The sequence below is a fragment of the Clostridium sp. YIM B02569 genome (assembly GCF_022320765.1).
GTDB lineage: Bacteria > Bacillota > Clostridia > Clostridiales > Clostridiaceae > Clostridium > Clostridium beijerinckii.
In genome coordinates, this window is record NZ_JAKJJX010000005.1 from 173,015 (window position 1) to 265,759 (window position 92,745).

At 29.3% G+C, this 92,745-nt stretch carries 93 protein-coding genes, 3 pseudogenes and 1 other annotated feature (1 of these 97 running past the window's edge); of the genes and pseudogenes, 77 read left to right on the plus strand and 19 right to left on the minus strand.

Translation table 11 applies throughout. The annotated features are described in order from the left end of the window. The 5 genes from L3B96_RS06515 to L3B96_RS06535 form a co-directional block, all read left to right on the plus strand. Positions 1 to 748, plus strand: the 3' portion of a protein-coding gene (locus L3B96_RS06515; RefSeq protein WP_275297113.1) for a hypothetical protein. It extends 248 nt beyond the left edge of the window; the window shows 748 of its 996 coding nt (coding positions 249–996); the start codon falls outside the window, past its left edge; the stop codon is at positions 746 to 748. 157 nt (positions 749 to 905) lie between these two features. Then, a complete protein-coding gene (locus L3B96_RS06520; protein ID WP_077831252.1) occupies positions 906 to 1,373 on the plus strand; it encodes an SUKH-3 domain-containing protein in 468 nt (155 codons plus the stop codon). Beyond that, the gene (locus tag L3B96_RS06525) at positions 1,374 to 1,754 is read left to right on the plus strand and encodes a hypothetical protein (protein WP_077831253.1); all 381 of its coding nucleotides are present in this window, start codon (positions 1,374 to 1,376) and stop codon (positions 1,752 to 1,754) included. Positions 1,755 to 2,078: 324 nt separating this feature from the next. Next, positions 2,079 to 2,684: a lactate utilization protein gene (locus L3B96_RS06530; RefSeq protein WP_238859458.1), complete on the plus strand. Its 606-nt coding sequence runs from the start codon at positions 2,079 to 2,081 to the stop codon at positions 2,682 to 2,684. Between the two features lie 266 nt (positions 2,685 to 2,950). Beyond that, positions 2,951 to 3,838, plus strand: coding sequence for an alpha/beta hydrolase (locus L3B96_RS06535; protein ID WP_238859460.1), 888 nt, complete (start codon positions 2,951 to 2,953; stop codon positions 3,836 to 3,838). A 331-nt stretch (positions 3,839 to 4,169) separates the two neighbouring features. On the opposite strand, the gene L3B96_RS06540 is transcribed toward L3B96_RS06535, so the two are convergent. After that, positions 4,170 to 4,817 carry a flavodoxin family protein gene (locus L3B96_RS06540; RefSeq protein ID WP_238859462.1) on the minus strand — a complete coding sequence of 216 codons (648 nt, stop codon included), beginning with the start codon at positions 4,815 to 4,817 and terminating at the stop codon, positions 4,170 to 4,172. Positions 4,818 to 4,950: 133 nt separating this feature from the next. On the opposite strand from L3B96_RS06540, the pseudogene L3B96_RS06545 reads away from it, so the two are divergent. Then, positions 4,951 to 5,314: pseudogene (locus tag L3B96_RS06545) on the plus strand (helix-turn-helix domain-containing protein). 163 nt (positions 5,315 to 5,477) lie between these two features. After that, on the plus strand, positions 5,478 to 5,864 hold the full coding sequence (locus tag L3B96_RS06550; RefSeq protein WP_077869332.1) for a VOC family protein: 387 nt from the start codon (positions 5,478 to 5,480) through the stop codon (positions 5,862 to 5,864). A 208-nt stretch (positions 5,865 to 6,072) separates the two neighbouring features. Here L3B96_RS06550 and L3B96_RS06555 read toward each other — a convergent pair whose 3' ends face one another. Continuing rightward, a complete protein-coding gene (locus tag L3B96_RS06555; RefSeq protein WP_238859471.1) occupies positions 6,073 to 6,702 on the minus strand; it encodes a class I SAM-dependent methyltransferase in 630 nt (209 codons plus the stop codon). 531 nt (positions 6,703 to 7,233) lie between these two features. Next, positions 7,234 to 7,560: a helix-turn-helix domain-containing protein gene (locus L3B96_RS06560; protein ID WP_077831260.1), complete on the minus strand. Its 327-nt coding sequence runs from the start codon at positions 7,558 to 7,560 to the stop codon at positions 7,234 to 7,236. A 126-nt stretch (positions 7,561 to 7,686) separates the two neighbouring features. Between L3B96_RS06560 and L3B96_RS06565 the strand changes: the two genes are divergently transcribed. From L3B96_RS06565 to L3B96_RS06615, 12 genes are all read left to right on the plus strand, one after another. Then, entirely contained in the window at positions 7,687 to 8,262 is a 576-nt protein-coding gene (locus L3B96_RS06565) for a flavodoxin family protein (protein ID WP_238859473.1), read from the plus strand. A gap of 112 nt (positions 8,263 to 8,374) precedes the next feature. Beyond that, positions 8,375 to 8,983: a DJ-1/PfpI family protein gene (locus L3B96_RS06570; RefSeq protein ID WP_238859475.1), complete on the plus strand. Its 609-nt coding sequence runs from the start codon at positions 8,375 to 8,377 to the stop codon at positions 8,981 to 8,983. 29 nt (positions 8,984 to 9,012) lie between these two features. After that, positions 9,013 to 9,141, plus strand: a complete 129-nt coding sequence (locus L3B96_RS27190; RefSeq protein ID WP_272904568.1) for a hypothetical protein — start codon at positions 9,013 to 9,015, stop codon at positions 9,139 to 9,141. A 269-nt stretch (positions 9,142 to 9,410) separates the two neighbouring features. Further along, positions 9,411 to 9,887: a pyridoxamine 5'-phosphate oxidase family protein gene (locus L3B96_RS06575; protein WP_238859477.1), complete on the plus strand. Its 477-nt coding sequence runs from the start codon at positions 9,411 to 9,413 to the stop codon at positions 9,885 to 9,887. 231 nt (positions 9,888 to 10,118) lie between these two features. Continuing rightward, positions 10,119 to 10,580, plus strand: coding sequence for a hypothetical protein (locus L3B96_RS06580; protein ID WP_238859478.1), 462 nt, complete (start codon positions 10,119 to 10,121; stop codon positions 10,578 to 10,580). 494 nt (positions 10,581 to 11,074) lie between these two features. Beyond that, positions 11,075 to 11,305 carry a carboxymuconolactone decarboxylase family protein gene (locus L3B96_RS06585; RefSeq protein ID WP_238859480.1) on the plus strand — a complete coding sequence of 77 codons (231 nt, stop codon included), beginning with the start codon at positions 11,075 to 11,077 and terminating at the stop codon, positions 11,303 to 11,305. A 274-nt stretch (positions 11,306 to 11,579) separates the two neighbouring features. Then, on the plus strand, positions 11,580 to 11,921 hold the full coding sequence (locus L3B96_RS06590) for a hypothetical protein (protein ID WP_238859482.1): 342 nt from the start codon (positions 11,580 to 11,582) through the stop codon (positions 11,919 to 11,921). A gap of 362 nt (positions 11,922 to 12,283) precedes the next feature. Next, a complete protein-coding gene (locus tag L3B96_RS06595; protein ID WP_238859491.1) occupies positions 12,284 to 12,712 on the plus strand; it encodes a hypothetical protein in 429 nt (142 codons plus the stop codon). 328 nt (positions 12,713 to 13,040) lie between these two features. After that, positions 13,041 to 13,325 (plus strand): hypothetical protein, encoded by a 285-nt coding sequence (locus L3B96_RS06600; RefSeq protein ID WP_238859493.1) that lies wholly within the window; start codon positions 13,041 to 13,043, stop codon positions 13,323 to 13,325. A gap of 243 nt (positions 13,326 to 13,568) precedes the next feature. Continuing rightward, on the plus strand, positions 13,569 to 13,883 hold the full coding sequence (locus tag L3B96_RS06605; RefSeq protein WP_238859495.1) for a histidine phosphatase family protein: 315 nt from the start codon (positions 13,569 to 13,571) through the stop codon (positions 13,881 to 13,883). 117 nt (positions 13,884 to 14,000) lie between these two features. After that, positions 14,001 to 14,357 (plus strand): RidA family protein, encoded by a 357-nt coding sequence (locus L3B96_RS06610; protein ID WP_012059408.1) that lies wholly within the window; start codon positions 14,001 to 14,003, stop codon positions 14,355 to 14,357. A gap of 91 nt (positions 14,358 to 14,448) precedes the next feature. Continuing rightward, positions 14,449 to 14,904 (plus strand): NUDIX domain-containing protein, encoded by a 456-nt coding sequence (locus tag L3B96_RS06615; protein ID WP_238859497.1) that lies wholly within the window; start codon positions 14,449 to 14,451, stop codon positions 14,902 to 14,904. A 449-nt stretch (positions 14,905 to 15,353) separates the two neighbouring features. Here the strand turns inward: L3B96_RS06615 and L3B96_RS06620 are convergent, their stop codons facing one another. After that, positions 15,354 to 16,310 (minus strand): LysR family transcriptional regulator, encoded by a 957-nt coding sequence (locus L3B96_RS06620; RefSeq protein WP_238859499.1) that lies wholly within the window; start codon positions 16,308 to 16,310, stop codon positions 15,354 to 15,356. Between the two features lie 168 nt (positions 16,311 to 16,478). Here L3B96_RS06620 and L3B96_RS06625 point away from each other — a divergent pair, with 168 nt between their 5' ends. Both L3B96_RS06625 and L3B96_RS06630 read left to right on the plus strand, forming a co-directional pair. Then, on the plus strand, positions 16,479 to 17,939 hold the full coding sequence (locus L3B96_RS06625; protein ID WP_077310109.1) for an aspartate ammonia-lyase: 1,461 nt from the start codon (positions 16,479 to 16,481) through the stop codon (positions 17,937 to 17,939). 642 nt (positions 17,940 to 18,581) lie between these two features. Next, positions 18,582 to 19,847, plus strand: coding sequence for a cation:dicarboxylase symporter family transporter (locus L3B96_RS06630; RefSeq protein ID WP_017210115.1), 1,266 nt, complete (start codon positions 18,582 to 18,584; stop codon positions 19,845 to 19,847). Between the two features lie 640 nt (positions 19,848 to 20,487). Here L3B96_RS06630 and L3B96_RS06635 read toward each other — a convergent pair. After that, positions 20,488 to 20,937, minus strand: a complete 450-nt coding sequence (locus tag L3B96_RS06635; protein ID WP_238859501.1) for a MarR family winged helix-turn-helix transcriptional regulator — start codon at positions 20,935 to 20,937, stop codon at positions 20,488 to 20,490. Between the two features lie 197 nt (positions 20,938 to 21,134). On the opposite strand from L3B96_RS06635, the gene L3B96_RS06640 reads away from it, so the two are divergent. The 3 genes from L3B96_RS06640 to L3B96_RS06650 all read left to right on the plus strand — a co-directional run bounded on the left by L3B96_RS06640 (position 21,135) and on the right by L3B96_RS06650 (position 24,758). After that, on the plus strand, positions 21,135 to 22,010 hold the full coding sequence (locus L3B96_RS06640; protein WP_238859510.1) for an SDR family NAD(P)-dependent oxidoreductase: 876 nt from the start codon (positions 21,135 to 21,137) through the stop codon (positions 22,008 to 22,010). 1,018 nt (positions 22,011 to 23,028) lie between these two features. After that, a complete protein-coding gene (locus tag L3B96_RS06645) occupies positions 23,029 to 23,592 on the plus strand; it encodes a nitroreductase family protein (protein ID WP_238859511.1) in 564 nt (187 codons plus the stop codon). Positions 23,593 to 23,891: 299 nt separating this feature from the next. Further along, positions 23,892 to 24,758, plus strand: a complete 867-nt coding sequence (locus tag L3B96_RS06650) for a cell division protein (RefSeq protein ID WP_238859514.1) — start codon at positions 23,892 to 23,894, stop codon at positions 24,756 to 24,758. Positions 24,759 to 25,151: 393 nt separating this feature from the next. Here the strand turns inward: L3B96_RS06650 and L3B96_RS06655 are convergent, their stop codons facing one another. After that, positions 25,152 to 25,649 (minus strand): DUF4489 domain-containing protein, encoded by a 498-nt coding sequence (locus tag L3B96_RS06655; RefSeq protein ID WP_238859516.1) that lies wholly within the window; start codon positions 25,647 to 25,649, stop codon positions 25,152 to 25,154. A gap of 335 nt (positions 25,650 to 25,984) precedes the next feature. On the opposite strand from L3B96_RS06655, the gene L3B96_RS06660 reads away from it, so the two are divergent. The 10 genes from L3B96_RS06660 (at position 25,985) to polC (ending at position 38,972) form a co-directional block, all read left to right on the plus strand. Then, positions 25,985 to 26,218, plus strand: coding sequence for a hypothetical protein (locus tag L3B96_RS06660; RefSeq protein WP_238859517.1), 234 nt, complete (start codon positions 25,985 to 25,987; stop codon positions 26,216 to 26,218). Positions 26,219 to 26,322: 104 nt separating this feature from the next. After that, the gene (locus L3B96_RS06665) at positions 26,323 to 26,502 is read left to right on the plus strand and encodes a hypothetical protein (protein WP_238859519.1); all 180 of its coding nucleotides are present in this window, start codon (positions 26,323 to 26,325) and stop codon (positions 26,500 to 26,502) included. Between the two features lie 28 nt (positions 26,503 to 26,530). After that, on the plus strand, positions 26,531 to 26,743 hold the full coding sequence (locus L3B96_RS06670; RefSeq protein WP_238859521.1) for a hypothetical protein: 213 nt from the start codon (positions 26,531 to 26,533) through the stop codon (positions 26,741 to 26,743). Then, positions 26,724 to 27,389, plus strand: coding sequence for a Type 1 glutamine amidotransferase-like domain-containing protein (locus tag L3B96_RS06675; protein WP_238859523.1), 666 nt, complete (start codon positions 26,724 to 26,726; stop codon positions 27,387 to 27,389). Before L3B96_RS06670 ends, L3B96_RS06675 begins: the two co-directional genes overlap by 20 nt. 186 nt (positions 27,390 to 27,575) lie before the next feature. Beyond that, positions 27,576 to 28,235: a type A chloramphenicol O-acetyltransferase gene (gene catA, locus L3B96_RS06680; RefSeq protein ID WP_238859525.1), complete on the plus strand. Its 660-nt coding sequence runs from the start codon at positions 27,576 to 27,578 to the stop codon at positions 28,233 to 28,235. A gap of 295 nt (positions 28,236 to 28,530) precedes the next feature. Continuing rightward, complete coding sequence (locus L3B96_RS06685) at positions 28,531 to 29,094, plus strand: flavin reductase family protein (protein WP_238859526.1); 564 nt, start codon at positions 28,531 to 28,533, stop codon at positions 29,092 to 29,094. Between the two features lie 312 nt (positions 29,095 to 29,406). Beyond that, positions 29,407 to 30,549, plus strand: a complete 1,143-nt coding sequence (locus L3B96_RS06690) for a leucine-rich repeat protein (protein ID WP_238859528.1) — start codon at positions 29,407 to 29,409, stop codon at positions 30,547 to 30,549. Positions 30,550 to 31,154: 605 nt separating this feature from the next. Next, positions 31,155 to 31,385 (plus strand) — a binding site (T-box leader). Between the two features lie 161 nt (positions 31,386 to 31,546). Continuing rightward, positions 31,547 to 33,454, plus strand: a complete 1,908-nt coding sequence (gene thrS / locus L3B96_RS06695; RefSeq protein WP_238859537.1) for a threonine--tRNA ligase — start codon at positions 31,547 to 31,549, stop codon at positions 33,452 to 33,454. A gap of 208 nt (positions 33,455 to 33,662) precedes the next feature. Further along, positions 33,663 to 34,280 carry a hypothetical protein gene (locus L3B96_RS06700; protein WP_238859539.1) on the plus strand — a complete coding sequence of 206 codons (618 nt, stop codon included), beginning with the start codon at positions 33,663 to 33,665 and terminating at the stop codon, positions 34,278 to 34,280. Between the two features lie 351 nt (positions 34,281 to 34,631). Beyond that, positions 34,632 to 38,972 carry a DNA polymerase III subunit alpha gene (gene polC, locus L3B96_RS06705; RefSeq protein WP_238859547.1) on the plus strand — a complete coding sequence of 1,447 codons (4,341 nt, stop codon included), beginning with the start codon at positions 34,632 to 34,634 and terminating at the stop codon, positions 38,970 to 38,972. Positions 38,973 to 39,863: 891 nt separating this feature from the next. Here the strand turns inward: polC and L3B96_RS06710 are convergent. Further along, complete coding sequence (locus L3B96_RS06710) at positions 39,864 to 40,247, minus strand: DUF4440 domain-containing protein (RefSeq protein WP_012059383.1); 384 nt, start codon at positions 40,245 to 40,247, stop codon at positions 39,864 to 39,866. A gap of 568 nt (positions 40,248 to 40,815) precedes the next feature. On the opposite strand from L3B96_RS06710, the gene L3B96_RS06715 reads away from it, so the two are divergent. The 6 genes and pseudogenes from L3B96_RS06715 to L3B96_RS06740 all read left to right on the plus strand — a co-directional run bounded on the left by L3B96_RS06715 (position 40,816) and on the right by L3B96_RS06740 (position 45,994). Beyond that, positions 40,816 to 41,802: a phage replisome organizer N-terminal domain-containing protein gene (locus L3B96_RS06715; protein ID WP_238859549.1), complete on the plus strand. Its 987-nt coding sequence runs from the start codon at positions 40,816 to 40,818 to the stop codon at positions 41,800 to 41,802. Continuing rightward, the gene (locus L3B96_RS06720; protein ID WP_238859551.1) at positions 41,765 to 42,478 is read left to right on the plus strand and encodes an ATP-binding protein; all 714 of its coding nucleotides are present in this window, start codon (positions 41,765 to 41,767) and stop codon (positions 42,476 to 42,478) included. The genes L3B96_RS06715 and L3B96_RS06720 overlap by 38 nt, the downstream gene beginning before the upstream one ends. 552 nt (positions 42,479 to 43,030) lie before the next feature. Beyond that, positions 43,031 to 43,273, plus strand: coding sequence for an AbrB/MazE/SpoVT family DNA-binding domain-containing protein (locus tag L3B96_RS06725; RefSeq protein WP_238859553.1), 243 nt, complete (start codon positions 43,031 to 43,033; stop codon positions 43,271 to 43,273). 24 nt (positions 43,274 to 43,297) lie between these two features. Next, entirely contained in the window at positions 43,298 to 44,050 is a 753-nt protein-coding gene (locus L3B96_RS06730; protein WP_238859555.1) for a phage antirepressor KilAC domain-containing protein, read from the plus strand. Between the two features lie 393 nt (positions 44,051 to 44,443). Beyond that, a pseudogene (locus L3B96_RS06735) lies at positions 44,444 to 45,008 on the plus strand (nucleotide disphospho-sugar-binding domain-containing protein). Between the two features lie 371 nt (positions 45,009 to 45,379). Further along, positions 45,380 to 45,994: a hypothetical protein gene (locus L3B96_RS06740; RefSeq protein ID WP_238859557.1), complete on the plus strand. Its 615-nt coding sequence runs from the start codon at positions 45,380 to 45,382 to the stop codon at positions 45,992 to 45,994. Positions 45,995 to 46,190: 196 nt separating this feature from the next. On the opposite strand, the pseudogene L3B96_RS06745 reads toward L3B96_RS06740, so the two are convergent. Beyond that, a pseudogene (locus L3B96_RS06745) lies at positions 46,191 to 46,409 on the minus strand (DUF2922 domain-containing protein). 71 nt (positions 46,410 to 46,480) lie between these two features. Further along, a complete protein-coding gene (locus L3B96_RS06750; protein WP_238859558.1) occupies positions 46,481 to 46,705 on the minus strand; it encodes a DUF1659 domain-containing protein in 225 nt (74 codons plus the stop codon). 100 nt (positions 46,706 to 46,805) lie between these two features. Here L3B96_RS06750 and L3B96_RS06755 point away from each other — a divergent pair, with 100 nt between their 5' ends. The 8 genes from L3B96_RS06755 to L3B96_RS06790 all read left to right on the plus strand — a co-directional run bounded on the left by L3B96_RS06755 (position 46,806) and on the right by L3B96_RS06790 (position 54,174). Beyond that, the gene (locus L3B96_RS06755) at positions 46,806 to 46,949 is read left to right on the plus strand and encodes a hypothetical protein (RefSeq protein ID WP_238859560.1); all 144 of its coding nucleotides are present in this window, start codon (positions 46,806 to 46,808) and stop codon (positions 46,947 to 46,949) included. A 197-nt stretch (positions 46,950 to 47,146) separates the two neighbouring features. Continuing rightward, positions 47,147 to 47,512: a hypothetical protein gene (locus L3B96_RS06760; RefSeq protein ID WP_238859562.1), complete on the plus strand. Its 366-nt coding sequence runs from the start codon at positions 47,147 to 47,149 to the stop codon at positions 47,510 to 47,512. A 261-nt stretch (positions 47,513 to 47,773) separates the two neighbouring features. After that, positions 47,774 to 48,391 carry a hypothetical protein gene (locus L3B96_RS06765; protein WP_238859564.1) on the plus strand — a complete coding sequence of 206 codons (618 nt, stop codon included), beginning with the start codon at positions 47,774 to 47,776 and terminating at the stop codon, positions 48,389 to 48,391. Positions 48,392 to 48,575: 184 nt separating this feature from the next. Beyond that, positions 48,576 to 49,049, plus strand: coding sequence for a hypothetical protein (locus L3B96_RS06770; protein ID WP_238859565.1), 474 nt, complete (start codon positions 48,576 to 48,578; stop codon positions 49,047 to 49,049). 209 nt (positions 49,050 to 49,258) lie between these two features. Then, a complete protein-coding gene (locus tag L3B96_RS06775; protein WP_238859567.1) occupies positions 49,259 to 49,711 on the plus strand; it encodes a hypothetical protein in 453 nt (150 codons plus the stop codon). Positions 49,712 to 50,115: 404 nt separating this feature from the next. Continuing rightward, positions 50,116 to 50,778 (plus strand): hypothetical protein, encoded by a 663-nt coding sequence (locus L3B96_RS06780; RefSeq protein WP_238859569.1) that lies wholly within the window; start codon positions 50,116 to 50,118, stop codon positions 50,776 to 50,778. Between the two features lie 182 nt (positions 50,779 to 50,960). Next, positions 50,961 to 51,302, plus strand: coding sequence for a hypothetical protein (locus L3B96_RS06785; RefSeq protein WP_017212431.1), 342 nt, complete (start codon positions 50,961 to 50,963; stop codon positions 51,300 to 51,302). A gap of 904 nt (positions 51,303 to 52,206) precedes the next feature. Next, complete coding sequence (locus L3B96_RS06790; RefSeq protein ID WP_238859571.1) at positions 52,207 to 54,174, plus strand: class I tRNA ligase family protein; 1,968 nt, start codon at positions 52,207 to 52,209, stop codon at positions 54,172 to 54,174. Positions 54,175 to 54,820: 646 nt separating this feature from the next. Here L3B96_RS06790 and L3B96_RS06795 read toward each other — a convergent pair. Next, the gene (locus tag L3B96_RS06795; protein ID WP_238859573.1) at positions 54,821 to 55,795 is read right to left on the minus strand and encodes an NADP-dependent oxidoreductase; all 975 of its coding nucleotides are present in this window, start codon (positions 55,793 to 55,795) and stop codon (positions 54,821 to 54,823) included. Between the two features lie 258 nt (positions 55,796 to 56,053). On the opposite strand from L3B96_RS06795, the gene L3B96_RS06800 reads away from it, so the two are divergent. After that, positions 56,054 to 56,623 carry a TetR/AcrR family transcriptional regulator gene (locus L3B96_RS06800; protein ID WP_238859575.1) on the plus strand — a complete coding sequence of 190 codons (570 nt, stop codon included), beginning with the start codon at positions 56,054 to 56,056 and terminating at the stop codon, positions 56,621 to 56,623. 420 nt (positions 56,624 to 57,043) lie between these two features. Here the strand turns inward: L3B96_RS06800 and L3B96_RS06805 are convergent, their stop codons facing one another. Further along, positions 57,044 to 57,208, minus strand: a complete 165-nt coding sequence (locus L3B96_RS06805) for a hypothetical protein (protein ID WP_238859576.1) — start codon at positions 57,206 to 57,208, stop codon at positions 57,044 to 57,046. A 40-nt stretch (positions 57,209 to 57,248) separates the two neighbouring features. Then, positions 57,249 to 57,869 (minus strand): LysE family transporter, encoded by a 621-nt coding sequence (locus tag L3B96_RS06810; protein ID WP_343073064.1) that lies wholly within the window; start codon positions 57,867 to 57,869, stop codon positions 57,249 to 57,251. A gap of 122 nt (positions 57,870 to 57,991) precedes the next feature. On the opposite strand from L3B96_RS06810, the gene L3B96_RS06815 reads away from it, so the two are divergent. Continuing rightward, positions 57,992 to 58,879: a LysR family transcriptional regulator gene (locus L3B96_RS06815; RefSeq protein ID WP_238859579.1), complete on the plus strand. Its 888-nt coding sequence runs from the start codon at positions 57,992 to 57,994 to the stop codon at positions 58,877 to 58,879. Between the two features lie 130 nt (positions 58,880 to 59,009). Beyond that, positions 59,010 to 59,699 (plus strand): aspartate/glutamate racemase family protein, encoded by a 690-nt coding sequence (locus L3B96_RS06820; RefSeq protein ID WP_238859580.1) that lies wholly within the window; start codon positions 59,010 to 59,012, stop codon positions 59,697 to 59,699. Positions 59,700 to 60,071: 372 nt separating this feature from the next. On the opposite strand, the gene L3B96_RS06825 is transcribed toward L3B96_RS06820, so the two are convergent. Further along, the gene (locus tag L3B96_RS06825; protein WP_238859582.1) at positions 60,072 to 61,040 is read right to left on the minus strand and encodes a carotenoid biosynthesis protein; all 969 of its coding nucleotides are present in this window, start codon (positions 61,038 to 61,040) and stop codon (positions 60,072 to 60,074) included. A 294-nt stretch (positions 61,041 to 61,334) separates the two neighbouring features. Here L3B96_RS06825 and L3B96_RS27195 point away from each other — a divergent pair, with 294 nt between their 5' ends. From L3B96_RS27195 to L3B96_RS06835, 3 genes are all read left to right on the plus strand, one after another. Then, a complete protein-coding gene (locus L3B96_RS27195) occupies positions 61,335 to 61,460 on the plus strand; it encodes a hypothetical protein (protein ID WP_275297114.1) in 126 nt (41 codons plus the stop codon). Between the two features lie 177 nt (positions 61,461 to 61,637). After that, complete coding sequence (locus tag L3B96_RS06830) at positions 61,638 to 62,204, plus strand: TetR/AcrR family transcriptional regulator (RefSeq protein ID WP_236887816.1); 567 nt, start codon at positions 61,638 to 61,640, stop codon at positions 62,202 to 62,204. 591 nt (positions 62,205 to 62,795) lie between these two features. Next, the gene (locus tag L3B96_RS06835) at positions 62,796 to 63,479 is read left to right on the plus strand and encodes an accessory gene regulator B family protein (RefSeq protein ID WP_238859584.1); all 684 of its coding nucleotides are present in this window, start codon (positions 62,796 to 62,798) and stop codon (positions 63,477 to 63,479) included. 170 nt (positions 63,480 to 63,649) lie between these two features. Here L3B96_RS06835 and L3B96_RS06840 read toward each other — a convergent pair whose 3' ends face one another. Next, entirely contained in the window at positions 63,650 to 64,087 is a 438-nt protein-coding gene (locus tag L3B96_RS06840) for a hypothetical protein (RefSeq protein WP_238859586.1), read from the minus strand. A gap of 84 nt (positions 64,088 to 64,171) precedes the next feature. Between L3B96_RS06840 and L3B96_RS06845 the strand changes: the two genes are divergently transcribed. The 7 genes from L3B96_RS06845 to L3B96_RS06875 all read left to right on the plus strand — a co-directional run bounded on the left by L3B96_RS06845 (position 64,172) and on the right by L3B96_RS06875 (position 69,551). Next, positions 64,172 to 64,318 carry a cyclic lactone autoinducer peptide gene (locus L3B96_RS06845; protein WP_017212406.1) on the plus strand — a complete coding sequence of 49 codons (147 nt, stop codon included), beginning with the start codon at positions 64,172 to 64,174 and terminating at the stop codon, positions 64,316 to 64,318. 83 nt (positions 64,319 to 64,401) lie between these two features. Further along, a complete protein-coding gene (locus tag L3B96_RS06850; RefSeq protein WP_238859588.1) occupies positions 64,402 to 66,234 on the plus strand; it encodes a PAS domain-containing sensor histidine kinase in 1,833 nt (610 codons plus the stop codon). A gap of 105 nt (positions 66,235 to 66,339) precedes the next feature. Continuing rightward, positions 66,340 to 66,924, plus strand: coding sequence for a hypothetical protein (locus L3B96_RS06855; RefSeq protein ID WP_238859589.1), 585 nt, complete (start codon positions 66,340 to 66,342; stop codon positions 66,922 to 66,924). Between the two features lie 142 nt (positions 66,925 to 67,066). Then, complete coding sequence (locus L3B96_RS06860) at positions 67,067 to 67,207, plus strand: hypothetical protein (protein ID WP_238859591.1); 141 nt, start codon at positions 67,067 to 67,069, stop codon at positions 67,205 to 67,207. A gap of 76 nt (positions 67,208 to 67,283) precedes the next feature. Beyond that, a complete protein-coding gene (locus L3B96_RS06865) occupies positions 67,284 to 67,712 on the plus strand; it encodes an Rrf2 family transcriptional regulator (protein ID WP_039773646.1) in 429 nt (142 codons plus the stop codon). Between the two features lie 214 nt (positions 67,713 to 67,926). Further along, entirely contained in the window at positions 67,927 to 68,922 is a 996-nt protein-coding gene (locus L3B96_RS06870; protein ID WP_238859592.1) for an NADH:flavin oxidoreductase, read from the plus strand. A gap of 122 nt (positions 68,923 to 69,044) precedes the next feature. Further along, positions 69,045 to 69,551: a nitroreductase family protein gene (locus tag L3B96_RS06875; protein ID WP_238859598.1), complete on the plus strand. Its 507-nt coding sequence runs from the start codon at positions 69,045 to 69,047 to the stop codon at positions 69,549 to 69,551. Positions 69,552 to 69,767: 216 nt separating this feature from the next. On the opposite strand, the gene L3B96_RS06880 is transcribed toward L3B96_RS06875, so the two are convergent. Next, positions 69,768 to 69,968, minus strand: a complete 201-nt coding sequence (locus tag L3B96_RS06880; RefSeq protein ID WP_173713877.1) for a YvrJ family protein — start codon at positions 69,966 to 69,968, stop codon at positions 69,768 to 69,770. Between the two features lie 1,357 nt (positions 69,969 to 71,325). Between L3B96_RS06880 and L3B96_RS06885 the strand changes: the two genes are divergently transcribed. From L3B96_RS06885 to L3B96_RS06895, 3 genes are all read left to right on the plus strand, one after another. Further along, complete coding sequence (locus tag L3B96_RS06885) at positions 71,326 to 72,201, plus strand: AraC family transcriptional regulator (RefSeq protein WP_238859600.1); 876 nt, start codon at positions 71,326 to 71,328, stop codon at positions 72,199 to 72,201. Between the two features lie 58 nt (positions 72,202 to 72,259). Beyond that, positions 72,260 to 73,651: an MATE family efflux transporter gene (locus L3B96_RS06890; RefSeq protein WP_238859602.1), complete on the plus strand. Its 1,392-nt coding sequence runs from the start codon at positions 72,260 to 72,262 to the stop codon at positions 73,649 to 73,651. Between the two features lie 145 nt (positions 73,652 to 73,796). Further along, positions 73,797 to 73,997 carry a hypothetical protein gene (locus L3B96_RS06895; RefSeq protein ID WP_238859603.1) on the plus strand — a complete coding sequence of 67 codons (201 nt, stop codon included), beginning with the start codon at positions 73,797 to 73,799 and terminating at the stop codon, positions 73,995 to 73,997. Between the two features lie 108 nt (positions 73,998 to 74,105). Here L3B96_RS06895 and L3B96_RS06900 read toward each other — a convergent pair whose 3' ends face one another. Then, complete coding sequence (locus L3B96_RS06900; RefSeq protein ID WP_238859605.1) at positions 74,106 to 74,678, minus strand: sigma-70 family RNA polymerase sigma factor; 573 nt, start codon at positions 74,676 to 74,678, stop codon at positions 74,106 to 74,108. Between the two features lie 673 nt (positions 74,679 to 75,351). Between L3B96_RS06900 and L3B96_RS06905 the strand changes: the two genes are divergently transcribed. The 10 genes from L3B96_RS06905 to L3B96_RS06945 all read left to right on the plus strand — a co-directional run bounded on the left by L3B96_RS06905 (position 75,352) and on the right by L3B96_RS06945 (position 88,174). Further along, entirely contained in the window at positions 75,352 to 75,828 is a 477-nt protein-coding gene (locus L3B96_RS06905) for a hypothetical protein (protein WP_238859607.1), read from the plus strand. A 250-nt stretch (positions 75,829 to 76,078) separates the two neighbouring features. Further along, the gene (locus L3B96_RS06910) at positions 76,079 to 77,587 is read left to right on the plus strand and encodes an adenylate/guanylate cyclase domain-containing protein (RefSeq protein ID WP_238859609.1); all 1,509 of its coding nucleotides are present in this window, start codon (positions 76,079 to 76,081) and stop codon (positions 77,585 to 77,587) included. Positions 77,588 to 77,947: 360 nt separating this feature from the next. Next, positions 77,948 to 78,517: a Pycsar system effector family protein gene (locus L3B96_RS06915; protein WP_238859610.1), complete on the plus strand. Its 570-nt coding sequence runs from the start codon at positions 77,948 to 77,950 to the stop codon at positions 78,515 to 78,517. Next, positions 78,498 to 79,277 carry an adenylate/guanylate cyclase domain-containing protein gene (locus L3B96_RS06920; RefSeq protein WP_238859612.1) on the plus strand — a complete coding sequence of 260 codons (780 nt, stop codon included), beginning with the start codon at positions 78,498 to 78,500 and terminating at the stop codon, positions 79,275 to 79,277. Before L3B96_RS06915 ends, L3B96_RS06920 begins: the two co-directional genes overlap by 20 nt. Positions 79,278 to 79,387: 110 nt before the next feature. Beyond that, complete coding sequence (locus L3B96_RS06925) at positions 79,388 to 80,668, plus strand: GAF domain-containing protein (protein WP_238859614.1); 1,281 nt, start codon at positions 79,388 to 79,390, stop codon at positions 80,666 to 80,668. 898 nt (positions 80,669 to 81,566) lie between these two features. Continuing rightward, entirely contained in the window at positions 81,567 to 84,230 is a 2,664-nt protein-coding gene (locus tag L3B96_RS06930) for a DEAD/DEAH box helicase (RefSeq protein ID WP_238859622.1), read from the plus strand. Positions 84,231 to 84,239: 9 nt separating this feature from the next. Beyond that, the gene (locus L3B96_RS06935) at positions 84,240 to 85,952 is read left to right on the plus strand and encodes an ATP-dependent helicase (RefSeq protein WP_343073065.1); all 1,713 of its coding nucleotides are present in this window, start codon (positions 84,240 to 84,242) and stop codon (positions 85,950 to 85,952) included. A 65-nt stretch (positions 85,953 to 86,017) separates the two neighbouring features. Further along, entirely contained in the window at positions 86,018 to 86,320 is a 303-nt protein-coding gene (locus tag L3B96_RS27410) for a hypothetical protein (protein ID WP_343073066.1), read from the plus strand. 118 nt (positions 86,321 to 86,438) lie between these two features. Beyond that, entirely contained in the window at positions 86,439 to 87,545 is a 1,107-nt protein-coding gene (locus L3B96_RS06940) for an MBL fold metallo-hydrolase (protein ID WP_238859624.1), read from the plus strand. A gap of 350 nt (positions 87,546 to 87,895) precedes the next feature. Beyond that, positions 87,896 to 88,174, plus strand: coding sequence for a hypothetical protein (locus L3B96_RS06945; protein WP_023974996.1), 279 nt, complete (start codon positions 87,896 to 87,898; stop codon positions 88,172 to 88,174). A 541-nt stretch (positions 88,175 to 88,715) separates the two neighbouring features. On the opposite strand, the gene L3B96_RS06950 is transcribed toward L3B96_RS06945, so the two are convergent. Further along, the gene (locus tag L3B96_RS06950; protein ID WP_238859626.1) at positions 88,716 to 89,759 is read right to left on the minus strand and encodes a galactose ABC transporter substrate-binding protein; all 1,044 of its coding nucleotides are present in this window, start codon (positions 89,757 to 89,759) and stop codon (positions 88,716 to 88,718) included. Positions 89,760 to 90,297: 538 nt separating this feature from the next. Here L3B96_RS06950 and L3B96_RS06955 point away from each other — a divergent pair. Together L3B96_RS06955 and L3B96_RS06960 are read left to right on the plus strand one after the other, a co-directional pair. Further along, positions 90,298 to 90,480 (plus strand): hypothetical protein, encoded by a 183-nt coding sequence (locus tag L3B96_RS06955; protein WP_012059328.1) that lies wholly within the window; start codon positions 90,298 to 90,300, stop codon positions 90,478 to 90,480. A 51-nt stretch (positions 90,481 to 90,531) separates the two neighbouring features. Continuing rightward, a complete protein-coding gene (locus L3B96_RS06960; protein ID WP_238859627.1) occupies positions 90,532 to 91,158 on the plus strand; it encodes a type 1 glutamine amidotransferase family protein in 627 nt (208 codons plus the stop codon). Between the two features lie 155 nt (positions 91,159 to 91,313). Here L3B96_RS06960 and L3B96_RS06965 read toward each other — a convergent pair whose 3' ends face one another. Together L3B96_RS06965 and L3B96_RS06970 are read right to left on the minus strand one after the other, a co-directional pair. Beyond that, positions 91,314 to 91,721 carry a hypothetical protein gene (locus L3B96_RS06965; RefSeq protein WP_238859629.1) on the minus strand — a complete coding sequence of 136 codons (408 nt, stop codon included), beginning with the start codon at positions 91,719 to 91,721 and terminating at the stop codon, positions 91,314 to 91,316. A gap of 108 nt (positions 91,722 to 91,829) precedes the next feature. Then, complete coding sequence (locus L3B96_RS06970; protein WP_238859631.1) at positions 91,830 to 92,138, minus strand: cupin domain-containing protein; 309 nt, start codon at positions 92,136 to 92,138, stop codon at positions 91,830 to 91,832. A 224-nt stretch (positions 92,139 to 92,362) separates the two neighbouring features. Here L3B96_RS06970 and L3B96_RS06975 point away from each other — a divergent pair, with 224 nt between their 5' ends. Further along, positions 92,363 to 92,716 carry a helix-turn-helix domain-containing protein gene (locus tag L3B96_RS06975; RefSeq protein WP_238859633.1) on the plus strand — a complete coding sequence of 118 codons (354 nt, stop codon included), beginning with the start codon at positions 92,363 to 92,365 and terminating at the stop codon, positions 92,714 to 92,716. Positions 92,717 to 92,745 lie beyond the last annotated feature (29 nt).

A 92,745-nucleotide genomic window follows, 5' to 3' on the forward strand; every position in this document is an offset into this window, starting at 1 on the left:
TATGGCCCAAAATACAACAATTGATGGATATAACATAGGTTTTGATGGAGCATGGATTCAGGCTGAGCAAAGTAATACATCAAATTCAGAAAGTAGTGGAAAAGTCACAACTATTGATGATTTCACGAGCATTTTGAAATTAAACGGATATAAATTAGAAGTGAAGGATGCAGATGAAGATTTCTTACCAACTACAAGAAAAATAATAACTTTTGGTAATGAACAACTAGTTGTGTATATATATAATAGCAATAAAGAAATGGAAAAAGACTCACTAAATATTAATAAAGATGGATTTGGATATACAATTACTGAACCATGGGGGGAAGAAAAATCAAAAAGTGCTAGTTGGAGTTCATATCCTCACTTCTTTAAAAAGGGAAATATTATTGTTCAGTATATTGGAAAGAATGAGAAAATCATTTCTGATTTAAAGAGCATTTTGGGAGAACAGTTTGCAGGAATTAAAGAATGTAGGGATATAAGTTCATCAGAACAAGATATTAGAGAAATTGCATTTAATCAATTAGATTCAGAAACCCAAAAGAAAGTAAAAGGAACATGGAAAGATAGCAAAATTTCTATAAAAGCTATAACAGGAGGAGTTAGACTTACTGATGAGTCTTATTGGGGAAAGGATGCATATTGTGTTGAATTTATATTAGATGTTAATTATGTTCCTAATAATATTTTTGTGTTTATAGGAATGGATAATCATAAAATAATAGGATATGGGCTTGTAGATTAGATAAAAATAGTTAATGCATTACATGTAGATTTAACTTAGTAGATTATGAAAATGTTCTTTGAAAATTGAATGGTGTGATATTACAATGAGTGTTATAATTGGTTTGCAATAGTGAATAAAAGATAATTTGAGTATTAAATGGTTATGGGGTGGAGGTATGGATACTAATATACTAAATGAAAGCGTAATAAGGCTTATGGAGGAGCAGGGGTGGTATAATGGACGAATGTTTAACGTATCCAAATGGATTGAGCAATTAGTTAAAGAAGGTTATACATGTTTTCCATATGCTATTGAGGTTCTGGAGGAACTTGGGGGACTCGATATAAAACCAAAGCGAAACATTAGAACAGGAAATTCTCATCCTGCTGAATTTCACTTCAATGCTTTTGATGCAGGGTCAGGTGAAGTTGATAGGATAGATGTATTTGAATCACTTGCAGGGGAACCACTTTTCCCATTAGGAGAAATATATCAAGAATTTTTATATGTTGGATTAAGTAAAAGAATATATATGGGATGTTATAAACTATTTGTTATTGGAAATTCTATAGAGGACTTTTTAAATAATGTAGTTCTTGGTTTAAGGAAACCTATACAATTACAATATAGGAGAACTAATTAAATGATAGGAATTGTTATAGTTACATTAATAATAGGTATATTGATTATACTTCCATTTGTAATGTCTTGCAGAGCTAAATATGAAGATATCCCTAAATTGATAAATTTAATAATAAAAGAAGATACAATTATATTTCCTATAGGGATATTAATGCTCTGTTATGAGATATATAAGTCAGGTCAATGGGAATTTTCTCCGAGAACTGACAGCTACATTGTAGTATTTTGGTACATTATTAATATTATTTTCACATTTATAATTAGGTTCCTTTGGATAAGAGGTCGAAGAAGCGAAAGGAATTTATTATTTTTATATCAAGCTTTGATATTTACGCCAGTGATTACTATAGTATTTTTTTTAATAATGCTTTTTAATGCTTGAACTGGAAGTCTTGGATTATTTAACAAAGAACTATAACTATTAGAGTAATATTCTATAAAAAATAAACAACGAATTTAATAATCGTATTATTCAGAGATTGAATTTGCGATTTTTTTGTTGCGCAATTCTAAAAAAGTGCGTAGTGCTCAATTTAGATAATGTTTTTTACAAAATATGCTATAATAATATTGTTCATATGAACCTATATTAATGCAGAATAGTAGATTATTGAGATGTAATGATACCTATTTAACTAATAGATAAATAGGTATTTGTTTATGAGAAGTACAAGAATATTTTAGTATGAATAGGAGCGACATAGTTATGGAATTTACAAAACTTAAAAATAGCCTCAAATGCTTAGGGTACAATGTAAGTGAATTTAGTCATGCAGATGAAGCAACAAAGTATTTGTCTAATCAAATGAGCAATAGAACTATTGGAATAGGAGGCTCAGTTACAGTAGAGGAAATGAAATTATATGATGCCCTAGCATCTCATAATGAGGTGTACTGGCATATGCGATTACCTGAAAACATGAGTGCTATGGAGATAAGAAAGAAAGCAAACCTTGCAGATATTTATATCTCATCAGTAAATGGAATTGCCGAAACAGGAGAAATTATCAATATCGATAATACTGGAAATCGCGTATCTGCAATCAGTTTTGGACATGATAAAGTTTATTTAATTATTGGTGAAAATAAAATAGCTTCAAATTATGAGGATGCTTTAGACAGAGCAAGAAATACAGCAGCACCTCTTAATGCAAAGCGTTTAGGAGTAAAAACTCCATGTGCGGTAAAGGGAGATAAATGTTACGACTGTAAAAGCCAACAGAGAATATGTAGAAATTTTTCTGTATTATATCGAAAACCTACAGGATGTGAATATGAAGTTGTTTTAATTCATGAAAAGCTTGGATATTAGATAAAAATATATGAATGAATTTTTAAATTTCAATTTATCGTTTAGTTAGTTTGCATTTTTCTTAAGTTATGAATCAATAAATTTAAAGACTAAATTGTAAAATCGTATTATTCAAGAGATTGAATTTGTGATTTTTTTACTGCGTAATGCTTACTATAAAACGTAATAGTGAATTAATGCTAAATAATGATCGTTTATTTACAAATTGATAAAAAGACGTTTTAGTATTATATTAATAATAAAAATACAAAAGGGAGATGTATGCGATGGCAAGCATAAATGCAAATGGAATACAAATTGAATATGAAATTTTTGGTGAGAAGACAAATCCTACTATAGTACTTATTGCAGGAAATGGTGCTCAACTAAACTTTTGGGAACCAGATTTTTGTGAAATGCTTGCAAAGGAAAATTTACAAGTTATAAGATTTGATAATCGCGATGCGGGATTGTCTACAAAATTCGATGCGGCTGGTATTCCTGATATGGAAAGAATATATCAGGCAGCGCAAGAGGGAAAAACAATTAACGTCGCCTATACATTGGAAGATATGGCTGATGATGTGGCTGGCTTATTAGATGCGCTCAATATAAAGAAGGCTCACATCTGTGGTGCTTCTATGGGAGGCATGATTGCTCAGGTTTTTGCTTATAAACACCCTTCACGTATATATAGTTTAATTTCCATTATGTCATCTACAGGTAATCCAAACAATCCACAAATATCACCAGAAACATTGAAGATTGTTACAGCAATGCCCCCAAATGGACGAGATGCATACATTGATTATACTTTACGTATGTGGAAAAATCTTTGGAGCAAAGGGTTTCCTTTTGAAGAAGAACGTGCAATACGATATACTGAAGAAAGCTATGATCGTTCTTATTATCCACAAGGAGCTGTACGCCAAAATGCGGCGTTGGTTGCTAATGGAGATAGAAGACAACACCTTTCATTATTAACAGTTCCAACACTGGTGATTCATGGAACTGCAGATCCATTGATTCCTGTTGAAGCAGGAAAAGATACAGCACGTACAATACCTAATGCTAAATTACTTTTGATTGAAGGAATGGGACATGATATGCCTAAAGGAATGTGGAAATGCATAGTTGAAGCTATTGCTAATCTAGTAAACGACACGTCTCATTAATGTTAATGAGAAAAGATACAACCATGTTTATTATGTAAGCAGAAAGTGGATTGATTATTATCGCAAATTCCACGTTGTAGTTAAATTATTTCACATTATTTTTTAATGATGGATCAATAAAATTAAAGACTAAATCGTAAAATCGTATTATTCAAAAAAATGAATTTACGATTTTTTTAATGAGTGATACTACTAAAATACGTTTTTTATTCTAAGATTGCTATATTGAGATGTGCATATTTAAAAGAAGTGCCTCATTCTGAAGCACGTCCATTTAGTTAATACAATCATCATATGAATTTATCTTTATTCACAACATCTTTAAAATTTGTTAAACATTTATAGCTAAGCTTACCCCCATATCAAAGGCTTTTTGACAATCAATTGGAAGTTGTTCAGCTCTATGTTTTGCTTTTGCTTTTTCTGAAAACATAGAAGACTCATATTTCTCATAATCAGTAAACTGATAAGTATCATAACTATATAACAGCTTTATTGGGTTTCCAAGTACCATTGAAATAGAATCCTGATATGGCTTTAAGACTAATTTGTATCCAGTATCATCCATATATTTTTCTGTTATACCCATAGTATAAATAAATCCTGATTGAATTTTTCTCGGATAAACAGTTGGGATTTCTGTACTATATATAACATTTGAAAATACGAAGCGCTCTAAAAGTGCACTAATTCCAGAAGTAATGTTCATATTATATATTGGTGAACCAAAAATAATAGCATCTGCTGTTTTTAATTTTTCAAGAACATGTGTTAGATCATCTTTCATTGCACATTTACCATGCCCTCCATCCTTTCTTTTACAGGCAAAGCAGCTGATGCATCCTCTATATTTTAAGTCATAAAGATTTATTAATTCAATTTCTGATCCTTGTGATTTTGCTCCTTCAAGAGCTTTATTTAATAAAGTTACAGTGTTTTTATTTTTTCTTGGGCTTCCGTTAATAGCAATTATTTTCATAGTATCTCTCCTCTTTCAAATGTTTTATGTTTTTGTTATAATCAACTTAACATAGCGATATAAGTTTTACAAGTATGCAGTTTTTTCAGTGCAAGTATAAAAAATATACCATGGCTTTAAAGGAGTTGTATTTATGAATAATAATATAATTGGTATTAAAGAATTCCCTGATGATAATATATATAGAACAGAATGTCCAGTTTTATATGCACTTGATATTATAGGACAAAAATGGAAATTGCCTATCATATGGTATTTATCAGCTAAAGATTCTACTAGATTATAATGAGTTGAAACGAAAAATTAACGGCATTACTAATATGATGCTTACAAAGTCCTTAAAAGAATTAGAAGAACATAAGCTCATTGTTAGAACTCAATATGAAACTATTCCTCCTAAAGTGGAATATTCCTTAGCGGAAAGAGGGAAAGAGTTACTTCCTACATTGAATGAATTATATCTATGGGGGGAAGAACAACTTAAATTAGATAAGTAGAAACCAAGTTTTTAAATACTTTTCATTTATTTTAACGTGCAATTCTTTATAGCATGAATCAATAAAATTGAATAATGATATTTTACAAAATATGCTATAATTGATGCGTAATAGTAAATAAAAGTGAACTATATGTTAAATTAAGAAAGGGGAAAAATATACGATGAAAGCACAAATCAATCTTATTACGATTTGGACAAATGATATAGAGAGAATGAAAGATTTCTATAATAAAGTTCTTGGATTTAGAATTGAAAATGATCTTGGTAATTATGTTGAATTTGAAAATGATGGAGTAAGGTTTGCTATTTGTATGAGAGATGTTATGTATGTGTATAGTGACGAATATAGGAAAGAGTCATTTGGACAGGGATTTGAACTTGCTTTCCCATGTGAAAGTCCTAATGATGTTGATGAATCATTTAAGACGTTAATCTCAAAGGGAGCAACTTCTGTTCACGAGCCACAAGATATGCCATGGAATCAAAGAACAGCACTATTTGCTGACCCAGATGGAAATATACATGAAATTTTTGCAGAAATTAAATAATACGTAGCTTTATTGCATTGAGTGTCATAGGTGGACAATCTCACTTGTGATTTTTTAGGCCACATATAAACATCAGATTAAAACATAAGAAAATAAAAATACCAACATTTCAATTTAAGAAAAGTTGGTATTTTTATTTTTGTCATAATAGTTAACTAGCACACCTACATAATTTTATTGTAAGCACAAAAGTTTAGCTTTATCAGCTTTATATCTCTTTTCTGCATTTTATCATTAAAAATTTTACTGGAGGTTTGTCGGGATTATCTTTATATATGTCATCAATTTCTACAAAGTCTATAAGCCCATAATTTCCGAATTCTTTCTCTATAGACTTAGAATTATAGAAAAACAGTCTTACACCATACGTTGTTTCATAATAATTTTCAGCAAGCTTCGTACCATTACCGTACATTGGAGCTTTTTCTGAAACGGCTGTAAAAATCATATATCCACCTGGTTTTAAATGGTTATAGCAATCATTAATAAACTTTTTTCTTTCATCTTCATTTAACAAATGAATAAGTGCAAAGCTAGCTACACCATCATAGAGTTTATTTTCAAAAGGCATATCTGATACTGATCCATGATAAATTTTATTATTAATTCCATTTTCTATTGCTATATTAATTGCTGTTTGAGAAATTTCAATTCCTGTAACTTCCATGTTATTATCGACAAATGGTTTTATATTTCTTCCATATCCAACACCTGGTATTAAGATATCTTTCAGATTATTTTCAGCAAAGTAATCTGCAACTACAATTGCAGTGCTTGATGGCTCAAAGCCCCACATTGCTTGCTTTTCTGAAAAACTTTTTTCCCAAAACTCTGACATATAAACATCTCCTTTAAAATTTTTTTATAACTTTATTATTAGTATAAATCTTATTTTTAGAGCAAAGATTATTTAAGTTATTTATAACCTAAATATAATTGTTTTAATCAAATATATTACAGACTGTATTTATCTATAATATATCCATTTATACTTTTAGTCAATACTTATTAATGATTAAGTAAATTTTATTATGTTTTTATGGAAACCTATAAACTTTATGGTTCAAAGTAATGTAGAGCATTAATATATGAGAATAAAAGACTTGAAAATATAGAGCAGATATATGTATTCTATGTGTAATATTTTGTAAATGATGTTATAATAAGTGTTATGTGGACTATAATCTAATGCATAATAGTAGGATAGAGTGTAGCCATTTAATAAATGAAATACAGGTAATGTTTATAGAAATATGATTATATAATCACAATTTAGTATTTGATAAATGCTACAAGGAGGGAAAGTAAGTGAGTGGAAATATGAATTAAACTGCTCAATAAATACTGGTTCATGAGCAGTCTAAAATTGCTATTTAGGAAGATTAATGCTTCCCCAGTCAGACATAAGTTCTAAAATTGGAATTAAAGTTTGTCCTTTATCTGTTAACGAATATTCAACTTTTGGTGGAACTTGTGAATATTCCTTTCTTGAAAGAAGTCCACTAGCTTCAAGGTCTTTCAAGTGTTGGATTAAGATTTTGTGACTAATGTCTGGGAGAAGTTTCCGTATCTCTCCATATCTTTGAGTTCCTTTAGTTGATAATATCCACATTAAAACCCATTTCCATTTGCCTCCAACTATAGATAAAGTGTATGATATCGGACAAACAGAGGGATCTATAATACCATCTTTCATATAATACTCTCCTTTTGGTATAGTACTAGACAAAAAAGTGCGTACTTTTATATCTAAAATTAATTATATATAATAAAAACACAAATTCAAGAAGAATAAATTTAGAAAAGGCTGGTGTTTTTAGTTATGAAAGTATTAGGAATAATGGGGAGTCCAAGATTAAATTGTAATTCATCTACTCTTTTAAAGAAAGTGTTAGAGGGAGCAAAAGATAATGGTGCAGTTACAAATTCGATTTCAGTAAGTAATTTAGATATTAAAGGCTGTGTTAACTGTGATGCATGTAAAAGATTGGGAAAATGTGTGATAAAAGATGACATGCAAAACATATACGATATGATCAATGATGCGGATATAGTAGTATTTAGCTCACCAAACTACATGGGAGGAATTCAAGGAAAATTAAAATGTGTTATGGATAGATTATATGCATATATGAAAGAGGGATTAGACAAGTCATTTGATAAGGAAAAGAAAGTTGCACTTATAGTTACACAAAATGCTCCAGAAGAAACATCTTCCTGCTATGAAGCGTTCAATCATTTAAGATATGTTTTAAATGTTACATTTGAAGGGAATTCTGAAGTTCCTTGTAGATTTCTTTTAGGAGGAGGATTGGTTACTCGCGATTCTGCTGCTTCTAATAAAGAACTGATGAATAAGGCGTATAGCATGGGAAAAGAATTAGTACAAGGAGTCTAATAATATAAACATTTTATAAGAGATAATTCTTTAGTTGCGATTGCACTTTAGAATCTAAGAATAATTAAGGATGTGAGCTGTTTCTAAAACTATAAAAAGGGGAGTTGATAACATGAATTATAGAGTTGATATACTTTTATTTGATGAATTTGAAACATTGGATGTATTTGGTCCTGTTGAAATATTTGGACGATTACCGGATATTTTTAAATTGAATTTTATATCGGTTGATGGTGGTATTATTGAAAGTTCTCAAAAAGTGAGAGTTGATACTAATTTATATACAAGAGACAATGATACTTTGAAAATTTTATTTGTACCAAGTGGAAGTGGTACAAGAGAAAAAGTTAATGATGATGATTTTATAAACTTCATTGAAAACATGTCCAAAGAATCAAAATATATAATTAGTGTATGCACAGGTTCAGCTTTACTTGCTAAAGCAGGAATTTTAAATGGGAAAAGAGCAACATCAAATAAAAGAGCATTTAAATGGGTTACAGAACAAAATGAAGATGTACTGTGGGTAAAAGAAGCAAGATGGATAAAGGATGGCAACATATATACATCTTCTGGGGTATCAGCAGGAATTGATATGGCATTGGGTTTGATAGAAGACTTAATAGAAAAAGAAAAAGCATTAGAGATTAGTCAAAGTATTGAATATTCATGGAATGAAGATAGTAGATATGATCCATTTTCTAAAAATATGAATGATTAGATAAAAAGTAGTAGAAGAGAGGGCTTTCAATGCAAACAGTTGTAGGTGTAGTATTTGTATTGATCATGATAATAATTGGGATGATTTTCGGAAGGTTAGCACAATTCATAGGTATCATTATTAGTGGAATTGCTAAGTTTTTTAAGAAACTATTTTAAAATCAGTAAGTGTTAGGTATTGATAGATATTTTTTTGTAATCTAAATACATTATCTTGAACTTGATGAATTGTGTGATGACAGCAATTTAATTGAAATTCCATCTTCCAAAAGTTCTCATAAATTTTATAATAAGCTTGGTTATGAGTATAGAACATTTCCACCAGTATTTAATAAAAATGATGGTTCAACTATTATGTATAAATATAAGAAAATATAACACGACATAACTGCGATTAAAGTTAGGACCAATGATCTATAAAGGAGAGAGTGAAGATAACTTCATACGAAAATAGTTTAAATATTCTAGAAGTGTTATTTGCAAAAGATTATCAATTTGCTTTAGCAACATCAAATGATAATATTTCATCTGTTAGGTTTGTGGATACTTTTTATGATAATGGTGCATTTTATATTGTTTCTTATGCAAAATCGCAAAAAGTACAAGAGATCGAGAAGAATAATAAAATCTCAATGTGTAATAAATTATATCGTTTTACTGGAATTGCTCATAATATTGGTCATCCATTATTAGAAAAAAATTATGGGATTAGAGCAAAATTAATAAAGGCATTTGAACCCTGGTATTTTAAACATAATAACGAAAATGATGAAAATATGTGCTATGTAAAAATAGAATTGAAACAAGGTTTCTTTTATAAGGATGGAACTGGATACAAAGTTGACTTTGAAAATAGACAAGCTGAGGAATTCACATTTACATTTGATATAGTAACAGTTGATTAATTTACTAGTAGATGAGATATAAATGGAAATTATTATGACTTTATAATGTGGAGGAGTAGTATCTTTTATTAAATCCGGAACTCAATAGAATCTAATTTATCAGATTTAACAGATCATGTATAGTGTTAGTTCAGTTAGTGTGAATTTTTCGCATAAATCATAAATGTAGATTATTGTGTGGAAAAAGATTTTAGCAATTTTAAAATATTACAAGTTGTTAGGAGGTTATATATGGGGTTAACATTAGAATTTCTTCTTGGAGATGATAAAAAAATAATTAAGGGAATTAAAAGTATAGATTTTGAACTTTTAGAGCCTGAGAGTTGTATAACAAAAAAGGCGGATTTTTCATTACATATCTCACCGAAAGACCTAAATACTCTCTCTATAACATTTTCAACATTTAACAAATTAAAGCCTATGGGAGTAAGAGAAAATTTATATCTAGTTATTGATGAAGCAGATCATGGATTATTTTGGATTGATGAAAAATGGGTAAATTATGTGTCCGTGATTAATTCAGATGAATTAGAAAAGATAACTGATGAATGGTTTAGACAAATGCAGAAACAATATCCAAATGAAATATTAGAAGTAACACAAAGTGCAATTGACGCTGTTAAAGATCTATATGAATTATGTCAATTGTCAATGAAAAAAAGAAAAACTGTTTTTCATTACTGGTGTGGTTAGAAATTATAAATTGTTACATGATATTCTTTTATTTAGCATTATAGGTGGACAATCTCACCTATAATTTTTTTAGTCTATATTTCAATCTCATATTAAAATACAGCTCAAAATAAAAATACCAACATTTCAATTTAAGAAAAGTTGGTATTTTTATTTTTGTCTTGATAGTTGATATTAGAATATCTAAATCATCCTATTATAAGCACAAAATTTCAGACGATATCAGAGCATATGTGGATGTTGGTAGCGTGTTTTAAATGGATAAAAATACTTGATGCAGATAAATGTGAAATAAAGGCTAAGAACTTTATAGATCAAGTGATGTAGTATGCTCATGTATCAGAATAAAAGGCTTAAAAATAGAGAGCCAATGTATGTATGATTTGTGTAATATTTTGTAAATGATGTTATAATAAGTGTTATATAAAACTGCCTGATGAGCAATAGTAAATTATTATGAAGTAAACTTTATCTATATAATAGGGGGAATAGCGATGAATATTAAAGAGATGAAAGAGCATCGAAAAGAGTACAATTTGAAACTTATTAAGACGGATGACTTCTTTAAGGAATTTGGAGAATTGGATGATAAAACATATTCTGCTGGTGCAATAGATAAAAAGCACAAAGAACTTATGGGATTAGCAATTTCTGTAGTTAGTCGTTGTAATGAGTGTATTTGTTATCATATTGAGGGGTGTATGGATGCTGGAGCGAGTATGTAGGAGATTATGGAAGCAATAAAGATTGGTGTAATTGGTGGTGGTTCTATTACCTATCCAAATGCGAGATTTGCTATGAAGGTATTAGAAGAATCTATGTCTAAGGAATGAAATATACCAAATGGATTATTAATATAATCTACGTCATATGTAGAAAGTACGTAGCAAATTAAAATGATGTTCTTTGAAAATTGAATAATGAGATATTTACAATTTATGTTATAATTAATTCATGATAGTAAATTATGGTGAACTAAACAGAGGAGAGAGAAAGTTAATGTTTTTTCAAAAGATTATTAATCGGGTTAGCGTATTAATCTCATGGTTTTATGGGTTTACAATATTACGTATATATGACTTTATATATATTCCTAATATTTCTTTTCCAGGTGATCCTTTTTTCCAACACCCAAGTAATAAAGGAGTTATAAGAGGTGTTTTATCAGTTTTAGTTTATTTTAGCTTGATAATTATCTTGAATTATATAGCAAAATTAAAAGTTAAAGAAGATTCTAAAAAGTTTATTTATAAAAATGTTATAGCATTTTTCGTTGGTTTATTTCTATTTTTTATCATTGGGTCATTATTTATACCTTATAATGAAACTTCTGGGCCTTGATGTGATGTATTTGAGACACTTGAAAAAACATATATAACATTATAGATATTCTGCTTTAAATTAATATACAATCTTCTTATTTGACGTAACAACTAATAAAAATGTTCTTTGAAAATTAAATAATACGATTTTTATAAAATATCCTATAATTAATGAATAATAGTTTACAACTGCGAACGGAAGATTATTTATATTGTAGAGGGGGAAACCAATAAGAAAACTTAGGCACAATCACATTATATTGTTAATATATAGAACAATTATTCTTTATACTGCCACACATTCATAACAAGGTAAAAGAATGTTTATATATGATTATAATGCAATATTAAAATAGAATAAGTGATAAGAAAGGTGAAATGATGAGAAGAAAATTATTTGGTTTTGGAGGATTTATATTAATAAACATAATGTTATATGTTTATATTATAAAAGTGTTTTTGCCAGTTTTAAATAGTATTGGTGGCTATGAAAGTGAAGCGGTAGGTCCAACAAATTGGCAGGTACTGCAAGCATTAGGCATAATTGCACCTGCTATTTTGATTTACTTTGTTGCCGTTTATTTGTTTTATTACTTTAAAATTACAGGACTTAATAAATTTGTTTTTCCTATCCTTAGTTTTACATTTTATTTATTATTTATTTTTTTAGGTATTGCCGTATGCGGTGGAGCATTTGGGTGGATAGTATTATTAACATTCATACCAGCTATTATAGTGTTGCTGCTGTCGTTTTTTTTTGGGTGGAAATATGATAAAAAATATAAAAATCAACAAAAACTTAACTTCTGATACTATCACAAACAAGATGTCATAATGAGAAGCTCATCAAATTACAACTATTGAGTTAGTTTACTTCGCTTTATTCTAAAATTATGAATCATTAAAAATAAATATCAGATTGTAAAATCGCATTATTCAAAAAGTGAATTTGCGATTTTTTTTACTGCGTCATTCTAAAATAAAACGTAATAGTAAATTATTATTAATTAACGTTAGGAGAAAAAAGATTTTTATGAAAATAGCATTTGAAAAATTAAGCAACATTTCTCTAATATACATTAAATTAAAAGAGTTTAAGGGTAAAGTTAAAACAATTTAGGATGCTCTTTGTGAGTTATTGTTTGATAAAGATAACAACTGGATAGGTATAAAAATTTTTAATGATAGCAAATGTTTGGGGGAGTACATTCTTCCTAATGTAAATAGTATAAGAAATATAAATATTCAGCAGACTGATGAAATGGTAACAATATTATTTAATGAAATGACTAATACATACAGTAAGAGAGAAGAGCTATGCAATGTTGATTATAATGAAAATGAATTTTTAGGAATTGAACTTATACTTAAAGACTTTAATTGCAATGCAGAAGTGATAAAGACATTCACTATCTTCCGTTAAAGCATCTTGGTCAAATATTTGTTAATCGTGGTTGCGGTCGTCTTGAATGATGGTGTTTGAATTGGAATAAGACAAGTATTGATTTTTCTGATTGAACAATCACGTATAGTGTTAGTTCAGTTAGTGTGAATTTTTCACATAGATCATAAATGCAAGTATTTATGAATTAATCTATTAAAATCAGTTAAAAAGAGTTTTGGTTAATACCAAAACTAAAAGGAGGAAATAATAAAAACTCAACTATTGAGAGAAGTCCCTTTATCACCTATATGTAAAACTAAATTAAAACTTCCTCATAGCTTTTGGTGTATAGCAGCAAGAATAGCATGGAATTTTCATCATAAATCCCAAGCGGAAACTAGGAAAGATACTCAAAAGCGAATAAATAAGTTTCTTAATGGTTTAGATAAGGAGTTAGATATTAATATATTAATTGTTTGCCATGGTTTCTTTATGAAAATAATTGAAAGAGAACTTAAAAGAAGGGGATTTAGGGGACAAAATATACCCAATAGGCCAATAGCTAAAAATGGAACATTGTATGTGTATAAAAAATAATTAATTCGCTGTATTATTACAAAACATAATAGTAAATTTATGGGAAGCAATAGTGTTTGTTTAACTAAAAGATAAATAGGAATTTGTAACGAAAATAAAATACGAGGAGAATGTTAAATGAGAGAAATTATAAGAACAGAAATAGACGAAGAATGGGCACACTCTGCGATTGTTGAGGCAGGAAATCATGTTTATATTAGCTATTGCATGAAGAATGAGGGACAATCAATAGAAAATCAAATAAATGGTGCATTTGATGTTTTGAGTGAAAGACTTGAAAAGATAGGCTTGACATTGAAATCTGTAGTGCAAATGGATTGCTTATTTAGAGATATTAAAGATTTATCGTTTTTAGGAGAAATAATTAAGGAGAGATTTGAAGGAAAATATCCAGCAAGAAAGGCATTTGAAACAAAGTTTATTAGAGATGGAATTGACTTTCAGGTTGATGCAGTAGCTTTCAGAGAGAATTAAATAAATTCAAAATTATCTTTTAGTTAGTTCGAAACTGAAGAGTATTATGAATTAGACATCTAAAGAATTGTTAAGGGTAGTGTGAGAATATATGGATGAATACATAAAAAAGTTAAGAAAGCATATTGGTAATTCACCATTACTTCTTGTAGCAGCAGGAGCCATAATCTATAAAAATAGAGAAATATTATTACAGAGAAGAGCAGACAGTGGTAAATGGGCAATACATGGAGGAGTTCTAGAATTAGGAGAAACAGTAGAGGAAACAGTTAAACGTGAATTGAATGAAGAAATAGGTATAAATCCAATCAAATTGAAATTTTATAAGGTTTTTTCAGGAGAAGATATGCATACAGTATATCCAAATGGTGACGAAGTATATTATATTAATGTGATTTTTCTATGTGATGAATATGAAGGGGAATTAAAACAGGATAATAATGAGGTAACCGAACTCAAATGGTTTGATGTTGATAATCTTCCTGTAGATATTAATTCCCCTGTTGATAAAGCAATACTAAGTGATATTGAGAAAGTTTTATCATAATAACATAAAGCGATTTGTTTTACACCATATTCTTATATTACGTATTATAGATGAACAATCCAGCCTATATTTTTTAGTCTATATTTTAACATTACATTAAAACACAGCCAAAAACAAAAATGCCAACCTTTCAATTTTAGAAAAGTTGGTGTTTTCATTTTCTAAAAGCTTTTAAATGAACTACCAGATATAGATATCCAATCTAAGAATTACACTTATGGATTGAAATATATGCTATATCAGAAAGGACAGGTACTCTTTTGCGCAGTGTTACATTAGAGAATATGTTGTAGGAATTTCTTCATTAGAAGTTGTTCCATTTTGCTTGTCACGGGCTTGCCTCGGGAGCATGCTGAAATGGTGCAATTTCTGATGTTAGAAATCCTCAACTTATTCTCAGTAACCGGAACAACAGAGTACCTGTTCTTTCGGTATTTTACCACATAATTCTAAGTTATATCCTCATTAATTTCAGGTATAGCCATTTTTAAGAACTCTTCCATTGCTCGTGTGAAGTATTTTCCCTTTTTGGTGTAGAAATATACGTTACGGCAAATGCTATCCTCATTCAGCTTATAATAGATTACGTTAGGGTCAGGTTTTGTATATCTTATAAGCGTATCACTTAAAAAGCTGATGCCCATTCCATAGCAGGTAAGGTTATAAGACGTAACTAACTGATCTAATTTTAAAATCACATTTGGTGAAAAGTTATGATGTTGACATATCTTCTCGGCACGTTTTCGTGTGTCATTTCCAGATCTTAAAAATAGAAATGGTTCATCTTTAAATAGTTCCAAAGGAACACTAGGTGTAGATGAATCAAGATGTTTATTATTTATTATGTCATGAGCAGTTAATTGATAATTTATAGTTTTACTATTAACTTCAAATTTCTTTGGAACAGCTAAAAGCAAGTTTTCATTACAGTACTTATGTCTAGAGTATATATTTTCGTTAAACTCATAATTATCTATAACAAGATCTAAAGCACCAGAGAAGAGTTGCTGCTCTAAAAGTGCAGTATTAGCTTCAACCATATGAATAGAAACAAGTGGAAATTTTTCTCTAAAATCTGTGATTATAGGAGGAAGAATATAAGAAGCAAAAAGATTACTTCCGCCTATGGCTATATTTCCAGTACGTAACTCGTTCATATTGCTTAAGAAATTCTCGAATCCATTTTCGATATCAAGAATCTTTTCTATACATTTTACATACTCCTGTCCGCAAGGAGTTAATTGAATTGGATTTGTACTTCGGTCAAACAAAGGAAAACCTACACGCGCTTCTATCTTTTTTATAGTTGCGCTAAGGGAAGGTTGAGAAATATACAGGTTTTGAGCGGCTTTTGAAAAACTTTTTTCCTTATTAACCTCATACACATATTCCATACCTTTAAACATAAATAACCTCCACATATAAATAAAAATCTATAATACTTATATCATTATATGTATTTGATTATATTGTAGAGGACACTTATAATTAAGTCAACAAATGAATTAGAAGAATTTGATAATAAACCAATAATTTATACAAGAAGTGCCGATTATAATGTGGGGGCGAAGGTTATGATAAGGGAAATAAAGTTAGAAAATAAAGATATCAATTTCCGTAAGGAGAACGACTCAATTGGAAGCAAGGACATACCTGAAGATGTATATTATGGTGTACAATCTTTGCGTGCTGCTGAAAACTTTAGGATTACTGGATTGTTCATGCATCCAGAAATTATAAATAGTTTAGCGTATATAAAGAAAGCAGCTGCTATAACAAATTGTGAAGTTGGAGTTTTAGACAAAAAGATTGCAGATGCAATTGTAAAAGCTTGTGATGAGATATTAAGAGGAAATCTGCATGAATACTTTATTGTTGACCCAATTCAAGGTGGAGCAGGAACTTCACTTAATATGAATGCTAATGAGGTCATAGCCAACCGTGCAATTGAGATACTTGGAGGTAAAAAAGGAGAATATTCTATTGTACATCCAAATGATCATGTAAACTGCGGACAATCCACTAACGATGTTATACCAACAGCAGGGAAAATTACTGCTTTAAAATTATTGGAACATGCTCAAAGTGAGCTATATAGATTACATGATGCATTTTCACAAAAAGCTATAGAATTTGATCACATAATAAAAATGGGAAGAACTCAAATGCAAGATGCAGTACCAATTCGTTTAGGTCAAGAATTTAAAGCTTATTCAGTAGCCATAATGAGAGATGTTAACCGTATGGAAAAAGCTATGGATGAGATGCGAGTTCTTAATATGGGAGGAACTGCAATAGGTACTGGAGTTAATGCAGACGTAAAGTATCTTAAACGAGTTGTTCCAAATTTATCAGAGATTACTGGAATGGATCTTATACAAGCTTTTGATTTAATAGATTCAACACAAAACTTAGATTCCTTTGTAGCAGTATCAGGAGCTGTTAAGGCTTGTGCAGTAACATTATCTAAGATTGCTAATGACTTAAGATTAATGTCTTCTGGACCAAGAACAGGATTTGGAGAAATTAATCTTCCAGCAAAACAAAATGGTTCTTCTATCATGCCAGGAAAAGTTAACCCAGTTATTCCTGAGGTAGTAAACCAAGTGGCATTCAATATTATTGGTAATGATACGACAATCACAATGGCAGCAGAAGGTGGACAATTAGAACTTAATGCATTTGAACCAATTATATTCTATTGTTTATTTCAATCAATTGATACTCTAACTTATGCAGTTCAAACTTTCATAGATAATTGTGTAAAAGGTATTACAGCCAATGAAGAAAGATGCCGTGATTTAGTAGAAAACAGTGTTGGAATAATTACAGCAATTTGTCCACATGTAGGATATTCAACAGCTGCAAACCTAGCTAAAGAAGCCATAAAAACAGGAACATCTATTAGGACTTTGATATTAGAAGCAGGGCTTTTAAGTGAAGATGAACTAAATGAAATTTTAGATCCATTTAATATGACAGAGCCGGGGATATCAGGAAAGAAATCTATTAGCAATGAATTAAAAACAGTTTAATAAATTTTGTGAGTAAGCTTAAAATTAAATAGCAAGAGAAATCATTTGGAGTGATATGAGATTCATAATTTTAATCTCATATCACTCCTTATTTTTATGCTCTTGGCACATGGTAAACTCCATATTAATTAATTGACATGAAAAAATTTTTTCTAATTCATATAAAGATGTTTGAAATAGATGCTATATTACAAGAAAGAATCTTGTGATATGTGCTTGAGGTACTAAAATAGAGGGTTTAACGTATAATATTTGAGTTGAAATTTGAATGAATTTAATTTATAAAAGTCGCACTAACGAATATTTTGATAAGCTTAAAATGGATTTTTTTGATTATTCAGAATTTTAAAAACATAGGAATAAATGATTTTTTGTGTTATAATACATGCGGAAATTGAATTTTCTTGTATAAATTTTCAAAAGTGAGACATTATGTCAACATTTGATTATAAAAGCAATAAGAAATTTAGTAAAATAACATTATTTTTTTAATAAAAATCTATTGTTTTTTTATTAAGTATGTTTAAATTTGGAATTTTGTCTTTTTAAATACTTATAAGGTTTTATCAAATATATTCTCTGTAGTAAGTTTTTGAAACGAGAAAATTCTAAGTTGCAGCATTTTAGAAGGGGGATATTAAAATGAAAAAATTAGGATTAGCATTTCAAATTCTTCTAGGGCTTGTGTTAGGTATTGCAATAGGAGCTGCTTTTTATGGCAATCCAGTTGTAGCATCATACTTACAGCCTATTGGAGATATATTCATCAGACTAATCAAAATGATAGTTGTTCCTATAGTATTTTCATCACTTGTTGTTGGTGTTGCTGGTGTAGGTGATATTAAGCAGGTAGGAAAAATAGGAGGAAAAACTATACTGTATTTTGAAATAGTAACTACAGTTGCCATTGTAATAGGACTAGTTGTAGCCAATGTGGCTCATCCAGGAAGTGGAATTAATATTCAACAACTTTCGTCAGTTAGTATCGAAAAATATATGAATACAGCTGAAACTGTATCTAGCCATGGTTTTGCAGATACATTTTTAAATATTGTTCCAACAAATATCTTTGAATCTCTTTCAAAAGGTGATTTACTTGCAGTTATATTCTTTTCGGTTATGTTTGGTTTAGGTGTCGCTGCAATTGGAGAAAAAGGAAAGCCTGTTCTTGCTTTTTGTCAAGGTGTGGCTGATTCAATGTTTTGGGTAACTAATCAAATTATGAAACTTGCACCACTTGGAGTATTTGGATTAATTGGTGTAACAGTTTCTAAATTTGGAGTAGCTTCATTGATTCCATTAGGTAAATTAGTTATTAGTGTTTATGTAGCTATGATTTTCTTTATATTTGTTATATTTGGCTTGATAGGTAAGATGTGTGGTTCAAGCATTATATCACTTATGAAGATTTTAAAAGATGAAATTATTCTTGCGTACACTACAGCAAGTTCTGAAGCAGTTTTACCAAAACTTATGGAGAAGATGGAAAAGTATGGCTGTCCGAAAGCTATTACATCTTTTGTTATTCCAACTGGGTATTCATTTAACTTAGATGGGTCTACTTTATATCAGGCGATTGCAGCACTTTTTATCGCCCAAATATATGGGATAAATCTGCCAATTGCTACGCAAATAAATTTAGTATTTGTACTAATGGTTACATCAAAAGGTATGGCTGGAGTTCCAGGAGCATCCTTTGTTGTTTTATTAGCAACCGTTGGTTCTGTAGGTATACCTGTAGAAGGGGTAGCTTTCATTGCAGGAATAGATCGTATTGTTGATATGGCAAGAACTGTTGTTAATATAATTGGAAACTCATTAGCAGTTATCGTTATTTCCAAATGGGAAGGGAAATATGATACAGAAAAAGGAAAGAAATATTTGAACATTATCAAAAAAGCAGCTTAATCACATAGAAACATGTGAATCTTAAAAAGCAGAAATAGCGTTATTTCCAAGGACTATGGAAATATCGCTGAAAGTACTAAATTTCAGGTTTCATAACTAATGCTTGCTCCAAATTTCATTGTGACAAGCATTAGTTAAACAACCTACAATTAAGAACTTTTAACTGAAAATTTTTAAAAATAAGTATAGAATATTCTATACTTATTTTTTTTATTTTATGATTTAGCGTTCAGAAAACCACCTGCTAAGCGGGTGGTCCTGACTTCTGCATGAAAGTAATGCTGCTATTAATTGATTGTATTAGTTAAATCCAGTTAAATTATCGAAATTCATAGATTCAAAATGAACTAATAAGGGCAATAAGTATGTAGGAATATATTAAACAATTGTAGTCCTGGTCATTATAATTACTTGTATTATTGAGTTTGTGATTTAGAGTTACAATGTGTAGATTTGACGCAGTAAATTATAAAAATGTTCTTTAAAAACTGAATAATGCGATTTTTGCAAAATATGCTCTAATTAATGAAGAATAATAAGTTATTGTTCATTAACTGCTAAAAAAACAAGCAAAGGCCGCATAATGGATACTAATCCAGTATTTGGCCTATTTTTACATGTATGTCGTATGTACACGATGTTATTTGCAATCGGATTTATTAAAATCTCTGAGCATTTCAGTAAATTTTTCAATTTGGTAATCATCCCATTTTGAAATGCGTTCATAGAATATGGATTCCTTTTCTTTTAAAGCATTTAGTGTTTTTTGTCGTCCAAGTTCAGTTAAAGATAATAGTATTCCTCTTCGATCATCAGGAGATATTTCACTTTTCACATAACTCAGGCTTTTGAGTTGATTGACAAGGCGGCTTACAGAGCTGCGATCCATAGCTACTGATTCTGCTAAAACTGTAGCGCTTGTTGGGCCAAATGAGAAAAGCCAACGGACAAGCAGAAAGGCTGCGGGCTGTAATGTTGAATCGAAGCGAGCTGCGGTTCTGACATTGATCGCATGTGAGGCACTTATAAGTGCATTTAATTGTTCGCCAAGTTCCAATTCTAATTGTGTTCTCTTAGTGTTATTGTCCATAGTACACCTCAATTTAATATTTTAACTTATATAATAAAATGTTTGACATATGTCAAATAAAAATATATACTTGATATATGTCAAGTATAGTTATTTATTTATTACAAGTCAAGTAAATCCGATACATTAAATTTACGGTATATACACATGATATTAAATAATAATTTATTATACAAATATTAAGGAGGAGGATTATTGTGAATACTCAACCAATTGCTGTAATCACTGGTGCCACTAATGGGCTTGGACAAATCGTTGCGATTGAATTAGCAAAACGAGGTACTCACCTTGTATTGACTGCTCGGAACAGAAGGAAAGCAGAAGAGACTAAAGAGATGATAAAGAATATTGCACCAAAAACAGAAATAGACTTCTTTTTCGGAAATCTGTCATTGATGGAAGATGTCAGAAAGATCGGAAATGAGATTAAAGCCTCATATCCCAATATTGATGTGCTTGTGAATAATGCAGGACTGCACGCATTTGAGCAGCGAATAACATCTGAGGGCTTTTCAGAAATGATAGCAGTGAATTATTTGGCTCCATGGGTATTAACCTATACATTAAAACAATCTTTAATAAATTCAGGAAATGCTAGGGTTATCAACGTTGCTTCGGAGGCATCTCGAAAACATGGTGAACTTAAGTTACCAGATGATTTGATAAATACTAATACATTTACTTCTAGAGAGTCATCTTTGCTTTATGGAAAAACTAAGTTGCTCGATATTATGTTTACTGGGGAATTGTCACACCGATTCAAAGGAACAGGAGTCACTGTTAATGCACTCGATCCGGGATTTAATGTGACGGGTCTTGGACGTGAGCTTTGGTTTGCTTCCGTACTTGAACGTATATTAAAATTTTTGCATATAGGAGATCCGCATAAAGGGGCTGATATTATTCTTCGTTTAGCAATAGAGTCGCAATATCAGGGGGTGACGGGTGGCTACTTTAGTGCTGGAACTGGCAAGCCTATTGTTCCTGTGTATCCTGGTGGGGATGGCACTATGCAAAATAAATTGTGGAATGATACTAAAGAATTGTTGCAACAAAAAGGATTTATAGAGTGAACAAATGTACTAGTACTACTTTTATAAAAATAAATAACAAATTGTAAAAATCGCATTATTCAAGCATGTGAATTTGCGATTTTTTGTTGCACAATTCTAAAAATGAGTACAAAAAATGCCCCAATAAAGGGGCGTATATGTATGTGATAATTAATATTTGCGGGGTATTTATATTATACGTTAATATGTCTTAAATAATACGTAATTAAAATATCATATTCCCACATTAAATGGATTGAAAATGGAGTACAGATCTGATTATGGAGACATCCTTAGTTTATGAGTATTTTATGAAATTATTCATGATAAAAATAATAAAAGCTCCATAAAAATAAGTAACTCAAAAATTAATGGATAAAAGTGTAAAGAATTATAAATAAAGAGTAACTAAAAGATAAAAATAACGATTAAGAGGTTTCCTTTAATTATATGAAGGTTAACTTCATATAATTAAAAATATTAATATAATTTTTGAATAAGTATTCAAACAATTCAATTCAAACTAATATGCTAAGTAGTTTGGGAATTTTGAAATTTAAGATGTAAAAGATAATTGACCACTACCAGCTATTATGACTTTATAACCATATTGCATAGGATTTAAGACATATTGCAATGAGTTTGGCTCAAAGCGTATAGATTGTTCCATTTGAGTAGCCACCTTTCATAATTCGAGTGTTATACAAGTAAGTAATTAAATTTATCATGTGGAATTATTAAATAAATATGCATATGTAGATTTGGTGAAGTAAATAAAATATGTTCTTTGAAAACTGAATGATGTGATATTTAAAAATCTGTTATAATATTTATTAAACAAAAGAAAGTTTATTTAATAGATATTATGAAGGTTAAGGTTATGATAAAGAAATAAGATATGCCTGTTTGTGATGTTGCAACAACTGTACATGTACAGATATTGGGCAGTAAGTGGAAACTATTAATGGAACTTTTTTGTGCGTACTGTTCATATAAAAAAAGTTTTTATATAATAGTTTTATGAAGGAGCTGATATTATATGAAGACAGTTTTAGAAGTTATAAAAGAAAGAAGATCTATAAGATTTTTTAAAGAAGAACAGATAAAAAAAGAAGAGTTAGAGAGAATTTTAGAGGCTGGTTTATGGGCGCCGTGTGCAGGAAATCTACAAGCGGTAAAATTTGTTGTAGTTCAAGATAAGAGATTAAATGATGAATTGGGAAAGATAAATAGAGAACTTTTCGGAGCTGCAAGGAGAAACGATAAATCAAGTGGAAGTATTGCTGATGATGATAGTATTAAAAGTGCTTTTTATAAAGCTCCTGTAGTAATTTATTTATTTGCACCAGATAATTATTCTGATGCAATTCAGGACTGTTGTGTTGCAAGTCAAAATATTATGCTTGAAGCAGCAGAAATAAATATTGGTTCTGTTTATATTTCAAGAGGAGAAAAAACATTTGAAACTGAATTAGGTAAGAAAAGTAAGGAAAAATGGGGATTAGATAGTACTTATCAATGTCATGGTATTATTCCACTTGGTTACATATCTAAAAATGGTAAACCACAGCCAAGGAAAGAAAATAGAATTATTTTTGATTAAAAAGATTTATGTATTGTTTAAAATTTAATAACGTATTTAAATATCACATTATCATAGTAATAGATAGATAATGTGATATTTTTATGTACAGTTCTTCACGATACTAAAATAAAACGTAATAGTAAATAAATGCGAATTAAATTGAAAATTTATAATGTCTAATTTATAATACTAACTATATTAAGTTGTAAAGAGGGGAATAGGAATATGAAAAAAGTTTGTATGCCATATTCCTATATTGTCTCCATGAAACTTAAGGGGCAACAGTAGTTAAGTGAACTGTTATTAAGGAGTTTGTAATGAAAAAAGTAAGATTATTAAATTTTATACCACTAATAATTGCAGCGCCTCCAGTCATTATTGGAGTGATAGTAATGTATTTGCACAATGTTACTGTCTTTACTGTTGGACAAAATATTTTTTGTTTATTAATAGGGGGATTGATTTCATCTTTTGTTGTATCAAGAAAAGAAAAAATGAAAGGTATTAATACTGAGAGCGTCACTATATTTGTCTCAGTAATACTACTATTTCTAACTCTTATTAATTCAGGAATGGAAGGGGTACATAGATGGATATCTCTTGGACCAATTAAGTTCTATGTGGCAAGTATAGTTTTGCCTATTGTGATTATTAAGTTATGGGGGGGATTGGTGAATGGAAAACAGAGGGTGACCATAATTACTACAATAATTGTATCACTCCTTTTACTAAGACAGCCAGATGCTTCGCAGTTAACTGCATTTATAATTCCAATGATTATTCTTATATGGAATAACACCAGAAACAATATAATTCGTTTTAGTATTGCAGGAGCACTTTTAATAATGGCTGTTGTTTCGTGGGTGTATTTAGATGCATTACCACCTGTATCATATGTAGAAGAAATACTTAGTCTTGCAGCTAATACCGGAATCATATGGTTTGTTTTAGGAGTTATATCATTAGTTATATTACCATTGCCATTTATAATCTTTCCCCAAAAGGACTCAAAACTAATATCCAGGTGTATTGGTATATATTTTATTATTATATTGATATCTACACAATTTGGGAACTTCCCAATTCCATTGATGGGATACGGGATTTCTCCTATTATAGGTTACTTTATAGCAATTACCTGGCTGGTTAAGGATAAAGCCAAAAAGAAAAATCAGATAAAATAATCGATTATGTTAATTCATAACATTCTGAAATCATGAATCAATAAAAATAAATAACAAATTGTAAAGTCGCATTATTCAAGAGATGGAATTTGCGATTTTTTTATGCGTACTATGTAGATATTGTGCAGTAATTTAAAATAAAAATTCGATCTTTGAAAATTGAATAATGCGGTATTTATAAATTATATTATAATAATTAAATTAGTAATAGTATTCTTAAGCTACATATGTGTGTTTAGAAGTAAGGTTAGATGATGTAAAATAAGCATCATATCTTTGCAAATCATATAGATATCATAATGAGAGAAAAATAAGAGGAATCATCTTATTCGGAAAATTTCTCTTATTTATTACTGCATCACTCATAATGCTTCCTTAATGACTTATTAAATTCTAGCAGCTACAATCTGAACTAGCAATAATTGCAGAAAGTGTTGCATTGTTTAATGTTGCTACAGTACCTATAGCAGAGGAAAATGTTATTTCAGCAGAATAAGTGCAGCATTCATTAGATTGACAAGTATTACAATCGCAGACAAAGAAGCTAAAAGTGCTTGCACTAGCCAAAAGAGCAGAGCTACCATAGCTGTAAGAGGCTATTGGAACTCTAAGATTATAAGGACAGTTTTTAAAGATTGTTACTATAATATTAATTGTTGCTCCTTCAGTACCTGAGATTACTTCAACATTAGATGCAAATTCAATATTCACACAAGGATTATTACACCATTTAGGAATACCTACTGGAACTGTAGCTAGTACTAGTGGAGTTGCTGGGGTAGTAGCAGGTACTGAGATTAATCCGCTAGAGCCACTACATTTTAAAATAGTTGAACAGTGTTCTTTTTCTTTTTTGCAATCATAATGATAAACATTTGATTCTGAATTCATAATGAAATCCTCCTTTTAATTATATTGATATAAATTAAGAGCTAGCAGAAAAAATTGACTTAGTAAGGAATATTATTGATTATATACAAATGCAACACATTTGAAATTATCATATAAAATATAGGAGACTTTTCTATACCTAATTATATGACAGTTAAAGTGGTATTGATTATAAACTAAAGTAAAAATTAATGTATTGTATAAGGTTATATTTCTTCTTGTAGTCCTTACATTGTGTATTAGTAAAAATAAATAATTAAGTTAAAATATCGTATTATTTTAGAAGTGAATTTGTGATGTTTTTGTTGCACAATACTAAAACAGGAGGTAAAGTGATGAGTAAAAGATTTGAAGATCAAGTAATGAAATTTGATATAACAAATACAAAGTTAAAAATTGAGATAACATTAAAAGATTTAGCATGGTTATTTGAAAATAGTCCAAGCAATTATGACCTTGATGGTGAAGGCCCAGCAAAGGTTAAAAGAGGTAAAAGAAAAGAATTTGCTGAGTTTATTGTAAATAGACTTAAAGATGATTCGAGCGAAGATTCAAATAATGTAGTTTAGGGAGAACCTTTTGAAATGATATTTGAAGAAATATTAGAAGGTGCAGAAGATGAAATAGTTAAATATCCGAACGAAGAAGATTATTAAAATCGGAGGTTGAAGTAATGAAGTCTTTATTTGATATTCATTGTATTGCAATTATTAGAAGCACTCAAGCGACATTAGATTTTTTAAAAAAATCTAAAAAGCCGAAAATAGTTAATATTACATCAAGATTAGGATCATTAAGTGCAATGGCATCAGGAGAATTTGAGGATCGTAATTTTCCATATTCGTATCGCTAAAGCGTCTCAAAATATGTTGAGTATTTGCTTGAAACAAGAACTTAAATCATACGATACAGATGTTATTTCAATTCATCCAGGAAAAGTTAAAACACAATCAGGTTCATCCGATGCAAATTCAAGTGCATGTGAATCTGCTAGAAAGATATTCAAATGGATTGAAGGCGATAATACTATAAAACTTAGTAAATTGTTTTTAATTAACAAGGGGGGGAATGTTTATGGTAAATATGTTGTTTAGTTCATATAATTTTCACGAAAGTTGGGCAAAAGATATAGTATCGAAATATATAAATTCTAATGATAAAGTTTTAATAATTCCATTTTCATTTGGCGAAAATATATGTAGTGATAATGATTGGCAGAATGCCTATAGTAAGAATAATGGTAGATATTATGAAAGTATCGTTGTTCCATTTTTGAATTACGGAATTAAAGAAGAAAATATAAATTGGATAAATTATTTTAAAGATACAGAGGAAAATGCGAAAGTTAAAATAAAAAATGCTAACATAATATTTTTTACTGGTGGTCTGCCAGATAAAATGATGTTACGTCTTAAAAAGTTTAATTTCATTGATGATATTGAAAACTTTACAGGTGTCATTATTGGCAGTAGTGCAGGAGCAATGATCCAAATATCAGAATATCACATTACTCCAGATGAAGATTATAAAATATTTACATACAATACAGGACTAAATTTGATTAAGGAGTTTGATATTGAAGTTCACTATGGAGAAACTGAAATTCAGAATAAATACATTAATAAGGTATTAGGAGAAAAGAGAGAGAAAGTATACGCAATTACAAATACTGGTGGAATAATTATTGATAATAAAAAGATAACCTTATTAGGGAATATTCAAACATTTAGCAAACAGTAATAAACAATATGTAGATTTGATGTAGTAAATAAAAAAGGTCTTCGAAAATTGAATAGTTCGGTATTACAGAATGTGCTATAATAAACTAAAGCGCAAATATCATTGTAAAAAGGAGATTGAAATGGCTAGGTCACGGAAAAAAGCCTTCTAAAATAGAATTACAAAAATTTTTAGGAGGCCCGAATTATGAATTTTAATTTAATAGATATTAATCATTGGAGTAGAAAGCCATACTTTGAACATTATTTAAATAATGTGAAATGTACTTATAGTATGACTGCCAATATAGAAATAACCGATTTATTTTATGAAATTAAACTTAAAAATATTAAATTTTATCCTACACTTATTTATATGATTGCAACTGTGGTTAATAATCATAAAGAATTCCGTATTTGTTTTGATCATGAAGGTAGTTTAGGATATTGGGATAGCATGAATCCAAGCTATACTATTTTCCATGAAGAAAACGAAACATTTTCAAGTATTTGGACGGAATATAACGAAAGTTTTTTACGTTTTTATAGTGATTATCTTGATGATATAAAAAACTATGGAAATATCATGAAGTTTACTCCGAAATCAAATCAGCCTGGCAATACATTTCCGGTATCAAGTATTCCTTGGGTGAGTTTTACAGGATTTAATTTGAATGTGTATAATGAAGGAACATATTTAATTCCTATTTTTACTGCAGGAAAGTATTTCAAACAAGGAAATAAAATATTTATTCCTATATCAATACAAGTACATCATGCTATCTGTGACGGTTATCATGCTAGTAGATTTATTAATGAAATGCAAGAATTAGCGTTTAGTTTTCAAGAATGGTTAGAAAATAAATAAATATATTTAGATAGTCATGTCTTGATTACATTATTTATAGAGTAATAAAAAATAAAGAATAGAAGAAATACCGCATTATTCAATAAAAATGAATTTGCGGTATTTGTTTACTTAAGTACTGCGCAATACTAAGATAAAACGTAATAGTAAATTATTGTGATGCAAAGATTATTTATTTATGGGCATTATCTATCTATATGATAACTCACAGAAAAGAAACAGTCTATATTTTTTTCAATTTATCCATATAATTAATATTGTTGCAACAGATAAATAATTAGATTGGAGAAAGAATATGATAAAGAAGAAAATAGCAAATATCCCTTTTGGACCATTCATTACAGTTTTAGCAGGCGCCATGGTTAATGGAAAACCAAACTATACCACAATAGGTGCATATGGTGTTGTAAGTGAGAAGCCTGTATTGTATATTTCACTGAAAAATTCCCACTATACAACTTCAGGTGTAGTAGAAAATGGATTCTTCAGTGTAAATATACCATCCTCTGAATCTATTTATAAGACTGATCTTTGCGGGTGCGTCTCTGGTAATAAAGAAGATAAATCAAATGTATTTGATTCGTTTTATGATGATGCAGGAAATGCACCAATGATAAAAGAATGCCCTGTAAATTATCTTTGTAAGGTAATACAGACAATTCCTATATTTGATTTTACGATGTTTATTGGAGAAATTGTTGCAGTATATGCGAATGAAGACTGTCTGGAAAATGGAACACCAAATGCCCTTGAGGTTAAACCAACAATTATGATGTATCCAGGGTACTATGATTTAAAGGATAAAGTTGGTACGTTATTTAAAACATATAGGAGCATCAGTACCGATGAACCTAGATAGCAAGCATTAATATAAGGATCATACGTAATCTTCTAATATGATTTATTAGTCATAAAAATAAGATGGTTGAACAATGGTAAATTCACATTTTTCTTAAATCATGAATCAATAAAATTAAATAACAAATTGTAAAATCGTATTATTCAAGAAATTGAATTTACGATTTTTTTTAATGTGTTATACCACTAAAATACGTTTTTTATTGATCAATTTTCAATCGTTTGTAGAATAAATAATAGAAAAAAATACTAAAAATATGGTATAATTGTATATTGTTGTATTAAACATGATAAATTACATAGGGGGTAAAGAATGAAAAGTTTGAGACTAATAAAAGTAATAGCAAGTTCATTATGTGTAGCTTCGTTATTAGCACTAAATCCAATAGGAGCGAGTGCAGAGTGGAAGAGTGATCCTAGAGGCTGGTGGTATACAGAAGGAAGTTCATGGGCTACAGGCTGGAGGTTAATTAATTCTAAATGGTATTATTTTGATTCTAAAGGTTACATGGCTAAAGATACAACAATTGATGGGTATTATCTAAATGATAGTGGTGCATGGACAGAACTTACAACAAGTGGAGACTTTAAATTTGATAAATCAACTGGAACAATAGTAGAATATACCGGTTCTGATAGCTCAGTCGTGATACCAAATAAAATCGATGGTACTGAGGTAAAACGTATAAGATTTACATCCACATCTACCTGCAAAAATTTAACAAGCATAACAATACCAGATAGTACAACGGGTATAGAATCTATAGTGTGTATGAATTGCAGTAACTTAACACACGTAGATATTCCAAATAGTGTGAAACGTATAGATAGATATGCATTTAATGGATGTAGTAATTTACAAAGTATAACTATTCCAGATAGTGTAAAAATTATAAATGAATACGCCTTTAGTGGGTGTAAGAGTTTAAAAAGCATAATTATTCCAAATAGTGTGGAGTCTATTGGGCCTCAGTCATTTGCTGGATGTAGTGGTTTAACAACTTTAACCATTCCAAATAGTGTAACAAATATGGGGGATGCTATATTTAGGAATTGTATTAATTTAACAAACATAACAATTCCGGATAGTGTAAAAAGCATAGGCTATAGTGCATTTAGTGGTTGTAGCAGTTTAAGTAGCATAACAATACCAAATGGTATAACAATCATAAACGAGAATGAATTTCAAGGTTGTAGTAGTTTAACAAGCATAGTAATACCAAATGGTGTAACAAGTATACAAAGAAGTGCATTTGAAGGCTGCACAAATTTAACCAGCATAACTATTCCAGATAGTGTAACAAGCATAGCAACTCACCAAAAAATGCCTAATGGCATAGGAATTAATCCATTCTATGATTGTACAAATGCTACATTTTATGTAAAGAGTCAAACATTAAAACAGATTTTAATTAATTCTGGTGTAAGTGCAAGCAAAATCATAGTAAGTGCTTAGCCATAAATAATAAATCAAAAAAATAAATAGTTTTGTAGGGTAGTGCAAAAGCTACTCTATTTTTATAGTTTCTTGTAATCAAAATATTTATGATTTTGATAAGTTACTACATAAATTTGGTTTTAAAGTTGATATATATGTAGATACCTAAATTAAAATTTATACTTAGTACCCCATTCAGCATTTACCATACTTAAGTGTATATGAAACGGAGAAGTTGAATACATATTTGTGAAAAGCGGCATTAGAAAATAAGTTGTTGATATTTCTTAATGGAAGGTTGTTCTATTTGAAGTGAGAGTCCAAATCTTGTATTTGGTTTCTCGAACTTCCTCAGCGAACGTATGTGAGTCGAGTTTCCTTGCCGCAGGAGCATGCAGAAATGGGTGCAACCTTCCATTTAGAAATTTCCAGCGAAATTTTCTTAGTCCGCAGGAACAAATATGTATTTAATTTCGGTGAGGTATACACATAAGTATGGTTTTAACTGAGTTTATGGAAGCAAGAAAATTTTTGTGGCAAAAACTATTTACAAGATACTACAAAAGTGCTAGTATTTATTATTAATAAGAGCAAAGTGCACGTAACTCTTAATAATTAAATATTTTCAGGCAATGAAAGGGAAAAGTATTATAGAGTACAGTTTTCAGAGAGGAAATGTCACCGACTGTAAGCATTTCTAAATATGACTATGAGAAAAACTACCCTGGAGCTATGGCTTATTAGCAGATTTTGTGAAATGCCATCGGTGAAAATCGTTAAAAATTTTAGAGAAGAATTGAGTTTATTTAATTCAATTTGGGTGGAACCACGGATATTATGCATTCGTCCCAAGGCTTGGGACGGGTGCTTTTTTGTACAAAAATATATGAATTTAAAAAAATATGAGACGCAATTTGGAAGAAGTTGTGTTATTGAGTATTAATCTATAGATATATCTAATACTATGAAATTTTAAAGAATGTTATAAAATCTTAAAGAAGGAGGTAACAAGTTTATGATAAATATAAAACTTAAAGATGGATCAATAAAAGAAATTGCAGATGAATCTAGTATTTATGATTTAGCAAATTCAATTAGTAAAAACTTAGCTAAAGTCGCAGTAGTGGGGGAAGTAAATGGGACATTAGTAGATTTAAATTATAAATTAAAAAATAATGATGAGGTAAATATTTTAACTTATGATGATGAAAAAGCAGTTGAAGTTATAAGACATTCTACTTCTCATGTTATGGCTCAAGCAGTTAAAAGAATTTATAAGGATTCAAAGCTTGCTATAGGACCTGCAATAAATAATGGTTTTTATTATGATTTTGATATTGAAAACTCATTATCCAATGAAGATTTAGATAAAATTGAAGCAGAAATGAATAAAATAATAGATGAAAATCTTAGCTTTGAAAGAATTGATATTTCTAGAGACGAAGCAATAAAATTAATGGAGGAAAAGGGAGAGACATATAAAGTAGAACTTATTAAGGATCTTCCTGAAGCTGAAAAGATATCTTTATATAAACAGGGCGATTATATAGATCTTTGCAGAGGTCCTCATATTCCATCAACAAAGTATATTAAAGCATTTAAACTATTAAGCGTTGCTGGAGCATATTGGAGAGGAAATGAAAAAAATAAGATGCTTCAAAGAGTTTATGGAGTTGCATTTTCTAGTAAGAAAGAATTAGAAGTGCATTTGCATAATTTAGAAGAAGCAAAGAAAAGAGATCATAGAAAATTAGGAAAAGAATTAAAATTATTTACTTTTGCAGAAGAAGGTCCAGGATTTCCATTTATGCTTCCTAAAGGAGTAATATTAAAAAATACCCTAATAGATTTTTGGAGAAAATTACATTATGAAGATGGTTATGTTGAAATTGAAACTCCAATAATGCTTAATAAGAAACTATGGGAGACTTCAGGGCATTGGTATCATTATAGAGAAAATATGTATACTTCAACAATTGATGAAGAAGAATTTGCATTAAAGCCAATGAATTGCCCAGGTGGAATGTTAGTTTATAAATCAGAATCACATTCATATAGAGATCTTCCAATGAGAGTTGGAGAATTAGGACGAGTTCATAGACATGAGCTTTCTGGAGCACTCCATGGTCTTATGAGAGTAAGAGCATTCACACAAGATGATGCACATATATTTATGTTACCAGATCAAATAAAGTCAGAAATAAAAGGCGTTATTAATTTAATTGACAAAGTGTATTCAAAATTTGGGTTTAAGTATAATTTAGAACTTTCTACAAGGCCAGAAGATTCAATGGGAAGTGATGAAGAATGGGAATTAGCAGAAAGCTCATTGAAGGGTGCCTTAGATGAATTAAATCTTGAATATAAAATAAATGAGGGTGACGGAGCTTTTTACGGACCTAAAATAGATTTTCATCTTGAAGATAGCATAGGTAGAACTTGGCAATGTGGAACAATTCAGTTAGATTTTCAATTGCCTCAAAGGTTTGAGTTAGAGTATGTAGGTAGTGATGGAGAAAAGCATAGACCAATAGTAATCCATAGAGTAGTCTTTGGGAGTATAGAAAGATTTATAGGAATATTAATAGAACATTTTGCTGGAAAATTTCCAACATGGCTTTCTCCAGTTCAAGTAAAAATACTTCCTATATCAAATAAATTTAATAGCTATTCAGAAAAGATTAAAGATAAATTAAGCTCAGAAGGTATAAGAGTTGAAATTGATCAGAAAGATGAAAAGATAGGCTATAAAATAAGAGAAGCTAGAAATGAAAGGGTTCCTTACATTATTATTGTTGGAGAAAAGGAAGAAGCAGAAAATAATATATCATTACGCAGCAGAAGTAATGGAGATGAGGGAACATTAAATTTAGAAGATTTAATAGAAAGAATAAATAATGAAGTTAAAAATAAAGCTCTATAATTAAGTAGAGATAATATTGAAATATTAAGATATTAAATTTAAGGAATAATTAAAGTAAACAGCACTTTAATTATTCCTTTTAATATTATATATAGATACCTACATAGAAATTTAAAATATTATTTTAAATTTCTACAGTTTTTAATTTATTAAACAAGCAGTTATATATTATAATGTTATATATCACTTGATGAAGGAGAAGGAAAATATGTTTTTATTTGGCGGGAATAAATTAAAGGTAAGAAGCGAAGAAGATGAGGATGGAGTTAAAACTTTCGTGGAATACTATGGAATGAAGAGAAGCGAGGAATTTAAAGTAAAGGTTTTAAATGAAATGATTGGAGAAAACCTTTGTTTAATAGTTTTAGACTCTAGAATGTTGTATTTTGGAAATCAAGTGGAACATGAGGTGCCAGTTGAAGAAATAATAGAGCATTTAGGAATTTCAAGAATAGCATATAAGAAGTTTGAAATAAAGAAGGTACCAGAAGTATCTATGTTTGGTATTAGCATAAAAAAGGGAACTAAAAAAACTGATAAAGATTATGTAATAGGATTTGTTGTAAATAAGTATAATTTTAAAAGAATTGAAGAATATGTAAATAGAATGAATCTATATTATTTCATAGATAACGCTGGACTTAGTGAAGAGGATTTATTACAGAAGTTGAGTGAAAATTATGAAGAAATTGATGAAATGAGTAAGGAATTTTACTGTGAGATATTTAATAATAATTACATAAGTCAGTTAGTTATTTCATCAGAAAATGAGAACGCTATGGCAATAAAGGAAACGGTTGGCAAGTGCCATTCTGAGTTAAAATAAATAGTTTTACTATAAGAAGAATGTATGCAAATTTTATTATTTATTAATTTGCCAGTGAATTCAACGTCTAATAGAATTAGCAAACATTCTTTTGCCTTGACAACATTATTAGATTATGGAATGATAATTAGATGTCGGAAAACTACTAATTGATTAATTATTTTACAAATGAAAAATTAGTTGAGATTAAAAAATGATATAAATATTATCTAGATTAAATATGAGGGAGGTATAGGAATACTTTTTTGATAGAATTATTTCTATGCGTTTTTTTGAAGCTTAACAAATTGCAAGTTTAATCTATATAATAGTAGCATACTGAAAATTTTTTAGAAAAGGTTAATGAGTAGTATGAAGAGAATAAATGAAGCTTTTAGTGATTATGAATCGGCTGGTAGCATAAATACTGCCGTTATACAATCCGTAGTCTTGCGTAAGAAAACTAAAGTGCTGGAAATGGAAATTAGTTCAGATAATTATATTGAACTAGGGGAAATTGAAAGTTTCAATAGTTTCATAAAAGACAAATTCGGATTAAATGATTCTAAAATTATTGTAAAGTATAGTGACGAGGTTGAAATAAGACCTATAGAAAAAGAATTGAAAAATATCGTATATTCCTTATCTACAAAGTATCCTGCATTAAAGGCAGCGGTTAATAATAGTGACTATGAAATAGAAGGAAATACTATAAATTTTAATTTTAAAATTCCTGTAGCAGGTTTTCTAAAAACCATGGAATATGATAAGCAAATTAATAAAGCTATAAAGCATATGTACGGGAAACATTATAATATCAACTTTATTGACCAAATAGATAGCGAAGAATTAGTAAAAATTGCAGAAGATAAACGTGCTAATGAGATGAAAGTTATTAAAGAAATAAAAATTAACCAAAGCAATAATCCTCCTGAAGTACCTAAAGCTGAAGAAGGTAAGCCAGAGGTAAAAGCTGAGGGCGATGGCAAAAAGGCAAGTAATCCATTCTTGATTTTAGGGCGAAATGCTAATATTAAGGAAAACATAATTAAAATTAATGATATAACACCTGATGAAGGAAGAGTAGCTTTAGAGGGTGAAATATCTAATTTAGAAGCAAAAGAATTAAGAAGTGGAAAGATGTTAATTTCCTTTGACTTATATGATGGATCAAATTCTATGACTTGCAAGATTTTTGCAAAGCCTACTGAGTATGATGAAGTATTTTCTAGAATAAAAAAGGCTAAGGGGCTTAGACTTGCTGGAAATGCAGGATATAGTAATTTCTCTCATGAAGTTGAACTTATTGCTAACACTGTTATTGAAACAAATGGAATAAAGAAGTATAAGAGACAGGATAATTCTGAGGTCAAGAGAGTAGAGCTTCACATGCATACTCAAATGAGCCAGATGGATGCCATGTCTAGTGCTAGTGATTTAATTAAGAGAGCTATGAGCTGGGGAATGAAGTCTATTGCTATAACTGATCATGGAGTGGTTCAGTCATTTCCAGAAGCGCACAAATTGCTTGGAAGAGATAATCCAGATATGAAGGTCATATATGGAGTTGAAGCTTACCTAGCTCCAGATAAAAAACCATCTGTAACAAATGTTAGGGAAGAAAGTATTGATACGGTATACTGTGTTCTTGATTTAGAAACTACAGGTTTTTCTCCTCAGACAGAAAAGATTACTGAAATAGGAGTAATGAAAATTAAGGATGGCAAGGTTATAGATAAGTTCAGTACTTTTGTAAACCCTCAAAAGTCAATCCCTATGAGAGTTGTAGAGGTTACAAAGATAACTGATGATATGGTAAAAAATGCAGAAACAATTGATAAAGTTTTCCCTAAATTGCTTGAATTTATTGAAGGAAGTGTTTTGGTTGCGCATAATGCTGACTTTGATATTGGATTCTTAAAGCATAATGCGAAAGTTTTAGGTTATGAGTTTGATTTTACCTATGTAGATACTTTAGGATTAGCGCAAGATGTATTCCCTGATTATAAATCTTATAAGCTAGGAAGAATTGCTAAGAATCTTGGAATAAAGGTTGAAGTTGCCCATAGAGCTTTAGATGATGTTGATACAACTGTTAAGGTATTTAACATAATGATTGAAAAGCTAAAAGAAAGAGGCGCACAAACTCTATCAGATATAGATTTATATGCAGCTGATGAAGAAGCTAAGAAAGTAGCATATAAAAAGGTTAAAACTCACCATGCAATAATACTAGCAAAAAATTACGTGGGATTAAAGAACTTATATAAATTGGTATCATATTCTCATTTAGATTATTTTTATAAAAAGCCACGTATATTAAAGAGCATGTTTAAGAAATATTCTGAAGGTTTAATCATTGGAAGTGCTTGTAGTGAAGGGGAATTATATCAAGCGATACTTCTTGGAAAACCAGAAGAACAAATTGAGGAAATTGCTAATTTCTATGATTACTTAGAAATTCAGCCTTTAGGAAATAATGATTACTTAGTAAGACAGGAGCAAGTTCCAAGTAAAGAATATTTAAAAGAAATTAATAAAAAGATTGTAGAACTTGCAGAAAGATTAGGTAAGCCTGTAGTGGCTACAGGAGATGTTCACTTCCTAGATCCTGAAGATGAAATATACAGACGTATATTAGAGGCAGGACAGGGATTTAAGGATGCAGATAATCAAGCACCATTATATTTAAGAACTACTGAAGAAATGCTTGATGAATTCTCTTATTTAGGAAGAACAAAAGCTTATGAAGTTGTAGTTACAAATACTAATATAGTAGCAGATATGTGTGAGCAAATAAGCCCAATTTCTCCTGAAAAATGTCCACCACACATAGAAGGCTGTGAGCAGACAATAAAAGATATCGCCTATGAAAAAGCCCATGAACTTTATGGAGATCCACTTCCAGAAATAGTTCAGGCGAGACTTGATAAAGAGTTGGATTCTATTATAAAAAATGGATTCTCAGTAATGTATATCATAGCTCAGAAGCTGGTATGGAAATCAAATGAAGATGGATACTTAGTAGGTTCCAGAGGATCTGTTGGTTCATCCTTTGTTGCAAATATGACTGGTATAACAGAAGTAAATGCGCTTCCACCTCATTATAGATGTCCTAAATGTAAGTATTCTGATTTTGAGGATTATGGCGTTCTAAATGGCTTTGACTTACCAGATAAAGTATGTCCTGTTTGTGGAGAAAATCTGTATAAAGATGGTATAGATATTCCGTTTGAAACATTCCTAGGCTTTAATGGAGATAAAGAGCCGGATATAGATTTAAACTTCTCAGGGGAATATCAGGCAAAGGCCCATAGATATACAGAAGTTATCTTTGGAAAGGGAACAACATTTAAAGCAGGGACTATTGGTACTATAGCAGAAAAAACAGCGTTTGGTTATGTTAAAAAATATTATGAAGAAAAAAATATTACAATAAACAAAGCTGAAACAATAAGAATTTCAGTAGGGTGTACTGGTATAAAGAGAACTACAGGTCAGCATCCAGGAGGAATTATAGTTGTACCAAAAGGAAGAGAAATATTTGAATTCTGCCCTGTACAGCATCCTGCGGATGACCCTAACTCAGATATTATAACAACACATTTTGATTATCACTCTATTGACCAAAATCTATTGAAGCTTGATATACTAGGGCACGATGACCCGACAGTTATAAGAATGCTTCAAGATATAACAGGGGTTGACCCACATGAGATTCCTATGGATGACAAGGATACTATGTCCTTATTCTTCTCAACAAAGGCTCTTGGGGTAACTCCAAATCAGATAAATTCAGAGGTTGGAACCTTTGGAATTCCTGAGTTTGGTACTAAGTTCGTAAGAGGAATGCTTGTGGATACAAAACCAAAGACTTTCTCAGACTTATTATGTATATCAGGACTTTCACATGGTACAGATGTATGGCTTGGAAATGCTAAGGACTTAATTGATAATGGAGTAATTACCAGCATAAGTGATGCGGTATGTACCAGAGATGATATTATGGTTTACTTAATTAGAAAAGGACTTCCACCTAATACCGCGTTTAAAATAATGGAAACTGTTCGTAAAGGTAAAGCCTTAAAAGAACCTAAATTTCCAGAATATGAAGCTATGATGAGAGAACATGATGTTCCAGAATGGTATATAGAGTCTTGTAAAAAGATAAAATACATGTTCCCTAAAGCCCATGCAGCAGCTTATGTAATGATGGCATTTAGAATAGCATGGTTTAAAGTTCATATACCTCAGGCTTATTATGCAACATACTTTACTATAAGAGCAAAAGCCTTTGATGCAGAATTTATGATCTTTGGAAAAGAAAAGGTTAAAGCAAAGATGCAGGAAATTCAGGCTCTTGGAAATGAGGCTGGTCCTAAGGATAAGGATATGTATGATGACCTTGAAATAGTTTTGGAAATGTATGAAAGAGGATTTAAATTCCTTCCAATTGATTTATATAAATCTAGTGCTACAAAATTCCAGCTAGAAGAAGATGGAATAAGACCGCCATTAAACAGTATAGCAGGTATGGGAAATGTAGCTGCAGAAGGTATAGCAAGTGCAGCAAAGGAAAAGGAATTTAATTCAGTAGATGATGTAAAGAAACGTTCAAAGATTGGTAATGCTGCCATAGAGCTTCTTAGAAAATTTGATTGTTTAAATGGACTTCCAGAAAGTGATCAAATGAGTTTCTTTGACGCAGTATAGATTTATGACTATAGATAAACCAACTTTGAAACTAAACTTATGTGGTAACTTACCGAAATCATAAATATTTTGTTCCGAAAAACTATGAAAATATCGCTGAAAATCCTAAGTTGCAGATTGCACCACTTCAGCATGCTCCCACTTTCAGTGTGACAAGCAAAAGTGGAACAACCTACAACTAAGAATTTTTAGCAGCTCATTTTCAAATGTTTTCTACACAAATATATTTATGATTTCTAGTGAAGATATTACCTCAAAGTTTTAGCAAGTTTGTAAATATGTTTATCTTATAGATTTAAATATTAATTTGGATATCATAGATAAACTAACTAAGATATGAACTAGAGTATTCTCTCTTTCTAGTATGGTCTAAATTATAAGTGGAATTTAGGTTTTCTAGTGAATTTGTACTTTCGCTTAATTAGTATTTTAAAATTTAAACTAAAAATTTATATAAAAATAACATAAAAAACACAGCCTACTGAGTATTGATGTAGGCTGTGTTTTTTAATTATATATTTGCTGTTAACTTAGTTATAATATATTTAAGTAAAATAGATTATTTTCCATTATCTGTTGAGCCAACTTGATTGTTGCCTTTATCACGATTATTCTTGCCCTTCATCTTATCAACATTGCTCTTATCATTCTTATTTCTATTGTATTGAGAAGATCCCATTTTATATCACCACCTTACTTTTTATTTATTATTCGCGGAAAGAGTTTGTGATATTCATATTGAGATTAGTTTTTGTAATTATATAAATGCAGTTATGATTAAATCTGGATTTTATAATAAATAGTCATTAGAGAACTATAATGTATTTTGTAATAAATATTATATTAAAAAGCAGAGATAAAAATATTTTTGCTTTCTAATATAATGCTTATCTATATTATTTCAGAGTTAGATGATAAAGTTCCTTGATGGAAAATCATTTTCCATTTACCATCAAAGCATTTCCATATGGAGCTGCGTAATGAATATTTTTTATTTTCGTTCAACTCATTGAGCTTTATTATTTTATACATTGCTAATATGCAATCATCGGACAGTTCCTTTATTTTAAAATCTGAGATTTCTCCATATAATGTTTGAGGATTATTCTGTTCTTGAAATACATCACCATTTTTGTAATGATATTCACTTCCTGAGCTAGTAAACTCAATAAAGTCATTTGATAGCATGCCATTTATTTTATCAGCTGACTTTCTAACTTCTGATTTTAATAACTCCTGTTCTAATTGTAATATGTGATCTTTAATACTGTTCATGTATTCACCTCATTTTATGATATGTATTTCAATATCAATCTTTCTATCAATAATGTTATTAATAATGAGTATATAAGTAATCTCCCATTTCTTCAACAATTCATTTTTACCTAAATTTAAAGCTATGATTGACTATTCATATATATGCCCCTAATAGATATTAATCTTTATTAATGAGAATTAAATTATGAAGAGGATTAAGGCAATTTTAGAATACATTTTTATGAGTTAATAGCTATTAAAAAAGAAAAATATAATTTTTATTTGTAATAATTTTGAAAGATAGGTTTACAGTTTGGACCTTAAAATACTTAGAGTATATATAAAGTAAAAATTTTCATGTTAAGTTTTGTATTTAAGATGGATTTAGTTGAACTTATACCCCAAGGGCCACAATGTAGCCACAAGGTAAAATGTCTAAGAGTATACGTTTTTAACTTCTATCGGAAGTGATTGGAGTATTAGAATGTCTAGGCATTAGACGGATGTATGTACTTCCGTGAGATTGATGTCCTCATGGAAAAATTGGAAAGGTTTAAAACATTTCTTTTAAAGGAGAGTGAGAAACATGGCAGATATTAAATGGATTAAGTTATCTACTAACATGCATGATGATGAAAAGATGAAATTAGTGGATGCAATGCCAGAGAGAGATACTATTCATTATTTATGGATAAGATTACTTATACAAGCTGGCAAAACTAATGCTAATGGACTTATATATCTAAATGAGAACATCCCATATACTGATGAAATGTTATCTACAATATTCTCAAGGCCTCTAGCGTCTATAAGACTTGCACTAAAAGTATTATCAGATTTTCAAATGATTGAAATAGCTGAAAATAACGTAATCAGAATAGTGAATTGGGAAAGACACCAAAATGTTGAGGGAATGGACAGAGTTAGAGATCAAAATAGAAAAAGAGTTCAAAACCATAGAGAAAAGAAAAAACAACTTGAAGCTGTAGTTAATGAAAGTGAAGAAACTAGTGTTGAAATTGATGAACATAGCTGTACTGAAAGTAAAGAATATAGCATTGAAGTTATAAATGATATTTGTGACATTACAAAAAAATCTTGTAACGTTACAGATGATAAAAGTAACGTTACTGTAACGGTGCAGAATAAGAGAGAGAATAAGAACAAGATTAAGAATGAGAATAATAAAGATAGAGAGATAAAGAAAGAAGATGATATGAATTCTAAATCTATTGAACTTGCTAAGTATTGTGAACTAATAACTGGAATACCTAATGTTCTTAATTTAGGCGCACTTAAGTTAGCTATAGGAATGCATGGTCAAGAATATGTAAAGATGGCTATAGATATAGCATTAAAAGCTAATAAACCTAATATGACCTACATTGATGGCATACTGAAAAATTGGAGAAGAGAAGGATATCCAGATGATAAGGAGGTAAAGAAAAATGTCAATAAAAGCTATGGAAATAATAGTAACCCAGATAAAAACAAATTTGCAGGATTCAAACCAAAGGAACCACGAAGCCTTACAGATGAGCAGCGAAAAAAAGCTGAAAAAAGCCTCATATAAGTGTGATAAATGCTGTGATACTGGGTGGGTACTTATTCCACAAGAAAATAGGCAGCCACTTGCAGTTAGCTGTGAGTGTAGAGAAATTGAGAAGGTAAAAAATGAATGGAAGCATTCAGGGATTAACGTTGAAATGACAAAGCATACTTTTGCTAATTATAAAGTGTGGAATAGAGCATCAGAAAGAGCAAAGGATACATCAGCAGCTTATTGCACTGATTTTGATGAAATTAGAAATAGCAGAAGAAATAGCATTCTACTTTGTGGTCAGGTAGGCAGTGGCAAAACTCATCTCAGTGTTGCAATTGGATTAAATTTGTTAAAGCAGAAGATTAAAGTTGTGTACATGCCTTATAGAGATGTAATTACTAATATAAAGCAAAATATCCTTGACCAAGAATATTACGTTAAGACCATCTCAAAATATAAGCTATGTGAGGTTTTACTTATTGATGATCTCTTTAAGGGTAAAATCAATGAAAGTGATATAAATATAGTCTTTGAAATCATTAATTATAGATATTTAAACTTTCTGCCAATCATAGTCAGCAGTGAATTTAGTATAGAAAGATTACTAAACTTTGATGAAGCTGTTGGTTCAAGAATTTATGAGATGAGTAAGGATTATGTGGTGGAAATTGAGAAAGACATACACAATAACTTTAGATTAAAATAAGTTCAAATGCACAACAACTATAGATTAAAGCAAATTCACCAAACAATAACTTTAGATTAAGATAAATTCAATACACAATAATTATGGGGTTAAATAGGTCAAAATTTTGATTAGAAATTAAGAAAATTTAAGGAGTGTTTAGATATGGATAAAAAAGCTATTGAGGAAATTATCAATGAAAATATAAAGCTTACTGGAGAAAATATCAAACTAGGTTATAAGGCACATTCAAAAAAATAATCACAAGCCTATTTCCCATCATGCTACATCAGTAGATTGCCCTAATAGGCCCGCTATAAGACCAATCTACTTCCTTGCCTGATGAAAAATAATCATGGCATTTTGGATTTATTATTTTCTCTCATGTGCCCAGAAATCTAATTTTAGAAAAGAAAATAAGAATATTAGAAGAAAAGACAAGAGTAATTCAAGGCAAGAAATCATCTCAATATATTGTGGTTATGATGGCTTAGTAAATATATAAAATTTGAGATATACAAGAAATGATTTAATCATATAAAAGAAAATAATTTTGTAGAGGAGAATGTAAAAATGAAAGCATCAGGAATAGTGAGAAAGCTTGATCCACTTGGAAGGATTGTAATACCAAAAGAAATAAGAAAGGTACTAGGCATTAATGATGGAGATTCTATGGAAATAATTAAGGTTGATAATGAGGTAGTTGTTAGGAAATACAGTAAAGGCTGCATCTTTTGTGGAAATGATAAAGGTATTTCAAAGTTTAGAGATGCACTTGTATGTGATGAGTGCAAAAAGGCGTTAGGTCAAGGTTAAATCTATAAAAAGGGGATAAACAAAATGGAGAGTTTACGAATTTTTAAAGATGAAAGATTTGGAGAAATAAGATGGGTAAAAATTAATAATAAAGATTATGCTGTTGGGATTGATATAGCAAAAGCTTTGGGATATAAAAACCCAAGAGATGCAATTTTAAGGCATTGCAAGGGTGTCGTGAAACACGACATAGGGGTAGCTACTGGAAAGAGGAGAGACGGAACAGATGTTATTCAAAATATAGAAATGAGCGTCATTCCTGAAGGGGATATTTACAGGTTAGCAGCAAAATCAGAATTACCTGGAGCAGAGAAATTTGAAGCATGGATTTTTGATGAGGTATTGCCTAGCATACGGAAAACAGGAATGTATGCTACAGATGAATTATTAGATAATCCAGATTTACTTATTGCTGCAGCTACTAAGTTAAAAGAAGAGAGAAAAGCAAGGCTTGAAGCTGAAAATAAGGTAAAGCTATTAGAGCCTAAAGGACAATTTTATGACGATGTTGCAGGATCTAAAGATAGCATTGAAGTGGGACATGTTGCAAAGGTTCTTGCTATAAGAGGAATGGGAAGAAATAATTTATTCTCACTCTTAAGAGAAAAGAAAGTTTTGGATAAAAACAATATTCCTTATCAACAGTTTGTAGACTTAGGGTATTTTAGAGTATTAGAGCAAAAATACACAGTACCTAGTGGTGAAACAAAGATAAACATTAAGACAATGGTATTTCAAAAGGGAATAGAGTTTATAAGAAGAAAAATTGGGGAGTAATAAACTCATTCTCCTTATTTTAGGATATGCAAATATAAAGGCTAGATATTTACGTATATTTAATATAAAGCACCATGGAATTTATTAATATAAATCATATTTTAAATTTTAAAAGTAGTAGTTAGGAGGTCTTTAACTACTGCTTTTTATATTAAAAGATAAATATGAAAGGTGATAATAATTTTTGCTTATTCATGCAAAAAAAATAATATGCATGGGAAAAAATGCAGAATATATTAATTAATATATTCTGGTTAGAAAATCTAAACTTAATACCGAGGAATTTACATTTAATGTGTGGATTTGGACGTTTAGAGAAAATGCTATTTAATTAATATGAGTATTATGAGAATATGTAATTGTAAATATAAAGAATGGAAGTGAAGTTGATTTATGTCAAAGGTACTTTTTTTAAGTATACCTGCGCATGGTCATATAAATCCTACATTGGGATTAGTAAATGAATTAGTAAAACAAGGAGAAGAAATTACATATTTCTGCTCAGAAGACTTTAAAGAAAAAATTGAAAAAACAGGTGCCAAATTTAAAAGTTATAGAGTGGAACTGAGCCTTTTTAAAAGAAAACATAAGACTTCTAATGATATGGGGCCAGATAAACCAATCAGAGGTTTTAAAGTATACTGATGTAGCAATAACTCATGCTGGGATGAATAGTACTAGTGACTTATTGTATAACAATGTGCCTTTTGTAGCAATACCTATAGGTGCAGATCAACCATATATGGCAAAAAGAGCTGAAGAGTTAGGTGCAACTATTTCTCTTGATAAGGATAATATTAATCCAGAAATTTTAAGAAAATCTGTTGAGAAAGTTTTAACTGATTCAAGTTATCTTGAAAATATGAGAAAAATAAGTGATTCTTTTAAAGAATCTGGTGGTTATAAAAAAGCAGTTGAAGAAATTTTTAAATTAAAACGAGATAAGATAAATCAATAAGATTTATTAAAACTAATGCATTAAAAAATAAAAGTTGCAATAAAGGTAGATTAGGTAAAAATACTTAGTCTGTCTTTTATTCTTTACAAAAAAAATAGAGATAGCGAAAAATATTAGGAGAATAATGATTAGCTATCTCTATGTTTATTAAGAATAGGAAACGTATTTTAACTATTGACACGATTTTAATATTCTATACATTAATTATAAGAAAATAACAAAGCGATAATATAAATCGCAAAAAGTCCATTTTTTGTAATTAGTATAATTTAAATTTAATACTAAGGTCAAAGAGAAATAAACAATATATGTTATAATTGATTTATAATGGTAAGACGTGATGAGCTAGTATAGTTAAGGAGAATTATAATATGTATAAAGAAGGAACTGAATCATGGAAGATAGTAGTATCTAGTGATATGGCATTAAACTTTGCTCTTTTTACTGGTTGCCTATATGGATTAATAGATATTGATAATATAGAAGGTGAAAATAGGTTATGGCCTTCAAAGTATTTTAGTAACAAATGTCATAAACAATTACCTTTGTTAAAAGAACAATGGAGCGAATGGTTTAATAATATGATTAAAGGTAGAGGGGAAAAGGTTATTTCAAAACAAAGATTTGACCATTGGGATAATATGTTTAATCCACCTGACTATTCAGATTTTCCATACTATGAATTAAGGGAATGTTGTAAAAATGCATGGCGACCTTTTATAGAATGGTGGGAAATGGTTGGTGGAGGCAGGAATGCTCTTTCCTATTTTGAAGGATTTGGCAATGAAAAAATTAATGAATATATTAGTGAATTTGAAAATAAAGTTCAAAGGAAAGTTAAGCCATTTAATTTGTATATAGATTTAGTATATACAGGAACATCCAAAATTATAGAAGCAAACAATGAATATATTGTTATGATTCCAGTTAGGCCTATATATTTTGATAAAGATTGGTGGATGAGTAAATTACAACAGATAGGTTAGAACAAATAAGGAAAATGTATATGGGTTACTAGTAAGTGATTCAGGTTCCAAGGTAAAATAAAACATATTGAATAAAAAATAGAAGCTTGCCATATAAGTGATATGCTCCATTTATAGTAGACAGTTAAAAGAATAAAGCTGTTCCTATAAAGGGAGCATATCGAAGAATGGTAAGCTTCTATAATTTTACCTAAAACTAAGCTACTTCATATTTAGTAACTTGTCTTTGAGTAACCTGAGCACCGGATTTCTTAACTAGATCGCCAGCCTTAGTTTTAAAAACATTTTTTGAAATTATAGTGTCCATAAGTGCGTTAACTTAATCTTTTGTAAGAGTAGTTTTAACACCAGAAACACTTAAAGTGCTTTTTTCACCAGCAGAAGTTAAAAAAGTCATAGCTAAAGTATATTCCATTTAATTTCCCCCCAATCTTTAAAATTTACTTAAGTGAACGAATGTGAGTAGAGTTTCCTAAAAAAGTGATCCTAAGCATTTGCTAAACTAGAAGATTCATTAATAAAGCAATCTCTAGTGTTAGCTTCTAAAACACCTTTAATTGCATCTGCAATAGCATAGACATTTTCAGGTGTAGCATCTGTTTTAATACCTGAGAAAGTTTTCTTGGTATAAATTGGATCCCCAGCCTTGTCTAGACCTTTTTGAACCTCAATGCTAAGAGAAACAGAGTCAATAGTTTTAGTTATAGCCATGTTTCATTACCTCCTTTACTTTGTTTTCATAAAGGATATATGGATAAATTTCAGTTATTACATAAGTAGATGAAGATTATTTATAAATTTAGCACTATGGATGTTAGAGGAATGTGTAATTCTATTAGTAACAACAATCATTTATGTATTAAGAGTTTTAAGTCTTACAAAAAAATATATGATTCTTAGTGAAGAATTAGATAAGATAAAGGTTAATAATGTTTGTGATAAAGAAAATATTTAAGAAATCTATAATGTGGTAGTATAAACGAATGTTATCATATTTATTTTTTGGTGAATTAGATAATTATTCCATGTATGCAATAATTAGATTATAATGGGTTATATAGTATTATAGATAATGATAAGCCTATATTCTTACAATGTTTATAATGAGAAGTTCGCGGCATGAATTTAATGATATAAAGAGGTGGAATAATTATGTTATTTGGATTATTTAATAGTAGAAAAGATAACGATGAAATTCATAATATAAAGCAGTATGCAGTAGATATAGCGACTAATTTTAATGACGAAGACAGGGAATATTTGAAGCCAATTTATACAATTAGGTATTATTCTAAATTAAATAATTCAGTTGTTAAAGAAGCAATTTTTTCTAAAAATATAGAAAATGGTGATATTACTTTAGGAGAAGCATTTTTAACGTTAGAGGAAATATTAAAACAGAGTATAGAGAGTAAGTTGTTAATTAATACAATGATTAATAAAAATTATGTGCTTACCAATGAGGAAGAAATTGCAATTAATAAACTTGAAGATATAATAAGATTTGGGTTGCTATAATCAATCCAAATTTAAAAAGTGTGAAGCTTAATATAATAGATAATGTGTGTATATTCTAAAATGGATATGGAAAGAGCAATAATTTAACTTATTGCTCAGATATTAATTATGCCAATACCACGAATTTGGGATTGAGGTGGACAAAAACAACTTGTTCTTTGAGAATTGAGCAGTATGATATTTTGAAAATATGTTGTTAGGATGAATTAAAATATGAATAAAGGAATGGAATAAGCTGTTATGCATATGAAGGTGAAATAGATGAATAGTTGTAAATTGTTAGAGGTTAAAGCTATAGTTCAAAATCCATATTATAAGGCTCCAAGTTGGATTGATGACAAGATCCAGAGGAGAGAATTTGTTGTTTTAGATGGGGATTCATCAGAAAACGATGTGGAATTATTTTTAATTGAATTATTAGGCTATAATAATATTAACATTGAGCAGGGTACAGAATTAGTTATGAAAGAAGTTTTAGAGGAAGATGAAATAGTAATAGCAGGAGGAATATTATTTGTTGGAGAAAATAGAAATATATTTCCAAGCTGTTGTTGCGGTTTGGAAAGTTGGAATGAAGTATTAGCTGCAGTTATTGATAAATCATCACCATGGTTAGGACATGATCCATATCCCTGCTTTGAGTATGTTGGAAACAACATTCGTATATGGTCTGATGATTTTAAGACAAAACAGTCAAGTGAGATTTACTTTGTTGAGTGTGATAGGGATATTTTGATCGAAAAACTAAAATTAGTTAGAAATGATTTAATTAAATTCTCTAAAGGGCCTTTATATAATCATATCAGTAAACATTCAAGAACATATACTGATTTGATGGTACAGCAATTTGAAAAATGGTTTTCTTTAAACCTTGTGTAATATAATCTGAATGACATGTAGCTAATTGATGAACTGATATAAATCATTATGGGATTTTAATATAAAATGATTTAATTTAATTTGTAGAGGAGGAGAATTTTAAGCTTGACTAAAAGAAACCATAAGTTTGAAATAGCGATATTAACATAGTAGTTATTGTAAATTATTTGCTGAAGGTGATGAGTTGAAGAGTATTATTTTTGAAGGTTGGAAAATAGAAATTGATAAGGAAAAAACTAAAAATTATTATTCACAGTTATATAGAGATGGTTTACGTGAATGTTGTTCAGATTGTAGAAATTATTATTATGGAATAAGGCATTTGCCTAAAGTTTTTATAGATTTTTTAGAGAGCTTATTTATTGTTCCAGAAACACCTATATGCGCTTATAAGCTGGATAAAGTTGCTGATAATATATTCCTATATGATGTAAATTATTTAATTAGTGGTAACATATTAGAAAAACCTGATAAGGCTGAAAATGCTTCAGAAAATGGAAAGAAGGTATTTAAGACAAGTACATTAACTGATGAGGTAGAGTTTTATTTTACAAAAGAATTGTATCCAAGTTTGCGAAATCTTTCTGGTTATGAATCGTATTTTGAACTTCAATTATTTTGTGAAATTCCTTGGGTTATAGATGAGCCGTATGAATAATTGCTGATTAAAAATTTGTATGTAAGTTATATGTATTTCAAATTGCTATTGATACAATGTATCTCTAATTATTAATATAATTTACTTGAAATGTAGAAAGTGCGCAGTAGTAAATAAAATAATGTTCTTTAAAAATTGAATAATGTGGTATTTACAAGATGTGCTATAATTAATTCTTAATAGTAGGTTATAATGAGGGAAGTGATATTTTGAACTACTTAGATTTAATGAATTTAGAAAATATATATTTAAATAATTTAAATGAGCCACAAGAAAATTTTCTTAGGTTAACTTTTATTAAGAGTAAAACAAATGTTATTTCTCAATCAATAAATATTGGCAATAAAGTTATTAAAAATGTGCATTCAATTAATTATGATTATACGAATCCCTTAATACAAATTGATTTTGAATCATATATTGGATATTCGATTTTAAATGAGAGTTTTACATCCATGGATAATTATGAGGAATTTGAGGGTAAGTCATTTAGAATTTACAGGAAATCAAGGTACTTAGATTTCATAAAGGTTGGAACGTTTGCTTCAGAAGATTATCCTGGTACATTTAAACATTATGGGATTGTCTGCCTTAATCATATAATCGATATTGTTTCGATATCAGAACCTGTTATTAAACAAATACAAATGAGCAAGCCTTAGATAAGTTTTGATGAACTTGTTAAAAGTGTCAATCACAATTTTCTTAAGTTATGAATCAATAGAATTTAGATAATAAATTGTAAATCGCATTATTCAAGAAATTGAATTTGCGATTTTTTAACGCATCATTCTAATAAAGTGCACATTTGTACTTAAGTAATATCATAAGGTTTATAATATATAAAATTTTCTCTTAGTCATATAATAGGACATGCTACAGTTATTCTAATTAGGCTAATAATGGTTATTCATGGTACTTTTGTAAAAAATAAAAGCATTAAAACTCTTATGGATGAGCAATGTAGAAATAAAGTAAATAATGTTATAATATACAACAATGAAGCAAAATTACAGTCAATAATAAAGTGAAAAAACTATTATATGGCTTGCTTGGGGGATATTTTATGAGAAAAATAGTAAAAATAATTTTTATTTTAATTATTTCATTTATATTGGCGATAAATGTTTATTCAATAATAGAGAATGAACGTTCAGAAATAAAAATGGAACAACTAAAAAAAATGCAACAAGAGAATTATTTAAAATCTGTGAGATTTAATTTAAATTTAGATAATAAAGAATATTATTATAAAAATATTGAAGATAATACTGACGGCTATATAAATGGACAAGAACAAAATTTTAAATATGATAGTTATTTTATTTCAAACGACTTAGAATATGTAAATACTGAACTAAATGAGAAAAAGGTGCATTTATATTGCAATGTTCCTATAGATAAAAATAGCAAAGACTATATTCAATCTTTTGGATCAAATGAAAATATTTATATATATCCATTTGATAATAATACAACTGTCTTTATATCAGTTGCAAGTGGTAAACCAGCAGAATCAGATACGTGCTACATATTAGACTTAAATAATAAAACAGTTATTTGGACTGAGAGCAAGTACTTTGCTTATGCTTATTACAGATCATCTACTGATACAGTAATTGCTACTCATAATATTAAACCCGTAGATACAATCTGGGGCGAAATGAAATATGAAGATTATGAAGTAAATATGTCCGGTGAAATGTGTAAAATTGGAACAAGAGATTAATTATTTTTGGTGTAATGTAGATGAGAATATCTTAATACAACATATTCAATTAATATAATTAACGTAGTAATTAGTGAACATTCGTTTTTAAAAATATAAATATTTTGATATTTCAAGTTTGTGTTACAGTTAAATTATAAAGATGATAAATACAAATTAATTTGAGAAAGGCGAAGAATATAATGTTTTTAGTAAAAATTATTGATATAGTTATCATATTAATTTCATGGATTTTCGGATTTTCGATATTAGTTATATTTGACCTGATATATACTTTTAAGTATAGTTTCCCAAATGATCCTATTTTCCAGCATCCAAGCTATGAAGGTATTATAAGAGGTATTCTATCAGTTGTTGCATATTTTATTTTAATGTTCATATTGTATTATAAAAAAAAATCAAAAGGTACAGTATATCCTAGAAGATTTATTTTTATAAATACTATTACATTTATAAGTGGCTTAGTTCTATTTTTCTTTTTTGGATTGCCGCTTGTTTCACCACATGTAATTAATCAGTTTTGATAATTTATTTATTTGGGGTAATTATATAGAATTCATTAAATTAATATTTTATGAAAATTATTTTGAACAAAAATATAAGATGTCATACTAGTACTAAAATATATATATTTGCTGTTAAAAAACTAAGGAAATTTCACATTATTCATATAACAAGACATTAATACAATTCAGAAGAACATACTGAAAACTAGTTAAAGCCCAAATAATTAATAGCAAAACATACTTTTAACCAACAAGACCGTTAATAAGTTTGTTAAAAATTATTGCATCACACATCTATAGAATAAAAAGTTATAAGGATTTCAAGTAGATGAAAAACTATTAAACAATATAATTGACACTTAACATTATAAGGTATATAATTGTACAAAAATAAAAGCTATGAAGAGAAGAGTAGTTATGAGGGAATACTCAGAGAGTTTCCATTTGGTGTGAGGAAATTATGAAATCATAATGAAACAAGTCTCGGAGCTGCATACGGATCTTATAAAGTAAAACTTTTTTGGGTGAAATTTAATTTTCGCTGAATTTAGTTTGAATTATCTTAGAGAGTGCAACCTATAACTCGCATTTGAAGAAGATGTGATGTTACTTATGCCTAAATATAAGATAAAAATTAATTATAAGTGATGCTATGACGTAAGTTCACGTTACAGAACCAGAGTATGATTTAACCTATAATTTTAGGGAGATGGTGTACTTGAAGAGCCTAAAATGGTGACATTATAGGGAAAAGGGTGGCATCGCGAACTAGAAGTTTCGCCCCTGTAGATATATTTTCTACAGGGGCTTTTTTGACGTTAAAATTAAGCATATGAAAAATTATAAGTTTAAAATATCATACATGTTTTATTTTTTGATGATCCCAAGTATGAAAGTTAGAAATTTAAGGAGTGAGAAGTTTATGATAAGTAAAAGAATAGAAAAAAACGAAAGACCAATATTTCCAAAGAAGGCTATAGTAACAGCTGGAATGCCTTATGGAAATAAGAATCTTCATTTTGGCCATGTTGGAGGAATGTTCATTCATGCAGATATATTTGCAAGATTTTTAAGAGACAGAATAGGGAAAGAAAATGTTATTTTTGTATCTGGTACAGATTGCTATGGTTCACCTATCCTTGAAAGCTACAGAAAGCTAAAAGAAAATGGATACGAAAATACTATGGAGGACTATGTTAAGGCAAATCATTTAAGTCAAAAGAAAACCTTAGAAGATTACAATATCAGCTTAAATATTTTTGGAGCTTCAGCCCTTGGAAGGACAGGAGAATTTCATAATGAAGTTTCAGAAGAAATATTTAATACTTTATTTAAAAATGGTTATATAAAAAAGATGTCAGCATTGCAATTTTATGATGAAGATAAGAAAATATTTCTTAATGGAAGACAAGTAATAGGAAAATGTCCAATAGCTGGGTGTAACTCTGATAAAGCTTATGCAGAAGAATGTTCATTAGGACATCAATATATGGCATCTGAATTAGTTAATCCTATTAGCACTTTATCAGGAAATAAACCAATATTAAAAAGTGTAGATAATTGGTATTTTACCTTAGATGAATCAATGGATATAATGAAGGAACTTAATGAGTTTTTAAAGAAGAATACTAATAGACGAAAGTATGAAATTAACACCATAGATGAATTTTTGAAGAAGCCATTAATATATGTTCCAAGAAAATATATAAAAGATGTAAATGATCTAGAAGCTAAATTTCCAAGCCATGAAACCATAGATGAAGAGAAAAAATCTTCACTAGCGTTTATTTTCCAAACATTAGAGGATAGAGATAAGGCAAAAGAAATATTGGATAATTTAAATATTAACTATACTAGTGGTAAGACTTTGGTTCCTTTTAGATTATCAGGAAATATAGAGTGGGGAGTAAAAGTACCTGATAAAGAAGATTTAAAAAATTTAACCTTCTGGGTGTGGCCAGAATCTTTATGGGCTCCAATTTCTTTTACAAAAGCGTATTTGGAGTCAAGAGGTAAGAATCCTGAAGAATGGCGTAATTGGTGGGATAATGATGATTCAATGGTATATCAATTTATAGGAGAAGATAATATATATTTTTATTCAATTGCTGAAATGGCTATGTTCATTGGGTTAAAGGTGGCTAAAGGTGGAAATGTAGATGTTACTAAGCTAAATTTACCACACATTGTTTCTAATAAGCACATTTTATTTATGGATAAAAAAGCAAGCAGCAGTTCAGATATTAAGCCACCAATGGCAGATGAATTATTGAAATTTTATACGAAAGATCAATTACGTATGCACTTTATGAGTCTTGGATTATCTTCAAAAAGTGTTGGTTTTAAGCCACAAGTTTACATGAAAGAAGAAGAAAAAGTAGGAGCGGATCCAGTATTAAAAGAAGGAAACCTTTTAACAAATGTATTTAATAGACTTATTCGCTCATGTTTTTATACCATGCAAAGTCTTAATGAAGATATTCCTAAAGAAGAGGTAAGTGAAAAGATTAAGGAATTAACAGAGAAATCAGTATTAGAATATGAAAGACATATGTATAATCAAGATTTTCATAGAATAGCATATGTTCTGGACGATTATATAAGGGAAGTAAATAAACATTGGGCCAGCAATATTAAAAATGAGGAATTGAAAAGAAACGTAATAGCAGATTGTTTTTATGCTTGTAAAGTTATAGCAGTACTAATACACCCTATAGCACCAGAAGGATGTGAAATGTTTAAAGATTATCTAAATATATATGATGAACTATGGAATTGGGATAAAATATTTGACCCTATTACTTCTTATTTTAAAGATGCTAATAATCATAAGTTTAAATTTCTTGAACCAAAAGTAGATTTCTTTAAGAAAATGGAATATCAATATTGATGGAAGATTTACTGGCTCTTTTTAGAATGAAGATTCGCTTTTAATACATGATGATAATTTGTACAGTTTATATCTAGCAGATATATTTCGTAGTGTTATTCCTTGTATGAAAAAAAGATTATAAGGGATTATATAGTCTTATAGATGATAATAGGATTGTATTCTTATAATGTCTATAATAGTAAGTTGATGTAAGTAGATAAAAGTGCAAAGAATACTGATTAAGGTTTGGAATAATTAAGGGTGAAGAGTATCGCAAATAAATGATATTAAGTAAATTTGGGTAAATATAGTGATTTATTGATATGCTTTGAAGAGTCACAAATTAGTATTATTAGATAATCAATAAGTAATTAGATAAGTTATTATACGGCGTATTATTCTATCCTCTAAAAGTCAAATTATATAATCTAAATAAAAAAATTCCTTATGAATTATTCACAATACCTGAATATGAATGAAAATACCCTCCAAGTTGCAGGCATGGAGGGTATTTTCATTGGAGCACAAGAAATCTCTTTTCGGATACTGCAGCTATGCGGCAAAAACTATTCAGCTTACTTTTCCAGGTAGTGCTGATGTGATTCATTAGCATCACAATATCTTGTACATACGGATTAAAAGGTTTACTAGATTTTATGCAATCTTAACCTTGCTTTCTCTGAATTACTACCTTACCCCTCTTAGGATTTGTTTCGCACTTAAGGTATGCTTCGGATAATCCTTGAGGTGTAAATGGGAAAATCCCGCTCAAATGAACCTTCAATTTTTGTTCATGGACTTTTTGAAGAATAGACACCAAATCATCATGGTTTGGTTCTGCATGAACAAATTGAGCTTTAATTCCGCGAATTTGTGGATGTTCATTAATCGCCATGGCTACCAGCGAAATGAGCTTGCCTCCATCCTTCAAAACAGAGTAACTTTTTCGCCCAGTTTCACCTATCTTCGCATCTAAAACTGTAGCGGATCTATCCATAACCATATCCAGTACAATATCTACAGGACTACTTATAGCCTTTGTAAAATCAGTTGTGGCATAATCAATTACCTCGTCGGCACCTAATTGTCGCACAAATTCATGGTTAAATTCACGGGCAGTTGCAATTACATATGCACCTGCTTGTTTAGCGAGCTGAACTGCAATATGTCCTACACCCCCAGCGCCTGCATGAATTAGAATACGCTGTCCCGGTTGGAGTTTGCCATACCTAAACAAAGACTGCCAGGCAGTCAAACCAACCGTTGGCAACGCAGCAGCTTCATGAAAAGACATACCGGGTTGGATTATTGCAAGTGCGTTTTCTTCCATTGCTACATAATCTGCATAGGCTCCACCGTTGTTAGTAGGAATACCCATAACACGGTCGCCAGGTTTAAAATGGGTTACTTTACTTCCAACCTCAATGACAACACCGGCAAGATCGGCACCGAGAACATACGGCAACTGAACTGGTAAAATATCCTTAACAGCCCCAGAACGTAATACATAATCTGCTGGATTAATTGAAGCAGCATACATTTCTACTAACACCTGTGTTTCTGTAATTACTGGCACATCTATTTCTTGTTCCTGTAAAACCGCTGGAATTCCGTACTCTTTTAAAACAATTGCTTTCATAATAAATTCCTCCTTGTATTTTTAAAGTTTGTTTCAGCTAATTAATAATTTATAAACACTTGTTTACTTATTAACTATTGTCTGATAATGTGATATTAACAAAGTTACTTGTTCGCTTCAATTGTTAAAATAACTGCAATTGTTCATTAATTAACAAAATTCCATTTATCGTTCATTAACTAATAAATATTTCATATAGCAAAATGCGTATAGTTAATTTTATTGAAAAAATTCACATAATATTTTAAGGAGGCTCTTATGGATAGACGAATACTAAAAACACAAAAAGCAATTATTGGAGCATTTATTGAGCTGCTCGCAGAGAAAGGATTTGAAGATATTACAATTAATGAAATAGCAGATCGAGCTGATGTTAGCCGTGGAACTGTTTACTTGCACTACATTGATAAATTTGATTTGCTGGATAAATGTATTGATATCTATTTTAAAAAATTATTTGAAAGCTGCATGACTCTCGACGGTACTACGCTTTTACTTTCAAAATCCTTTATTATTCGCACATTTGAGTATTTGGAACAACATGCTTTCATATATACTACTCTGTTAGTTAACAAAGGAATCCCTACTTTCAGAAACCTCATGATGGATGTGATTCTAGGTAACCTTAGTGATGTGATTGATGCCAGTAGCATAAAACGAGATATGAACAAAGAGGTGACGTTACAGTTTCTGGCTTCAGCTATTGTAGGTTTACTAGAGTGGTGGATTATAGAATCAATACCTATTCCAGCTAAGGATATAGCAGAACAATTGTGGTCACTGTTGGAACGTATTCAAGTTATGCCTAATGCACCGGATCCTAATTAATCAAACTGCAGTGACAAGTATACTATCCCTTATATATCTAAGGAGGAAGTGCTAGGAATATATGCTGAAGAGATTCTATTTTTAAATAAAAAAAGTGGCATCATTTGCTATTGATATGGTGAACCATATCATAAGTGAGAATCGAAATTTTATATTTCGTTATTCGAACTTACTCAGCGAACGAATGTGAGTCGAGTTTCCTTTATTAATGATAACTTAATAATGTATCTTATTAATAGAAGAGAGCCAAGTCAAAATTAATGCGGTTCTCCTTCTTCTTTTTTTAAGAAAAATATTGGTGGTAAATATCCTAATACTAATGGTAATATTAAGAACCCAAGATTTACATTGGTATATATTGATATGTTCTTATGCTAAGATCTAAGATATATTTTTTATTACATTCTTATTATTTTCATATTAATTGTTTGGTAGCATACTTTCCTTAATAACATTTGATAATATTTTAATTCCTTCTCTTATTTTCTCTTCATTAATATTTGTGTAGTTCAAGCGTAAGGTATTTTTATGACCACCATTTGGGAAAAATGCTTCGCCTGAAATAAAAGCTATACCATTTTTCAATGCACATTTTAATAATTCAAAGTGGTACTCCGTCTAGACATCAGATAAATAAATGAATTAGAAGTTTAAAATCGGGAACTGATAATGCACAATATACTAGGAGAAATGCCATAACAATATTGAATAACTTTCTATGACGGCTAATAATTTTTTGAAATAATGCACCAAAAAGAGTCCAGCTGGACATCGATATAAATCCTACTAATGAGAGGAATATAGCAAATAAGCATAATATTATGCTCGATTTATAGTAGGGGATTATAAAAATTGAAGTTACCGTTATACCATAAAGTATTGTTTTAGGATTCATGAATTGCATAAGCATTCCAGATTTAAATGTGTTGATGCTGTAATCATTAATTGCATTTGGGTTAGAATTACTTTTGAGTATCTTGATAGCTAAATATATTATGTATGCTGAACTAAATACCTCCATAGACAACTTTATGTTGGGAAGAAGTTTAAATAAAAATAAGTTAAGATAACCACACAATAACATGATCAAAGCCATACCAGTTGTAGCACCTAGAACAAATTTAAATGTTTTTTTATATCCAAAGTTAGTACCATTTGTCATAGACATAATATTATTTGGACCAGGCGTAAAAGTTGAAACAAGAACATAAGATAAAAGTGCAGATAAATTGAACATAGCTGACATCCTTAATGATTTAATTTGAAAAGATAGTAGTAATATGATATCATGCTACTAATAATTAGTGAAATCAATAGTTTAAATTGTAACAATCAAAATAAATGATTGATTTTTTGGGGGATATAGAAATGGAATTTCGTCAATTAAATGCATTTATTACCGTAGCTAAACTGAGTAATTTTACAAAAGCAGCATTTGAACTAGGATATTCACAATCTGCTATCACTGCTCAGATACAACAGTTGGAAAAAGAATCAGGTGTTAATTTGTTTGAAAGATTAGGAAAAAATATATCTTTGACTTCAGAAGGGGAACAGTTTCTTGTTTATGCTAAACAAATAATTAAGCTTTGTGATGAAGCAAAAAGTAATTTAAGTACATCAGATGTAGTAAAGGGAACTTTGACGATAGGGGCTAATGAATCGCTTTGTGCTGTTAGGCTTCCTCCTATATTTAAAGAACTTCATGACCGTTATCCGGAAATTGAAATTATTTTAAAAATGGAAAGTAATAATAAATGTAAAACATTGATAAGAGAAAATCAGATTGATGTTGCTTTTATTATTGGTCAGAAAATCAATACTCCTGAGTTAATTACAGAATTGGAATTTCCTGAACCTTTAGTTTTATTAGCAGCCCCAGGACATCCACTTACTTTCAAGAAACATGTTTATCCTGAAGATATTGCTGAATGCAACATAATTGTTTCAGAAAAAGGCTGTGGTTACCGAAATCTTTTTGAACGAAGTCTCAATGATGCTGGGGTAACTCCGAAATCAATAATGGAAATGGGCAGTATCCAATCAATCAAACAATTGACAATGAGCGGACTTGGAATAACGCTGCTTCCAAAGATTGCTGCTGCGGAGGAGTTGAAACGAAATGAATTGATAGAACTTCATTGGTGGGAAGATTCCTTTTATTTGACAACGCAAATGGTATATCATAGAGATAAGTGGGTCTCAAAGGCATTAAGAGCTTTTATAGATCTGAGTAAAGAAATGATGAAGAGTTAATATAAGGTTTCAAATTCAAATAACAAAAATTAAATAAATTAATTATGGCATATTGTGCTATAATAGTATTATATTGTTAGAATATAAGTAGCTTAATAATATATATTAAAGATTGGGGCGATAAGTAAAAATGAAAACAATTGGTTTAATTGGAGGAATGAGTTGGGAAAGCACAGTCACATATTATCAAGTTTTAAATAATGTTATTAGAGAGAAACTTGGGGGATTACATTCTGCTAAATGCTTATTATACAGTCTTGATTTTCATGAAATAGAGAAATGTCAATCAACTGGAGAGTGGGAAGCAAGTGCACAGATTTTATCAGAAGCAGCTCTTACTTTAGAAAAAGCAGGTGCGGACTTTATAGTTATATGTACTAATACTATGCATAAAGTGGCTGACAAAGTTCAGGAAGCTATCAGCATTCCTATATTACATATTGCAGAAGTAACAGCACAAGTATTAAAGGCAGAAAATATTACAAAAATCGCTTTATTAGGGACAAAGTATACTATGGAGCAAGATTTTTATAAATCCAAGTTGATTGAAGATGGGATTAGAGTATTGATTCCAGATAAAGAAGATATAGAAACTGTAAATGAAATTATTTACAATGAATTATGTGTAGGTATTATATCCAAACATTCCAAAGAGGTTTATTTAAATATTATAGATAAGTTAACTAATAAAGGAGCACAAGGAGTAATATTGGGATGCACAGAAATAGGCTTGTTAGTTCAACAAAGAGATACCAAAACACCATTATTTGATACAACATTAATTCATGCAGAAAAGGCAGCGTTATGTTCGATAGAGTAGATGTATATAACTTACAACTGTTACTGTGAACTGTACTATAAATAAGGTTTTTTAAAAATGTTATCAAAAATGTCAAGAATGCTAAAAACATTATTGAATTGTTTCCAGTAATGTGACACGTGGAGGCGGTAATTTTGATGACGAATAGTGGCTCTAATGGCAAGTGAGACAGGTAAGCCACAATATGTAGTGGTTTTAAAGTGAAAAATGAGAAAAAATCGGGAATGAAAAATGCGTTTTTCATTCCCGACTTTTTTTGCCCTGTTTATATATGACATCCGAGATTTTCACTGGTTGCTAATTAATGACTCAATGGAATAAGACAATATAAAACTCTATTGTGCGAATATTTATCTAACTTGTTGGGGCACTTCATTTCTTGAGAATAACTTTTTTACTCAAAATATGAATTCCAATCCAGCATAGCAATAATAATACCTGTGCCAGAACAACAAGCCATAGTATCTGCATGTATCCACCTATAATGCAAAATATGGTATTAACCAGAGGAAAACCTAGGAATGTAAACATAATAGGAAAATCTTTTTTGTAATCCATAGAACTAATGACCTTACGATCCCAGAACTTGACGAAGGCTAACACTAAAACTCCCACTGAAATTACAGAAAGAGAGATCAACATTACCCATTGCATATTAGAAGCTCTGGAGAAAAATGGTCCCATATAATTAAAAAAGTTGGATATAGGTGAAACTAAACAGGCTAGAGAAAGAATTGCAGCCAAAAACGGATATATGTATCCAATTAGATTACTATAGTTTTTCTTTTTATGCCACCATTCACCTAGTAATATGAATACAGTCCAGTACCCACCTATGTAAATCCATCCTGTAAAATTCATGACAGGTTCACCATATATTAAAGGTTCACCAGGAAGAGGAATAAAGCTCCACCTTCCAATAATTCCTTCCGCTGTATGAAAAATCTGTTTAATGGCCACCGGATCCATGGAAAAGTCAAAAATCATAGCCATTAGTCCAACAATAAATGGTTTACTCCACGACGGTATATTGACCATCTTTAAAACGCGCAACGTTGAGTAAACTATAAGGAACTCGATAATTGGAACAGTTATTGGTATATTGAATATCATTAGGATACTGTGCCCATATGCGTAAAAACCTTCTTTCCCCATAACTCCCATAGTTGCCGCAACATTTTCAAAGGCTGAGGCGTAGAAAAAGACAAAACATATGAATTGCATTAATACAATCTTTGGACGTTCTTCGTTTTCAATTATATAGAAAACCATTAATGCGGCGATGATTAGAACTAAAATATCTTGAATAATCCATACAGGTACTATAGTTATATTTCCCATTGTGTTACCTCCATTTAAAATTATAATTTATTTGAACGTTCAAATATGTTGTATGTTAAATATATTATAAGTACACAGCGATACTTAATCAACAGGCAGTTCAATAACATTACGTTCGATATCTTACAAATCAGATAAGTGTTGTTCGTTCACTGAATTATTTAGGAAGGGTAAATAAGAACAACTCAATCATTTTTTAAGGTTAAGGCAAAAAAATATTTTTGGGATTTAAAATTATAGAAAATCTATGTAGTAAATGTGGAATTATTACTGAGATTATGGCTAATACTTAAAATGAAGAAGATTAAGAATTATATGGATTATATACGAAAACTTAACTTATACATGAATAAGTTAATAGTTGAAGTAGAAACCCTATGGATGGTTGTGAAGATTTCAAAAGATTTTTTAAAGGACTAACAGATAGACCAAAGAAGGGAGGAAGTTTGTCAAAACTAGCAACAGTATAAAACTTGAAAAGCAGATTAGATTACTTCAATGAAAGTAGTATATTCTTTTAGAATTACAAAATAAAACACATTAAACAGGGAATTAAACAAGTTTTATAAAGTTTTATAAGGTTTTGGCAACGGTATTATGGCATACGAAAAAGCAGATCGCCGGGTGAAATATACAAAAATGATTATAAAAAACAGTTTACTGGAACTTATGAAAGAGCGTCCTATCAGCAAAGTTACAGTGACAGATATATGCAAAAAAGCAGATATCAATCGCAATACTTTTTATTCACATTATGCTAATCAGTTTGAACTTCTTTCAAATATTGAAGGTGAGTTATATGAAGAAATCAGACAGGTTGCGGAACGTACTTTGAACCTTGAAACTTATGAAAAACTATCATATGAAATTTGCAAGTATATAAAAGCAAATAGCAATATATGTGGAGTATTATTTTCAGAGAACGGGGATAAAGAATTATTGAAACGTATTATTTATATCAGCCACGAATTAAATATTGAGAAATGGAAGAAGGAAGAAAAATATATTGATCAAAAACTATTTGATAATTGGTACACATTTACCGCATATGGCACTATAGCCGTAATAGAAAAGTGGGTCAATAGTGGGATGAAGGAAAGTCCAAGTAAAATTGCTGCTTTTATTAATAAAGCGACAGAAGCAGTATCGAAAGATTTTTATTGATACTCTCTAGAACTATCTGTATCAATAGCTACCCCAAGTTTAGATGATATATATGTTGCAATTCACAATGCACATTTTACAATTCACAATTACAGCTAAAATTCTTGTAATATTTCTAGAATTATGATGAAGGATTATTTTTGCAATATATATATTATATTATTTAACTTGTTAATTAATTATGATAACCGATAAATTGTACAGTAACGAAAGGACAAAAGGGCGTTTGCTTGGAGCTATAAGCTTTATACATATTTATCCAATAAATTTCCGTTTATTCCAATATTTTGACGTTTTATTCCATTTCTATTTACATTGCTATAAGAATGTGCATATTATAGGTTATAGAAACAAAATATGTAAATTAATTTGATAAGGCTGAAAGATGTAAAAAGGCAGAATAGTAATTAATATAGAAAGTCAATTTGATTTTTCTAATCTATTATTATCTATATTAATTTTCTAAGTAATATGCCTATATACTATGGGGTTCATAAAGAAATTTATAGAATTTTAATCATTGTTATTATGTTTGTTTTATTATGCATAATAATCATGAAATCATTATTAAAAATAAAGGGATGAGCGAAAATGTCTCTAACTGAAAAGATAGCAACTAAAATCGGTAATAATGCAAAATTATTTTTGAATGTTAATGAAGAACAAGAACAGATAATCGTATATGGAGCAATAAATTTGTTTCAAATGCTATTTGCTATCTTATGGGTTATAATTGCTGGGTTACTTTTTGGAGTGTTTTATGAAGCTTTAATATTTTCTATTACTGCCAGCATTCTTAGAAAATATTCAGGCGGTGTACATGCATCCTCACCAAGTCGCTGTGTCATAATAGGAACATTTTCAGCAGCATTAGCTGGAATTTTAATCAATAATATATTTTACAGCATAAATAGTATTAATGTAGCAGTAATAAGCGGTGCTATTATAATATTTGCATTTATAACAGTTTTTAGAAATGCACCTGTAGATAGTATTAAGAAGCCTATTAAAGATATTGAAACTAGAAGACAATTTAAGAGGAAATCTATTTTTGTTATATTTATTTTTTCATTTATAATAATAATTTTATTCATGCTCAACGAAAAATTTTCAGAATTGTATTACATAAAATTAATAGAAAGTATTAGTGTTGGAGTCTTATGGCAGACTATTACTCTTACTAAAAATGGAATAAACTTTTTAAACAAAGTTGACTTTTGCTTAAAATACATAATTGAGGGAATGGGAACAACCTTGACACCAAAGGCAAAGTAACTTTAAAGATAGGATAAATAAAACAATCATTTTATAGCAGAAATATGATTGTTAAAATATACATGAAAATAAGCATGTGGAAGATGACAATGCAAAAAGGAGAAAATGTAAAAACAATTTGAAATAGTGATTAATATAGAAAATACTTTAACGTTTAAATATAGAAAATATTAAATGAAAGTGAGGAATGTAATGTTTAGATTTACTTGCGTAGATTTCTTTCTTAGACTTATTCCAGAATCATTTATTTTAATATGGGGGATACACATATTTTCTAAAAAAACTATTGATATGTTTAAATACATACTTTCAAGTTTAATGTTAGCTGTATCGTATTTTATTATTAGATGTTTGCCTATATATTTTGGAGTGCATACAGACATTTGTATAATGCTAACTATAATTATTGTCATGTTTATTATTGATATACCATTAATAAAAAATGTGATAGGAACTTTGTTATTATATTTTATGCTTTCTTTAAGTGAGACTATGAACATGTTATTACTAAGTGGCCTAAATATAGACACAGATATTTCTGTTTTACAGCCAATAACAAGATTCATATATGGGATTCCAAGCTTAATTATATTTATAATATCAATCATAACTCTGAAATTTGTACTAAAAAATAAGAAAGTCATTCCAAATTATCTTTAATATAAATATAGAATGAAGAGGAGATGAAATTAATGAATAATATTTTTAGAACTTTGTTAATTAAATTTACATCAAATATTTGTGAAAGAATGGCACTAAGAGTTTCAGCATCAGCATGCAGCTGGGGAGCCTATCAACCTGAAGAACCAAAATGTTTAAGAGATATTAAGAATCATTAATATCAATGCTAAAAGTAAAAATTGTCATAAATTCAAGTGACAATTTTTACTTTTAATAATTATTTATTGAAAGGAATATGCATATGGATAATTATACAAATAAACACAATAATAAATTAGAAGAAATGATGTGTTTTATTAAAGTCGCAATTATAGTATTTGTTAGCATAATAATACATATGAATTTGCCAGAGTATTGGTCAAGTTTATATATACATGAAAATATTCAATGTAACATTTATACAACAGTTTTTTCTTCGCTCTTTATTGGAATAAATTTCATTTTGTGTTTAATAATTACTGGTGTAGTCTTACAAAAAGGAATTTTATTAAAAAACTCATGGTTAATAGATAATATTATTTTTATATTTATTATATCTATACCTATATATTTATCCAAAGCATATCAAAGTGAATGCAAATATTTATTTCTGTTATTAATAATATATTCAATTATTCAATATGGTTCTAAATGTGGGATAGTAACAGCACTTTTTTCTTGTGGTATTATTCTTGGAGCAGATTTATTATATGCTTCTTTAGAGAATGGAGTTAATATATATTTTCAAAAAGATTTCATAATGTGCGGTGTATTTATTCTTGTTGCGTGGATCTTGGGATATTATGTTAATATTGAAGCTGAAAATAATAAAAAGAAAGATGAAACTCTTAATACATTAAGCAATGAAAAAAAAGAGATGGAATCTCTATTATTAAATAATAAAATTTGTTATGATATGTTATTTGAAAATTCATTAAACTCAATTATTGTACATACAAATGGAGAAGTTATATATGCTAATGCAAGTGCAACTAAATTATTAGGTTTAAATGGAGAGAACTTTTATAATCATTATTTATCGGAAGTTAACAAAGATATTAAAAAAAAATACTCAAGAATTAGCCATAATAAGCTTGTAAAGATTACAAGTGAGGAGAGCATATTAAATTGTGATGGTGAATTCATTCCGGTGATTAATACATCATCTTTTTTTACTTATAAAGGAAAACCATCAGTTTTGACATTTTTAAGAGATATAACATCTGAAAAGAAAGTTGAATCGCTACAAGAAGATATAGAAAAAAATTTAAAGTTACTTAATGAATCAAGGGAATTTAACAATCTTATAATGAACTTTTTTACTAATATGTCTCACGAGCTTAAGACGCCTGTTAATGTAATTTATTCAGCAGTTCAAACTGTAAATATTTATTTTGGCAATTATAATTTGGAAAACATAGAAAAATGTAAATTATACTTTAGAACAATGAAACAAAATTGTTTAAGACTGATTAGAATAATAAATAATTTTTTAGATGTAACTAAGTTAAATTCTGATTCTGGATTTATTAGAATAAAAAAGAGAAATGGTAATATTGTAAATATTATTGAAGAGATCACTCAATCTGTGGCATCTTATGTCAATGATAAAGATATAACACTTATATTTGATACAAACGTTGAGGAAAAGATCATGGGATTTGATCATGATATGATGGAACGTATAATGCTTAATTTAATATCGAATGCTCTTAAATATAGCCATTCTAAAGGAAATATATATGTTGATTTTATAGATAAACAAACAAGTGTTATCGTTAAAGTAAGGGATGAAGGGGATGGCATTCCAAAGGACAAACTTAATTTTATATTTGAACGTTTTGGTAAAGTAGATAACACTCTTTCAAGAAAATGTGAGGGAACTGGAATAGGATTATATCTTGTTAAATCTTTTGTTGAAATGCATGGTGGAAAAATAAGTGTTTCAAGTGTTGAAGGACAAGGTAGTGAATTTATAATAGAATTACCAGTGGAATTGATTAAAAATGAAGAAGAGGAAGATAAAATTCTATTTAAAACTAATATAGAAAAAATACAAATAGAATTTTCAGATATATACTCGCTACAAAGTTAAAAATATAGATAGTACTTTAAACTGGATATGAGCTGTGGGGATAAAGGTAAATTGTAATTTGTATGGGAGATAAATGTAAGTGCGCATGAGAAGGAATATAAATTTATGAATAAAAGTTATGTTATTTTATCAGATAATAAAACTGCAATTATTAGAAAGAAAATAGAAGAAGAGCTATACAAAACTTTTAAGTCTGGATGGTCTACTTATTGGTTTCCATTAAAAGATATTAAAGATAATATTCCTGTGATTGCATTTAATTCTGATTATTGGGATGATGATTATAAAATGCAGTCATTATTAAATTTAATGAAATGTCATAATATAAAAAAGGTTTATACACTTCAAGAAAATTCTAATGTTTATGTTTATGATGATTATTTAAGTGAGGTCGGTTTACTTGAGCAAGATGAAGATATGTTGAGTTATAATTTCCCTTATTATTCTGAACAATATACATGGGATGGTAGTCATGATTGGCTTATCTATACATCACATGAAGCAACTGTAACTTTTGCAGGAGAATGGCTTGTAAAAGCGATAAAAGATGAGTTTCAGATTGATGAGATAGATATTATTAGTAAAAATAAATGTTGCTCAAATTGCGGGGAAGTAACCGGGCATTTTAAATATATGAGAAATATTGTGTATGAATGTCCTAGTTGCAAAACTCTTTTCTATTTCAAGTGAGATATAGATAGTAATTAGTTAGATAAATTCAAATTTATAGAGATGCATATAAAGAGTTTTCAGGAAGAAAGTTTACGTATTTTATAAATTAAGAATAGTATCGAATGAATGAAGAACGGATGAGTATAAATATGAATTAGAAATGTGCGAGCATTATTATATAGATGAGGATGAAGGTCAGGAAGTTAGAAGTTTATGTTTTAAAACTGGTAATGGATATAACGCTTCAAATGGGGTTATAACTAATGTAAGAAATACTATATCAAAATATAATTTAGAATAGGGAATGTTAATTGTTAAAAATAATTGACAAATAAATACGCTGTAACTATAATGGTTACAAGGAGGGAATATTTATGATGCAGATTAGCAGTAGATTTACTGTAGCAATTCATATTCTTGCTGCCTTAGAAATTAGCAATGATGTTTGTACATCTGAAGTGATTGCAGGTAGCATACAGAATAACCCAGTTGTTGTAAGGCGGATTATTGGTATGCTAAAAAAGGCTGAACTGGTTGATGTCAATAGTGGAGGTGGCGGTGCCTATCTTCTAAAGCCAGTTGAAGATATTACTCTTTTTGATGTATATAAAGCAGTTGATGTAGTTGAAGACGAAAAGCTCTTTCAGATACATGAAAATACTAATCAGGAATGTATTATAGGTGCAAATATTCAAGATGTATTAATGTTAATGTTACCCAAAGCTCAATCGGCGATGGAAGAGGTATTAAAAAGTTATACAATGGCAGATATTGTTGCAGGTATATTAGAAAAAAAGTTGAATTGAAAGATTCAATTTTTTTTAGAACCATTGTAACTGGAATTGTTACAGTTACAATGGCGGTTGTGTTAATGCAAGATATTCAAGCATAAATAAATGAAATTCATGTGTATGCAAGCAAGTAGAAATTTATCGGATTGCTATATCTAAAATTATCTAGATAGTAAATCAGCATAGTGCAATAAAAGAAAAAATAAATGTAAGAGGAAGGAAAACTAACATGAAAACATTATTTGATAAAACAGTTATTAATAGTATGGAAATTAAAAATCGCTTTATTCGTTCAGCGACACAGGAACTTATGGCTCATGAGGATGGTCACTTAAATGATAGGCTGTATGAACTGTATGAAAATCTTGCTAAGGGAGGTGTTGGTTTAATTATTACAAGTGGTGCTTATATTACAGCAGATTCTAAATCCATGCCTGGACAAATTGGTTTCTACAACGATAATTTTATAGAGGAATACCAAAAACTTACAGATACAATTCATGGCCATGAAAGTAAAGTATTGCTTCAGGTCAGCTATGGTACTAAAAATGGTCAAAATCTAAAACCAGATGATGTTTCTTTGGAAGATATAGAAGCAATCATTTCTGCATTTGGAGATACAGCAGCTAGAGCTGAGAAAGCTGGTTTCGACGGAGTAGAGATTCACGCTGCACATGGATTCTTTCTGAGCCAATTTTTGAGTAGTAGAACAAATATGAGAACTGATCAATATGGAGGAACTCTTGAAAATAATGCAAGGATAATTATTGAAATATATAATGCCATAAGAAGTAGAACAAGTAAAGATTTCGTTGTGTTTTTAAAAGTTAATAGTTTCGATGAAATTGATAGCGAAAAAGCTTTTGAGAGTTGCCAATATATCTGTAGTCAACTTTCTGATTCTGGAATCGATGGGATAGAAATAAGTGGTGAGGGTGAAGCTTCAGATTATAAAGAATCTATATACAGGGATTATGCAGCTAAAATTTCTGCATTAAATAATAATATCCCGATAATTTTGGTGTGCAAAAACAGAACACCTGACACTATAGTCCAGATACTAAATACAACAGGGGTAGAATATTTTGCTTTATCAAGACCATTAATTTGCCAACCGGATTTAGTAAATCTTTGGATGAAGGATTTAAATGAAGTACCAAAATGTATATCATGTTCAAAATGTATGCAACCAAATGGAACATCATGCATTTTTAACAAAGATTGATTTATCATAAACATTTGTTAAAGATAAATAAATGTTTATGATTCAATTGTTACAATATCTGTATTTGTAAATACATTAGAGTAAATAATTAAGTAAAACTAAAATTTAAGGAGCGATGAAAAATGGATTTTTTAGAATTAGCAAAAAAAAGATACTCAGCTCGTAAGTATGACGGGAAAAAAGTTGAAGATGATAAGTTGGAAAAAATATTGGAAGCTGCAAGAGTTGCACCTTCTGGAAGTAACAAACAACCTGTTAAATTACTTGTATTAAAAGATGAAGAGGAATTAGAAAAAGTTTCAAAGGCGGCACGAATCTACGGGGCACCACTTATTATAGTCGCATGCGGTGACCACAATATTGCAGGAGTTATATCTTTTAACAACAAAAGTGTAGTTGATATTGACACAAGCATTGCAACTGATCATATGATGATGGAAGCAACCTCTCTTGGATTAGACAGTGTTTGGATTTGTAGTTTCGACCCAGAAGTTATCAGACGTGAATTTAATTTGCCTGATCATATTGAACCAATTAATGTTCTGGCAATAGGTTATGCAGTTGGAGAGCCAGCTTCTGCAAATCGTCATGATAAAACCCGCAAATCTTTAGCTGATCTTATATTATAATTTAAATAACTATAACAAAAACTTCGATAATATTGAGAAGGTTCCAATTGAAAATACATTATCCAAGGAATTCTAGACTTAGATGAACTTTCAGACAAGCTTCTAGATGATCTGCATTTGTAGGAGTAGGATATGAAGTGCCCCCTAAATGTTAGACATATGATACACTCATATTTAATATTTGGAGGGCACTTCATAATGTTTATTGCTTTTTTCTTAAGCTACGTTATGAGAATCATCATTAGAACTATCAGTATCAATAGCTACTCCAAGTTTAGCTGATATTATAGTATTTAACCTATTAATTGATGAGGATAAGTTATCAATTTGTCTTTCTAAGCGTATTAGCAAATATGCTGCTACAGCTATAGCAAAGCCATTGTTAACCATAAGATTAATTAAATCAGTTACCTGCATATATATCCACCTCCTTTTAATGGATATATGAATGTACATAAACAATTTTAAAATAGTTAATGAAATTATTATATATACGTTGCAAAAATAATTCTTCATCATAATTCTAAAAATATTACAAGAATTTTAGCCGCAATTGTGAATTGTGAAATGTGCATTGTGAATTGCAATATATATAAATAATTAGATATAAAATAAATTATTGAGTTTCACGCAGCTGATGGATACAACAAATAGTGAGAAGAAATGAGCATTATAGATAACTCAACTATAATCTATACTTATGCGTATGCATCACCGAAATCATAAATATTTTGTTCCGAAAAGCTATGAACCTTTAACAGCTCATTTTCAAATGTTTTCTACACAAATATATTTATAATTTCTAGTAAAGATATGAACTCAAGTTTTAACAAATTTGTAAATGCATATTATATAATAGGTAAATATTATTAAAAGGAATACTTAGAGCAATAAGAGCTTTTGGTATTCTTTTTTTATTTTTATGAATGTACTAAGCTACTAAGCAATAGGGCGCAAGAATTTTCATAAGGCTTTGTAAAATTTAGAGAGATATTTAAAACAAGCTCAAAACATTTAGTCAATATTCTTATATTCTATTTTCAATAAACGTAGGTTACGTATTGTGATTACATTACATTTGATGGGGGAGGGCTTGGGATAATGAAAACAGTTTTGAAATTTGATTAACATGTATATTATTAAAACAGTAAATTGTAATTGAGGAAAATATAGTCAAAATAATAAAAAATTGTAGTATAATAATAGTACATAGCACGATTAAATCATAAACTTAACTATTATAGAGAATTAACTTTGCAAATAATAGGTTTTGAAGTAGATCAACTTAAAGAAGGAAATATTGCAACTGAAAATAAACTTAGAGTGTTTAAGTATTGTTTAGATTCATTAATCGTACAGATTCACAAAAGCAACAACTTAAATTTATAAATGAGATTAAAAATTGATTATTATAAGTAAGCTTCCCATTAATTCATATAATGAGATATGTTGTAAGATTATAATTAGGCTAATACTACGAAGCTGAGATTCGGTATAGTAAATAAAAATGTTCTTTGAGCATTGATTTGAAAACATATTGTGAGGATTAATTAAAAGATAAATTATAATTTGTCGGAGGATATGATGTTACTGTAGCAATTATATCTTTTGGTAGCGTCTCTAGTACTATTCTGCGAAAAACATAGGTACTTTTTTTTCTCTAAGATAGGGTAATTATATCCATCAAATCTAGAAAAGGCAACATTGGTAGCTTTAAGTTTTATGTCATATAAGCTTAGAGCAAGTAATTAAGAAAAATCTATGAGGTGATGTTATGAATACAAAGAATTATGTTTTTGATGCAATTGAATATTTAGAAAAACACTTGCTTGAGGGAGTTTCATTAGAACAACTTGCGAAGCAGTTTAATTTTTCTAAATTTCACTATGCGAGATTATTCAAAGCAGTGTTGGGAGAGAATATTGGGGATTATCAAATGAAGCGTAGGCTTACAATTGCAGCGATGAGCTTATTAGAGACAAGAGATAGTATATTGAATATAGCTATAATGTGTGGATATAGTTCTCAGGAAAGTTTTACCCGTATGTTTAAGGCATATTTTGGTATTACACCAAAGGATTATCGTGACAATAAGATTGAATATTTAAATTTATATAAATATTCAATTACACAGGAAGACATCGAGAGGGTGATGTCATATGGAGCAGCAACAGAATATCAAATAATACATAAAAATTCTTTTGAGATAACAGGATTATTGTATCATGGGGATAATAAAAAACATGATGTTGCACGTATTTTTAATCAAACTGCTCAAAAAGTGCAATTGGATAAAATATATAATCAAATTGATGGGGTTTACGGATTGGATTTTTGTAAAAATGAAGAAGTGAGGAGTTATGAGTTCGATTTTATCGCTGGAATTGATAGTCGATATTTTAGTCAGATTGACAGGAAAGATGCTCAATTAGTACATAAATATATACCGGAGAATGATTATGCAGTATATTCCTTAACAAATATAATCGAAAAGATACAGATTCAGATACAGAGAAACTGGTTTAGCTTACTTAATGATGAATTGTATGTCCCGTGCGATAATTACGCATATGAGTTTTATCCCAATGGTTTTGTACCTAATCAAAAAAATATTGAGGCATATCTTTTTATTCCGATAACAGCAAGATAGGTCAAAAAATCTTTTACTCGGATTGTTATAATAAAGAAAAGTAAGAGGAGGTAATAATATGACTGAACTTGAAAATTTTATTTTGGAAGGTAGTATCAAAAAATTACTCTTTAAGTTTTCTATTCCTGCCATAAGTGTATTTTTAGCTAATGTATTATATAACATTATTGATGCAATTTTTATAGGTAATCAGCCTAATGGTAGCTTAGGAATTGCAGCTTTAACTATAGTATTTCCTATTCAGCAAATAATACTGGCGCTTTCTCAAATGATAGGAGTTGGAATTGCTTCTATAACTTCTAGAAGCCTTGGAGCCGGAGATAAACTAAGAGCAGAAAAGGCTGTGGGGACCGCATTAACATCCTCTGTTTTATTAGGAATTTTAATTATGGTTATAGGACTGGTTTTCATAAGACCTATGTTATATATCTTTGGTTCCTTGGAAAATATACTACCATATGCTGTAACATTCTTTAGAATTACTTTATATTGCAGTGCTTTTTTCGTTTTTAGTATTGTTGCTAATAGCATCATACAATCAGAAGGACATGCTAATATTGCTATGATAAGCATGATAATAGGGCCTGTAATTAATATTCCTTTAGATTATATATTAGTTACAAGACTTCAATATGGGATAAAAGGAGCTGCCATTGCTACAGACATTTCCCAAATAATATGTTTCATATTTTTACTAGTATACATCTGTTTTAATAGCAAAATTTTAGGGGTAAAAGTTAAAAATTTAACAATTAATATAAAGTTATTAAAGGAAGCTATTTCCTTAGGATTATCTACGTTTATGACTCAACTGGCTTATGGAATTCTAGCCATAGTATTAAATAATTCATTAAAAATTTATGGAGGATCTGACTTATATGTTTCTGCAATTGGTATATATAATCGTGTATTCGGATTTATTACCATTACTATGTATGGAATCAGACAAGCTCTTCAGCCTATTATAGGATTTAATTATGGTGCTAAAAAATTCGATAGAGTAAAACAAAGCTTAAAGCTTGCAATTCTAGCATCAGTTATAATTTCATTGGCATTTTTAATTATAATTATTGGTTTTACAAACAAAATAGCGGGTGTCTTTACATCTGATAATGAATTAATATCATTGACGGTTCCTATTTTAAGAGTAATGATATTTATGAGTCCTTTAGTAGGTGTTCAAGTAATTGCTTCAAGCTTTTTTCAGTATATTGGCAAACCTAAGCCAGCATTATTTTTATCAATAATGAAACCATTTTTATTTTTAATACCGTTAATGTTAATCATTCCAATATTTCTTAAAATCACTGGTATTTTTGTATCTGTTCCATTAGCTGATTTTCTTACTGCAATGATATCTTTAATTTTTATATATCGTGAGATAAAAAAGATGAATAAATTAAACTTAATTGAAGGAGAAAATAAAAATTCACATTCCAAGCTTTGTTGATATTGTGGTATTAAGTTTATTGTTGAAGCCCATAATCCATTAATTTATTTTTTATTGAGTACCGCCTTCATTTACAATGTGATTATGGTAATAATCTATAGCAATATCAACTATGGTGCTGACACATATGCTAATGTCTGGATGAATGCTCTTTAATTCATTTACAGCTTTAGCAATTAGAAATTCTACTTTTCAGGATGACTTAAAATGTTCTTTGTTAGAGAATGGGATATTAGGTAAATGTCAGGGATGTAGTCTTAGATATATTTGTGATGGAATTGATGAAGTGGTTGATAGCTATGTGGAGGAAACTACTGAAGTTATAAATAATTTTAGTTTTGAATAAAGTGTATATTTAATCTCTAAAACTATGGGGATATAATATAAATCACATTGTAATAATAACAGCTCCAAGGATAAAAAAATTAACCTTGGAGCTGTTAGACGTTTAGCTTTAATAATAAAATGAAATATTATTGTGAATTTTCCTTAGAATATTTTTCTTTCTTACAATAGCAGTAGAATAGCACATATTTTTTATATGGGCATAATCCAGAACTGTATAATTTTTAAAGAATACAAAATCTATAAGTTCTTTCTCATCTTTAGTTAGATTTTTTAGAGCTAGTCTTAATTCTTCATAATCACACATCTCACATAATGAAGTTTCAGGAGAGATTTCTTGTGATGGGATGTCCTTTTCAAAATTATCATGTAAACTTAGAGCATTATTACCTTCAGTAGAGCTTCTAGTTTTAATTCTCTTAATCAAATCATTTATATTATTTTTAATGGCATTGGTAGCATAAGCAACGAATCTATGCTTGTCTAAGTTATACATAGAGATAGATTTAAAGAGTGATTGATAACATTCCTGAATAATATCATATGAGTTATACCCATCAATGAAAGTTCTCTTTGAGATATTATAAATTAATGGTCTAAATTCTTCAGCTAATTTTTCTTTTGCTCCTTCATCATTATCTTTGCACCTAGTAACTAAAGTTTCGATATAATTAAAATCCATATAAACTTCCTTCATACATAAGATCTATAAAATTAATGAATTATTTTACATATATTGTGTTTGATGTTAAATTAATCTCTATATATAGTATATATGGTTAAAATCTATATAACGTATATATGAAAGCAATTTGGAGAAGAAAAATTATTATAAAGGAAGCTGGATTAAGTGATAATGGCAATAGCTATGGTTGTGATGAGTGATATAAAATAGCAGATCAAGCTAATGAAATATCAAAAATGAAAGATATAAAATTTCATGTGGAAATCCATATTAACATAGGGGGAGAGATTACCTAGAAGTGATAGGATTTTGGGAATTAGAAGTGGATAACTAATATGTTGATAAAGTATGTGATGAATTATCAAGGGTTTTAAATTTACCTAACAGGAGGGAAAACAAGAAATATTATTATTCTTAGTAAAGATGTAATGATAGCAATATTTGCGAAGTTAAGAGTACAGCAGAAAAATCTTTACATAGGCTAAATATAAAGAAGCACTCTGATTAAAATATTTATTCTAATCTGGTTTAGTAGCTAATATAACTAATAGTGTTAATAATTCATCAAGGTGTTAGAATGACTTTAAAATCACTATATACCTTTTTTTAAGCATACTTTAATTATGTTACATCTGGAAATCGTGCTTATGCAAGAGCAATTTCAGAAGCAATGGCAGTTATTAGAGATACTTTAACCAAGAAGACTTTGAATCCAATACAAATATATTTGCACAAGCAATTTTCTTTTAAACTTGCTAAAGATATGCTTCAGAAAGCAGTTTCACTTGCTATGTCACAATACCAAGACCCTTTTAATGAAATCCAATATTTTAAGATTACAGTAACCATAGATAAAAGCTTTATTGTTACTAATCATAAGGGAATAAATATACCAATAGAAGGCGGATGGGATAATAAAAATAATAAGCTTATTATTATTACATTTAGTCAACCAAGTAACATGATAGAGGAAGTTAGAGTAATCAAAGGATTGATTAAAGAATTTACGATAGTAGGTACTTTACCAGCAAATATTAAAACATTAGCTTATTGGGATCTAAGTAAGGGAAAGATAACTGAGATAGACTATCAACCTTTGCAACCAGTTGACAAACAGAGTTTGATTAATGCGGCTAATAGGATTTGATATAATAATTAATTTACTATAAAGCTTAATATTTATTTCAAATAAAAATGCATCTTTTGCACTCTAATTTCAAGAATAATAATAAGAAAGAAAATATAAGTATTTATTTAGTAAATCGTTTTTTTACTGGAGTAAGTTTGAATAAATCGATATTAATGGTAATATATGATACAAATATAGGGAATATAATCAAATATTGTAGTATAATAAGGATGGATTATCTGCTTGAAAAAGATATTCTATCCTTATTATGGTTTATGAAGAAAATGCAGAAGGAACGATTATAAGACGTACAATTATGTTTATAATGGGAAGTTATGGTGAAAGCACAATGTTAAGTAAGTCGGATTTTGATAAACTAGATGAAAGATTAAAAAATATAACATCACAATCAGTTGAGCAAATTGAAGTGAATTCTGATTTGCCTCCTACTCTTGAACAATTAGAAGATAATAATAAAACATATTCTATTATGGCAGCAATTCTTTTTATAGATATAAGAAAATCTACGTATTTAACAGAGAATAGCCAAGCTAAGAGTATGGTCAAAATTTATCGCTCTTTTATGAGGATGGCAGTGGATTGTGTTAGAAAGAATAGTGGTGTAACTAGACAATTTCTTGGGGATAGGATTATGGGCGTATTTATAGATTCTTTAGGAGATGATGGAGTTGTAATCGACAAAGCAGTAGATAAAGCTATTAATGCCGCAAGAAGTTTATTAACAGTTACTAATTTTAGTTTAAATAAGCACTTAAAAAATAATGTGAATGGAAAAATTATTGAATGTGGTATAGGCATAGATTATGGCAAAGTTCTAGTAACTCAGGTGGGCATGTATGGTGTTGAAAGTGACGAGAACAAAGAAAATGAAGTGGATTGCGTATGGGTAGGTAATACTACTAATTATGCAAGTAAATATTCAGATGTTGCTTCTGGTGGAGAAATATTTATTTCAAGTAATGTATATAAAGCATTATCAGAAGATTATAAAAGTGTATGGACTGAATCAGCCAAATATAAAGGGAAAAAGTTATATCAAGGATATGTTACAACAGATTACTATTTGGATTTTTGGGAAGAGTTAGGAAGTCCGATTAAAATAGAGGAAGATAATACTGTAAATTTAGATACTTCAGAGCAATTAGCAGATGGGATAAAAGAAATAGAAAAATTACAAAATAAATTAATTCAAAAAGAAAAAGAATTAGCAGTATTAGAAGATAGATTAAAAAGAGAAAATCAAGATTTAAGAAATAATTGTGAAATTGCTAAAAAAGAGAAAAGTATTGCAGATTCAAATAAAAGAGATGCTATAGACTTATTAAGGCAAGAAAGAATTAAATTCTATGATTATCTATATTCAATAATTGAAATAACTTTTCTAAAACCAGATTATATATCAAGAGTAGGTAAAGAACTATGGGGCATGATTATAAATGAGTATTTTGCTATTGGAAAAAAATTAGAATATTCAAATGATGAAATAACTAGAAGAGCAGATTGTTGCTTGATTAATATATATAGTGTATTGGGTATGTATGAAAAGGCATATAGTATTATGCTAATAATGGCACGGACAAATATGTACTGGGTAAATATGGAGGATGAAACATTACAATGGGCAAAAACACAATATCGGTTGGGTGAAGTAGAGAACGAAATAAATAAGCATTTAGTAAATTATACTATTGCTTATGAAAGAAGAAAGGATTTTGAAGGATATATTGATAAGATAAAAAAAATTAGGGGATTTTAGATTAATGAAGATTTTATTGTTCGCACGAGAAAGGAATTTTGGAAATTCGAATTAGAAGATGCTATTAATAAGGAAAATTTAATTAGTAATAGTGAAATATAAATTAAAATGAAAAAATGTTATATGATAGCAAAAATATATGAGAAACTTTAAATGTGGGAGGAATGTTATGGGGCTCTTAATATACAAACGAAATATTTTCCATGGAGATATGCTTTTACTATAAAAAAATATACAAAATCTAAAATTTGGACAAGAATAAAAACGATAATAGAAATAAGATTGCAAACTGTCTTGTTGCAAAATATTAGATAGGAATTAATACAAGATTTAGACTTTAAAAAAGGAGGAATTATTAAAATGGATCAACAAAATAATTTATATAAAATAAAAAAGGAAGAGGCTTTAGATATTTTGGACAGAACAATAAGATTTGTTAATAGCTGCGATAGTAAGGCTTCGGTTGTGATTGGAGTTTCTGGTGTTTTATTGACAATACTTTCTTCTAATGAAAGGGTTACAGAAATTAAAAGTATAATCAAATTAGCAATGGGCTCAGGTATATGGTATGGAGTGTTATACCTAGGAATTCTAGTTTGTGCTGTTATGGTATGTGTTTTTGGTATAGTTAAGCTATTGGAGGTATTATTTCCCAAAACAAATTGTGATGATCTTAATCAAGAAGGAATAGAATTAAATTCACATATATTTTTTGGTGGTATTTGTAAAAATCCAACATATAACCAATACAAAGAAAAAGTAATGAATTACAATGAGGATGAGTATTTAAATGATATTATTTCACAGATATATTTAAATTCAATTATTTGCGAGAGAAAGTTTAAAAATTTCAAGGTCGGAGTTGTTGCTACTTTTTTAGGCCTTTTAAGTTTTTTGGTGGTACTTATTATTGGAAAGCTATTGTATTAGAGGGTCGGTGATGTTTATGGCAAATTATGATTATAAAGCAGGAAAAAAACGAATAAAAGATATATTAGATAATAAATTAGAAGTTATAGAAAAAAACAAAGTGCCATTAGATGATGAGTTTACATTTAATAATGGGTATTATAGCTGGGTAACGGGTCTGTTTGTAGATATTAGAGATTCCTCATCTCTTTTTTCAGATGAAGATAAAGAGAAGGTTTCAAAAATAATTAGGAGTTTTACTTCAGAAATCATTGAAATTTTACGTGATAATGATAATCTAAGAGAAATTGGTATTCGTGGTGATTGTGTATATGCAATATATACTACACCTGATAAAGTTGATGAATATGAGATTGCAGAGATGTCATTTTATATTAATACTTACATGAAAATGTTAAATAAGTTATTAATAGATAAGAAATTTCCAACTGTTTCAGTGGGGATTGGTGTGGCAACGGCACAAGAACTTGTAGTGAAAGCTGGGAGAAAAGATGTTGGAATTAATAGCAAAGTTTGGATTGGAGATGCAGTTACAAAGGCTTCAAATCTTTCATCATTAGGTAACAAAAATGGTTTAAAATCAATAGTTTTTTCAAGTTCTAGTTACAATAACTTTATTGATAAATTACTTGAAATGGATGGCGATGAAGCAAAGGGGTGGTTTACAAAGCATACAAATGCAGAATATGGCATTTATTATGATGCAGATATTATTAAGAGTGATTTTAATGACTGGATTAATAATGGTATGAAAGAATAAGTTATATTCTATATTGAAATTATATATATATTTTATTTGATTGTTGATTACAAAATAAAGTGTTTGATTATATATATTTAAAAAGATTGATATTCTAAAGGAGAAATATAATGAGTTTAAGCAATTTAATTAATGGTATAAACCCATATGTAGGAGTAATTGGATCTGTAATTACAATAGTTTTACTTATTGGCTCAATATGTAAATTTGTATTTAACCATGTTAAGATTAAAAAAGAGTTCGATAAAATTAACAATAAATATAGTAATCTGATTAAAAAAATTGATTTCTATGGTAAAGAATTTTATTGTTCTTTTAGTAAAAAATCTGAGATTGATAAAAAAGTTGAGACTATAATAGAAGAACTAAATGTACAGGGAGGTTCAATCTATATAAAATATCCATATGACAAAAGTTGGCATATTTTTTTATCACAAATAACAAAGGGTAAATCGGATAGTGACTTGAGTAAGATTCCATTTAGATTATCAAGTACATCAGCAGGACAATGCTTTTTAAATAAAGCACCACAGATCACAAATGATGCAAGTCATAGTAGAAAGTTTAATAATGCAGCAGACAAAAAGATTGGATTTCATACAAAACGATTGCTTGAGTATCCAATAATTCATAATAATGAAGTTATAGCAGTGTTACAACTTATAAATAAGGAAAATGATTTTACAAATGATGATTTAAATTATGTAAAAGTAACTTATGAAGATGAATTAAAGCAAATGATACGAGACTTTATCAATGTACCAAATTATATTGATACATTGGATATTCATAGAGATATATTAAACACAAACAGAATAATTGTGGCTATGGATATTTCGAGCTCTCAAAACATATTTAAATGTTCTGAAAGTGACATTACAGCTATTATGATTATTAAGGAATACTATAATCTTGTATCTAGAATAACTCGTGAGCATGGTGGATATATAGATAACTACTTAGGTGATGGAATTCTTATTTCTTTTAATTATTCGAATGATAATATTCAAGAAATAAAAGAGTTAATGAAATCTATAATAGCTATAAAAACTGAATTTGATAAACTTAAGGAAACATGGGTGAAATCATTTAATGAAAAAGATATCGAAGATGTATTTATTAGATTAGGAGTTACAATTGGAGAGGTAAAAGTAGTATCAATAGATAGTGGGTATCAAAATAAGATGACGATTATGGGGAAAAATGTTAATTTAGCTTTTAATATGTGTAATGAATTACTAAGAACTAAAAGTATAATTGCAATTGATCATGCAAGTTATAATAAAATATCTTCTGTAATATCTGTTGAATCAATTGAATTGAAAGATATGAAAAAAACTGAAAAGCTTACAAATGAAATATTTGAAATAATTAATGTATTTGTAAATTAAATGCTAATTTTAACTAGTAGTAAGCAGTTTTAGGAATAGAAAATATTATTTTCATTAACAAGAAAACGTCTAATTATTCATATAACCGAGACCAAAACATCTATAGAAATATAGGTGTTTTGGTTTTTTGCTTGCAAAAAATATAATAATAACAGATAAATATAAGCTTTAAATAACTAAATTTTAATAAAAAACTATGATGTAGAAATGGTGTGAAATAATAAAAACATCAAGGTGTTATAAATCCAAACGGTGATGTTTTCTTACTGAATGATCAATAGGAGAATTAAACGTCTTACTTAAGCCCGGCAGCCAATTGATCAAATCAAAGTATTTGTGGAATCCCGACTAGAAAAAGTAAATTGGGAAGTTGACTGATGCTCTAAAAACGCCAGCTATTCAAAAGGTAATTGATAATTCTGGAGATGATTGGGGAATGCCTTCAGTAGATCATTTATCACTAATTTATAAAAACTTATTGAGACAACAAAACCATGAATTCAGCTAATTTGTATGAAGGTAATAAACATTTAATTTTAATGTTTATTACCTTTATTAGATGTTATCTAAATTATTACCTCCTAGCACATTAAGATATAAATATTAATAACTTTGGTATATAATTATAAAGGAATTTAGACATATGAGAAAACAATTAACTATGTTGTAAAATATAGATAAACAAATTAAGAATTCAACTTACTAGATGAACAGATTTACAAAGTTACTAAAACTTTAAGTTTATATCTTTACTAGAAATCATAAATATATTTTCATAGCTTTTCGGAGCAAAATATTTATGATTTCGGTGAGCTATATGCATGAGCTCAGATATTAGTCAGATACCTATAATAGTTTTGTTTTCGATTGTAACTTAAGAGAATAGGAGCAATATTTAATGAATATAAGCGATTTAATTATATATAATAAAACAATGCCAAAAAGAGAAGCAGCTTATGTTGATTACCCAAGTAATTTATCAGAGGAATTATGTGAGTATTTATCTCAAAATGGGATTGATAAGCTGTATAGTCATCAAGTAGAAATGTTTGAAAAAGCAATGGATAGGAATAACATTGTAATAACAACATCTACAGCAAGTGGAAAAACTCTTAGCTTTTTACTGCCAGTTATTCAAGAAATTTTATCAAATCCTTTGGCAAGAGCAATTTTTATATATCCTACAAAGGCTCTTGCAAGTGATCAGTATCGTGCGATTTTGCCTTACTTAGAATATTTCGGGTCTAACAGGATTTCAGCAGGAGTTTATGATGGGGATACTCCTGTAAATGAACGAAGCAGAATTAGAAAAAATGCTAATATTATTTTAACTAATCCTGAAATGATAAATGCTGCGTTTTTACCGAATCACAGTAAGTTTGGTTTTGATTTTATCTTTTCTAATTTAAAATATATCGTAATTGATGAACTTCATACTTATAGAGGTGCTTTTGGTTCACATCTTGCAAATGTATTTAGAAGGCTTGGCAGAGTGTGCAGATATTATAATTCCTCACCTCAATATTTATGTAGTTCAGCAACTATAGCAAATCCAGTTGAACTTGCAGAAGAAATCTGTGGACATAAATTTCTTGAGGTTTGCATAGATGGCTCACCAGCTCCAAAGAAAAATTATAAGCTTGTGCAACCGCCAAAGATTATGGGACATGATAAAAAATATTATGGGCAGGTGCAATCAACTTCAGTAGCTGCTGATTTAATACCTGACTTAGTGGAAAATGATAATAGCTTTATTGCTTTTGCCAAATCAAGAAGAAATGTTGAGGTTGTATTAAAAGAAGCAAGAGATAAACTAGAGACGGAAAACTTTTTTGGAGCTTCTTTAAAAGATAAGATATCTGGATACAGGGGAGGATATACTCCACTTGAGCGTAAAGAAATTGAAAATAAAATGATTACTGGAGTTCTGCGAGGTTTAGTATCAACAAATGCTTTAGAGCTTGGAATAGATATTGGTAAAATTGATACAACAGTAATTGTAGGATACCCAGGAACTAGAGCGTCTTTTTGGCAGCAGAGTGGAAGAGCAGGTAGAAACGGAAAAGAAAGTACTAATTATTTAATCCTTGATAATCTGCCTTTTGATCAATACATAGCAATTAATCCAGACTGGCTTTTTGAAAGTGGAAGTGAAAATGCAGTTATAGATAAGAATAATCTTTTAATAGAACTTGCACATATACGTGCAGCAGCAGCTGAAATACCATTAACCTTAGATGATATTTCAATTTTTCCAGATTTAGGTGAAACAATTCCTGTTTTAATCAGAGCAAGTGAATTAACCAATCAAAGTGGAAAGTTTGCATGGTGTGGTAATTCATTTCCAGCAGGAGATTTTAGCTTGAGAAATATTGATAAAGCAAGGTACAAACTTATAAATAAGGATAACAATAAAGAAATTACAGAAATGGATGAAATGCAGGCTTTTCGTGAAATTCATAATGGAGCAATTTATATGCACGATGGAGTTCAATATCAGGTTGTAAAGCTTGACTTAGAAAGTAGAACTGCTTTTGCCATTCCCTTTAATGGAAATTACTATACAATGCCAGGCGGCACAACAAATATAAGAATAATTCAAGGCAGCAAGGATATGGAATATGAACGTACTAAAGTGACTTTTGGAGATGTAAATGTTGATGAAATAGTTTATATGTATAAAAAGCTGCAATTTCATAATCATCAAAATTTAGGTTTTGAACAGTTAGAAAAACCATTATCAAAGGATTATGATACAGAAAGCACTTGGATAAAGATTCCTGACAATGTTGTGACCGTATATAGAAGGCTCCTTCAGGAAAGTCAAAATGGAGGCTTTATAAGAAACAATCATTTTGAAGGTGTATGTTATGCAATTAAAAATGCAGCAATGATGGCAACCATGACAGAACAGGAAGACATAGGTGTTGTAATGTCTAACAATGCAATAGAAATAAGTCAAAATTATGATAGCGAAGTTTATATGTTTATTTATGATAAATACGTAGGTGGACTTGGTTATTCTGAGAAAGTATTTGACTTAACTGCAAAGATTATTGAAAATGCAATTAAAATGGTAGGCGGATGTACATGTGATGATGGCTGCGCTGCATGTATTGGAGATTATCAATTAAATAAAGCTATGGTTCTATGGGGACTTAAGAATTTATTAGAGGAAATAGAGGCACCAAAGGATATTAAGTTAGCACAATATGCTCCAGCAACATTTATTAAGAAAGCATTTAAGTTTAATGAATTACAGGAAAAATGGAAAGAATTTTGTGAGTATATGCAGGAAAATGGAGATGCTTTTGCAAAATTTTTAAGTACAATCCCTAAGGTTGAAATAGATAATCGTACTTTAATTTTAGTTTTAAATAATGCGTTTTATAGAGAATGGGTAATGGAAGAAAGTAATAAAAAGAGCATATTAAATATAATTTCTTTCCATACAGATGCTCCAATGGGAATTGAATTAAGTGTCAGACTTGAAGAGATAGATGAAGATAGAAAAAATGTAAAAAGTAAATTACAAAGAAGATATGAAGATCTTACAGAATAGGAGAATAACATGCATTATGAAAAAAAGCTAGAAAGACTAAATGAATATCAAAGAGAAGCAGTACTTGATGAAAGTGATGCATGTGTTGTAAATGCGAATGTTGGAAGTGGAAAAACAACAGTTTTGATTTCAAAAATCGTGTATCTTCATTATGCAAAAAACATCAGTTATAAAGATATGATTGTATTAACTTTTACTAATAAAGCTGCAAATGAAATTAAAGAAAGATTAATGGTTTCTGATGAAAGTATAAAAGCAGAGGAATTAGAGGGCTTTGGAACCTTTCATAGTGTTGCACTTCATTTACTTAAAGAAGTATTGCCAATTGAAAAAATAAGATATGAAAAAGATTTTTTAGTAATAGAGCCAGATGAGGAATTAGACATCGCCTTGCAGATAATTCAAGAAGAAAAGCTCAAAATTAAATATAAGAACCGTTTAAAAAAGAGACTTGAGCAAGCTATGGCTATTGAGAAGGAAGAGGAAAAAGTTTCGCCTTATGATGATGATATATTTAAGCTTGTAGAGCTGCTAAAGGAAGAGAAGATAAAACAAAATAAGATGTCTTTTTCAGATATATTGCAAAATGCAAATTTATTATTAGGTGAGCATAAAATAGAACCAAAATGGATTATTATTGATGAGGTTCAAGACAGCGATAAAATACAGCTTGATTTTATTGATAAGTTAAAAGGTGAAAATACTAAATTATTTGCAGTTGGTGATCCAAATCAAGTTATTTACAGCTGGCGTGGAAGTTCTTTAAATGTGGTTTATACCTTAAAACATAAATATAATGCAAAGGAGCTTTCCCTTCCAATAAATTATCGTTCAAGTAATGCTATTTTAGAAGCTGCAAGATGCTTTCAGCAAAATGGAAGCCGCTTAATGGGAGCTAGAGAAACTGAAAATAAAATCATAGTTAAAAATCATTATAATCCTTTTAATGAAGCATGTTATTTGGTAGATAAGATCAAGGAAATACATAAATCAGGCGTGCCTTATAAGGAGATTGCAATTTTTTATAGACTGCAAAACCAGTCTCAGGTCTTTGAAGATGTGTTTTTAAAAAATGATATTCCTTTTGAAGTATCTATGAAGAAAACTATAAGTGACAGTCCAGTGTTAAATTGGATCATTAAACTATTTCGTTTTTGCGTAAATCCTAATGATTTTTCCTCTGCAATTTATGTTCTTAGCAATAAAGAATATGGAGAGAAAATGACAGAAAAGACTGCAAGAAAAATAGTTAAAGAGCAGAACATAATTAAATCAGAACTACTAGAAAAGATGCATGAATTTTTAAATAAATGTTCTGAGATTAAGTTGGCAGAAGAGATTTATAATTACTTTGAATTTGATAAATATATAAAGCCAACTTCAGCTACATATATAGATGATAAAGAAGCTATAAATGCGTTGCTTGATATAATCATAGAGTATGTGAAAGAAAAACAAATGATATTTTTAGATGGACTTAGAGAGTTTATAAATTCATCAGCTCTATATGGGGTAAATATTTTAAAGAAGGATATAAATAGCGATATAGATTCCGTTAAGCTTATGACCTTACATGCCTCTAAAGGCTTAGAATTTTCTTATGTGTTTATTACAGGAGTTAATTATGGACTAATTCCACTTCATACGAGAGATATGGAGGAAGAAGAGGAACAAAGATTATTTTTTGTTGGAATTACATTACAAGAGCAAAAGATTACTTAGAGCTGTCCTATTACACAAATCCAGATTATCATAAGGCAGCGCCTGGAGAAAGTAGATATATTCATATGATTCCAGAGAAATTGATCCAAAATGATAAGGTTAAAAATAATAATGTAAATCTTCAAGAACTTAAAAAACAAATTCAAGAGGCAAAGGCACAAGGGATTAGAGAAGAAGCTTCGGTTACTGAAGCAGTGGAATTACCAGTAGTTGAAGAAATAAATGAAGAATCAATTAAACAAGTAAGCCACAAGAAATACGGAACAGGAAAAGTCCTAAAAGAAGATGATATGATGATTGAAGTTGAATTCGAAAATTATGGAGTAAAAGAATTTATAAAAGCCTTTAGCGAACTAGAATTTTTGTAGATATTTTTCTTATATAGGTAATGTGCAAAAGATAATTAGTAAATAAAAACAACATTTTAAAGATAATAAACTAATTAATGAAGTAATTTGAACAAATGAAGATATAGGAGGAACAAAAATGATTATATATATATTTAGTTTTATAATTTTATTATGCGTTGGTATTACAGCGTTTATAAAATTGAACCCAGCTTTCGGCGGAAAGCCTACAAAAGAACAACAAGAATTTTATAAGAATTTAGATAATTATGTTAATGGAAAATTTGTTAATGAAACTCCAACGGGTTTGGGCATGAGTGCTTCAGATATTTTATCAATGCTTAAAGATTCGATTACAGGCGCTGAAAATCGAAAGCCTCATGGTGAAATTCCTGTGGAATCAATTGATTGGGAAAAGATCAAAAGTGAAAAAGATAGTTTGACTTGGCTTGGTCACTCATCCTTTTTGCTTAGCATCGATAATAAAAAACTGCTGATAGACCCAATTTTAAGTACAATTGCATCACCAGTTTCATTTGCGGGAAGTAAAAAATATAAATATAGTGAAAATATTTTGGATATTATTGATAAAATTCCACCTATTGATGCAATATTTATATCACATGACCATTATGATCATTTAGATTATAAATCTATTGTAAAACTAAGCAGTAAAGTATCACATTTCTTTGTTCCTCTAGGAGTAAGTTCTCATTTAATGCGATGGGGTATTTCTAAGGAAAAAATTACAGAGCTTAATTGGTGGGATGAAATGAATTATCAAGGTTTAACAATTGCATTAACACCATCAAGACATTTTTCAAAAAGAGGAATATTTGGCTCAGATGCAACTCTATGGGGAGGATATGCAATTATCGGAAAAAACATAAAGTTATATTATAGTGGTGATGGAGGATATGATTCACATTTTAAGAAAATAGGAGAAAAATATGGTCCTTTTGATATTACTTTGATTGAGGGAGCTCAATATGACAGACGTTGGTTTTGGGCGCATATGAAACCAGAAGAAGCCGTTCGTGCTCACTTAGATGTAAAGGGTAGGAATATGATGTTAATGCACTGGAGTGCATTTACCTTAGCCTATCATGGTTGGAAAGAACCAATAGAACGAGCCTTAAAGGAGGCCAAAAAGTCAGAGATTAGTTTAATAGCCCCTAAAATCGGCAAAACAGTGCTATTAGATTCAAATATAGATGTTCCGTTTTCTTCATGGTGGGATTTTTAACTAAGAAGATGATATGATGATTGAAGTTGAATTGGAAAGCTATAGAGTAAAAGAAAGGAAGTTCGACTCGCATGAGTTTACTGAGTAAGTGTGATTTACACCAAAGCATAGATTGGGGTTCTATACTTATAATGTTATAAAGAGAGCTATTTTTTATTTATCGGAAATGATAGTAAGTCAGCTCAAAAATGGTGAGTGTTATTCAGTATTAAGTAGAACTATTACTAATAAAATTCAATAAATGTTTAAAAATTTTCTTAAATTAATAACAAATTATGTGAATTAGCATACTATAATATTATAAATCAGTTGGTTAAGAATTTATAATAAATAACAAAGGAGAAAAGAAAATGGGATACAAAGATTATGAAAAGTATTTAGAATCTTACGAAGAAGAGGAAGTTGATTATACTAAAAAATGTGGTTGTGAAGATGAAGAAAAAAATAAAAAAGATTGCTATAAAAGAAATTACCCTACAGGAGCTGCATTAGAAGAAGCTTATCGTGCAGGTCGTAAAGATGGATATAAAGAAGGATACTGTGAAGGCTATGACAAAGGATCAAAGGATGGATGCAAGCAAATAAAAGAAAAAATTGCTGGATGTATAGATAAAATTGAATGTTGTTAATTAATAAATTAGTGATTTATAGATAATTCAAATAAATGAAGATTATATAAAAATAGAATATCTCTTGGAAAATAATATTAAAAGCAGTGGTAGGAGCAATCCAGCTACTGCTTTTTGTTGTTTTAGTTTATCTAATATTAGATAAACTAATTATAAAAGTAATAATAGACATAGGACTTATTTCGATTATTAAATTTAATGAGACACGGAAAAAAATAGTTAATATACTAACTAGTATATTATAATAATTAGTATATTATGATTTCAAAGAAAATGTTCATATTAAAGAAGAATGATTATATATGAATAAATAAAGCACTTTTAAATAGAATAAATAAGTTAAATGCTTGAATAACACTAAACAGAATAAGCACTCTTTTATCGATAACTTAAATTAACCTATAGATAAAGATAGGTTAAAAAATACTAATAGAGAAGGTAGAATAGAAATTATGAAGAATTCTTAAGCATTAAAAATTATGTTGTGAGGTAGATTAGCAGTATGATAATATAATCCGTCTTTATACAAATTCTGTGCCCTTTATTTTTTTATATACTCCTCATAAGGAAAAGGAACTATGATTTCTCCATCAACAACATTATAGTTAGTATTTTCAGTAGGACTTAAATTGTTAACTAAATTCATTCCAACATTATAGAATACTTCTGCTAAAACTTTAGGGTCTTGAATAACAGTACCAGCCATAAAGCCTTTATCAATTAGAGATTTTGCTTCGGGAATTCCATCAATTCCAACGATAGCTATGTTTTTTGATTTTTCACCCTTATTATAGCCATATTTTTGAAGTGCCTCAACTGCCCCTATTGCCATAGCATCATTATTTGAAATTATTGCCTCAATCCTACCATCATATCTAAGAAATAAGGATTCGATAGAATCTTTAGATAAGCTCTTAAGCCAATTAGCATTTACTAATGCTAATTGTTCTGTGTTTATCCCTGAATTACTAATTGTTGAAATAGCATATTTTGTTCTGTCGATTGTGACTGGATCTTTAGCTTGACCATGCAATAGAACATATTGTAAAGTATTATCATTATTTTTATCTAGTGAACTCTTATTAGAATTCCATAGATTAACGAGAATTTTGCCTTGAACAGTCCCAGCTAAATCAGAATTTGCCAGTATAAAAGCAGCTTTATCATAATATTTAGAAACTTTAGACACTACTTTCGGATCTATATCTAAAAAAACTATTGGAAGATTTTTTGATCTAACATTAAAAATAATATCTTCAACGAAGTTTTCACTTGTATCAGCTAAGTTTGCCAAAATTAAATCGAAATCATTTTTAGAAATGGAATCTATTGTCTCATTTTGGAGCGCTATATTGTTTTTTCCATCAAAAAAAGTAAATTTGATTTTATCAGAATTGTCCTTTTGAATGGTTTCTAAGCTTTGTTTAAGTGATGACATAAATGGATCAAACGTATATAATAACACAGCAATATTGGCTGTATTTTTATTATTTAAATTTAGACTATAAAACGTTCTAATTTCAGTGAACCTTACTGTAATATTTATTAACAATAGCATAGCTAATACTTTCTTTAATATCCACATTATAATCCTCCATCTAGGGTACTCGGTTTAATGGTATAGATCACCATCACCAACGCTTACAATTCTGAAATCAGCCTTAAATGGAATTAAATTATATTTTTCATTTCAAAGGCATCTTTCATATTTAGTATGGCATTAAAAATAAATAACATTCCTTAAGAAAACTAATAAAAAAGATAATTAAATTTATAAATTAGGAGTTATTATGGCTGTTGATTTTTTTATACTAATTGCTATCATTTCATTTCGACAATTTGCATTATGCAATGATATATTTTATGGCTGAAAACATAGGAATTTAAAGAAAATAGATAATTATATGGGAAAAGTAAAGGGAAAATTTTCTTTACAAAAGAACGCAGTTTCAATATAATATATTAAAGAGAACGTATGTTTGTATAACTAGTAGATTTTATTTAAGAAATGGAAAAAATATTTGAGCTTAAGTATGATATAGAAGGGTGTAAGTGGATACTATTTAAAATATAATGAAGTTCATTTTTTGCTAATAAATATTGTGATAAAAGGAATGATAATTATGGTAATAAAAGACAAAGAATTAGATATAAATTTAATAAATTCAGTAGAGAAATACTTAAAATTAAATTATAGTGAGCTATATGATAAGAATGATTTAGGTGCAGTATTTGATGAAGCTAAGAAAGATGATGAACTTAAGTTAAAAATATTTAATTCAATAAGAAGATTTATAATGAATTAACTTTTTGATAGTTCCTAGATATCAGATAAAATGAATGTGGAGGAATGGAAAATGAAGGATACAGTATATCTTTATGTATTTGATACAATGGCAGACTGGGAAATAGGTTATTTAATCGCTGAAATCAATTCGGGAAGGTACTACAAAAAGGGAGTAATGCCGCTAAAAGTAGTGACTGTAGGAATTACCAAGGCCCCTATTACTACAATGGGAGGTCTTACAATATTGCCAGAAATTGAACTTAAAGAGTGTAGTACTCATGATACTGCTGCTTTGATTCTACCTGGTGGGAATACGTGGACAGAAGCAATTCATGCTCCAATTATAAGAATGGCTGAAAAATATTTAGAGAAAGGTATTGTTGTAGGGGCAATTTGTGGTGCTACAATAGGACTTGCTATGGGTGGAGTACTAGATAAACGAGATCATACAAGCAATGACCTAGGGTATCTTAAAATGGTCTGTCCAAACTATGATGGAGAAGTGTATTATAAGCAGGAATGTGTAGTAACTGATGGAAGTTTGATTACTGCTTCTGGAATAGCTCCTCTTGAATTCGCTTTGCATACATTGAAAATTCTAGATGTATTCTCTCCGCAAACACTAGATTCTTGGTACAATCTGTATAAAACCCAAGAGTCAAAATATTTCTTTGAGCTTATGAACTCAATTCAATAAAAGGTTGCTTAAAGTGGGTAAGATAGCTACTTTTCACTGCAACAATTGGGAATATAGAGTTAAGAAAAAGTACTTATTGTCATAAAATAAGTACTTTTTTTAAGTGGAAATTATCCATTAATTTATTAATTCATTTGATATTTCAGGACTGTCTTTTACTTTTTATTCATTAGAATTAATCCGACTATACTTAAACATATTCCTAGAGCATTCATAGGGGATAGTTTGGTTTTATAAACGAAAATACCAACTACAATTAATATTATTGTTGAAATTATACTTACAAAAAGAGGAGCAACGGCTATATTCCATCCACTTCTATAGATATATAAATATCCTATTTCCAGGCCTAATGCAGATATCCCTAGTACATAACTTGCCCAATTTAATTGTTTTAGAGAGCTTATAATATTGCGGTCTATGGGTAAGATAATTAATGCTAATATAGAGAATATTATTGCGGTAATATATGTGACTATCATTGATATAAACGGATTTGTTGATTGATTGATAGATTTTTGACTGATATTATATATTACAGTTGCTAAAACTGTGATTATCATAGATATATAGTACATATAATAATACATCCTTTCTTATATGTTTTGAAATAGTAATCATTAGAATAAAAGCTTCTAAATCTTTTATTCTAATGATTATAGATATTGTAATTACTTAATAATGGTGTTTTTTATTTGTAAGATTACCAATTTTTCATCTCCATTATTTGTGAAACCATGGCTTTCTTCATGTGGAGATAACATTACATCATTCTCTTTAATTGAAAAATCCTCGCCATTTATAGTTATTATTCCTTTGCCGCTAATTACATAGAATATTTCATCTAAATCTGAATGTTTGTGAGGAGTCATTGTTTCACCAGGCTCGTAGAATAAAATACCTGAGTCCATTGTGCCCTCTGTAAACAGTGCTTTCCTTTTGATTTTTTCTGTAATATCGTTAATGTTCAAAATTTTCATAGTTATACGTCTCCTTAATTTATAATATTTATTTAAGCTAATTATTAAAATTCTATTTTATGGTAAAGACACATTTGATTTTTTCATAATAGATTTCCTCCCATGCTTTGTTGACTTATGGTATTATAATATAATCACTATTAACTTTTTACAAGAAGGCACTATTTTGTATGATACGAACTAAATAGTAAGTATCAATTTATATATGATAGGAGTGAATGCTGATGACATGTGGTAAGTTATGTCCAATTGAAGAGACTGTTAAACTTATTGGACACAAGTGGAAAGTTCTTATTTTAAGAAATTTACATGATGATGGAACACAAAGATTTAACCAACTTGAGAATGGAATTAATGGGATAAGTCAAAAAATGTTAACACAGCAGCTTCGACAAATGGAAGCTGATGGATTAATTATTAGAAAGGTATATCCTGAAGTGCCACCTAGGGTTGAATACTCACTTTCAGAACTAGGAAAGAGCTTAAAGCCAGTTTTGGATTCTATGAACATCTGGGGAGAAAATTATATAAATACTATAATAGTGCAAAAATGCTTGAATAATTTTACAACTGAATAAAATAAAAAAACATTTATGATAAATCCTTG

Bases quoted from the DNA above. Each gene is read 5' to 3' on its own strand.
- L3B96_RS06905 (WP_238859607.1), top strand. From the start codon at position 75,352: ATGGCAGTTATTAGAGATACTTTAACCAAGAAGACTTTGAATCCAATA.
- L3B96_RS06930 (WP_238859622.1), top strand. From the start codon at position 81,567: ATGAATATAAGCGATTTAATTATATATAATAAAACAATGCCAAAAAGA.
- L3B96_RS06675 (WP_238859523.1), top strand. From the start codon at position 26,724: ATGGTAAATATGTTGTTTAGTTCATATAATTTTCACGAAAGTTGGGCA.
- L3B96_RS06975 (WP_238859633.1), top strand. From the start codon at position 92,363: ATGACATGTGGTAAGTTATGTCCAATTGAAGAGACTGTTAAACTTATT.
- L3B96_RS06635 (WP_238859501.1), bottom strand. From the start codon at position 20,937: ATGGACAATAACACTAAGAGAACACAATTAGAATTGGAACTTGGCGAA.
- L3B96_RS06725 (WP_238859553.1), top strand. From the start codon at position 43,031: ATGAAAGCATCAGGAATAGTGAGAAAGCTTGATCCACTTGGAAGGATT.
- L3B96_RS06585 (WP_238859480.1), top strand. From the start codon at position 11,075: ATGAATATTAAAGAGATGAAAGAGCATCGAAAAGAGTACAATTTGAAA.
- L3B96_RS06765 (WP_238859564.1), top strand. From the start codon at position 47,774: ATGAATAGTTGTAAATTGTTAGAGGTTAAAGCTATAGTTCAAAATCCA.
- L3B96_RS06825 (WP_238859582.1), bottom strand. From the start codon at position 61,040: ATGGGAAATATAACTATAGTACCTGTATGGATTATTCAAGATATTTTA.
- L3B96_RS06570 (WP_238859475.1), top strand. From the start codon at position 8,375: ATGAATTATAGAGTTGATATACTTTTATTTGATGAATTTGAAACATTG.
- polC (WP_238859547.1), top strand. From the start codon at position 34,632: ATGAAGAGAATAAATGAAGCTTTTAGTGATTATGAATCGGCTGGTAGC.
- L3B96_RS06955 (WP_012059328.1), top strand. From the start codon at position 90,298: ATGGTAATAAAAGACAAAGAATTAGATATAAATTTAATAAATTCAGTA.
- L3B96_RS06625 (WP_077310109.1), top strand. From the start codon at position 16,479: ATGATAAGGGAAATAAAGTTAGAAAATAAAGATATCAATTTCCGTAAG.
- L3B96_RS06615 (WP_238859497.1), top strand. From the start codon at position 14,449: ATGGATGAATACATAAAAAAGTTAAGAAAGCATATTGGTAATTCACCA.
- L3B96_RS06755 (WP_238859560.1), top strand. From the start codon at position 46,806: ATGTTAGAGGAATGTGTAATTCTATTAGTAACAACAATCATTTATGTA.
- L3B96_RS06935 (WP_343073065.1), top strand. From the start codon at position 84,240: ATGCATTATGAAAAAAAGCTAGAAAGACTAAATGAATATCAAAGAGAA.
- L3B96_RS06915 (WP_238859610.1), top strand. From the start codon at position 77,948: ATGGATCAACAAAATAATTTATATAAAATAAAAAAGGAAGAGGCTTTA.
- catA (WP_238859525.1), top strand. From the start codon at position 27,576: ATGAATTTTAATTTAATAGATATTAATCATTGGAGTAGAAAGCCATAC.
- L3B96_RS06730 (WP_238859555.1), top strand. From the start codon at position 43,298: ATGGAGAGTTTACGAATTTTTAAAGATGAAAGATTTGGAGAAATAAGA.
- L3B96_RS06810 (WP_343073064.1), bottom strand. From the start codon at position 57,869: ATGTCAGCTATGTTCAATTTATCTGCACTTTTATCTTATGTTCTTGTT.
- L3B96_RS06840 (WP_238859586.1), bottom strand. From the start codon at position 64,087: ATGATTGATATTATAAATATAATTAAGCTTGGAATCCCATATATGAAT.
- L3B96_RS06795 (WP_238859573.1), bottom strand. From the start codon at position 55,795: ATGAAAGCAATTGTTTTAAAAGAGTACGGAATTCCAGCGGTTTTACAG.
- L3B96_RS06835 (WP_238859584.1), top strand. From the start codon at position 62,796: ATGTCTCTAACTGAAAAGATAGCAACTAAAATCGGTAATAATGCAAAA.
- L3B96_RS06885 (WP_238859600.1), top strand. From the start codon at position 71,326: ATGAATACAAAGAATTATGTTTTTGATGCAATTGAATATTTAGAAAAA.
- L3B96_RS06785 (WP_017212431.1), top strand. From the start codon at position 50,961: ATGTTTTTAGTAAAAATTATTGATATAGTTATCATATTAATTTCATGG.
- L3B96_RS06650 (WP_238859514.1), top strand. From the start codon at position 23,892: ATGAAAAAAGTAAGATTATTAAATTTTATACCACTAATAATTGCAGCG.
- L3B96_RS06555 (WP_238859471.1), bottom strand. From the start codon at position 6,702: ATGTCAGAGTTTTGGGAAAAAAGTTTTTCAGAAAAGCAAGCAATGTGG.
- L3B96_RS06740 (WP_238859557.1), top strand. From the start codon at position 45,380: ATGTATAAAGAAGGAACTGAATCATGGAAGATAGTAGTATCTAGTGAT.
- L3B96_RS06685 (WP_238859526.1), top strand. From the start codon at position 28,531: ATGATAAAGAAGAAAATAGCAAATATCCCTTTTGGACCATTCATTACA.
- L3B96_RS06815 (WP_238859579.1), top strand. From the start codon at position 57,992: ATGGAATTTCGTCAATTAAATGCATTTATTACCGTAGCTAAACTGAGT.
- L3B96_RS06890 (WP_238859602.1), top strand. From the start codon at position 72,260: ATGACTGAACTTGAAAATTTTATTTTGGAAGGTAGTATCAAAAAATTA.
- L3B96_RS06870 (WP_238859592.1), top strand. From the start codon at position 67,927: ATGAAAACATTATTTGATAAAACAGTTATTAATAGTATGGAAATTAAA.
- L3B96_RS06710 (WP_012059383.1), bottom strand. From the start codon at position 40,247: ATGAACAGTATTAAAGATCACATATTACAATTAGAACAGGAGTTATTA.
- L3B96_RS06965 (WP_238859629.1), bottom strand. From the start codon at position 91,721: ATGATAATCACAGTTTTAGCAACTGTAATATATAATATCAGTCAAAAA.
- L3B96_RS06520 (WP_077831252.1), top strand. From the start codon at position 906: ATGGATACTAATATACTAAATGAAAGCGTAATAAGGCTTATGGAGGAG.
- L3B96_RS06910 (WP_238859609.1), top strand. From the start codon at position 76,079: ATGGTTTATGAAGAAAATGCAGAAGGAACGATTATAAGACGTACAATT.
- L3B96_RS06950 (WP_238859626.1), bottom strand. From the start codon at position 89,759: ATGTGGATATTAAAGAAAGTATTAGCTATGCTATTGTTAATAAATATT.
- L3B96_RS06750 (WP_238859558.1), bottom strand. From the start codon at position 46,705: ATGGCTATAACTAAAACTATTGACTCTGTTTCTCTTAGCATTGAGGTT.
- L3B96_RS06660 (WP_238859517.1), top strand. From the start codon at position 25,985: ATGAGTAAAAGATTTGAAGATCAAGTAATGAAATTTGATATAACAAAT.
- L3B96_RS06590 (WP_238859482.1), top strand. From the start codon at position 11,580: ATGTTTTTTCAAAAGATTATTAATCGGGTTAGCGTATTAATCTCATGG.
- L3B96_RS06875 (WP_238859598.1), top strand. From the start codon at position 69,045: ATGGATTTTTTAGAATTAGCAAAAAAAAGATACTCAGCTCGTAAGTAT.
- L3B96_RS27190 (WP_272904568.1), top strand. From the start codon at position 9,013: ATGCAAACAGTTGTAGGTGTAGTATTTGTATTGATCATGATAATAATT.
- L3B96_RS06560 (WP_077831260.1), bottom strand. From the start codon at position 7,560: ATGAAAGATGGTATTATAGATCCCTCTGTTTGTCCGATATCATACACT.
- L3B96_RS06760 (WP_238859562.1), top strand. From the start codon at position 47,147: ATGTTATTTGGATTATTTAATAGTAGAAAAGATAACGATGAAATTCAT.
- L3B96_RS06535 (WP_238859460.1), top strand. From the start codon at position 2,951: ATGGCAAGCATAAATGCAAATGGAATACAAATTGAATATGAAATTTTT.
- L3B96_RS06665 (WP_238859519.1), top strand. From the start codon at position 26,323: ATGAAGTCTTTATTTGATATTCATTGTATTGCAATTATTAGAAGCACT.
- L3B96_RS06595 (WP_238859491.1), top strand. From the start codon at position 12,284: ATGAGAAGAAAATTATTTGGTTTTGGAGGATTTATATTAATAAACATA.
- L3B96_RS06790 (WP_238859571.1), top strand. From the start codon at position 52,207: ATGATAAGTAAAAGAATAGAAAAAAACGAAAGACCAATATTTCCAAAG.
- L3B96_RS06525 (WP_077831253.1), top strand. From the start codon at position 1,374: ATGATAGGAATTGTTATAGTTACATTAATAATAGGTATATTGATTATA.
- L3B96_RS06900 (WP_238859605.1), bottom strand. From the start codon at position 74,678: ATGGATTTTAATTATATCGAAACTTTAGTTACTAGGTGCAAAGATAAT.
- L3B96_RS27195 (WP_275297114.1), top strand. From the start codon at position 61,335: ATGAAGAAGATTAAGAATTATATGGATTATATACGAAAACTTAACTTA.
- L3B96_RS06880 (WP_173713877.1), bottom strand. From the start codon at position 69,968: ATGCAGGTAACTGATTTAATTAATCTTATGGTTAACAATGGCTTTGCT.
- L3B96_RS06960 (WP_238859627.1), top strand. From the start codon at position 90,532: ATGAAGGATACAGTATATCTTTATGTATTTGATACAATGGCAGACTGG.
- L3B96_RS06860 (WP_238859591.1), top strand. From the start codon at position 67,067: ATGTGCGAGCATTATTATATAGATGAGGATGAAGGTCAGGAAGTTAGA.
- L3B96_RS06715 (WP_238859549.1), top strand. From the start codon at position 40,816: ATGGCAGATATTAAATGGATTAAGTTATCTACTAACATGCATGATGAT.
- L3B96_RS06850 (WP_238859588.1), top strand. From the start codon at position 64,402: ATGGATAATTATACAAATAAACACAATAATAAATTAGAAGAAATGATG.
- L3B96_RS06580 (WP_238859478.1), top strand. From the start codon at position 10,119: ATGGGGTTAACATTAGAATTTCTTCTTGGAGATGATAAAAAAATAATT.
- L3B96_RS06610 (WP_012059408.1), top strand. From the start codon at position 14,001: ATGAGAGAAATTATAAGAACAGAAATAGACGAAGAATGGGCACACTCT.
- L3B96_RS06690 (WP_238859528.1), top strand. From the start codon at position 29,407: ATGAAAAGTTTGAGACTAATAAAAGTAATAGCAAGTTCATTATGTGTA.
- L3B96_RS06895 (WP_238859603.1), top strand. From the start codon at position 73,797: ATGCTCTTTAATTCATTTACAGCTTTAGCAATTAGAAATTCTACTTTT.
- L3B96_RS06865 (WP_039773646.1), top strand. From the start codon at position 67,284: ATGCAGATTAGCAGTAGATTTACTGTAGCAATTCATATTCTTGCTGCC.
- L3B96_RS06925 (WP_238859614.1), top strand. From the start codon at position 79,388: ATGAGTTTAAGCAATTTAATTAATGGTATAAACCCATATGTAGGAGTA.
- L3B96_RS06780 (WP_238859569.1), top strand. From the start codon at position 50,116: ATGAGAAAAATAGTAAAAATAATTTTTATTTTAATTATTTCATTTATA.
- L3B96_RS06655 (WP_238859516.1), bottom strand. From the start codon at position 25,649: ATGAATTCAGAATCAAATGTTTATCATTATGATTGCAAAAAAGAAAAA.
- L3B96_RS06565 (WP_238859473.1), top strand. From the start codon at position 7,687: ATGAAAGTATTAGGAATAATGGGGAGTCCAAGATTAAATTGTAATTCA.
- L3B96_RS06630 (WP_017210115.1), top strand. From the start codon at position 18,582: ATGAAAAAATTAGGATTAGCATTTCAAATTCTTCTAGGGCTTGTGTTA.
- L3B96_RS06855 (WP_238859589.1), top strand. From the start codon at position 66,340: ATGAATAAAAGTTATGTTATTTTATCAGATAATAAAACTGCAATTATT.
- L3B96_RS06550 (WP_077869332.1), top strand. From the start codon at position 5,478: ATGAAAGCACAAATCAATCTTATTACGATTTGGACAAATGATATAGAG.
- L3B96_RS06700 (WP_238859539.1), top strand. From the start codon at position 33,663: ATGTTTTTATTTGGCGGGAATAAATTAAAGGTAAGAAGCGAAGAAGAT.
- L3B96_RS06845 (WP_017212406.1), top strand. From the start codon at position 64,172: ATGAATAATATTTTTAGAACTTTGTTAATTAAATTTACATCAAATATT.
- L3B96_RS06800 (WP_238859575.1), top strand. From the start codon at position 56,054: ATGGATAGACGAATACTAAAAACACAAAAAGCAATTATTGGAGCATTT.
- L3B96_RS06820 (WP_238859580.1), top strand. From the start codon at position 59,010: ATGAAAACAATTGGTTTAATTGGAGGAATGAGTTGGGAAAGCACAGTC.
- thrS (WP_238859537.1), top strand. From the start codon at position 31,547: ATGATAAATATAAAACTTAAAGATGGATCAATAAAAGAAATTGCAGAT.
- L3B96_RS06720 (WP_238859551.1), top strand. From the start codon at position 41,765: ATGAGCAGCGAAAAAAAGCTGAAAAAAGCCTCATATAAGTGTGATAAA.
- L3B96_RS06540 (WP_238859462.1), bottom strand. From the start codon at position 4,817: ATGAAAATAATTGCTATTAACGGAAGCCCAAGAAAAAATAAAAACACT.
- L3B96_RS06645 (WP_238859511.1), top strand. From the start codon at position 23,029: ATGAAGACAGTTTTAGAAGTTATAAAAGAAAGAAGATCTATAAGATTT.
- L3B96_RS06945 (WP_023974996.1), top strand. From the start codon at position 87,896: ATGGGATACAAAGATTATGAAAAGTATTTAGAATCTTACGAAGAAGAG.
- L3B96_RS06940 (WP_238859624.1), top strand. From the start codon at position 86,439: ATGATTATATATATATTTAGTTTTATAATTTTATTATGCGTTGGTATT.
- L3B96_RS06620 (WP_238859499.1), bottom strand. From the start codon at position 16,310: ATGTTTAAAGGTATGGAATATGTGTATGAGGTTAATAAGGAAAAAAGT.
- L3B96_RS06830 (WP_236887816.1), top strand. From the start codon at position 61,638: ATGGCATACGAAAAAGCAGATCGCCGGGTGAAATATACAAAAATGATT.
- L3B96_RS27410 (WP_343073066.1), top strand. From the start codon at position 86,018: ATGATTCCAGAGAAATTGATCCAAAATGATAAGGTTAAAAATAATAAT.
- L3B96_RS06970 (WP_238859631.1), bottom strand. From the start codon at position 92,138: ATGAAAATTTTGAACATTAACGATATTACAGAAAAAATCAAAAGGAAA.
- L3B96_RS06530 (WP_238859458.1), top strand. From the start codon at position 2,079: ATGGAATTTACAAAACTTAAAAATAGCCTCAAATGCTTAGGGTACAAT.